This is a genomic window from Burkholderia sp. JKS000303, assembly GCF_002563755.1.
GTDB lineage: Bacteria > Pseudomonadota > Gammaproteobacteria > Burkholderiales > Burkholderiaceae > Burkholderia > Burkholderia anthina_B.
The window spans coordinates 514,440-626,604 of sequence record NZ_PDBZ01000004.1; the positions used below are offsets into that span (position 1 = coordinate 514,440).

Here is a 112,165-nt window from a genome sequence, read left to right on the forward strand (position 1 = left end):
CTCGTCGAGCGCAACGGCGCGTGGGTGGTCGAGCCCCGTTAAACAGGCGTTCGCGGGCCGTCGTTCGGCGTGCATATCGTTGAAGCGAAACGGAAAAATTCGGAATCGCCCGCGAACATAGGTAGAATACGTTTTTAACCAGCTAACGAATCAACATGTCTGCCAGCGCAGTGAACGTGACTCCCGGGCGCAATGTCGTCGTCGTGGGAACGCAATGGGGTGATGAAGGCAAGGGCAAGATCGTCGACTGGCTGACGGACCACGCTCAGGGCGTCGTGCGTTTCCAGGGCGGTCACAACGCCGGCCACACCCTCATCATCGGCGGCAAGAAAACCATCTTGCGCCTCATTCCGTCGGGCATCATGCGTGAAGGCGTCGCCTGCTACATCGGCAACGGCGTCGTCCTGTCCCCCGAGGCACTGTTCAAGGAAATCGGCGAGCTGGAAGAGGCCGGCGTGAACGTACGCGACCGCCTGTTCATTTCCGAAGCCACGACGCTGATTCTGCCGTACCACATCGCGATCGACCAGGCGCGCGAAGCGCGCAAGGGCGCGGGCAAGATCGGTACGACCGGCCGCGGCATCGGCCCCGCGTACGAAGACAAGGTTGGCCGCCGCGCACTGCGCGTGCAGGACCTGTTCGACGCGAAGACCTTCGCCGATCGCCTGCGCGAAAACCTCGATTTCCACAACTTCGTGCTGACCCAGTACCTGGGCGCCGCGGCCGTCGATTTCCAGGCCACGCTCGACACGATGCTCGGCTATGCCGATCGCCTGAAGCCGATGGTGGCCGATGTGTCGCGCCGTCTGTACGACGCGAACAACGCCGGTGAGAACCTGCTGTTCGAAGGCGCGCAAGGCACGCTGCTCGACATCGACCACGGCACCTATCCGTTCGTCACGTCGAGCAACTGCGTCGCAGGTGCCGCGTCGGCCGGCGCCGGCGTCGGTCCGCAGAAGCTGAACTACATCCTCGGCATCACGAAGGCGTATTGCACGCGCGTCGGCTCGGGCCCGTTCCCGAGCGAACTGTACGATGCGGACAATCCGCAGCGTCAGGACCAGGTTGGCGTCACGCTGGCCAACGTCGGCAAGGAATTCGGCTCGGTGACCGGCCGTCCGCGCCGCACGGGCTGGCTCGACGCAGCCGCGCTGCGCCGCTCGATCCAGATCAACGGCGTGTCGGGCCTGTGCATGACGAAGCTCGACGTGCTCGACGGTCTCGACGAAGTGAAGCTGTGCGTCGGCTACAAGATCGACGGCCAGGACGCCGACATCCTGCCGCGTGGCGCAGCCGACGTGGCGCGTTGCGAGCCGGTGTACGAAACGTTCGCAGGCTGGAAGGAAAGCACTGTCGGCATCAAGACGTGGGACGCACTGCCGGCGAATGCGCAGGCATACCTGACCCGTGTCCAGGAAGTGGCTGGCGTGCCGGTGGACATGGTGTCGACCGGCCCGGACCGCGATGAAACGATCCTGCTCCGCCATCCGTTCAAGGTTTAATTTTCAGCATGACGCAGCAAATCACGATGACGGCGGCAGACTTGATGACTGATCCGCGTAACGACGACAAGAACCTGTGGGTGGGCTGGGACGAATACCATCGTCTGATCGAACTGCTCGCGCTCCAGGTGCATGCTTCGGGCTGGAAGTTCGACCAGATCCTGTGCCTCGCGCGCGGCGGTCTGCGCGTCGGCGACCAGCTGTCGCGGATCTATGACGTGCCGCTGGCGATCCTCGCGACGAGTTCGTACCGCGAAGCGGCCGGCACCGAGCAGGGCGAGCTGGACATCGCGCAGTACATCACGATGACGCGCGGCCACCTCGCGGGCAACGTGCTGTTGGTCGACGATCTGGTCGATTCGGGCGTCACGCTCGCGCGGGTGCAGGAGCACCTGAAGGAACGTTATCCGGCGGTCACGGCCGTGCGTTCGGCCGTGCTCTGGTACAAGGGTTGCTCGAAGGTCCAGCCCGACTATCACACGCAGTATCTGCCGACGAATCCGTGGATTCATCAGCCGTTCGAGGAGTGGGACACGGTTCGTCCGCACAACCTCGAGGCGTGGATCAAGCGCGGTCGCGCGCAGCGCGACGGTTCGGGCGCGTAAGCGGCCGGCCGATCGAAGGAAAGCCTTGTACGGCGCCGCTTGCGGCGCCGTTTTTCATTGGCGGACCGGATTTGCCGGCGCGGCGGTTGGCATACGCGGTAGGCAGACGGCGCGGCCCCGGCTATGATGGCAGCCCTGCCACAGCTCGCGCCGGATTGCATGCGCGGCGTAAGGTCACGTGGTTTCAGGGCAACAGGGCAGGGCAGCGTTTCACGGGGGCGCGAGTAGAATAGCGCTCGTTTTGTCCGAATCGGACCCGATTATTACGCTTCATATGAACGACACGATCCAGGCGACCGACGCGGCCCACGCGAATTCGACACACCAACATTCGATGCGGGCGCTTGCGATAGCAGCCATCGGCGTCGTGTTCGGCGATATCGGCACGAGCCCGCTGTATTCGCTGAAGGAGGCGTTCAGCCCCGCACACGGCATTCCGCTCACCGAAAGCTCGATCCTCGGCGTGATCTCGCTGCTGTTCTGGGCGATCATCCTCGTGGTCGGCGTCAAGTACCTGCTGTTCGTGATGCGGGCCGACAACAACGGCGAGGGCGGCGTGCTCGCGCTGATGGCGCTGTCGCTGCGGCCGCTCGATTCGAAAACCCGCGTCGCGGGCGCGCTGATGGCGCTCGGGATATTCGGCGCGTGCATGTTCTACGGCGACGCGGTGATCACGCCGGCGATCTCCGTGATGTCGGCGGTCGAAGGCCTCGAGATCGCGACGCCACACCTGTCTCATCTCGTGCTGCCGATCACGATCGTGATCCTGATCGCGTTGTTCTGGATCCAGCGTCACGGCACCGCGATGGTCGGCAAGCTGTTCGGCCCGATCATGGTGCTGTGGTTCATCGCGATCGCGGCACTCGGCGTTTATCACATCGTGCGCGTGCCGGGCATCGTCGCGGCAATCAACCCGTACTACGCGGCGTCGTTCATGGCGGACCACCTGCTGCAGGCCTACGTCGTGCTGGGCTCCGTGGTGCTGGTGTTGACCGGTGCGGAAGCGCTCTACGCGGACATGGGCCACTTCGGCGCGAAGCCGATCCGTCTGGCCGCGTACGGGCTCGTGATGCCGTCGCTCGTGCTGAACTACTTCGGCCAGGGCGCGCTGCTGATTCAGAATCCGAAGGCAATCGAAAACCCGTTCTTCCTGCTTGCACCGGACTGGGCGCTGCTGCCGCTCGTCGTGCTGTCGACGGTGGCGACCGTGATCGCGTCGCAGGCGGTGATCTCGGGCGCGTATTCGCTGACGTCGCAGGCGATCCAGCTCGGCTACGTGCCGCGCATGAAGGTGCTGCACACGTCCGAACTGGCGATCGGTCAGATCTACGTGCCAGTCGTGAACTGGCTGCTGCTGTTCGTGATCCTCTGCATCGTGGTCGGCTTCAAGAGCTCGGACAACCTCGCGGCCGCGTACGGTATTGCGGTGACCGCAACGATGGTGATCACGACCGTGCTGGCGTGCGTCGTGATGGTGAAGGTGTGGAACTGGAACCGGCTGCTGGTCGGCGCAATCATCGCGGTGTTTCTCGCGATCGACCTCGGCTTCTTCGGCGCGAACCTGCTGAAGGTCGCGCAGGGCGGCTGGCTGCCGCTCGGCATCGGCGGTTTGCTGTTCTTCCTGCTGATGACCTGGTACAAGGGGCGGCACATCGTCAAGGAACGCACAGCGGCCGACGGTATTCCGCTCGAGCCGTTCCTGCAGGGGCTGCTCGCGCATCCGCCGCACCGCGTGTCGGGCACCGCGATCTACCTGACCGGCAACGACAAGCTCGTGCCCGTGAGCCTGCTGCACAACCTGAAGCACAACAAGGTGCTGCACGAGCGGACCATCTTCCTGACGTTCGTCACGCGCGACATCCCGTATGTGCGCGACGACAAGCGCCTCAGTTCGCGCGATGCGAGCGGCGGCCTCTACATCGTCAAGGCCCAGTACGGCTTCAACGAGACGCCGGACGTGAAGGCGGTGCTCGAGGAGTTCGGCCGTACGCACGACATGACGTTCGAGTTGATGGACACGTCGTTCTTCCTCGCGCGCGAGACGGTCGTGCCGACGCATCTGCCGGGCATGTCGATCTGGCGCGAACGCGTGTTCGCGTGGATGCACCAGAACGCGGCCAAGCCGACCGACTTCTTCTCGATTCCGGCGAACCGCGTCGTCGAGCTCGGCACCAAGATCGAGATCTGAACGCCGCGCGCGGGCCGCACATGCGGCTCGTGTCGATCCGGCCGCGCGCTCGCCGTTTCGCCGTTCGAGCCATGAAAAAAGCCCGCCATTCGGCGGGCTTTTTGTCGTCGGTCGACAGCGTTCGCGTGCTCAGCGCTTGAGCTTCGCGAATGCCGCGGCCATTGCGCCGGCCGGTTCCGGCTCGCGCGAGCGCTGCGGGCGTGCCGCGCCGCGGCCGGCGTTGCCGCGATCCTGGCCGCCACGCGGTGCCATGCCGGGGGCGGCCGCTTCGTCGTCGAGGCGCATCGTCAGCGCAATGCGCTGGCGCTTCACGTCGACGTCGATCACCTTGACCTTGACGACCTGGCCCGCCTTCACGACTTCGTGCGGATCCTTGATGAACTTCGTCGACATCGCGGACACGTGGACGAGGCCGTCCTGGTGCACGCCGATGTCCACGAATGCGCCGAATGCGGCGACGTTCGTCACGACCCCTTCAAGCAGCATGCCAGGCATCAGGTCGGAGACCTTCTCGACGCCGTCGCGGAACGTTGCGGTCTTGAATTCCGGACGCGGGTCGCGACCCGGTTTTTCCAGTTCGGACAGAATGTCGCGCACGGTCGGCAGGCCGAAACGTTCGTCAACAAATTCTGCCGGCGACAGACCGGACAGCGAGTCGCGGCTGCCGAGCACGTCGTCGATCCGCTTGCTGATCTTCGCAAGGATCCGCTGGACGACCGGATAGGCTTCCGGGTGCACCGACGAGCGATCGAGCGGGTTCTCGCCGCCGTTGATGCGCAGGAAGCCGGCCGCCTGTTCGAAGGTCTTGTCGCCGAGCCGCGGCACCTTGCGCAGGTGCTCGCGCGACGGGAACGGGCCGTTCGCGTCGCGGTAGTCGACGATGTTGCGCGCGAGCGTCGCGTTCAGGCCCGATACGCGGGCGAGCAGCGCGACCGACGCGGTGTTCGCGTCGACGCCGACCGCGTTCACGCAATCCTCGACCACCGCGTCGAGCGAGCGGGCGAGTTCACGCTGGTTCACATCGTGCTGGTACTGGCCGACGCCGATCGCTTTCGGTTCGATCTTCACGAGTTCGGCGAGCGGATCCTGCAGGCGGCGGGCAATCGATACGGCGCCACGCAGCGACACGTCCATTTCCGGGAATTCCTTCGCAGCGAGTTCGGACGCCGAGTAGACCGACGCGCCGGCTTCCGACACGACGATCTTCTGCAGTCGCAGTTCGGGGTGCTTCGTGATCAGTTCGCTCGCGAGCTTGTCGGTTTCGCGCGACGCGGTGCCGTTGCCGATGCTGATCAGCTCGGCCTGCGTCTGGGCGGCGATGCGCGCGAGCTTCGCGAGCGAGCCGTCCCAGTCACGGCGCGGCTCGTGCGGGTAGATCGTGTCGGTGGCGAGCACTTTGCCGGTGCGGTCGACCACGGCGACCTTCACGCCGGTGCGCAGGCCGGGGTCGAGACCGATCACGGCCTTCGGGCCGGCCGGCGCGGCCAGCAGCAGATCCTTCAGGTTCCGGGCGAACACGCGGATCGCTTCGGCTTCGGCCGTTTCACGCAGTTGCGTGAGCAGTTCGTTCTCGATGTGCGGTTGCACCTTCACACGCCAGCACCAGCGGCACACGTCGGACAGCCACTTGTCGGCCGGACGGCTCTGGTTCGCGATCCCGACATGGCGCGCGATCATCGCTTCGCCGGGGTGCGGCACCTGCGCGTCGAGCTCTTCGCCAAGGCCGAGCTTGATGGTCAGCACGCCGGCATTGCGGCCGCGGAACAGCGCGAGCGCGCGGTGCGACGGTACGGTCCGGATCGTTTCCGCGTAATCGTAGTAGTCGCGGAATTTCTCGCCTTCCTCGTTTTCCTTGCCTTCGACGACGGCCGACGACACGACGCCCTGGCTGTGCAGGTAGTCGCGCAGCTTACCGAGCAGCTCGGCCGTTTCGCCGAATTGCTCGGACAGGATGTCGCGCGCGCCGTCGAGCGCGGCCTTCACGTCGGCGACGCCCTTGTCGGCGTCGACGTAGGCGGCGGCTTCCGTCTGCGGGTCGAGCAGCGGGTTCGCGAGCAGCGCCTGCGCGAGCGGCTCCAGGCCGGCTTCGCGGGCGATCTGCGCGCGCGTGCGGCGCTTCGGCTTGTACGGCAGATAAAGGTCTTCGAGCACCTGTTTGCTGTCGGCCGCGTCGATCGCGGCGCGCAGCTCGTCGGTCAGCTTGCCTTGCTCGTCGATGCTCGACAGGATCGTCGCGCGGCGATCCTCGAGTTCGCGCAGATACAGGAGGCGTTCCTCGAGCTGGCGCAGCTGCGTGTCGTCCAGGTTGCCGGTCACTTCCTTGCGGTACCGGGCAATGAACGGAACGGTCGAGCCTTCGTCGAGGAGTTGCACGGCCGCCGCGACCTGGCGCGGCTGGACGGACAGTTCGGTGGCGATGCGCTGTACGATCTTGAGTGCTACGGTTTCCGTCATGTCGTGGATGATCTGCCTGCTGAAATCGCGGCGCGGGCCGGCAGGCCGCGCGCGGCGGGCTGCGTGACAGGCCCGCCGGACCTGATGCCGCGGGTGAGTGAAGCGGGGCATTTTGCCATAAATGGCGGAGCGTCCAGCCGGGGGTGATAGAATTTGACACATGTCCCGCAGCTTTCCTACGACGTTGCCAACTTCCCGCATTTCTCTCGTCGCGCTCGGTGCAGCGCTTGCCGCGGCTTTGTCCGCAGGGCCTTCCGCCGCGTACGCGCAGGCATCGGGCGCCGTCGCGCCGGACGCCGTCGCAGCTGCGCCCGTTGCGGCTTCCGCCACGCAGGATTTTGACGCCCGTCAAAAAGTGCTCAATCAACGTTCCGCGGAAAACGATTATCGTTATGCGGTGGCGGAGCACGATTGCTACAGCAAGTTCTTCGTCAATCACTGTCTCGGCAATGCGCGCGACCAGATGCGCGAGGAGCGGGCGAGCATTCGCCAGGAGCAACTCGCGCTCGACGACGAGCAGCGCGCGGTCCGTGCGCAGCAGCGTGACCAGCAACAGGCGCTGAAGCAGGCGCAGAATGCGGCGGAAGCGCCGCAGCGGGCAGCGACCGATGCGGCGAACGCGGCTGCGTTCCGCGACAAGCAGGAGCAGAATGCATTGAAGCAGGCGCAGCGCGGCGCTGAAGGGCCGCAGCATGCCGCGAGCAAGCAGGCATACGACCAGAAGCAGGCGGACTACCAGAGCAAGCTCGACCAGGCGCACCAGCAGGCCGCGCAGAAGGCGCAGGAGCGGGCGGACAACGCCGCGCGCTACCAGCAGAAGCAGCAGGAAGCCGCGCAGCACAAGGCCGATGTCGAACGGCGTCAGCAGGAAGCGGCCGAGAAGGCCAAGCAGCAGCAACAGCAGGGGCAGTAACGTGTTGGATTGACCCGGAATCAGTCTCGAGCGTGTCGGCACGCCAGCCGGCGCGCTGCTTCGATGAGGAGGCAAGTATGCAAAACCGTCACACGGAACAGCAGCAGGAATTGCATAACCGTTTGGCTGCATTGCAGGAGCAGCACCAGCAGCTCGCTCGGGAGATCGAGCTGAAAGAAGGGCACTCCGACATCGACGACGTCACGCTGCACCGGCTGAAGAAGGAAAAGCTGGCTGCCAAGGACAAAATCATTTTGCTGCAATCGCAGCTGGAACCGGATAAGCGCGCCTGAGCGCGGCCTGGCGAGCGCCGGCGCCGCCCGGGCGCTGGACACAGGAACGCTTGCCTTGAATTCACCGCTTGAAGCCACCCCCGATGCCCGGCGTGACGTGTCGTCCGCCGGACGCGTTCGTGCGCCCGAAGGTACCTTTGAGCTGAGCCGCAAGCGTGTCGACGAGCTCGACACGATCTTCGGCGAAGGCGGGTTGCTCGCGCGCGCGCTCGACGGATATCACCCACGCCTGTCGCAGATCGAAATGGCGCGCGCCGTTGCGTCCGCGATGGAGGCGTCCGCGCGCCGGATGCCCGAGCCGGAAATCTTCGAGACCCGCAAGCGACCGGCGCGCCGGCTCGGCGACGGCGACAAGGCGGCCGACCCGGCCGCGGACGGCGCGGCCGAGTCCGACAGCGACAGCGGCGACAACACGCTGATCGTCGAGGCCGGCACCGGCACGGGCAAGACCTACGCGTATCTGGTGCCCGCGATGCTGTGGGGCGGCAAGGTGATCGTGTCGACCGGCACGAAGCACCTGCAGGACCAGCTCTTTCAGCGCGACATCCCGACGGTGCGCAACGCGCTTGCGGTGCCGGTGACGGTCGCGATGCTCAAGGGCCGCTCGAACTACCTGTGCCATTACTACCTGCAGCGCACGGCCGACAACGGTCGCCTGCCGTCGCGGCAGGACACCGCGTACCTGCAGGAAATCGTCCGTTTCGCGAAAATCACCAAGAGCGGCGACAAGGCCGAACTCGCGAGCGTGCCGGAGACGGCGCCCGTGTGGTCGATGGTCACGTCGACGCGCGACAACTGCCTCGGCCAGGAGTGCCCGCACTACAAGGAGTGCTTCGTGATGCAGGCGCGCCGCGAGGCGCAGCAGGCCGACATCGTCGTTGTCAACCATCACCTGTTCTTCGCGGACATCATGCTGCGCGACACGGGGATGGCCGAACTGCTGCCGAACGCGAACACGGTGATCTTCGACGAAGCGCACCAGTTGCCCGAGACCGCGACGCTGTTCTTCGGCGAGACGCTGTCGACCACGCAGATCCTCGAACTCGCGCGCGATACGGTGGCCGAAGGCCTGAGCCATGCGCGCGATGCGGTCGAGTGGGTGAAGCTCGGCGGCGATCTCGAGCGCGCGGCGCGCGATCTGCGTCTCGCGTTCGCGAACGACCAGATCGTGCGCATGTCGCTCGCGCAGCTCGGCGACGATCACCCGATGTTCGGCGCGCTGGACGCGCTCGAGACGGCGCTCGATGCGCTGGCATCGGCGCTGGCGAGCCAGGCCGAGCGGGCGGAATCGCTCGGTGCGTGCCTGCGGCGCGCCCGCGAGCTGCAGGACCTGCTGGCCGGCTGGGTGACACCCGGCGCGGCGGAAGCGGCGGCGAAGGCCGACGCTGCGGCAGCCGGCGACAAGGCAGCCACCGACGGCGATCCGAACGAGAAGGTGCGCTGGGTCGAAGTGTTCGCGCATACCGTGCAACTGCACGAAACGCCGCTGTCGGTCGCACCGATTTTCGCGAAGCAGCGCGCCGGTGTGCCGCGCGCCTGGGTCTTCACGTCGGCGACGCTGTCGGTGCGCGGCGACTTCACGCACTACGCGGCGCAGATGGGGCTCAGTTCGCGACGCTCGATGACGCTCGCGAGCCCGTTCGACTATCAGACGCAGGGCCTGCTGTACGTGCCGCGCAACCTGCCGCAGCCGTCGTCGCCGACCTTTACCGATGCCGTGTTCGATGCCGCGCTGCCGGCGATCGAGGCGTCGGGCGGTGGCGTGTTCATGTTGTGCACGACGCTGCGCGCGGTCGACCGGATCGCGTCGAAGCTGCGCGACGTGATCGAGTCGCGCGGCTGGAACACGCCGCTGCTCGTGCAGGGCGATGCGAGCCGTACCGAGCTGCTCGATCGCTTCCGTTCGCACGGCAATGCGATCCTCGTCGGCAGCCAGAGCTTCTGGGAAGGCGTCGACGTGCGCGGCGACGCGCTGTCGCTCGTCGTGATCGACAAGCTGCCGTTCGCGCCGCCCGACGATCCGGTGCTGGCCGCGCGGCTCGATGCGCTCACCAAGAAGGGCCTGAGCCCGTTCGCGGTTCACCAGTTGCCGCAGGCCGTGATCACGCTGAAGCAGGGCGCCGGGCGCCTGATTCGTGCAGAGACGGATCGCGGCGTGCTGATGATCTGCGACACGCGGCTCGTCGACAAGCCGTACGGCAGGCGGATCTGGCAGAGCCTGCCGCCGTTCAAGCGCACCCGCGAGATCGCGGTCGTGCAGGACTTCTTCGACGAGCATCGCGCGCAAAAGCGCGCGTGACCGCCCGCCGCATGTGCTTGTCCCGCATGCGGTGCCAATAAAAAACCCGGCTCGATGGCCGGGTTTTTTCTATCTGCTGCCGCTGTGGCTCAGAACTGCCACCACGACTTCTTCGCGCCGGGGCGCGAATGGCCGGTGATGTACGGGCTGTCCGGGAACGTACCCGCGAGCACGCGCTTCGTGTCGTCGGCGAGTTGCGGCTCGTTCAGCTTGCCGTACGACAGGATCATGATGTGCAGCGCGTCCTCGATGGCCGGCGCACCCTTGTAGTCCTTGATCGCGAGCTGAGCGCGGTTGATCGCCGCCACATAGGCGCCGCGCCGATAGTAGTAGTCGGCCGCGTGCACTTCGTGCGACGCGAGCGCGTTGACGATGTAGCGCATCCGGGCCGCGGCGTCGGGTGCGTACTTGCTCTTCGGGTAACGGTCGACGACGACCTTGAACGCATCGTACGATTCGCGCAGTGCCTGCGGATCGCGCTCGCTCATGTCCTGGCCGGAGAAGCGGCCGAACAGGCCCAGATCGTCGTTGAAGTGGATCATCCCCTTCAGGTAGTACGCGTACGGGATGTCCGGATGATCCGGGTGGAGCTGGATGAAGCGGTCGACGGCCTGGTCGGCGGCTGCCGCTTCGTTGTCCTTCCAGTTGCAGTACGCGACGTTGATCTGCGCCTGTTGCGCGAAATGGCCGAACGGATCGCGACCTTGCAGCGATTCGAAGTATTTCGCGCACTTGCCCCAGTCGCCGCCGGACAGTGCGTCCTGGGCCTCTGAGTATAATTTGTTGTTCGACCAGGTAGCCGTCTCGTCCTGCTTCTGCGGCAAGCCGTGGCAGCCGGCGATGAGGGCCGCGGCCGCTACCGCCGCAGCTCGGGCGGCGACGGTCTTGGCCGTACGTTTGGTCGAATTCATCATGCTCGCATGTCCTAGCTTCAAGTCTCGGTGACCCAGTCTAAATGACCCGTTCAAGTTCGCAGAATGCCCCGCGGGGCAAGCCAAATCGCGAAGATTATAGCCCAAGCGATCGGCCCGCCGACGCTGCATCGGTGGATTCCCCCGATGACGATCTCGCTGCAGGCGCGATGCAGCCGCCTGTCGTGCCTTCCGCCGCGGCCGATGAGACGCCGCGTATCGTCGAAGTGCCGCTGTCGCTCGCGGGCGAACGACTCGACAAGGCGCTCGCCCAGCTGTTCCCTGAATTCTCCCGCAGCCGCCTGCAGAGCTGGATCGAGGCGCAGCGCGTGCTGGTCGACGGCGCGCCGGCGAAGATCCGCCAGCCGGTGCCGCTCGGCGCGAAGATCGAACTCGTGCCCGACCTGCTTCCGGAGCAGCTGGCGTTTACGCCGGAGCCGGTGCCGCTCGACGTGATCTACGAGGACGACGCGCTCGTCGTCATCAACAAGCCGGCCGGGCTCGTCGTCCATCCGGCCGCCGGCAACTGGAGCGGCACGATCCTCAACGGCCTGCTGCATCGCTACGGCGACGCCGCTGCCGGCCTGCCGCGCGCCGGGATCGTCCACCGGCTCGACAAGGAGACGTCCGGCCTGATGGTGGTCGCGCGCACGCTCGCCGCGCAGACCGACCTCGTGCGCCAGTTGCAGGCGCGCACGGTGAAGCGCCGCTATTTCGCGCTCGTGTGGGGGATGATGCCGGAAGACGGCACGATCGACGCGCCGATCGGCCGCGATCCGCGCGAACGCACGCGCATGGCCGTCGTCACGGGCGCGTCGGGCAAGCCGGCTCGCACGCATTTCCGCACGGTTGACACATGCATGTGGCAACGTCAGCCGGTGTCCGCGATCCAGTGCGATCTCGAAACCGGTCGTACACATCAGATCCGCGTGCACTGCTCGCACGTCGGGCACCCGCTGCTCGGCGATCCGGTGTACGGCCGCGCGCGCGGCAAGCGCTCGGTCGCGCCGCTGCCGGACGGGTTCGCGCGGCAGGCGCTGCATGCGTGGCGGCTCGGCCTCGTGCATCCGGTCACGGGCAGGACGATGCAGTGGCGCTGCCCGTTGCCGGACGACATGAACGCGCTCGTCGCGGCGCTCGGGTTCGGGCAGGGCGACGAGGATTTCGACGATGAAGGCGCCTACGACGATGGCGACTTCGGCGGCGACTACGAGGATCACGACGACGAGTCGTATCCGGACGACGATGACGAGGAGTGAGTGCCGATGACGAACCTTGCGCCGTTGACATGGCAGGACTGTGTACGGCCCGACTGGCAGGTGTCGCCGCGCGTGCGCGCGCTGATCACGACGCGCGACGGCGGGGTCAGCGAAGGCCCGTACGGCCGCTGGCAGGACGGCGTCGCGCTGCCGGGCGGCATGAATCTCGGCCTGCATACCGGTGACGATCCGGCGCATGTCGCCGCGAACCGCGCGCGCCTGCTTGCGCTGGCGGGACAGTCGGGCGCGGCATGGCTCGAGCAGGTTCATGGCGCGCAGATCGTGCGCGCGGACGAGGTGATCGACGCCGCCCCCGGTGCTGCTGCGCCCGTGCAGGCCGACGCGAGCGTCACGGCGCGCGCGAATGCCGTGTGCGTCGTGATGGTCGCGGATTGCCTGCCGGTGCTGCTGTGCGATGCGCAGGGGCGCGCGGTTGGCGCCGCGCATGCGGGCTGGCGCGGGCTCGCGGCCGGTATCGTCGAACAGACCGCGGCGCGCGTCGCGGCGCTCGCCGGCGGTGCGGCGAACGAACTCCATGCGTACCTCGGGCCGGCGATCGGCCCGCAGGCGTTCGAAGTCGGCGCCGATGTACGCGATGCGTTTCTCGACACGGCTCCGCTGTCGGAGCATGATGACACCCGGCAAGCGTTCGCCGCGATCGACGGCACCCCCGGCAAGTTTCTCGCCGATCTCTATGCGCTTGCACGCCTGCGCCTCGTGCGCGCGGGCGTCGCGCACATGAGCGGCGGGTCCGCCTGCACGGTCGCCGAACACGCGCGTTTCTATTCGTACCGGCGCGACCGTGTGACCGGCCGCATGGCCGCGGCGATCTGGCTTGCCGACTGATCGATTGATTGCGCGCGCTTTATTGCGCCGCGCAATCGCTTTATCTCGATATTGGCGCAGCAATGCGGCGTGGCATGGGCAATCGAATGAATAATCGCGAAGTCAAGTCGGTCAATATGTTTTATGTTTCGCCGGAAGCCTTGTCCCGCTTGTTGCGCGCCGATTATCTCCGTGCAGAAATGTTCAGTGGTTTGACGCCGCGCTTCACATGGGGAAAACGATAATGATAAAAATACCGCACTGCGGCAGAATCTGGAGACGCCTCTCCAGAGCATGACGGCCCGGCTCGCAGCCGGCACGCCGCGCGCGAGCAGGATTTCACGATTGACGCTCACGAATCACCGGTAAGGCAGGTAATGACAGCATCGAAAAATTCGTCGACGTCCGCTCAGGCGGGCACTTCCGCGGGCAGCACCGGATTCGACCAGGCCACTCAGCCGATGCAGCAGATGTTCGAGTCATGGCTGAACGCATGGCGCGGTTTCGCCGATCCGGCGCGTGCCGCCACGACGGCGGCCACGGCGAACCCGTTCGCCGCATTCCAGCTCCCGACATCGCTTCCGTTCCAGATGCCGTCGATGCCCGACCTGGGCAGCCTCGGCGGCATGGCGTCGCCGTTCGCCGGGCTGAAGCTGCCGGTTGCCGCGATTCCGCCCGAACGGCTCCAGAAACTGCAGGCCGACTATGCGCGCGACTGCATGACGCTGATGCAGCAGAGCGTCGCCGCGAAGCTCGAAGCGCCGGAGCTGAAGGACCGCCGCTTCAGCGCGGATGCGTGGAAGGCTTCGCCCGCGCATGCGTTCGCCGCGGCGTGGTACCTGCTCAACGCGCGTTATCTGCAGGAACTGGCCGACGCGCTCGAGACCGATCCGAAGACGCGCGAGCGCATCCGTTTCTCGGTCCAGCAATGGACGGCCGCGGCCGCGCCGAGCAACTTCCTCGCGCTCAATCCCGATGCGCAGAAATCCATTCTCGAGACGCAGGGCGAAAGCCTGCGGCAGGGGATGATGAACCTGCTCGGCGACATGCAGCGCGGCAAGATTTCGCAGACCGACGAATCGCAGTTCGTGGTCGGCAAGAACCTCGGGTGTACCGAAGGCGCGGTCGTCTACGAGAACGACCTGCTCCAGCTGATCCAGTACACGCCGAAGACGGACAAGGTGTTCGAGCGTCCGCTGCTGATCGTGCCGCCGTGCATCAACAAGTTCTACATCCTCGACCTGCAGCCCGAGAATTCGCTCGTCGCGCACGCGCTGTCGAGCGGTCATCAGGTGTTCCTCGTGTCGTGGCGCAATGCCGACGCATCGGTCGCGCACAAGACCTGGGACGACTACATGAACGAAGGGCTGCTCGCGGCGATCGATGCCGTGCAGCAGGTCAGCGGCCGCGAGCAGATCAACACGCTCGGCTTCTGCGTCGGCGGCACGATGCTCGCGACGGCGCTGTCGGTGCTCGCCGCGCGCGGCGAACATCCGGCCGCGTCGATGACGCTGCTGACCGCGATGCTCGACTTCACCGATACCGGCATCCTCGACGTGTTCGTCGACGAGGCGCACGTGCAGATGCGCGAGCAGACCATCGGCGGCAAGAACGGCACGCCGCCGGGGCTGATGCGCGGCGTCGAATTCGCGAACACGTTCTCGTTCCTGCGACCGAACGACCTCGTGTGGAACTACGTCGTCGACAACTACCTGAAGGGCCGCACGCCCGCGCCGTTCGACCTGCTGTACTGGAACAGCGATTCGACGAGCCTGCCCGGCCCGATGTACGCGTGGTACCTGCGCAATACGTATCTCGAGAACAAGCTGCGCGTGCCCGGCGCGCTGACAGTGTGCGGCGAATCCGTCGACCTGTCGCGCATCGACGTGCCGACCTTCATCTACGGGTCGCGCGAGGATCACATCGTGCCGTGGCAGACCGCCTATGAATCGACGTCGATCCTGACGGGCCCGCTGAAGTTCGTGCTCGGCGCATCGGGGCACATTGCAGGCGTGATCAATCCGCCGGCGAAGAAAAAGCGCAGCTACTGGATCAACGACGGCGAGCTGCCCGAGTCCGCGGACGACTGGTTTGCCGGCGCGACCGAGCAGCCGGGCAGCTGGTGGACGACCTGGGTCGAATGGCTCGACCAGTACGGCGGCCGCAAGGTGGCGCCGCCCGCGAAGCTCGGTTCGGCGCAGTTCCCGGTGATCGAGTCGGCGCCGGGCCGTTACGTGTTGCAGCGCGATTGACGAAAACCGGACAGCGGCGCACGCTGTCCGGTGCACCGCAGTTTTTTTAACAGGGCCGGTAGCGATGCGCCGTGTCGTGCGGGCCTGGAGGAAAGGGAAATGACGGACGTAGTGATCGTATCGGCCGCGCGGACCGCGGTCGGCAAATTCGGCGGCTCGCTCGCGAAGGTTGCAGCACCGGAACTCGGCGCGACGGTGATTCGCGCGGTGCTGGAGCGCTCGGGCGTGAAGCCCGATCAGGTGAGCGAAGTGATCATGGGTCAGGTGCTGACGGCGGGCTCGGGGCAGAACCCGGCGCGCCAGTCGCTGATCAAGGCCGGCCTGCCGAGCGCAGTGCCGGGGATGACGATCAACAAGGTGTGCGGCTCGGGCCTGAAGGCCGTGATGCTGGCAGCGAACGCGATCATGGCAGGCGACGCGGAGATCGTGATCGCAGGCGGTCAGGAAAACATGAGCGCGTCGCCGCACGTGCTGCCGGGCTCGCGCGACGGCTTCCGGATGGGTGATGCGAAGCTGGTCGACACGATGATCGTCGACGGCCTGTGGGACGTGTACAACCAGTACCACATGGGCATCACGGCGGAGAACGTCGCGAAGGAATACGGGATCACGCGCGAAGAGCAGGACGCGTTCGCCGCGCTGTCGCAGAACAAGGCGGAAGCCGCGCAGAAGGCCGGCCGTTTCAACGACGAGATCGTGCCGGTGTCGATTCCGCAGCGCAAGGGCGAGCCGCTGCAGTTCGCGACCGACGAATTCGTGCGTCACGGCGTGACGGCGGAATCGCTGGCGGGCCTGAAGCCGGCGTTCTCGAAGGACGGTTCGGTGACGGCCGCGAACGCGTCGGGCCTGAACGACGGCGCAGCCGCGGTACTGGTGATGTCGGCGCAGAAGGCGGCGGCTCTTGGCCTGACGCCGCTTGCGCGGATCAAGGCGTACGCGAACGCGGGCGTGGATCCGAGCGTGATGGGGATGGGCCCGGTGCCGGCCTCGCGCCGCGCGCTGGAGCGTGCGGGCTGGACGCCGGGCGACCTGGACCTGATGGAAATCAACGAGGCATTCGCGGCGCAGGCGCTGGCGGTGCACAAGCAGATGGGCTGGGACACGTCGAAGGTGAACGTGAACGGCGGCGCGATCGCGATCGGTCACCCGATCGGCGCATCGGGCTGCCGGATCCTGGTGACGCTGCTGCACGAGATGGTCAAGCGCGACGCGAAGCGCGGGCTGGCATCGCTGTGCATCGGCGGCGGGATGGGCGTCGCACTCGCGGTCGAACGTCCGTAACCGGCCGTTCGTCACCGCCAAACCGATCCGGGCACCGGCCGATTGCGGCTTCGGCCGGTGCCACGTGAAGTCAGAGGGGCCTCCGGCGGCTCTCAAAACCAAGAAATGGAGTGAGATTTATGTCTCAGCGAATTGCGTACGTAACGGGCGGGATGGGCGGCATCGGCACCAGCATCTGCCAGCGTCTGTCGAAAGACGGCTTCAAGGTGGTCGCGGGTTGCGGCCCGAACTCGCCGCGCCGGGTGAAATGGATCGAGGACCAGAAGGCGCTCGGGTACGATTTCATCGCATCGGAAGGCAACGTCGGCGACTGGGACTCGACCAAGGACGCATTCGACAAGGTCAAGGCCGAAGTCGGCGAGATCGACGTGCTGGTCAACAACGCGGGCATCACGCGCGACGTCGTGTTCCGCAAGATGACGCATGAAGACTGGACGGCGGTGATCGACACCAACCTGACGAGCCTGTTCAACGTGACGAAGCAGGTGATCGACGGGATGGTCGAGCGCGGCTGGGGCCGGATCGTCAACATTTCGTCGGTGAACGGCCAGAAGGGGCAGTTCGGCCAGACGAACTACTCGACCGCGAAGGCAGGCATCCACGGTTTCACGATGTCGCTCGCGCAGGAAGTCGCAACAAAGGGCGTGACGGTCAACACCGTGTCGCCCGGCTACATCGGCACCGACATGGTGAAGGCGATCCGCCCGGACGTGCTCGAGAAGATCGTCGCGACGATTCCTGTGCGACGTCTCGGCGGCCCGGAGGAAATCGGTTCGATCGTCGCGTGGCTCGCGTCGAACGATTCCGGCTTCGCGACGGGTGCCGACTTCTCGCTGAACGGCGGCCTGCACATGGGCTGAACGTCCGGGCTGCGCAGGCGAAATGGCTGCGCGGCCCGGCGTGTCCGAAGGCCCCCGCCTCCCGGATTCGGGCGGCGGGGATTTGTCACTTGCGCTACGCTGCACACGAAGGCGTTACATGACTACTACAAAGAAAACGGCCGAGCGGCTCATCAAGAAGTACCCGAACCGCCGGCTCTACGATACCGAGACGAGCACGTACATCACGCTGACTGACGTCAAGCAGCTCGTGCTGGAACAGGAGGACTTCAAGGTCGTCGATGCGAAATCCAACGAAGACCTGACGCGCAGCATCCTGCTGCAGATCATCCTCGAGGAAGAGAGTGGCGGCGTGCCGATGTTCTCGTCGTCGATGCTGTCGCAGATCATCCGTTTCTACGGTCATGCGATGCAGGGCATGATGGGCACGTACCTGGAAAAGAACATCCAGGCATTCATCGACATCCAGAACAAGCTCGCGGATCAATCGAAGAACCTCTACGAAGGGAACGCGATGAATCCGGAGGTCTGGTCGCAGTTCATGAACATGCAGGCGCCGATGATGCAAGGGATGATGACGAGCTACATCGAGCAGTCGAAGAACATGTTCGTGCAGATGCAGGAGCAGATGCAGAACCAGGCGAAGTCGATGTTCAGCACGTTCCCGTTCAAGCAACCGGGCGCGCCGGAGCCGGAGAAGAAGTAACGTATTTGCGGCGGGCCGGCCGCGGGTCGGTCGGCGCCGCGACGTGCGGCGGTGCGAGGCGACCGATCGTGTGCTTGGGCACGATGAGGGTCGGTGGCCGGCCGCCGCAGGATGCCTGCCGACGGTCGTGCTTGATCGTCGGCACCGAATGCCCGTGCCTTCGCGTCAGGTGGGCAAGACCGTTGCGCGGTCGAGCGAATTCCAGGCAGTCAGTCAGGCCGAACCGGTGCGTGATGTGCCCGGCGGTGCGCGTTCGCGCGTGTGCCGGCCGTGATTGCGTTTCGTGCCCCCCGTGCCCGTGCCGGCGCGGTGCGCCGGCTTTCCTTGCTCAAAGTGCCGGATCGAAATCCTGATGGTCTTCCGCAGGCGGAAGGTCGAGCACGAGCTTCACCGCGCTGTAGTTCGCCTTCAGCGAAAACACGCGACCGATTACGAGAAACGTCTGCCGCGAATTCTCGAGTTCGACGAAGTCGCCGGGTTGCGGCACATGCGCGCCCTGGTCATACGAAAAGCTGGTGCTGGTTTGCTCGCCGATGGTTTCGGCGGCGTGCTCGGTGAATTCGATCGTGATGTGGGTGGTCATGCGAACCCCGTTGGGTGTGAAGAGAGCGGATGCTGCGATTTTCGCATAGCGGCGGGGTGGTTCCGGGGCGATTGTTACGAGGTTTTTCGTGGCGTGGCGCGGGGCGGCCGTGTCCGCCGGCCCGTCGCGCCGCATGGAAAGGGCCGGATCGCATTTCGCTGCCCGCCCGGCGCACCCGCACGGGCAGCACATCGGTATCGCGATCCGCCGCGTGCCAACCACCGGTTTTGCCTCGCTGACCCATAAATAGCTGTAAACTCACGCTTTTGCCGCCACGCCCCCACATTCCAGATGTCCCAGTCCCCCAAAGTAGGCTTCGTTTCGCTCGGGTGCCCGAAGGCGCTCGTCGACTCCGAACAAATCATCACCCAGTTGCGCGCCGAAGGTTATGAAATCTCCGGCACGTACGATGGCGCCGACCTCGTCGTCGTCAATACCTGCGGCTTCATCGACGAAGCCGTGCAGGAGAGTCTCGACGCGATCGGCGAAGCGCTGACCGAAAACGGCAAGGTGATCGTCACCGGCTGCCTGGGTGCGAAGTCGAGCGCCAGCGGCTCGAACCTCATCGAGGAAGTCCACCCGAAGGTGCTCGCCGTCACCGGCCCGCACGCGGTGGGCGAAGTGATGCAGGCCGTGCATTCGCATCTGCCGAAGCCGCACGACCCGTTTGTCGATCTGGTGCCGCCTGCCGGCATCAAGCTCACGCCGCGCCATTACGCGTACCTGAAGATCTCCGAAGGCTGCAATCACCGCTGCACGTTCTGCATCATCCCGTCGATGCGCGGCGACCTCGTGTCGCGTCCGGTCGCCGAAGTGATGCTCGAGGCGGAGAACCTGTTCAAGTCGGGCGTGAAGGAACTGCTCGTGATCTCGCAGGACACGAGCGCGTACGGCGTCGACGTGAAGTACCGCACGGGCTTCTGGAACGGCAAGCCGATCAAGACGCGCATGACCGACCTGGTCGCCGCGCTCGGCGAACTGGCCGCGCAGTACGGCGCATGGGTGCGTCTGCACTATGTGTATCCGTATCCGAGCGTCGACGAAGTGATTCCGCTGATGGCCGACGGCCCGTTCAAGGGGCACGTGCTGCCGTATCTCGACGTGCCGTTCCAGCACGCGCATCCGGAAGTGCTCAAGCGCATGAAGCGCCCGGCGAACGCCGAGAAGGTGCTCGAGCGCGTGCAGAAGTGGCGCGAGATCTGCCCGGACCTGACGATCCGCAGCACGTTCATCGCGGGCTTCCCCGGCGAGACGGAAGAGCAGTTCGAAACGCTGCTGGACTTCATCCGCGAGGCGGATCTCGACCGCGTCGGCTGCTTCGCGTATTCGCCGGTCGAAGGCGCAACCGCGAACGAACTTGACGGCGCGCTGCCGGACGACGTTCGCGAGGAACGCCGCGCGCGCTTCATGGAAGTCGCGGAGGAAGTGTCGGCGCAGCGCATGCAGCGCAAGGTCGGCAAGACGCTCAAGGTGCTGATCGACGAAGTCAGCGCGGAAGGCGGCATTGGCCGCACGGCGGCGGATGCGCCGGAGATCGACGGTGTCGTCTATGTCGAGCCGGCGACGAAGGCGTCGAAGCGCTACAAGGTCGGCGATTTCGTGTCGGTGAAGATCACGGGCGCGGACGGCCATGATCTGTGGGGCGAGGTTTAAGCGATGACCGCAGTGTTTCCGCAGATCCTCGCGCTCGGCGAGGCGATGATCGAATTCAACCAGTCGCAGCCGGGCCGTCCGGAGTTCCTGCAGGGCTTCGGCGGCGACACGTCGAATTTCTGCATCGCCGCGGCGCGCCAGGGCGCGTCGACGGGCTTCGTGTCGGCGATCGGCGACGATCCGTTCGGCCGGCTGCTGGCCGACATGTGGGCGTCGGAACGCGTCGATACGACGTACGTGCGGGTCGACCGCACGGCGCCGACCGGCGTGTATTTCGTCACGCACGGCGCTGACGGCCATCAGTTCGACTATCTGCGCGCGGGCTCCGCGGCGAGCCGCTATGCGGTGGCCGACCTGCCGCTCGATGCGCTGGCCGCGGCGAAGGCCGTGCACCTGTCCGGCATCAGTCTCGCGATCAGCGCGGCCGCGTGCGATGCCGCGTTCGCCGCGATCGACCATGCGCGCCGCAACGGCGCGCAGGTCAGCTTCGACACGAACCTGCGCCTGAAGCTGTGGCCGCTGCCGCGCGCCCGCGCGGTGATGCGCGAGGCGCTGCGCCAGACGGACATCTGCCTGCCGAGCTGGGACGACGTCACGGCACTCACCGGCGCGAACGATCGCGACGCGATCGTCGACGCGATGCTCGAACACGGGCCGCAGGTCGTCGCGCTGAAACTCGGCAAGGAAGGCGCATACGTTGCGACGCCGCACGAGCGACGCGTCGTGCCGGGCTTCACGGTGGAGGCCCTCGATGCGACGGGCGCCGGCGACTGCTTCGGCGGCGCGTTCGTCGCGCGGATCGTCGCGGGCGACGACCCGTTCGCGGCCGCGCGCTATGCGAACGCGGCAGCGGCACTGTCGACGACGGGCTACGGCGCGGTCGCGCCGATTCCGCACCGCGATGCGGTGGAACGCCTGATGCAGGGCTGACGCGCATGACGCACGCGGGTCGCGGCCGCGCACGATCGGTTCATTCGAACGACGTGAGGGGGGGCGGCCGGTGTGCGTACCGCGGTCGCTGTGCGTTCGCCACGATGTGTATCGGCGTCGCACGGTCACGGCCAATCGCCGCAGTCGGCGAGCGAATCTGAAGCAAGGAGCAATACAAGGTGGGTCGATATTCGGAATGGCAACGAGCGCTCGTGCTCGCCGGCGCGCTGGCAGCGGGCTTCGCGATGCCGGGCATGGCTGCGGCACAGGTTGCCGCATCGGGTGCGCAGCAGGATGAGCCGGCGCCTGCGCGGCCGCTGCGGCCGAATCCTGAATTTGCCCGGCTGCCGCGCTACGAGGGCACGCTCGGCGATCGGCCGATCGTCGTGCATCTCGGTCCGAAGACGGACGAAGAGGGCGTGCACGGCGAATACCAGTTCACGGATACCGGCGAGGTGATCCTGCTTGCGGGCGACCGCGACGGCGATACGCTCGAGATCGAGGAATCGAACGACGGCACGAACATCACGGGCGTGTGGATCGGCCGCTTCGATTCGACCGGCGACCTGAAGGCCGACCGGATGAATTCCGACGAATCGGATCCGCAACCTGTCGTGCTGCATTCCACGCCGGCCAAGCGCGCGGCGCTGCAGGTCCGCAGCGGTCAGGTGCAGGACATCGAGACGGTCGGCGGCGTGGTCAACCTGCGTACCGGCGACTGAGAGCGACCGGGCGCGCGCTGGCTTGGCGCGCGCGGCGCGCATTGTACCGGGTCAGGCGCGCCGATTTTGGCTAATCTAGCAAGCTATTCCGCAACCGAACGGCCTTGTGCCCGCCCTCTGCCATGACTGCATCCACTCCGAAGCGCGCACTGCAAACCCGCATCGTTCAACCCGACGACGTCATTCCGGAAGGCTTCCGCTCGTTCGTGCCGCCGGTTGAGCGCGCGTCGACGGTCGTGTTTCCCGATCTCGCGACGATGCGTGCGCTGGTCTGGCACAACGACAACCAGTGGCGCTACGGGCTGCATGCGACCCCGACGTCGCTCGCGCTTGCGCAGCGACTCGCCGAGATCGAGGGCGGCACGCACGCGCTGCTGCAGCCGTCGGGCCTCGCGGCGATCATGAACGTCTATTTCGGGATCGTGAAGGCGGGTGACGACGTGCTGATCCCGCACAACATCTACGGACCGAACGCCGATTTCGGCAACTGGCTCGCGAAGGACTTCGGCATCACCGCGCGTTTCTACGATCCGCTCGTGGGCGCCGGCATCGTCGACCTGATCCAGCCGAACACGCGGCTGATCTGGATCGAGGCGCCGGGTTCCGTGACGATGGAAGTGCCCGACGTGCGTGCGATTACGACCGTCGCACAGGCGCGCGGCATCGTCACCGCGATCGACAACACGTATTCGGCCGGGCTTGCGTTCAAGCCGTTCGAGCACGGCGTCGACATCTCGGTGCAGGCGCTGACCAAGTATCAGTCGGGTGGCAGCGACGTGCTGATGGGCTCGACGATCACGGCGAATGCGGAACTGCACGCGCAACTGAAGCTCGCGCGGATGCGTTGCGGGATCGGCGTGTCGGTGGACGACTGCTCGCTCGTGATGCGCAGCCTGCCGAGCATGCAGGTGCGTTTCGACGCGCACAGCAAGAGCGCGCTCGCGCTCGCGCAGTGGCTGAAGGCACGGCCGGAAATCGCGGCGGTGCTGCATCCGCAGCTGCCGGACTGCCCGGGCCATGAATCGTTCGTGCGCGACTTCACGGGCGCGGGCGGGCTGTTCTCGGTGGTGTTCGACGCACGCTACAGCGCCGAGCAGATCGACCGTTTCGTCGAGGCGCTCGAGCTGTTCGCGATCGGCTGGAGCTGGGGCGGCGCATGCAGCCTCGCGATGCCGTACGACGTCGCGTCGATGCGCGCGGACTGGCCGCATCGCGGCACGCTGGTGCGTTTCTACGTCGGTCTCGAGGACGAAGCCGACCTGCGTGCGGACGTCGAGCGCGCGCTGCAGGCCACGCTCGGCCGCTGATCGCGGCAGAAAAACGACACGCCGGCGCGATCCACCATCGCGCCGGCGTTTTTCATTGGCGGCTCGCGCGGATCAGAACAGCCGCAGCAGCCCGTCGAGGCCGACGTGGTCGAACGCGACGGTGGCCGCATCGCGCACGACCGGCTTCGCGTGGAATGCAACCGACAGCCCGGCTTCGGCCATCATCTTCAGGTCGTTCGACCCGTCGCCCATCGCGATCGCGCAGCTCGGCGCGATGCCGAGCGATGCGCACGCATCGCGCAGCATGCGCGCCTTCACGTCCGCGTTGACGATCTCGCCGAGCACCTTGCCGGTCAGCTTGCCGTCGACGATCTCGAGTGTGTTCGCGTGCGCGTAGTCGAGGCCGAGGCGCGCCTTCAGACGCTCGGTGAAGAACGTGAAGCCGCCCGACACGAGCAGCGTCTTCGCGCCCGCGGCCTTCACGCCGGCGAGCATCGCCTCGGCGCCCGGCGACAGTTGCAGCCGTTCCTCGTACACGCGTTCGAGCGCCTGCGCGTCGAGGCCCGCGAGCAGCGCGACGCGGCGCGTCAGGCTTTCGTTGAAGTCGCGGATCTCGCCGCGCATCGAGGCTTCGGTGATTTCGGCGACCTGCGTCTTCAGCCCGCAGAAGTCGGCGATCTCGTCGATGCATTCGATCGTGATCAGCGTTGAATCCATGTCCATCACGACGAGCCCGAAATCGGCGAGCGTGCGGCCGGCGTCGACGAAGCCGAAGTCGAGCGCATGGGTGCCGCAGTACGCGTCGATGTCGAGACGCTGCGCCGGATTCGCGTGTTCGATGCGCAGCGCGTGATCGTCGGTCTGCACGATGCGGGTGCCGCGCGACAGCGCGAGCAGCGGTTTGTGATGCGCGTCCGACAGCGGCGCGAGACTCTGGATGACGAGGTTCTGGGTCATGACGGAATGGTTGGAAGCGAATGAAACGCGTGCGCGGCCGGCATGCGGCCACCTGCGAGCGCGGGCCCCGTTCGGCTGCGGGCCACGACGTCGCGAACGCGCCATTGTAGCCGGTTGGTATCCGGGCGCGATCGGATCGCGGGCGGATGCGGCCGTGAGCGGCGCCGGGAGCCGCGGGCCGGTGCCGGCGTCTATCGTGCGTCCGCGCGATCCCAGTAAGGCGGATCGCCGAAGTGATCGGCGAGAAACGAGATGAAGGCGAGCGTCTTCAGCGGCACGTGCGCGCGGCTCGGATAGACGGCCCAGATCGCGATGTCGTTCGCGAACGGATAGTCGTCGAGCACGGTGACGAGCGCGCCGCTCGCGAGCAGCGGACCGACGTCCCAGGTCGACTTGATCGCGATGCCGAAGCCGTCGACGAGCGCTTCGCGGATCGCCTCGCCGTTGCTCGCGACGAGCCGGCCGCCGACCCGCACGGTAAGCGGGCCTTGCGGCGTCGCGAACGACCAGTCGCGCTGGTCGCCGAGGATCACGCATTCGTGCTGCGCGAGGTCGGCCGGATGGCGCGGCGCGCCGCGTTCGGCGAGATACGCGGGCGAGCAGCACAGCACGCGCCGGTTCGTCGCGAGCTTGCGCGCGACGAGCGTCGAATCCTTCAGCGCGCCGAGGCGGATCGCGACGTCGTAGCCGTCGTCGACGAGGTCGACGATCTCGTCGGACAGCCGCAGGTCGAGCGACACGGACGGATAGCGGCGCAGGAACGCAGGAATCACCGGTGCGACGTGCTGGCGGCCGAACGACGACGACATCGACACCTTCAGCCGCCCGTACGGCTCGCTGCGGCCGTGCCCGACCGATGCGCGTGCGGCGTCGGCGGCCGACAGCAGCGCCTCGGCGCGTGCCATGAAGACTTCGCCGTCCTGCGTGAGGCTGATGCGGCGCGTGGTGCGATGCAGCAGCCGTGCGCCGAGCTGGCGCTCCAGTTGCGCGATGCGCGCGCTCGCGACGGCGGCCGACACGCCGAACTCGCGCCCGGCCGCGGTCACGTTCGCGAGCAAGGCGGCGCGCACGAACAGGCCGACGTCGAGCAGGTCGAGCGGCTTGTCGGGGGCGGGTACCGGATCAGACGTCATTATTCGGAAATTCCTGAAAATGTTTCAGGAAATATAGCGGTTTTCTGAAATGATCGGGCGGCCTACGATGGGATCCATGGGGCTGCGTCGCGGCCCGACCGATTTCCGTGAACCCAGAAGGAGTGTCGTGATGAAAGCCGTTGGACTGACCCGTTACCTGCCGATCGACGACCCGCAGGCGCTGCTCGACGTGGACTTGCCGCAACCGGTGCCGGGCCCGCGCGACCTGCTGGTGAAGGTCGAGGCGATTTCCGTGAACCCGGTCGACACCAAGGTGCGCGCGCCGAAGCCGCAGGTTGAGGAAACGCCGCGCGTGCTCGGCTGGGATGCGGCCGGCACGGTCGTCGCGGTCGGCGCCGAGGTCACGCTGTTCCAGCCGGGCGACGAGGTGTTCTATGCGGGCAGCATCACGCGGCCCGGTGCGAACAGCGAATTCCACGCGGTCGACGAGCGCATCGCCGCGCTCAAGCCGCGCACGCTCGATTTCGCGGCCGCGGCCGCGTTGCCGCTCACCGCGCTGACTGCCTGGGAGGCGCTGTTCGACCGGCTGCGCGTGTCGCCGCAGGGCGCGGACGCCGGCCAGTCGGTGCTGATCATCGGCGGTGCGGGCGGGGTGGGCTCGATCGCGATCCAGCTCGCGAAGACGCTCGGCAAGCTGCACGTGATCGCGACGGCCTCGCGGCCGGCGTCGGCCGAATGGGTGCGCTCGCTCGGCGCGGACGACGTGGTCGATCATTTCGGCGACCTGCCGGCCCAGTTGCGCGAAATCGGCCACCCGAACGTCGACTACGTGCTGATCTTCAATGACACGGATCGCCATTTCCCTGCCGCCGCGGAAGTCATCCGGCCGCAGGGCGGCATTTGCACGATCGTCGAGAACGGGAAGCCGGTTCCGGTCGAACACCTGAAGGCGAAGAGCGCCGCGTTTCACTGGGAGTTCATGTTCACGCGCGCGATGTTCGAGACGCCGGACATGATCGAGCAGCACCGGATCCTGAGCGAGGTGGCCCGGCTCGTCGACGGCGGGACGCTGCGCACGACGCTCGGTGAACAGCTCGGCACGATCAACGCCGCGAACGTGCGGCGCGCGCACCAGCTGCTCGAGGCCGGGCGCGCGATCGGCAAGCTCGTGTTGAGCGGCTTCTGAGCGGCTGCCGAGCGGGCATTGCGGCCGCGTCGCGAACACAAGCGGGGTAACACCCGATGCGTTTGCGGCGCATTGCCAGCCGCTTGGCGGTAGACTGACAACGCATCATGCATCGAAAACCGCGCGGCACGCGCGTGCCGCCGCATTACAAGGAGGTCAGCATGAGCCAACGCAGCTTGTCAGTCGCCGCATCGTGGTCGGCCGTATTCGCGGCGGCGTGCGTCAGCGCGAGCGTATTCGCGGCGCCGCCGGTCAAGGGCAGCCTGAAGGGCGGCGGGACAGGGCAGCTCGAATATACCGTCAAGGTCGATTCGAAGGCCTTCGGCAATACGCAGGAGACGCGCAAGATCCGCTCGGGCGAAACGGACGACTTCAACTGGAAGTCGGTGCCGCCGGGCGGCGCGGTCGCGATGCCGAACGGCTGCCCGAACGCCGACAATCTGCCGCGCGACGAGAATGGCGCGATGGTGCGCCAGACCCAGATCCGGCTCGCACCGTCGGTCGACGCGAAGGGAATCGCGAACGTGCAGATGAGTTTCCAGGCCGCCGCGCCGAAAGGCACGCGCAACGTGAGCGTCGGCGGCAAGTCGCTGCAGTGCCCGGACGCCATTTTGGTGAGCCAGGTCAAGTGGATTTCGATTTCGACCAACGGCGGCTCGAAGTCGGTCACGATGAGCGACGGCACGAAGGTCACGGTGTCGATCAAGCACTGAGCGGTGCGCGCGGCCGGCGAGTCGCTCGGTGCGCGCGCAACCAATTGCTGTCCGGATTCGCGCGATATCGGCGTGGCGACGCGTGAGCGTTTCGTGTCGCGCGCCATCGCGCGTGGTCGCTGCCTTCGTCGCATTGCACATGGGGTTCGCGTGACGTCATGCGGATGTCACGCTATTCTCGCCGGCATCCTCCATCTTCCCCGAACCACGTCCCGATGAAACATCGCATGCGCATGCTGCTGTCGGCTGTTGCGTTTGTCGCGGCACACGCACAGGCGGCCGACGATTGCAGCTTCGTGAGAAAAGTCGAGCTGGCGTCGCGCCAGCAGATGGTCGTCGTATCGAGCGGTGCGCTCGAACCCTGCTCGACCGGCAGCTATGCGGTGCGCGTGTATTCGACCGCGCATGCCGCGCCGGGCTTCGATACCGACGACTACGTGACCGGTGTGCTGCATGCGCGCGATGGCACGGTCGCCGATGTGTTCACCGCAGATCTCGGTGCACGCGCGCCGCAAGCCCTCGTCGTCACGACGCGCTCGGCCGGCAGCGGTGGCTATGTGGGCGCGCAGGCCTATGTGACGACGCCGCGCGCGGTGCGGCTCGTTGCGTCGGTCGACGGACTCGCGCCCGATGCGGACGTCACGGCCGCGCTGCGACAGGCCATCGGCAAACGCCGCGCGGCGCACTGAGCGGGCACCGGGCGGCGGCGCGCATCAATGCGCGCGTTCCTCGAGCCGCGACGCGAGAAAGCGATGATCGGCCGAGAACAGCCGGCGATACGTCATCAGTACCGCGCCGACCGTGCCGAGCGCGGAGGACGCGGCGATCAGGAACATGATCACGATCTGGTAGCGCACGGCCTGCAGCGGCGACTGGCCGGCCAGCACCTGGCCCGTCATCATGCCCGGCAGGCTCACGACGCCGACGACGGCCATCTGGTTGAGCGTCGGCAGCATGCCGGCACGTACGGCCTGGCGTGCCGCGTCCTGCGCGGCCTCCCAGCGCGTCGCGCCGAGCGCGAGTGCGGTCTCGACGCGGTCGCGCCGGGCGGTCAATTCCTCCATCATCCGTTCGACGCCGAGCGACACGCCCGTGAGCGTATTGCCGAGGATCATCCCGAGGATCGGGATTGCATATTGCGGCGCGTACCACGGATGAATGCGGATCACGACGAACAGGCCGATCGCCGCGACGAACCAGCTGCTGAACCAGATCGACGCGATGCTGTCGACGCGCTGCCCGCGATACGTGTGCTTGCCGCGCCCGGCGCCGGCGAAGCCGGCGATCAGCGTCATCAATGCCGTGAGCGGCAGCACGACGGTCCAGTGCGGATGGCCGAACACCCAGCCGAGCACGTAGCCGATGGCGAGCAACTGCACGACGGTTCGCACGGCCGCGAGTGCGAGCTTGCGGCCGAGCCCGAGCGACAGCGCGGCCGAGAGGGCGCCGTTGACCGCGACGAGCGCGGCGGCGATGCCGACGTCGACGAGACTGAGATCCTGCAGTGCCGGGCTCATTGCGCGGTCTCCTTCGGGGCCGGGGTGTGCAGCACGCCGGCCTGCATCACGAGCCGTGTCGCGGCGATGCGCGCGGCCTGTGCCGGATCGTGCGAGATCCACATGTATGCGCGAGCATCGGGCGCCGCATCGAACCACGCGCCGACGAGCGCCTCGATCGCGCGGGTCGAATCGGGATCGAGCGCGGACGTCGGTTCGTCGAGCAGCAGCACGTCGGGATCGAGTTGCAGCACGCGCAGCAGCGCGGCGATCTGCGCTTCGCCGCCCGACAGTTCGCTCGCGCGCTTGTCGAGGAAGTCGGCGCCGCGGCCGGCGCGCGCGGCGAGCGATTCGACACGCGCGCGATCGAATGCAACGTCGTGGTAGACCGCGAGCGAATACGGGTAGCGCAATTGCGCTTCGACGGTGCCGTCCATTTGCGCGGGGCGCTGGCGTACGTAGGCGACGCTGCGCCGGTAGCGCGGAATCGCGCTGCGCCGGATCCGCTCGCCGCGCCACAGGATGTGCCCGCCATCGAGCGGATCGAGCAACGCGAGCGCGCGCAGCAGCACGCTCTTGCCCGACCCCGACGGCCCCGTGATAGCAATTCGCGATCCCGCCGCGAGACTGAAGTCGGTGGGGGCGAGCAGCGTCTTGCCGTTGCTGGTGTCGCGGCGCGTGATGTGCTGCGCATCAATGAGACCGGTCGGGGCTGTCATGTCAAAAGTGAAAAAAAGCGTTAACGGCGCCAAAGCGTTTCGGCAGCGTGCGTCATAATACCGATTGAAAAGCCGCCGGTGTCGTGCGCCGTTCATTCACGCAAGCGGCCCGACATGGCGCAAAACCCGGCAGAACAACAACGGACCCGCCATGACGCTAACCCGAGCCATCGGTAGATCGGCTGCATGGATCGTCGGTATCGTCGCAATCGTCATTGCGGCAGCCGGCATCTTTCTCTTCACGTTCGACTGGAACCGCGCGAAGCCGTGGATCAACGAACGGGTGACGACTGCACTCGGTCGTCCATTCGCGATCAACGGCGACATCAAGGTCGGTTGGCGTCGCCCGTCGGGCGAGACCGGCTGGCGCGCGTGGGTGCCCTGGCCGAGCTTCTCGGCCACGCAGCTCGAGATCGGCAATCCCGATTGGGCGAAGGCACCGAAGTTCGTCACGCTCGACGCCGCGCATTTCGATCTGGCAATCCTGCCGCTGCTCGCGCACGAGATCGTCATTCCGTCGATCGACGTCGTCAATCCCGCGGTCGACCTCGAGCGGCTCGCCGACGGCCGCAATACGTGGACCTTCCAGTTCCAGCAGTCGTCGCAGCCGTCGCCGTGGAAGGTGCGGCTCGACAGCTTCGGTTTCGCGAAGGGGACCGTCGCGTATCGCGATGCGATCACGAAGGCCGATCTCACGGTTGCGATCGATACGCTCGGCCAGCCGATTCCGCTCGGCGACGTGCTGAAGGAGCAGGAGCAGACTTCGCGTGCGGCATCGGCCCAGCGCGTCGGCAAGCGCGGCGCCGCGCAGCTGAGCGCGAAGGCGAATGCCCAGGCCGCGTCGGCAGCGGAGGGCGCGAGTGCGGCGTCGTCCGGCGCTGCTTCGGCTGCCGCGACTAGTTCGGGTTCCTCCGCATCGACGGTCGCATCGGCCGCCGGTGCAAGTGGCGCGAGCGGCGCGGCCGCTGCGGCGCCGTCCGGGCCGACGTATGCGTTCGGGCTCAAGGTCGACGGCCGCTACAAGAACGTGCCGATCAACGGCACCGGCAAGGTGGGCGGCGTGCTCGCGATCGAGAACGCGGCGCAACCGTTCCCGCTGCAGGCCGATGTGAAGGCCGGCGATACGCGGCTCGCGATCGTCGGTACGCTGACCGATCCGATGCATCTCGCGGCGATCGACCTGCGACTGTGGCTGCAGGGCACGTCGATGTCGCACCTGTACCAGCTGACCGGCATCACGCTGCCCGACACGCCGCCGTATGCGACCGAAGGGCGCCTGATCGGCAACTTCAAGCCACATGCAAGCACGTTCCACTACGAGAACTTCAACGGCCGCGTCGGCGGCAGCGATCTCGGCGGCACGCTCACCTATGCACAGCGCGAACCGCGGCCGAAGCTGTCGGGCGAGCTCGTATCGAACCTGCTGCAGTTCTCCGATCTCGCACCGGTGATCGGCGCGGACACCGCCGCGAGCAAGGCCAAGCGCGGTGACACGACACACCAGCCGCCGGGACGCGTGCTGCCGGTCGAGACGTTCCGCACCGACCGCTGGCGCGCGCTCGACGCGGACGTGAAGTTCACCGGCCGCAAGCTGATCAAGAGTGCGAACCTGCCGATCACGAACCTGTACACGCACATCGTGCTGCAGGACGGCGTGCTGTCGCTCGAGCCGCTGCAGTTCGGCGTCGCGGGCGGTACGCTCGCGACGACCGCGCATCTCGACGGCAGCGGCACGCCGCTGAAGGGCCGCTTCACGGTGGCCGCGCGGCACCTGAAGCTCAAGCAACTGTTCCCGACGCAGACGGTGATGCAATCGGCGTTCGGCGAGATCAACGGCGACGCGTCGCTGTCGGCCACCGGCAACTCGCCGGCCGCGCTCGCCGCGACCTCGAACGGCGAAGTGAAGGCGCTCATTACGAACGGCCGCATCAGCCGCCTGCTGATGGAGGCGGCGGGGCTGAACGTCGCGAACGTCGTCTACGAGAAGCTGTTCGGCAACCGCGACGTGAACATCAATTGCGCGGCGATCGATTTCACCGCGACCAACGGCATTCTCGATCCGAAGGTGTTCGCGCTCGATACCGACGACGCGCTGATCAACGTCGACGGCCCGATCAGCCTGCGCGACGAATCGCTCGATCTGAAGATCCATCCGCATACGAAGGGTTTCCGGATCTTCTCGCTGCGCTCGCCGCTGTACGCGAAGGGCACGTTCAAGAATCCGAACGTCGGCGTCGATGCGGGTGCGCTCGCGCTGCGTGCCGGCGCGATGGTCGGCCTCGGCCTGATCAACCCGTTCGCGGCGCTGATTCCGCTGATCGCGCCGAGCAACAACAAGGATGTGCCGTGCTCGCAGCTGTTCGGGCAGATGAAGGAGAAGGCCGCGCAGAAGCAGGCGGCGAAGGCCGGGAAGTAAGGGGGGGGCGAGGGCGTTGGGTGGCGCCGGGCTGTCTTGGTCGGTTGCCGGCGAGGCTGACGACTCGCTTCCTGATGGCCCCGATTCGCTTCGAATATCGGCACACCTCCATTTCACCGGTCAGCGTGCCGTCGTCGACATTAAAGGGGGACGGTTGCGCGATATGTCCCTCGGATCGTGGAGGCGAGCGTCGCGCCATTCATCGCCGGGCACAGGGTGCCGGGCGTGACCGCCCGTCGGCTACCGTCGAAAGGCCGCGTGCCGCCGCATTCCCGGGTTGCCCGGCCCGCGCGGAACGCCTTGTCACGGGCCGTCGCAGCGGTGCGGTCGGCAGTTTCTCCGACACCTGCTAAAATACACGGTTTTCCGTCGATTTCTCTCTTACGGGACCTGCCGTGCTTTCTACTGCCAACATCACGATGCAATTCGGGCCGAAGCCCTTGTTCGAGAATATCTCGGTCAAATTCGGCGAGGGCAACCGCTATGGTCTGATCGGCGCAAACGGCTGTGGCAAGTCGACCTTCATGAAGATCCTCGGTGGCGACCTCGAGTCGAGCGCCGGCAACGTCGCGCTGGAGCCGAACGTGCGTCTCGGCAAGCTGCGCCAGGACCAGTTCGCGTATGAAGACGTGCGCGTGCTCGACGTCGTGATGATGGGCCACACCGAAATGTGGGCCGCGATGACCGAGCGCGATGCGATCTACGCGAACCCGGAAGCCACCGACGACGACTACATGCACGCGGCCGAGCTCGAAGGCAAGTTCGCCGAATACGGCGGCTACGACGCCGAGGCGCGCGCGGGTGCGCTGCTGCTCGGCATCGGCATCGAGGAGAAGTTCCACACCGGCACGATGGCCGACGTCGCGCCGGGCTGGAAGCTGCGCGTGCTGCTCGCACAGGCGCTGTTCTCGAAGCCGGACGTGCTGCTGCTCGACGAACCGACCAACAACCTCGACATCAACTCGATTCGCTGGCTCGAGCAAACGCTCAACGAGTACAACTCGACGATGATCATCATCTCGCACGATCGTCACTTCCTGAACTCGGTGTGCACGCACATGGCCGACATGGACTTCGGCACGCTGAAGGTCTGGCCGGGCAACTACGACGACTACATGCTCGCATCGGCACAGGCGCGCGAGCGCCAGGCCGCGGCGAATACGCGTGCGAAGGAACGCGTGGCCGAGCTGCAGGACTTCGTGCGCCGCTTCTCGGCGAACAAGTCGAAGGCTCGTCAGGCAACCAGCCGTGCGAAGCAGATCGACAAGATCAAGATCGAGGAATTCAAGCCGTCGTCGCGTCAGAACCCGTTCATCCGCTTCGAGTTCGAGAAGAAGCTGCACAACGTTGCAGTGGTTGCGGAAGACATCACGAAGAAGTACGAGCGCACGATCTTCCAGAACTTCAACCTGTCGGTGCAGCCGGGTGAGCGTATCGCGATCATCGGCGAGAACGGCGCGGGCAAGACGACGCTGCTGCGTTCGCTGCTCGGCGCGCTCGCGCTCGAGCACGGCACGGTGAAGTGGTCCGAGAACGCGAATGTCGGCTACATGCCGCAGGATACGTACGAGGAATTCCCGAACGACATCACGCTGATGGACTGGATCGACCAGTACCGCAAGGATGGCGACGACGAAACGATGGTGCGCGGCACGCTGGGCCGCCTGCTGTTCTCGTCGGACGACATCAAGAAGTCGGTGAAGGTGCTGTCGGGCGGCGAGAAGGGTCGCATGATCTGGGGCAAGCTGATGCTCGGCCGCCACAACGTGCTGCTGATGGACGAGCCGACCAACCACATGGACATGGAGTCGATCGAGTCGCTGCAGATCGCGCTCGAGCAGTTCGAAGGCACGCTGATCTTTGTTTCGCACGACCGCGAGTTCGTGAGCGGGCTGGCGAATCGGATCATCGAAGTGCGCACGGACGGCACGCTGTTCGACTTCGGCGGGAATTACGAGGAGTTCCTGACGAGCCAGGGGCAGGAGTAATTGCCCGGGCGGTCATGCCCGACCTGATGTGTCAGAAGCCCGCCAGGTGGAAGCCTGGCGGGCTTTTTCACATCCGGAAAATGCGGACCGGCCGCTCGTCGTTACTGAACCGGCTCGATATTCAACGGGCACCGGCCGACGGGGCGCAGCCGCGTGCCCGTCCATTCATAGAAGAACCGCGCAGCTTTCGCATTACTGTCGTCACAGTCCTCGTTGAAGCAGCCCGCCACGATCAGCAGCGAGCTGTTCGCGCGAAAATCGACGCGCTCGTCGTCGTTGCCCATCACGCCCGAGATATCGCGCACGCCCGGCATCGTGTACGTCGCGCCGCTGTACTTGTCGACGATCGCGAAATTCCGGCAATCCGTACCGCAACCCCAGATCGCGACGCGGTAGTGACCGGCAAAATTGGCCGGCTCCGCAAATTCGGTGCGAATGACGGTGCGATAAAGACGCGCTTCCTTGCTGTTCAGTCGCGGCGATTTGGCCGGCGCACGTGGCGCGGGTGCGGCGCGCGCCGGATAACGCTCGAACGACGGCGACGGGCATTCGCTCGCGGACGTTACCGCTGACGGCGTCACGGGCCAGGCTGTGCCGGCGCACAGCATCAGCGCGGCCGATACGCCGGCGGCAAGCGGAAATCGGGAGAGTCGCACCACGCGGTCGTCCTTGTGGGGGATGGAGAAAAGTGAGCGGCACACGCCGCCGGAAATGATTGTAAGACGACCCGCGCGCACCATCGCTCCGCACCGCATTGCCCGTCAAGCATTGTCAAATCCGCCGCAATATCACGATGCCTGACGTTTCACGCTGATGTCGAGGCTGTCATCGACCGGGCGATTGAGTATCCTTTGAATCGAATCACGGTACTCACGCAGTCACTACAGGGAGGCTTCACATGAATGCACGTCTATACCGCGCGACCGTAGCCGGTGCGCTGATCGGATTGCTCGCGCCGTTTTCGGTCGCCCATGCTCAGCTTGGCGATGTGCTGAAGCAGGTCGGCGGCGGTGACTCGGGCAGCAGCGCGGGCGGTGCACTGGGCAACCTGGGCGGCCTTGGCGGCGCGCTCACGGGTGGCGGCGGCGCGTCGTCGCTGATGTCGGGCAGCAGCAGCAACGTCGCGGGCCTGCTGCAGTTCTGCATCCAGAACAACTATCTCGGCGGCGCGTCCGGCGGCGCATCGTCGGTGAAGGACGCGCTGATGAGCAAGCTCGGCGGCAATGCGTCGTCCGACAGCGGCTATACGAGCGGCGCGAGCGGGATCCTCGACGCGGGCAACGGCAGCAAGGTCGACCTGAGCGGCGGCGGCCTGAAGCAGCAGGTCACCAAGCAGATCTGCGACAAGGTGCTCGCACAAGGGAAGTCGCTGCTGTAAGCCGGCATCGCGTACCGTTCGCGTACGTCGAATCCATGCGCGAACGACAGAAAGGCCGGTGTGGCAGCGGAAGCGGGCTGTCGCCATCACCGGCGGTAACGTCCGGTCGCGTCAACCCGAAAAGTCCGTCACGACCGTTACACCGGCGCCTTCGAACCGGTTCATGTTCATCAGCGCGTCGATCGACTGTCCGAGGCTGATCTCCTTGCCGATCAACCGGCTCGGCGCGAGCGTGCCGGCATGCACCATATCGAGCATCGCGTCGTAACGATGCGCCTGCATCCCGTGGCTGCCGAGAATCTCCAGCTCGTGCGCGATGACCTTGCTCATCGGCACGGCCGGCGTCGCATGCTCGCCGAGCATCAGCCCGACCTGCACATGCTTGCCGCGACGGCGCAGATTGCTGATCGAGTTGAAGCAGGTAGTCGGATGGCCAAGCGCGTCGAGCGACACGTGCGCACCGCCGCGTGTGATCTCCTTCACCGCATCGACAACATCGGCGACTTGCGACGCATTGACGGTCGCCGCGGCGCCGACCGATCGCGCCAGCGCGAGCGCCTGATCCGAAATGTCGATCGCGACGACGTTCGCACCGATCGCATGCGCGATCATGATCGCCGACAAACCCACGCCTCCGCAGCCGTGCACGGCGACCCACTGGCCGGCCGATGTGCGACCTTGGTCGACAACCGCGCGAAACGACGTCACGAAGCGGCATCCGAGGCTCGCGGCGGTCGGGAAATCGAGTGCATCGGGCAGGCGCACCAGATTCAGGTCCGCGTGATGAATCCCGACATACTGGGCGAACGAGCCCCAGTGCGTGAAGCCGGGCTGAAACTGTTGCTCGCAGACCTGCTGGTTGCCCGAGTGGCATTCCGGGCAGCGGCCGCAGCCGCCGACGAACGGCACGGTGACGCGGTCGCCGGCCTTCCAGCGCGTGACCGCCGCACCCGTCGCGACCACGACGCCTGCCAGTTCATGGCCCGGCACGTGCGGCAGCACGATGTCCGGGTCGTGCCCCATCCAGCCGTGCCAGTCGCTGCGGCACACGCCGGTCGCCTTGACTTCGATCACGACGCCGTCGGGTGCCGGCGTCGGATCGTCGACGCTCATCAACCGCGGGGCGGCGCCGAATGCTTCATAGACAACTGCTTTCACTATCTCCTCCTTGATCGAATGACTCTTTCAATATAGCCCGGCGGAAGTGGATTTATCTTTCGTTTCGCCATCGAGAAACGGGGTATTTGTGAGATAGTCTTGCGACCATCGCGGGATTGCCGCAAGGAGCTTTCATGGAGCAGCTGGACAGGATCGATCGTGGCATGCTCGACATGCTCCAGCAGGACGGACGCGTGTCGAATGCGCGACTCGCCGAAGCGTTTTCGCTGAGCGAGACGTCCTGTTGGCGGCGGCTCAGGCGGCTGGAGGAAGCGGGGTTGATCGCGGGCTATCACGCGCGGCTCGACCGCAGAAAGCTCGGGCTTGGCGTGATGGCGTTCGTGCAGATTGTTTGCACGCAGCACAGCGAGGAGGTGACGGCGGAGTTCGAGCGCCTGATCCAGGCCAGCCCCAACGTGCTGGCGTGCGACAACACGACGGGCGAAGCGGATTTCCTGCTGCAGGTGGTGGCAGCCGATCTCGATGAATACAGTCACTTCGTCGAAAGGGTGCTGCGCAAGTTGCCGGGCGTGCTGAGCATCCGCTCGAACCTGTCGCTGCGGCAGCTGAAGTCGACGCAGCGGTTGCCGATCGCGTGACGGCGCGCACCGGCGCCCGCGCATGCGCGAGCGATCAGTCGGCAAGCCGCTTGTCGGCGAGCGCCTTGCAGCAATCTTCGTACACCCACTGCACGAGTTTCGCCCGATAGTCGAGGTCGTCGGTATCGACGATTTCCTCGACCGCGTCGCGCGCCCATGATGCGTCGACGAAGCCGGCGTGGCGCTTCGCGATGTCCTGCGCGAGCGCGGCCAGCTTTGCGATGGCGAGCCAGTCGGACTGCCGGTGATGGCGGTCGAGCCAGCGGTGCGCGGCCTGGACCTGGAACGACGCGTCGGGCCAGGATTCGTTGAGGTAAAACGCGCCGAGATTGCCGCAGGTGAGCCAGCACAGCAGCTCCAGGCGGTCTTGCGAGCCGAGGTTGTGGGATGCATCGGTCATGGCAGCGCTCACGAAAGGCATCGATTCCGGATGGTGCGGTTTGCAACAGCCGGCGCCGATACTAAAAACATAGCACGATGCGGGCCACGTGGCGCGTCGGCGTGGCGCGAACGCCGCAACGGCGGGAACGGGGCGGCAGTCGGCCGCCGTGCCGGCGCCCGCGCAGCTCGTGTGCCGGACCTTGCGATGTCATTCGACGTCATCGCGGTGGCGCGTCGCTCTCGCTAGAATGGCTGTTTTCCGGGAGACAGGAAACGATGAAAATCTACGATCAGTTTTACATCGACGGCGCATGGCGCAAGCCGGCCGGAACGGGCACGATCGACGTGATCGACTCGGGCACCGAGGCCGTGATCGGCCGGATTCCGGCGGGCGTCGCGTCCGATGCGCAGGACGCGATCCGCGCCGCGCGCGCGGCCTTCGACGCGTGGGCCGCAACGCCGGCCGCGACGCGTGCGGGCTACCTGCGCAAGATCGTCGAGCGCCTGCAGGCGCGCAGCGAGGAACTCGCGCAGTCGATCACCGGCGAAGTCGGGATGCCGATCAAGCTGTCGCGCGCGATCCAGGTCGGCGGTCCGATCTACAACTGGAAGGCATACGCGAAGCTCGCGGAATCGTTCGAATTCGAGGCGACGGTCGGCAACTCGCTGGTCGTGCGCGAGCCGGTCGGCGTCGTCGCGGCGATCACGCCATGGAACTATCCGCTCAACCAGGTCACGCTGAAAGTTGCGCCGGCGCTCGCGGCCGGCTGCACGGTGGTCCTGAAGCCGTCGGAAGTCGCGCCGCTCAACGCATTCATGCTCGCCGAAGCGATTCACGAGGCGGGCTTGCCGCCGGGCGTGTTCAACCTCGTGTGCGGCTACGGGCCGGTCGTCGGCGAGGTGCTGGCCACCGATCCGGACGTCGACATGGTGTCGTTTACGGGGTCCACGCGCGCCGGCAAGCGCGTCGCCGAGCTGGCGGCCGCGGGCGTCAAGCGCGTCGCGCTCGAACTCGGCGGCAAGTCGGCGTCGGTGATTCTCGACGATGCCGATTTCGCGACGGCGGTGAAGGGCACGGTCAATGCGTGCTACCTGAACGCCGGCCAGACCTGCTCGGCGCATACGCGGATGCTGGTGCCCGAAGCGCGCTACGACGACGCGCGCGCGATCGCGAAGGCAGCAGCCGAAGCGTATGTCGCGGGTGATCCGCGCGAGGAAACGACGCGTCTCGGCGCACTCGCATCGGCCGTGCAGCAGCAGCGCGTGCAGGCGTACATCCAGCGCGGGATCGACGACGGCGCGGAACTGGTGACGGGCGGCACGGGCCTGCCGGAAGGGCTCGCGAAGGGCTTCTTCGTGAAGCCGACCGTGTTCGGTCGCGTCGATCCGAAATCGGCGATCGCGCAGGAAGAAATCTTCGGGCCGGTGCTGTCGATCATCACGTATCGCGACGAAGACGAAGCCGTGCGGATCGCGAACGATTCGCCGTACGGGCTTGGCGGCGCGGTGTGGGCCGGCAGCGACGAGCGCGCGATGCGCGTGGCGCGCCGCATCCGCACGGGCCAGGTCGACATCAACGGCGGCACGTGGAACGGCGCGGCGCCGTTCGGCGGCTACAAGCAGTCGGGACATGGCCGCGAGAACGGCGTGTACGGGCTCGAAGAGTATCTCGAGTACAAGTCGATGCAGCTCAAGCAAACGCCTCAGGGCTGAGCGTTTCATCCCGCACGACCGGAAACGGCACGCTCGCGTGCCGTTTTTTTATTGACGGCCGTCAAGGTGCGCGCCGGTGGATCGTCGATCATCGCGTTTCCGATTTCCGATGTTTCGACGAGGTTCCCGATGACCGCACGCACTTCCTTCCCGCCGCTGACGATTCGCGGCCGTACCTTGCTGCCCGTCGTGCAGGGCGGCATGGGCGTCGGCATCTCCGCGCACCGTCTCGCGGGCAGCGTCGCGCGCGAAGGCGCGCTCGGCACGATCGCGAGCATCGACCTGCGTCACCACCATGCGGACCTGCTCACGCGCTGTCGCGCGCATCCCGACCGCGCGACGCTGGAGGCCGCGAACCTCGAGGCGCTCGCGCGCGAGATCCGCCTCGCGAAGACCTACGGCGAAGGGCGCGGGATGATTGCGGTCAACGTGATGAAGGCGGTGAGCGCGCATGCGGACTACGTGCGCGTCGCGTGCGAAGCGGGCGCCGACGCGATCGTGATGGGCGCCGGCTTGCCGCTGGACCTGCCGGACCTCACGCAAGGCCATGACATCGCGCTGATTCCGATCCTGTCGGACAGCCGCGGGATCGCGCTGGTGCTGAAGAAATGGATGAAGAAGGGGCGACTGCCCGATGCGATCGTGATCGAGCATCCGGCGCATGCGGGCGGCCATCTCGGCGTCACGCAGATCGGCGACATGCACGACGCGCGCTTCGATTTCGCACGCGTGCTCGACGAGACCGCGAACGTCATGGCGTCGCTCGGCCTCGCACGCGACACGATCCCGTTGATCGTTGCGGGCGGGATCAACAGTCACGACGCGGTGCGCGCGGCGCTCGAGGCCGGTGCGAACGGCGTGCAGGTCGGCACGCCGTTCGCGGTGACCGAAGAGGGCGACGCGCATCCGAACTTCAAGCGCGTGCTGGCCGATGCGTGCGCCGACGACATCGTCGAATTCGTCAGCGTGACGGGGCTGCCCGCCCGCGCGGTGAAGACGCCGTGGCTCGATCGCTACCTGCGCAACGAAACGCGCATTCGCAACAAGCTCGGCGCGTTCCGGCAGCGCTGCCCGACCGCGCTCGAATGCCTGAGCGTATGCGGGCTGCGCGACGGCATCGAGAAGTTCGGCCACTTCTGTATCGACACGCGGCTGGCGGCCGCATTGCGCGGCGACGTCGCGAACGGCCTGTTCTTCCGCGGTCGCGAAGCGCTGCCGTTCGGCAACGCGATCCGCAGCGTGCACGACCTGCTCGACCTGTTGCTGACCGGCCGCGCGTGCGAGCCTGTGACAAACCGCCCCATGTTTACGCTGGCTTGACGGATATCAAGATGGCGAAAAGACCCTACTGAGAGAATGGAATCCATTCTTTGGGGGTCCGTACCATGCACAAAACAATTCGAATCCGAGTCACCGCCGCCGCCGCCGCTGTCGCGACAGCCCTCGTCGCGATGCCTTCGCTGTCGCACGCGGCGTCGCCGGGCGACGGCATCAACCAGGGCGACGTACTGGTCCGGTTGCGCGCGATCAGCATCCAGCCGAACGAACGGGCGAGCGACACGCTCGGCGCGATCAATACCGGCGTGAACAACGCGATCGTGCCGGAGCTGGACTTCACCTACATGATCCGCGACTACCTCGGCGTGGAGCTGATCCTCGGCACGTCGCGGCATCAGATGACGTCGAGCCTCGGCAATCTCGGCGGCGTGGGCGTGCTGCCGCCGACGCTCCTGCTGCAGTACCACTTCAACCATGCGGGCAAGGTGCGTCCGTACGTCGGCGCGGGCCTGAACTACACGTACTTCTACAACAACGGACTCAACGTCGGCGGGGAGGGCGTGTCGATCAACAAGAGCAGCTTCGGCCCCGCGCTGCAGTTCGGCGTCGACGTGCAGGTGACGAAGAAGGTGTTCATGAACGTCGACGTGAAGAAGATCTGGATGAGCACCGATGCGACGCTGGGCGACAAGGGCATCGGCACGCTGCACATCGATCCGCTGATCGTCGGCGTGGGCGTCGGGATGAAGTTCTAGACGCGCGCGGAAAAGAACAGAGTTGGGGTTGGCGGCATGGCGGTCGGCATGCCGCTCTTTTTTTGTGCGGCGCTTTTACAGCTTGTCGTACTGAAAGCGCATCGCGGTGCCTTCGCGCTTGATGCGCTCCCACACCACGCGTTTCTCGTCGTCGCTCAGGAACACCCAGTTCGATACTTCGGCGGCCGTGCGGCCGCAGCCTTTGCAGACTTCGTCGAAGAGGGTCGAGCACACGCCGATGCAGGGGCTGTCGGGCAGGTCGTGGAGATTGGAGGTCATCGGAAGGGTTCGTGCCATGAATCGTCAGGGCGTCATTTTAATGCATCGGCGCCGATGGGCCGGCGGGCGTCGTCGCCGTGCTGTCCGGCCGCGTTGTCGTGACAGTGCGGTTCGCGCCGGCCAGGGCAACGCGTGCGCATGGAGCATGCTGCATGCGGATGCGGTTTCGCCGGCGCTTTCTTTTCCTGATGGACAGCCGTCGATTACCCGATAGAATTCCTCCGGGACACCCGGCTGAGCGGCCCGCCCGGAGCGGCTCGCAGCGGGAATCTGTTCCGTTTGCGCGACACCGGCATGATTTTTTTGTGACGGCGCGCGAATGATGGTAGTTTTCGGGGTTTTCGAGGGGCGGAGCACCAGAATGCGCCGCCATGACGAGGCAGACGGCAGCCGGGCAGCGTGTCCGGTCGGAGGGAGAACGGGATGAAAGCAAAGGTAGTGGGCCGGTTCGCAGCGCTCGCGCTGTGCGTGGGTGCATCGGCGGCGGCGGCGAAGGATACGCAGCTCAATGTCTATAACTGGTCGGACTACATTGCGAAGGACACGATCCCGAACTTCGAGAAGCAGACCGGCATCAAGGTTCGCTACGACAACTACGACAGCGACGACACGCTGCAGGCGAAGCTGCTGACGGGCAGCTCGGGCTACGACATCGTCGTGCCGACCAGCAACTATGCGGGCAAGCAGATCGCGGCCGGCATCTTCGCGCCGCTCGACAAGTCGAAGCTGCCGAACCTCAAGTACCTCGATCCGCAACTGATGGCGCTCGTCGCCGGCGCCGACCCGGGCAACAAGTTCTCGGTGCCCTGGGCGTACGGCACGACCGGCCTCGCCTACAACCTGACGAAGGCGCAGCAGGTGCTCGGCAAGGTGCCGCTCGACAACTGGGACATCCTGTTCAAGCCGGAAAACCTCGCGAAGCTGAAGACCTGCGGCGTGTCGGTGCTCGACGCACCCGACCAGATGTTCGCCGCGGCGCTGCACTACATCGGCAAGGATCCGATGAGCACGAACCCGGCCGACTACAAGGCCGCGATGGAAGTGCTGAAGAAGATCCGCCCGTACATCACGCAATTCAACTCGTCGGGCTACATCAACGACCTGGTCGGCGGCGACATCTGCTTCGCGTTCGGCTGGTCGGGCGACGTCGTGATCGCGAAGCATCGCGCGATGGAAGCGAAGAAGCCGTACAAGATCGAGTACTACATTCCGAAGGGCGGCGCGCCGGTCTGGTTCGACGTGATGGCGATCCCGAAGGATGCGAAGGACAAGGATGCCGCGCTGCAGTGGATCAACTACATCGAGGATCCGAAGGTGCACGCGGCGATCACGAACGCCGTGTACTACCCGAGCGCGAACGCCGAGGCCCGCAAGTACGTGCGTCCGGACGTCGCGAACGACCCGGCGGTCTACCCGCCGGCCGACGTCGTGAAGACGCTGTTCCTGCTCAAGCCGCTGCCGCCGGAAATCCAGCGTCTGCAGACGCGTCTGTGGACCGAGCTGAAATCGGGCCGCTGACGCGAGCCGAAGTGAGTCAGTCGTCATGAAGCCCCTGGTGCCCCCGGGGGCTTTTTCGTCAAACGCAGGAGAGAAGCAGCAGATCATGAATAGTCAGTCGGGTGCGCCGGTCGCGGGCGCGCCGTCCTTCGTTCCTTCGTCCGGCGCGGATTCACGCGCCGAGAACTTTGTCCAGATCGTCGACGTCGTCAAGAAATTCGGCGAGACCGAGGTGGTGCGCAACGTGAACCTCACGGTGCGCCAGGGCGAGCTGTTCGCGCTGCTCGGCAGTTCGGGCTCCGGCAAGTCGACGCTCTTGCGGATGCTCGCGGGCCTCGAGACGGTCACGTCGGGCAAGATCCTGATCGACGGCGAGGACCTCGCGCAGATGCCGCCGTACAAGCGGCCCGTGAACATGATGTTCCAGTCGTATGCGCTGTTTCCGCACATGTCGGTCGAATCGAACGTCGCGTTCGGCCTGAAGCAGGAAGGCACGCCGAAGGCCGAGCTCAAGGCGCGCGTGGCCGCGGCGCTCGACCTCGTGCAGATGGGCAAGTACGCGAAGCGCAAGCCGCACCAGCTGTCGGGCGGCCAGCAGCAGCGCGTCGCGCTCGCGCGTTCGCTCGTGAAGCGCCCGAAGGTGCTGCTGCTGGACGAGCCGATGTCCGCGCTCGACAAGCAGATCCGCCAGCGCACGCAGATCGAGCTCGTCAACATCCTGAAGAAGGTCGGCGTCACCTGCATCATGGTCACGCACGACCAGGAAGAAGCGATGACGATGGCGAACCGGCTCGCCGTGATGAGCGAAGGGCAGATCGTGCAGATCGGCTCGCCGAACGACGTCTACGAATATCCGAACAGCCGCTTCTCGGCCGAGTTCATCGGTTCGACCAACCTGTTCGACGGCGTCACCGTCGAGGACGAACCCGACTACGTGTACATCGAATCGCCGGAGTTGCCGAGCCGGCTGTACGTGAGCCACGGGATCACGGGCCCGCTCGGGATGCCGGTCTCGGTGTCGGTGCGCCCCGAGCGGATCGCGCTCACGCGCAAGCCGCCCGAAGGCGCGTTCAACTGGGCGCACGGCAAGATCAGCAACATCGCGTACATGGGCGGCTATTCGCTGTATCACGTGCTGCTCGACGCGGGCAAGACGGTGATCGCGAACGTGTCGAGCCTCGCGATCACCGAGCTCGAGACGCCGGCGCTCGGCGACGAGATCTACGTGCGCTGGAGCGCGACGGCAGGCGTGGTGCTGACGTCATGAGCACGTTCAAGTCCCTGCTCGCATGGCCCGTGCGGCGCTTCAACCTGACGGGCGGCTCCGCGGTCGTCGCGGGGCCGTACACGTGGCTCGTGCTGTTCTTCCTCGTGCCGTTCGTGCTGGTCGTGAAGATCAGCTTCGCCGAGCTGCAGCTCGGCATTCCGCCGTACACGGAGCTCGCGTCGTACACGGACGGCGTGGTGCACATCGCGCTGAACCTGTCGCATTACGCGTTCCTGTTCACGGACAGCCTGTATTTCGCGACCTACGTGAACTCGGTGTGGGTGGCCGCGATCACGACGCTGCTGTGTCTGCTGCTCGGCTATCCGATGGCGTACTACATCGCGCGTTCGAACCCGGCGAGCCGCAACCTGCTGATGATGGGCGTGATGCTGCCGTTCTGGACGTCGTTCCTGATTCGCGTGTATGCGTGGATCGGGATCCTGAAGAACAACGGGCTGCTGAACAACTTCCTGATGTGGATCGGGCTCACGCATACGCCGATCGAGCTGTACCGCACCAACTACGCGGTGTACATCGGGATGGTCTATTCGTACCTGCCGTTCCTCGTGATGCCGCTGTACGCGCACTTGGTGAAGATGGACCTGCGCCTGCTCGAAGCCGCGTACGACCTCGGTGCGAAGCCGTGGAAGGCGTTCGTGCAGATCACGCTGCCGTTGTCGAAGAACGGGATCATCGCGGGCTGCCTGCTGGTGTTCATTCCGGCGGTCGGCGAGTACGTGATTCCTGAACTGCTCGGCGGCGCGAACACGCTGATGATCGGTCGCGTGATGTGGAATGAGTTCTTCAACAACGCAGACTGGCCGATGGCGTCGGCCGTGACCTGCGCGATGGTGCTGCTGCTGCTCGTGCCGATGGCGATGTTCCAGCACTTCCAGGCGAAGGAGCAGGAGGGCCGCCGTCGATGAAGCCGAATCGTTACCTGCAGTTCGCGGCGCTGTTCGCCGGCTTCGCGTTCCTGTACATCCCGATCGTCAGCCTGATCGTCTATTCGTTCAACGAGTCGAAGCTCGTCACCGTGTGGTCGGGTTTTTCGCTGCGCTGGTACTCGGCGCTCGTGCAGGACGACGAGCTGCTGACCGCCGCATGGCTGTCGCTGAAGATCGGCGTGATGACCGCGTTCGCGTCGGTATTCATCGGCACGTGGGCGGGCTTCGTGCTCGCGCGGATGGGCCGCTTTCGCGGCTTCGCGCTGTTCAGCGGGATGATCAACGCGCCGCTCGTGATTCCCGAGGTGATCCAGGGGATCTCGCTGCTGCTGCTGTTCATCGAACTGGCGAAGTGGATCGGCTGGCCGGCCGAGCGCGGCGTGTTCACGATCTGGCTCGGCCACGTGATGCTGTGCATCTCGTACGTCGCGATCATCGTGCAGTCGCGCGTGCGCGAGCTGAACCCGTCGCTGGAGGAAGCCGCGCTCGATCTGGGGGCGACGCCGCTGAAGGTGTTCTTCACGATCACGCTGCCGCTGATCTCGCAGGCGTTGGTCGCGGGCTGGCTGCTGTCGTTTACGCTGTCGATCGACGACCTCGTGCTGTCGGCGTTCCTGTCGGGCCCGGGCTCGACGACGCTGCCGCTCGTCGTATTCTCGCGCGTGCGCCTCGGCCTGAATCCGGAGATGAACGCGCTCGCGACGTTGTTCATCATCGCGGTGACGGCCGGCGTGGTGATCGCGAACTTCGTGATGCTGCGTCAGGAGCGCAAGCGGATGGCCGCGTTCGCGACCTGACGCACAGGCTGCCGACGCAACGAAAAACGCCCGGTGCCGACGATCAGTCGGGCCGGGCGTTTTGTCTGGCCGGTGCGGGTGACGCGTTACGCGCCGAACGCGGCCTTCGCCAGCAACCCGAGCGCGACGCACACGAGCACGGCGCCGAAGCCGACCTGCACGTGCCGTGCCGACAGATGCCGCGACGCGCCGCGGCCGGCCACCATGCCGATGGCGGTTGCGACCGTGAACCACAGCATCATGTCGAGCGGCGCGCGCGTGCCCGACACCAGCGTCGCGAACACGCCGCCGGTGCCGACCAGCGCGATCACCATCAGCGACGTCGCGACCACGCCATGCATCGACACGTTCGTGAACTTGCGCAGCATCGGCACGATCACGAACCCGCCGCCGACACCGAGCAGCCCCGTCATCAGGCCCGTCACCGCGCCGGTCGATGCGAGCGCGAGCCCGACTGGCCAGGACCACACGAGCCGGCCCGTATCGGGATTCACGCGGCCGACGCACAGCGGCGATTCGTCCGTGCCGCCGGACGTGTTGCGCAGCGCCTGGCGCAACAGACGGCCGGCGACGACCAGCATCGTCAGCGCGAACAACGCCAGCAGCACGTGTTGCGGCAGCACGTGCGCGAGCTTCACGCCGAGTGTCGTGAGCGGCACGCCGGCCACGGCCATCAGCAGCGCCGCGCGGTAGCGCACGAGCCCGCGGCGAAAGCCTTCGAGCGCACCGAGCGCGGCGCTGCCCGCCACCGCGACGAGTGCGACGGGCGTGGCCTGCTGCATCGGCCAGCCCATCCCGACGACGAGCGCGGGCACCGCGAGAATACCGCCGCCCGCGCCGGTGAGGCCGAGCACGGCGCCGACGAAGCCGCCCAGTACGAGGGAAATCAGCATGGCGTCATCCGGTGGGTCAACGTGCGATCGCGGGTTTCGCGAGCCATTCGCGGCCCTTGAGCATCGCCTTCCAGTAGATCGGCGGCAATACGCGTTCCTTGAGTAGCCAGGCGAGCCGCGACGGGCGCTTGCCGTCGATCAGCCACGCGGGGAAGGTCGGCGCGACCTTGCCGCCGTACAGGAATTCCGCGAGCACGATCTTGCCGCGCTCGACGGTGAGCGGGCACGAGCCGTAGCCGTCGTACGTGGCGTGGCCTTGCGCGCGACCGAGCGACGCGAGCACGTTGTGCGCGACGACGGGCGCCTGCTTGCGGGCGGCCGCGGCGGTTTTCGCGTTGGTCGTATTGGTGACGTCGCCGAGCGCGTAGATGTCCGCGAACTGCTTGTGGCGCAGCGTCGCCGGATCGACGTCGATCCAGCCGGCCGCATCGGCGAGCAGGCTCGCGCGCACGAAATCGGGCGCCTTCTGCGGCGGCACGACGTGGATCATGTCGAACGCGCGCTCGACGGTTTCCGTGCCGCCGTCGGGCAGCGCGCGCCTGAAGGTTGCGCGCCGCGCGGGCCCGTCGATCGCGACGAGGTTGTGGCCGAACGACAGCGCGATGTCGTAGCTTTTCACGTACTCCATCAGCGCGGGCACATAGTCGGCAACGCCGAACAGCGCGCCGCCCGCGTTCAGGAATTCGACGTTCGCGGCGCCGAGGCGGCCGGCGCGCCGCCAGTGATCGCACGACAGGTACATCGCCTTTTGCGGCGCGCCCGCGCACTTGATCGGCATCGGCGGCTGCGTGAAGAGCGCGTTGCCGCCGCGGAACGCCTGCACCAGTTCCCACGTGTACGGCGCGAGATCGTAGCGGTAGTTCGACGTCACGCCGTTGCGGCCGAGCGTGTCGGCGAGGCCGTCGATCGCATGCCAGTCGAGCTTGAGCCCCGGACACACGACGAGCTTGCGGTAGCCGATGCGGCGGCAGCCGTCGAGCACGACCGCATGCGTGTCGGGTTCGAAGCCGGCGACGGCGGCCTGAATCCATTTCACGCCGCGCGGCAGCAGGTCGGCAATCCGGCGCGCGGTCGCTTCCGGCTGGAATACGCCGGCTCCGACCATCGTCCAGCCCGGCTGGTAGTAGTGGGTATCGGCCGGGTCGATCACCGCGATATCGAGCGACGCATCGCGGGCGAGCAGGCTCGATGCGACCGCGACGCCGGCCGCACCGGCACCGACGATCACGATGTCGTGCCGCGCGTCGACGGCCGGTGCGGCGCGCGGGCCGCCTTGCGCGAGGCGCGACGCGAGGGCGCAGAGGTCGTAGCCGGCCGCGGCGGCCGTCGCGACGATGTCGTTCAGCGGGCGCAGGCCGGCCTGCGACAGCGCCCACAGCGTCGCCGATCGCGTGCCGCTGCGGCAGTACGCGAGTATCGGGCCGGCGAGGGGCGCGACGAGCGCGCCGAACTGCGCGGCCTGGTCGTCGGTGACCTTGCCCGTATCGACCGGCAGGTAGTGCACGGCGATGCCGAGCGGCGCGGCGGCGGCGCGGATCTCGGTGACGGTCGGCTGGTCGGCGCCTTCGCCGTCGGGACGATTGCAGACGATCGCGCGGATGCCGGCAGCGTGCAGCGCGGGCAGGTCGGTCGCGGTGATCTGGGGCGAGACCGACAGCGTGTCGGTCAGCTTGCGGATGGTCATGTCGGGGGTTCTCCGGTCGGGGCGGCGGCTCGGATTCAGATCGCGTCGAGCGGGATCTTCAGGTAGCGCACGCCATTGTTTTCGGGTTCGGGCAGGTGGCCGGCGCGCATGTTGACCTGCACGGACGGCAGCATCAGCACGGGCATGTCGAGCGTCGCGTCGCGCGCGGTGCGCATGTCGACGAAAGCGTCTTCGGTCACGCCGTCCTTCACGTGCACGTTCGCGCGTCGCTGCTCGGCAACGGTCGTCACGTACTGCACGTCGCGGCCGCCCGGCTGGTAGTCGTGGCACAGATACAGGCGCGTGTCGGGCGGCAACGCCAGCACGCGCGCGATCGAGCGGTACAGCGTGCGGGCGTCGCCGCCGGGGAAGTCGCAGCGGGCCGTGCCGTAGTCGGGCATGAACAGCGTGTCGCCGACGAAGGCCGCGCGCTGCGTCGCGTCGTCGACGCAGTAGGTCAGGCATGCGGGCGTATGGCCCGGCGTGTGCAGCGCGCGGATCGTCAGCGCGCCGAGCGCGAGCGTGTCGCCGTCGTCGACGAGCCGGTCGAACTGGCTGCCGTCCTGCGCGAAGCCGGGGCCGGCGTTGAACAGCGTGCCGAACACGTGCTGCACGCGGCGCACGTGCGAGCCGATCGCGATCCGGCCGCCGACATGCGCCTTCAGGTACGGCGCGGCGGACAGGTGGTCGGCATGGACGTGCGTTTCCAGCAGCCAGTGCACGGTCGCGCCGAGTTCGGCGACGCGCGCGATCAGCCGGTCGGCGCTGGCCGTGTGCGTGCGGCCGGATTTCGGATCGTAGTCGAGTACGCTGTCGATCAGCGCGCACGCGCGGCTCGCCGTATCGTGCAGCAGATAACTGACGGTGTGGGTCGCCGGGTCGAAAAAGCCTTCGACCGACAGCGTGGGAGTAGGGCTCACGGGAATATCCTCGATCGGGTTCTGCATCTGCAATCGGGAATCTCACGATCAAGAAACGTGCCAATAGGCGTCGCGGCGCATGGCGATGTGGCAGGTCGTTGATTTGGCTCGTCTTTTCGGCACGATCGCGCCGCTCTCCAACGATGGGCGACACGCTGCTGTCAACGCGGACTGCCACGACTGGCAGTGTCGTGGCAGAATTGGCAGTCGGCCTGGCAGTCCGTCCGGCCATTCGTTTCCGAGCCTCCGCATGCATCCGCACGACACCATTCCGATCGTTCCCGTGCCGCCGCGCGACGTGATGCCCGACGTGCGCGCGCTCGTCGCGTATCTCGAGCACGACCCGCAGCCGATGATCGTCGTCGATCCCGATTACCGCATCCTCGCAGCGAACGATGCGTACCGCCGCCAGTTCGGCGTGGCGGGCGTCGAGCACGTGGGCCGACACTGCTTCCAGGTCTCGCATCACTACGACGTGCCGTGCGACCAGGCCGGCGAGCATTGCCCGATGAAGCAGGCGCGCGAATCGCGCAGCCTGAACCGCGTGCTGCATATCCACCATACGCCGCGCGGCCCCGAGCACGTCGACGTCGAGCTGCGGCCGATCTTCGATGCGACCGGCACCGTGATCGCGTACGTCGAGCGGCTGACGACGGTGCGCAGCGCGTCGGCGCAGCCGAGCGCGGAAGGGCTCGTCGGCGGCGCCGACGCGTTCAATGCGGCGCTCGGCGCGCTGCAGCGGGTCGCGCCGTCGACGCTGCCCGTGCTGCTGCTCGGCGAGTCGGGCACCGGCAAGGAATTGTTCGCACGGGCGCTGCACGAGGCGAGCGATCGCGCGATGGGGCCGTTCGTGGTCGTCGATTGTTCGGGGATCGCCGAGACGCTGTTCGAGAGCGAACTGTTCGGCTACGAGAAGGGCGCCTTTACCGGCGCGAACCAGCGCAAGCCGGGCCTCGTCGAGACCGCGCAGGGCGGCACGCTGTTTCTCGACGAGATCGGCGACGTGCCGCTGCCGATGCAGGTGAAGCTGCTGCGGCTGATCGAGTCGGGGACGTTCCGGCGCGTCGGCGGCGTCGAGGCGCTGCGTGCGGATTTCCGGCTCGTCGCGGCGACCCACAAGCCGTTGCGCGAGATGATCGACGACGGCCGGTTCCGACAGGATCTGTACTACCGGATCAACGCGTTTCCGATTCCGCTGCCTGCGCTGCGCGAACGGCGCGGCGACGTGGCGCTGCTGGCCGAATCGATCCTGCGGCGGATCGCGAATGCGCGCGCCGGCGCGGGCGATGCCGGCGCGCGGCCGTTCGCGGCCCGGCCGTTCGTGCTGACCGAGCGCGCACGGGCCTGCCTCGACGCGTATGCGTGGCCCGGCAACATCCGCGAGCTGCGCAACGTGCTCGAACGCGCGTGCCTGTTCGCGGACGACGGGACGATTCGCGTCGAGCATCTGCCGGCCGAGCTGGTCGCGGCATCGGCGGCGCCGCACGCGCGCGCGGCGGATCCGCGCGGCGTGTCGGATGCGGAACTCGTGCGGATTGCCGGCACGTTCGAAGGCACGCGCAAGGCGCTGGCCGAGCACGTCGGGATGAGCGAGCGGACGCTGTATCGGCGGATGAAGGCGCTCGGGCTCGGGATGCGCGAGCGGTGAGCACGGCGTCGCGGTAACTGGCGGCCACCGGCGGCTTTGTCGATAATGGCGCGTTCGATTCCAACGCCATTGCCGATGAAGTGCCACCTCCTTTCGTATTGCATGTTGCTTGCCGCCGCTACGCTGGCCAACCCGGCACAGGCTGCCGAATATGCGTGGACCGATGCGCTGGGCGCGCATGCGGTGACGTTCGCGCGGACCGCGTCCGGCAACGACGTGCAGCTCAAGGTGTCCGCGACGCTCGACGGTCGGCCCGACTGGACGGTGCGCGACTATGTGAAGGAATGCCCGGTCGACGTGATCCTCGACGTCGTGCCGGCTGCGATCGAGATGACCGACCTGCTCGGCAACGGTCGCAAGCAGTTCCTGTTCGCGTACAAGATCGGCTGCCGCGGCGACGTCAGTGCGGACCAGGTCAAGTACTTCCTGATCGACCAGGGGACGAAATACGTGCTGCGCGGCGAGGAGACCGTCACGGTCAAAGGCAAGTTCATGGACGGCGGCGCGGCGCCCGTGCCGAGTGCGGACCTGAAGGCACAGCCCGCGTTCCTGCGTTACATGACGAAGCACTGGCATGCGATCAGCCTGCGGGACTATCGCTGAGGGCGCGTCCGGGCGCTTCAGTGCGTGTCACGCTGAAGGTTCGGCGACAATCCGCCGATACGACGACTCGCCGGACGGCGCGCGACACTGCCGCGCGCCGTCCGGAAAACCGACGTCGTGCGATCAGCGCGCGGGCGCGAGTTGCGCCATCGCTTCCCGCATGAAGCCGAGCAGCGTGTCGTCGACCCATGCGTCCTTCGTCAGCGCCGGCTCGGTCATCATCGCGTGGCGGAATTTCGCGTGCGTGGCGGGATCGCGGCCGGCATAGCTGCAGAACAGGTCGAGCCAACGTGTCGCGAGCGCACGGCCTTCCGGCGAATCAGGCTGCGCACCGGCCTCGATTGCATCGCGCACGTCCGCCATCAACTGCGGCCACTCCATCGAGCGTTCGCCATAGTGCGCCCGCATGAAACGGATCTCGTCGGGCGCCAGATAGGTCTCGAAGATCCGCATCTTGGTTTCGGCCACCGCTTTCAGCACGTAGTCGCGCAGCCCGGTCGAGATGCCGATCTGCGACTGCATCGACGGTTCGCGCTCGTGCATCAGGTTCAGCTTGGCCAGCAGGCGCGGATCGTTGTTCGTGTCGCGCACGAGCAGCGTCATCCAGCGATCGGCGAACGCACGCACGCGCGCATCCTCGGGCGGCACGCCCGCGTCGTGCAGCGTACGCACGTCGGCGATGAGCGCGATCCATTCCGCATCGCCAGTCTGGCTCTTGCGGTACATCGGCAGGCGCGCGAGTTCTTCCTCGGAAAAATAGCGGTCGTACACGGTCATCAACTCCAGTGTGGTGAGCCAGTCAGCCAGCTCCGGTTCCGTACCCGCGCCGAGCTGCGCGTGCAGATGCACGAGCCGTTCGCGCAGCCGCGCGGTCTGCGCAAGCTGGTGGTCGAGCGATGCGATCTGCTTCGCGACGAGCTCGACGAGCGGCGTGCCGGGCTGGTTCAGGTGGTCGCCGATTTCGGTGAGCGACAGTCCGAAGCGACGCAGGGCCTGGATCTGGTGGAGCCGGGCGATGTCGTCGCGGTCGTACAGCCGGTAGCCGTTGTCGGCACGCGCCGAAGGCGTCAGCAAGCCGATCGCGTGATAGTGATGAAGCGTGCGGACGGTCAGCCCGCTTCGCTTCGCCAGTTCTCCCACTTTCAGCCGCATGGTGTCCTCCGTTCGGTGCGCACACTGGAGTCTCGAACGTTACGCTACGTGAGGGTCAAGCGGAAGATCGCAAATCGGCGCGCGGGTGGCTCCGCGCGCCGTGGCGCCCGACACGAAGGGCGCGTTTGCGTTATTGCGGTGACGGCGGCGCGTCGGGGGTGGCCGTGCGTGCCTCGGCGCCGGGGGTGTTTTGATCCGCGTTGCCGGTCGTGCCGGTTGAATCGGCTTTCCCGTCCTTCGCGGCGTTGCCGGCCGGATCGACCGGCGGCGTGCCCATCGCCTGGTAGAGCCGTGCTGTGTCGGCGAAGCGCGCGCCGGTCGCGCGGATCTCGTCGAGCCGAGCGTTGCGGTACTGCAGTTCGCTCGCCCGCGCGGCCGACGGCGGCAATGCGCCGAGCCGCACGCGGGCGGCCGCGTCGTCGTAGGCGCCGCGCGCGGACAGCGCGGCGCGCGACGACGCATCGAGCGCTTGCGCATCGTGCTCGAGCGCGGCGAGCGAGTCGGCGACGTTCTGGAACGCGGCCAGCACGGTCTGCTTGTACTGGTCGACCGCGGCCTCGTAGGTCGCCTTCGCCGCCCGGCGCTGCGCGAGCAGCGCACCGCCGTGGAACAGCGGCTGGCTCAGCGACGCCCCGACATTCCAGATCGCGCCGGCGCCCGACAGCATCGCCGGCCAACTGAAGCCGCCTTTGCCGAGCGCCGCCGACAGCGACAGCTGCGGGAACATCTGCGCGGTCGCGAGGCCGACTTCGGCGGCGGCCGCCTTCAGCCCCGCATCGGCGGCCTGGACGTCGGGGCGGCTTTGCAGCAGGACCGACGGCACGACCACGGGCACCTGCGCGGGCAGGTGCAGGTCGTCGAGCGTGAGATCGGCGGGCGGCTGGTCGGGCGTGCGGCCGATCAGTACCGCGAGCGCATGGCGCGCCGCGTCGCGCTGCTGGCGCAGCGCGGGCAGGCTGGCCGCGAACGTGTCCGCGCTTTGCTGCGCGTTCAGCGCGTCGCTGCGCGATGCCGACCCGAGCGCGTAGCGGCGCTGCGCGTCGTGCGCCTGGTCGTTCGCGAGCGCGACGAGCCGCTCGGTCGTCGCGATCTGCGCGTTGAGCACCGACACCGTGATCGACGCGGTGACGATGTTCGCGGCGAGCGCGCGCCGCGCCGATTCGAGCTGGAACGCGCTGACGTCGACGCGTTTGGCGAGCGCGCGGTTCGCGAAGCGCGACGCGCCGAACAGGTCGATCGTATAGCTCGCCTGCAGTTGTCCGACGAAGGTGTCGTACAGCAGCGTCGGTGCGCCCAGCGCCGGAATCGGCACGCCCAGCGCGCGCTGGCGCGTGGCCTGGCCACCCGCATCGATCGACGGCAGCATCGAGCTGCCGATCTGCCCGCGCAACTGTTCGCGCGCGGCATCGAGCGAGTGCGACGCCGCGCCGAGCGTCGGGCTGTTGCGCAGCCCTTCGTCGACGAGTGCATTCAGCGGCTCGGAGCGGTACTGCGTCCACCAGTCGGGCACGGGTTGCGCGCCGACCTCGAACTGCTGCGCGACGCCTTGCGCGGCAACCGTCTGCTGTACTTGCGGCGCGGCGCCGTAGTGGGCGGGCGACGGCATCGCGGGCGGCTCGCCGCTCGGCGCGAACCACGCGCAGCCGGCGAGCGGCCCGGCGAGGGTCGCGGCCGCGAGTGCTCGCGCGGCCTTCGTTTTCAGGTTCAACGACAGTTCCATGATCAAGCTCCCGACGGCGCGGCAGGCTGGCTGCCGTCGTTGGACGGGCCGTCGCGCGGATCGCGTTCGTCGCGCTTCACGCGGAACCACGTGGCGTACAGCGCGGGCAGGTAGAACAGCGTCAGCACGGTCGCGCTCGTGATCCCGCCCATCAGCGCGGTCGCCATCGGCCCGAAGAAGTTCGAGCGCAGCAGCGGGATCAGCGCGAGCACGGCGGCCGCGGCGGTCAGCGTGATCGGCCGGAAGCGCCGCACGGTCGCGCCGACGATCGCGTCGAAGCGTCCGTGGCCGGCGGCGATGTCCTGCTCGATCTGGTCGACCAGAATCACCGAGTTGCGCATGATGATCCCGAACATCGCGATCACGCCGAGCATCGCGACGAAGCCGAACGGCTGGCCGAACAGCAGCAGCGTGCCGGCCACGCCGATCAGGCCGAGCGGCGCGGTGAGCACGACCATCAGCACGCGCGAGAAGCTTTGCAACTGGATCATCAGCAGCGTGAACACCGCGATCGCCATCAGCGGCATCTGCGCGTTGATCGATGCCTGCGCTTTCGCGCTTTCTTCGACCGACCCGCCGATGTTGATCTGATAGCCGACCGGCAACTGCGCACGCAACGCATTCAGCTTCGCGTCGATCGCATGCGTGACGTCGATGCCCTGTGCGCCGGCGCGCACGTCGGACTGCACGGTGATGGTCGGCTGGCGGTCGCGCTCCCACACGACACCGTATTCGAGCGTCGGCGTGAAGCGGCCGAGCGAGCCGAGCGGCACCGGGCCGTTCGGCGTCGGCATCGCGAGGCCCGCGAGCCGGGCCGGATCGACGCGGTCCGCGCGCGGTGCGCGCAGGTCGACCGCGATCAGCTTGTCGCGCTCGCGATACTGCGTGACGGTGGTGCCGGACAGCGTCATCGCGAGGAAGCTCGACACATCCTGCGACGTGACGTTCAGCTCGCGCGCCTTCTTCTGGTCGAGCTCGAAGCGTACCGAGCGCTCGGCCGGCTCGTCCCAGTCGAACTGCACGTTGACCGCGCGCGCGTCGCCGCGCATCGTCGCCGCGACCTTCTCGGCGATCGAGCGCACCGTCGCGATATCGTCGCCGCTCACGCGGAACTGCACCGGGTAGCCGACCGGCGGCCCGTTCTCGAGCCGCGACAGGCGCCAGCGCACGGCCGGGAACTGGTCGCGCAGCGTGGTTTCGAGCCAGGTCGCGAGCTTCTCGCGATCCTCGACCGATTTCGCGGTGACGACGAACTGCGAGAAGTTCGGCAATTGAAGCTGCTGGTCGAGCGGCAGGTAGAAGCGCGGCGCGCCGCTGCCGACGAAGTTCACCGAGTGATCAATCTCGGGCCGCTTGTCGAGCACCTTTTCCAGGCGCTGCGTCTCGCGCAGCGTCGCCGCGAACGACGCGCCTTCGGGCAGCCTCAGATCGACGAGCAGCTCGGGGCGGTCGGAGCTCGGGAAGAACTGCTGCGGCACGAGCGTGAAGCCCATCAGCGCGACGACGAAGAGCGCGCCGGTGATCAGCAGCACGACGAAGCGCCGCTCGATGCACCAGTCGATCCAGCCGCGCAGCCGCGTATAGAAGCGCGTGTTGTAGATGTCGTGCTCGTGATCGTCCGGCAGATGCGCTTCGTGCGCGTGCTTCTTGCGCTCGGGCAGCAGGTGATAGCCGAGCAGCGGGATCAGCACGACGGCTGCGAACCACGACGCGATCAGCGCGATCGCCGACACCTCGAAGATCGAGCGCGTGTATTCGCCGGTGCTCGATTTCGCGAGCGCGATCGGCAGGAAGCCCGATACCGTGACCAGCGTGCCGGTCAGCATCGGAAACGCGGTGCTGGTGTACGCGAACGCGGCGGCGCGTGCGCGGCTGTAGCCCTGTTCGAGCTTCACGGCCATCATCTCGACCGCGATGATCGCATCGTCGACGAGCAGCCCGAGCGCGAGCACCAGCGTGCCGAGCGACACCTTGTGCAGCCCGATGTCGAACAGATACATGAACAGCGCGGTGACGGCGAGCACGACCGGAATCGAGATCACGACGACCATCCCGGTGCGCAGCCCGAGCGACACGAGGCTCACGACCAGCACGATCGCCACCGCTTCGGCGACGGCTTCGAGGAAGTCGTCGACCGAATGCGCCACCGCATGCGGCATGCTCGACACCAGCGTCAGCTTCAGGCCGGCCGGCAATTGCGCCTGCAGATCCTTCGATTCGGCGTCGAGCGCCTTGCCGAGCCGGATCACGTCGCCGCCGGGCTGCATTGTCACGCCGATGCCGAGCACTGCGTGACCGTTCGCACGCATCTGCGTGACGGGCGGATCGTCGTAGCCGCGCTTCACGGTGGCCAGATCGCCGAGCCGGAACGTGCGGCCGTTGATGCGGATCAGCGTGTCGGCGATCGCCGCGACGTTGTCGAACTGGCCGCTCGGCCGCACGAACACGCGATCGTCGGCGGTGGTCAGCACGCCGGCCGACGAGATGTCGTTCTGCGCGTTGATCGCCTGTCCGAGCTGCTGCGGCGAGATGCCGAGGCGCGTGAGCTGCGCGTTGTCGGCCTCGATGAAGATGCGCTGGTCAGGGTCGCCGAAGTAGTCGACCTTGCCGACGCCCGGCACGCGCAGCAGCACCGTGCGCAACTGGTCCGCGTAGTCGTGAAGCTGCGCGGGCGTGAAGCCGTCGCCTTCGAGCGTCCAGATGTTGGTGTAGACGTCGCCGAACTCGTCGTTGAAGAACGGGCCTTGGACGCCCGGCGGCAGCGTGTAGCCGATGTCGCCGACCTTCTTGCGGATCTGGTACCAGGTCTCGGGCACGTCCTTCACGGGCGCCGAATCCTTCATTGTGAAGAAGATCAGCGACTCGCCGGGGCGCGAATAGCTGCGCAGGAAGTCGATGGCCGGCGTTTCCTGCAGCTTGCGGCCGATCCGGTCGGTCACCTGTTCCTGCACCTGCCGCGCGCTCGCGCCGGGCCAGAACGTGCGGATCACCATCACGCGGAACGTGAACGGCGGGTCTTCGGATTGCGCGAGGCGGGTGTACGCGAGGATGCCCGCGAGCGTCGCGAGCGCGATCAGGTAGACGACCAGCGCCTGGTGGCGCAGCGCCCATGCCGACAGGTTGAACCGGCCTTCTTCGCGGAGGCTGCTCATGACGCGAAGTCCTCCGGATGCAGCGGCGCGATCGCGCGCACCTTCTCGCCCGCGCTGACCGTATGCACGCCCTGCAGCACGACGCGCTCGCCCGGCTGCAGCCCGTGCGACACGGTGACGGTGCGTTCGTTGAAGCGCACGACGTCGACGCGGCGCAGTTCGAGCGTGTCGTCCTTCGCGCGCACGATCCACACGGCCGGATGCGGGCCGTCGTGGAACAGCGCGGTCGCGGGCAGCGTGATGGTCGAGGCGTTGCCGGCAACCGGTGCGCCGTCGAACGCGACGTTGGCGGTCATCCCGAGACGGACGGCCGGATCGGGCGCGGCGAGCGTGAGCTTCACGCGATACGTGCGGCTTTGCGGATCGGCTGCCGGGGCGATTTCACGCACCTTGGCCGCGAACTGGCGGCCGGGCAGCGACGGCAGCGTGACGCTTGCCGCGTGACCGGGTGCGAGCGACGCGAGCGCGGCCTCGGGCACGTCGCTGACGACGTCGACGTCGCCCGACCACGCGAGCTGGTAGACGGCCTGGCCGGCCGACACGTTCTGGCCGGTGTCGGCCTGCTCGGCGGTGATGGTGCCCGCATGATCGGCGACGAGCGTCGCATAGCGGAGCTGGTTCTTCGCGAGCGCAAGCTGCTGCTGCGCCTGGTCGCGCTGTGCGAGCGCCGACGTGTAGTTGTTTTCGGTCTGTTCGAGCTGCGCGGTCGCGATCAGGTTCTCGCGCGCTTGCGCGCGATCGCGGTCGAGCTGCTGCTTCGCGAACGCGAGGCTGTGCGACGCGGCATCGAGCTGCGCCTGCGCGCTCGTGGCGTTCTTCTCGACGTCGGACGGGTCGAGCAGCGCGACGACCTGGCCGGCCTTGACGGCATCGCCGAGCCGCACCTTGCGCTCGACGATCTTGCCGGCGATGCGGAACGACAGCGGCGTCGCATAGCGCGGCTGGATCTCGCCGGGCAGTGTGCGCGCGGGCGTCGCGTCGTCGGCATGCGCGGGCAGCGCGACGACGGGGCGCGGCGCGGGCGGCGCGGCCTCCTTCGGGTGGCAGGCGGCGAGGACGAGCGCGACGCCGATCAGCAGTGCGGCGCGGGAACCGGAGCGATTCACGAAACCCCCAGATCAGGTGAGAACGGAACGAAGCCGGCAAGCGCGACAGGCGCTTGCCCCAAGTGGCGCCGGTCTCGGCGCGCACGAACAGAGCCGAACGAGGTTGTTCGGAAACTGTGTCGGATTCTAATACACACATGTATCTGAATGCAAAGATGAATCTGAAAGGGGGTTAGTGCTAGACTGCGCGCCATGAAACCACAGCGCTTAACTCGCGAGCAGAGCCGGGACCAGACGCGCGAACGTCTGCTGACTGCCGCACACCGGATTTTTCTGAAGAAAGGCTATGTCGCGGCGAGCGTCGAGGACATCGCGGCGGCGGCCGGTTATACGCGCGGCGCGTTCTATTCGAATTTCCGCAGCAAGTCGGAACTGCTGCTCGAGTTGCTCGAGCGCGATCACGATTCGGTGCAGGCCGACTTCGAAGCGATCTTCGAGGAAGGCGGCCCGCGCGAGCAGATGGAGGCGATGGCGCTCGCGTACTACCGAACGCTCTTTCGCGACGACGAGTATTCGCTGCTGTGGGGTGAGGCGAAGCTGCAGGCGGCGCGCGACGCGAAGTTTCGCGTGCGCTTCAATCAGTTCCTGCACGGCAAGCGGCTGCAGATGGCCGAATTCATCCAGCGTTTCGCGGAGCGCGCGGGCACGCCGCTGCTATTGCCGGCCGAGACGCTCGCGTTCGGATTGATGTGCCTGTGCGATGGCGTGCAGTCGTATTACACGGCCGATCCGCAGCACGTGTCGGCGGACGTGGCCGAATCGGTGCTCGCGGGATTCTTCGCACGGGTCGTGCTGGGGCGCGCGCCGGACTGAGCGTTCAGGCGGGCGGCGCGCGGTGGTGGTCGCCGGGGAGGCAGGGCGCGGTGCACGCAACACCGGGTCGCGTGCGCCGAGCCCATCAGCGCTCGCCCGTCATCCGCCGGTACGCGTCGAGCAGCGACGTCTTGTAGACCACGCCCGCGAGCGTCGGCTCGGCGTCGCTTTCGATCACCGGCAGCCGTTCGCCCTGGAACGCCATGAAGCGTTCGAGCGCGGTCGCGAGCGGCATGTCGGGCGTGAGCAGCGGAAACGGCGTATGCGCGTAGTGCGCAGCCGTCTTGTCGGTCGTGTCGCGTTTGTCGAGCAGGTCGGACGTGATGTCCTTCAGCGCGACCGCGCCGCGAAAGCGCCCGGCGTCGTCGGTCACGTACAGGTACTTCACCGGATATTCGAGAAACACGCGCGTCATGTCGGCCACGCTGGCGGTGAGCGGCACGACCGTCTGCGCAGGCTGGATCAGCTGGCGCATCTGCGTGGTGCGCAGGCGCACCCGCTCTGCCGCGTCCTGGTGGTGGCGCAGCGTGATTTCGTACATCGACGTCGTGCCCGTCGCACGCGCGACGAAATACGCGAACACGCACGACACCAGCAGCGGCAGCACGACCTGGTAGCTCAGCGTCATCTCGAAGATCATCAGGATCGCCATCAGTGGCGCCTGCGTGGCGCCGGCCATGAACGCCCCCATCCCGACCATCGCATACGCGAAGTACGCGGACGTGTGGCCTGGCCACAGCGCGTTCATCGCGAGCCCGAACAGCGAGCCGAACACCGCGCCGACGAACAGCGTCGGCGTGAATACCCCGCCGACCGCACCGGAGCCGGCCGTCGCGGCGGTCGCGACGATCTTGAACACCAGCACTGCGACGAGTGCCTGCCAGGTCCACGGCGAATGCAGGATGTGGTTCACGACGCTGTAGCCGTTGCCCCACACGTCCGGAATCCACACCGAGATCACGCCGACGACGAGGCCGCCCATCGCAAGCCGTACCGGCAGCGGCACGGGTAGCCGCTTGAACTGGTTCTTCGACGCATCGAGCAGGTGCAGGAACTGCGGCGCGAGCACGCCGCACAGCGCGCCGAGCACGACGAACAGCAGCACCTCGGGGCCGGTGACGGCCGGGAACACCGGCATCTCGTACGGCGGCCGGTAGCCGGCGAATTCGCGCATCACGATGTTCGCGACGACCGACGCGACGACCATCGGTCCGAAGCTCTCCATCGCGATCGTGCCGAGCACGATTTCGGATACGAAGAACGCGCCGGCGATCGGCGCGTTGTACGCGGACGTGATGCCGGCCGCGGCGCCGCACGCGACGAGCAGGCGCAGGCGCGGCGGATCGAAGTGCACGAAGCGGCCGACCAGCGACGCGGCGAGCGCCGCGAGCTGCACCATCGGGCCTTCGCGGCCGATCGAGCCGCCGCTGCCGATGGTCAGCAGCGACGACACGCTGCGCCACAGGCTCTGCCGCACCGGCACGATGCCGTCGCCGAGCGCGACGGCTTCCATGTAGTCGGTCTTGCCGGATTTCCTGTCGCCGCGCGTCGCGAGCAGCAGCACGCAGCCGGCGAGGAAGCCGCCCGCGGCCGGCATCCAGAACCGCACGTACCACGGCAGGCTTCTCGCCATCTGTACGAAGCTGCCGCTATGCCCCGAGATCAGGTGTTGCATCAGGTCGATGCCTTCGCGGAACGCCATCGTGGCGAAGGCGCCGCCGACGCCGACGATGGCTGACCAGATCAGCATCGTATGGGCGTCCGACAGGCGGAACAGCGTTTGGGCGCGAGTGCGCAGCTTCAGCAGGAACGAGAGCACGGCTGAAAGAGAGCGGAAAAGAGGACGAGGGAAACCGTCGCGAAGCATAGCATTGCGCCGCGCCCGCGGGACTTCCCCGTCGGGCGCGGCGCGAGTCGCGGCGTGGGCGCGCGGTTCAGCCAAGCCAGTGCTGCACGGCCAGCGTGATGCCGTAGCCGCCGGCGATCAGCCACACGTACAGGATCAGGCCGGTGGTCAGTGCGCGGGGGCCGGCCTCGCGGATCTGCGATACGCGCGTTTCGATACCCAGGGCGGTCATCGCCATCGTCAGCGCGAAGGTATCGAGCACGTTCAGCGTATGCGTGACGGTGCCAGGCAGCACGTTCAGCGAGTTGACGATCACGAAGCCGAGGAAGCCGAGTGCGAACCAGGGCACGGCCACCTTGCGCTTGCCTTGCGCGCCGTCGGCGCTTGCCCGTGCGGAGCGGGCGAGCCACCAGCCGAGCGTGAGCAGCACCGGCACCAGCAGCATCACGCGCGTCATCTTGACGATCGTTGCGACGTGCGTGACCTGCGGGCTGATGTCGCTTGCCGCGCCGACCACCTGGGCGACCTCGTGGATCGTGCCGCCGAAGAACAGCCCGAGGCCGGCGGGGTCGAGATCGAGCAGGCCGGCGTGATACGCGAGCGGGTACAGGAACATCGACAGCGTGCCGAACAGCACGACGCTACCGACGGCCATCGCGCTCTGGTGCGGCTTCGACTGCAGCGTCGACTCGAACGCGAGCACCGCGGCCGCGCCGCAGATCGCGCTGCCGGCGGCGGTCAGCAGCGCCGCGTCGCGATCGAGCTTCATCACTTTCATGCCGACCCAGGTGCCGATCACGAGCGTGCTGACGACCACCAGCACCGACACCGTGAGGCCCGGCAGGCCGACCTGCGCGATTTCCTGCAGGCTCACGCGCAAGCCGAAGAACGCGACCGCGATGCGCAGCAGCTTGCGCGCGGAAAAGTTGACGCCGGCCGCCCAGCTCGCCGGCATGCCGTCGCGCAGCGCGTTGCCGTACAGCGCGCCGGCGATGATCCCGACGATCAGCGGCGACAGGCCGAGCCCGGCGATGGCAGGCAGTTGCGACAGGCTGGTCACGGCGGCGGCGAACAGCGCGACGAACAGCACGCCGTTCAGCTGGCCGCGCATCGACGGCGCGGCGTGGCCAAGATGGGGAGTCGGAGCAGTGGACATGGAGGCACCGTATGAAGCATGTTGCGATGGTCTAATCCTAATTTGGTTATATGGATATGAAAAATTGTGATTTGTGACATAAACTATCCGGAAACCCGATAATTCACATCCATGACCCCGGATCAACTGATAACGTTCGCCGCCGTTGCCGAACACCTGAACATCAGCCATGCCGCCGTCGCGCTGCATCTGTCGCAGCCGGCCGTATCGGGCCAGTTGCGCCTGCTGCAGGACGAGTTCGGCGAGCCGCTGTACCAGCGCGACGGCCGCGGCATCCGGCTGACGCCGGTCGGCGAACAGCTCGCGCAGTACGCGAAGGCGCAGCGCGACACGTTCGCGCAGGCGCGCGCGTTTCGCGACGCGGTGCGCGGGCTCGACGCCGGCACGCTGCGGATCGGTGCGAGCACCACGCCGGCCAGCTATCTGCTGCCGTACCTGATCGCGGCATTCCAGCCGTTCGCGCCGCGCGTGGTGATCCAGACGATGAGCGGCAACACGGCCGACGTGGTTGCCGCGCTGGCATCGCTCGACATCGCGATGATCGAAGGGCCGCCTGGCGAGGCGCTGCCGCCCGGCACCGCAGTGCATGCGTGGCACGAGGACGAGATCGTCGCGATCGTGCCGACCGGGCACCCGCTCGCCGCGCCCGGATACGACGCGGGCGTCACGCTCGACGCGCTCGCCGCGCATCCGCTCGTGCTGCGCGAGGAGGGCTCCGGCGTGCGTCAGCTCGTCGAACGCGCGTTCGCGCACGGCGGCGCGCCGATGCGCGTCGCGTTCGAGATTTCGGGCGTCGAGGCCGTGAAGGAAGCCGTGCGCGCGGGGATGGGCGTTGGTTTCGTGTCCGCGATGTCGCTGCGCCATCAGGATGCGGCGCTCGTGGCGCGGTCGCTGGCGCCCGAGCCGCTCACGCGTCATTTCTCGATTCTCGTGCCGCATGGCGCCGCGCCATCGCGCGTGGCCGTCCAGTTCCTCGACATGAGCCTCACGCACGACGCCGGATAAGCCGGCCGGACGCGGCCCGGGAACGCCGGATGCGCGTCGGCCGGCGTGCACGCGCACGACGCTAGGGATTTCCACTATGGCGCACGCCAAGGGCGAAGCGCACCATCCGTCTCAAGTAAATGGAACCGGTTCCATTTGGGTAAAAAAGGGCAAGAAATGGCAGACATCGTGATCGTGGCGAGTGCATTCGGGATGGACCGCGTGCGCCAGCAGGGCCACCGTGCATTCATCGAGACCGCGGCGGCGTCCGGTGCGACCGGTTTCGAAGTGCGGCGCGAATTGTTCGCGTCGGATGACGACGCGACGCCCGGCGCACTGGCCGCGCTCGGCGCGGAACTCGCCGCGCACGGACTGTGGTCGGTCTATTCGACGCCGGCGACGCTGTATACGGACACGGGCGCGCTCGATGCCGACGCGTTGCGCGACACGCTCGTGGAAGCCGACGCACTCGATGCGCGCTTCGTCAAATTCCAGCTCGGCGGCTTCGCCGGCGACGCGCATGCGGCCGACATCGTCGCGCTGTCGCGCGGCGCGCGGGCCCGCGTGGTGGTCGAGAACGGCCAGCTGCCGGTGGGCGGCGCGCTCGCGCAGTTCCGCGGGCTGTTCGCCGCGTTGAGCGACGCGGGCATGCCGGATGCGGTCGGCATGACGTTCGATATCGGCAACTGGCAGTGGCCCGGCGAAGCGCCGCTCGCATGCGCCCAGGTGCTCGCGCCGCACGTGGAATACATTCATTGCAAGGCAGTCGTTGGCGAGGGCGCACGCCGTTTCGCGGTGGCCCCGGCGCCGGGCGATCCGCTCGTCACGGGCGTGCTCGCGGCCTTGCCGCAAGCGGTGCCGCGCGGCATCGAGTTTCCGTTCGATGCGGCCGACCTGGCGGGCGATGCCGGCCGGCGCGTCGCGTGGCTCGCTGCCGCGTGACCCCGGAAGGATACGGAGGAATTCAGTCATGAAAGCAGCACTCGATGTCGTGACCTACGGCGAAGCGATGGCGATGTTCGTCGCCGCCGAGCCGGGTCACCTCGCGCACGCGGGGCAATTCACGAAACGGATCGCGGGCGCGGACCTGAACGTGGCGATCGGCCTGTCGCGGCTCGGCTTCCGGGTCGGCTGGATGAGCCGGGTCGGCCGCGATTCGTTCGGCGGCTACGTGCTCGACACGCTGGCACGCGAAGGCATCGATGCGTCGTGCGTGACCGTCGATCCGCGCTATCCGACCGGTTTCCAGCTGAAGTCGCGCAACGACGACGGCAGCGACCCGACCGTCGAATATTTCCGCAAGGGCTCGGCCGCGAGCCACCTGTCGTGCGACGACTACGTGGCCGACTACGTGCTCGGCGCGCGCCACCTGCACCTGACGGGTGTCGCACCGGCCATTTCCGCGACGTCGTGCGAGCTTGCGTTTCGCCTCGCACGCGAGATGCGCGCGGCAGGCAAGACGATTTCGTTCGACCCGAACCTGCGCCCGACGCTGTGGCCGTCCGCCGACGTGATGGCGAAGACGCTGAACGCGCTGGCGGCGCTCGCCGACTGGGTGCTGCCGGGCCTGGCCGAAGGGCGGCAACTCACCGGGCACGACACGCCGGCCGACATCGCGGGCTTCTACCTGGCGCAGGGTGCGCGCGGCGTGGTGATCAAGCTGGGCGCCGAAGGGGCGTACTTCCGCACGGCTGAGGGTCGTGAGGGCACGGTGACGGGCGAGCGCGTCGCGAACGTGGTCGACACGGTCGGCGCCGGCGACGGCTTCGCGGTCGGCGTGGTCAGCGCGCTGCTGGAGGGTCGCTCCGTCGAGCAGGCTGTCGCGCGCGGCAATCGCATCGGTGCGCTGGCGATCCAGGTGATCGGCGATTCGGAAGGCCTGCCGACGCGTGTGGCACTCGACCGGCTCGAAAACGTCAGCAATCGCGCCGATCGCCTGGAGGAAACCGTCACCGCGCAATGAGCGGCCGGGCACGGCACAATCCGCGGACCCATTTCGTGCTTCGTGCACGATTTTGAATGAGGCCGGATCCGGCGCCGATGCGCCGACGCCGGTCGATTCCGGAAAGGGCGAGAGTCAGCGCTAAAGCGCCAACGCTCACCAACTACGGCATGGGGCAGGAGTAAGCGCTGAAGCGCCAACTCCTGTCGACCGCCACAGGGTGAGCGTAAGTGCTGAAGCGCCAACGCTCACCAACTACGGCATGGGACAGGAGTAAGCGCTGAAGCGCTAACTCCTGTCGACACAGGAGACACACTGATGGCAGCCAATCTCGCAGCCCGACGCTGGTGGACGATCATGCCGATCGTCTTCATCACCTACAGCCTCGCTTACCTCGACCGCGCGAACTACGGGTTCGCGGCCGCGGCCGGCATCAACCAGGACCTCGGGATCAGCAAGGGCCTGTCGTCGCTGATCGGCGCGCTGTTCTTCCTCGGCTACTTCTTCTTCCAGATCCCGGGCGCGATCTATGCGGAGCGCCGCAGCGTCAAGAAGCTCGTGTTTGTCAGCCTCGTGCTGTGGGGCGGCTGCGCGGCGCTCACGGGTATCGTCAGCAACATCCCGTCGCTGATGGCGATCCGGTTCGCGCTCGGCGTCGTCGAAGCGGCCGTGATGCCCGCGATGCTGATCTACATCAGCAACTGGTTCACGAAGAACGAGCGCTCGCGCGCGAACACGTTCCTGATCCTCGGCAACCCCGTGACGGTGTTGTGGATGTCGGTCGTGTCCGGTTACCTGGTCCACGAATTCGGCTGGCGCCACATGTTCATCGCCGAAGGCGTGCCGGCCGTGATCTGGGCAGTGTGCTGGTGGTTCCTCGTGCAGGACAAGCCGGCGGACTCGCCGTGGCTCACCGCACAGGAAAAACGCGACCTCGACGCAGCGCTCGCGGCCGAGCAGGCGGCGATCAAGCCGATGCGCAACTACGGCGAGGCGTTCCGCTCGCCGGCCGTGATCAAGCTGTGCGCACAGTACTTCTGCTGGAGCATCGGCGTGTACGGCTTCGTGCTGTGGCTGCCGTCGATCGTCAAGAACGGCTCCGCGCTCGGGATGGTCGCGACCGGCTGGCTGTCTGCGCTGCCGTATCTCGCCGCGACGATCGCGATGCTGGTCGCATCGTGGGCGTCGGACAAGGTCGGCTCGCGCCGCGGCTTCGTGTGGCCGTTCCTGCTGGTCGGCGCGGCCGCGTTCGCCGCGTCGTACGCGCTCGGCTCGTCGCATTTCTGGATCTCGTATGCGCTGCTCGTCGTCGCGGGCGCCGCGATGTATGCCCCGTACGGCCCGTTCTTCGCGATCGTGCCGGAGCTGCTGCCGAAGAACGTCGCCGGTGGCGCGATGGCGCTGATCAACAGCATGGGCGCGCTCGGCTCGTTCGTCGGCTCGTACTTCGTCGGCTACCTGAACGGCGCGACCGGGTCGCCCGTCGCATCGTATGCGTTCATGAGCGTCGCGCTCGTCGCCGCGGTGATCCTCACGCTGTCCGTCAAACCCCAGGCGCGCGACGAGCACTCGCTCGCGGCGCCGCTGCAAGGAAAATGAAACGATGAAGCCTCGTATCGTCGCGTACAAGCCGCTGCCCGATGACGTTCTCGCGTACCTGCGCGAGCATGCGGAGGTCGTGCAGGCCGATGGCGCCGACGCGCTCGCCGCTGCGCTCGGCGACGCGGACGGCGCGATCGGCGCGAGCCTGAAGGTCACGCCCGGGATGCTGGATCGCGCGCCGCGGCTGAAGGCCTGGTCGACGATCTCGGTCGGCTACGACAACTTCGACGTCGACGACCTGACGCGTCGCGGCATCGTGCTCGCGCACACGCCCGACGTGCTGACCGAATCGACCGCCGACACCGTGTTTTCGCTGATCCTAGCGTCCGCGCGGCGGGTGGTCGAACTGGCGGAGTGGGTGAAGGCGGGCCGCTGGCATCGCAGCATCGGCCCCGACCTGTACGGCACCGACGTGCAGGGCAAGACGCTCGGCATCGTCGGGCTCGGCCGGATCGGCGGGGCGGTCGCGCGCCGCGCGGCGCTCGGCTTCCGGATGCAGGTGCTGTACGCGAACCGGTCCGCGCACGCGCAAGCCGAGACGCAGTACGGTGCGCGCCGCGTGACGCTCGACGAATTGCTCGCGCAGTCGGATTTCGTGTGCCTGCAGGTGCCGCTGTCGCCGCAAACGCATCACATGATCGGCGCGGCCGAATTCGCGAAGATGAAGCGCGGCGCGATCCTGATCAACGCATCGCGCGGGCCGGTGGTCGACGAGGCCGCGCTGATCGACGCGCTGCGCGCAGGCACGATCCGCGGCGCGGGGCTCGACGTGTTCGAGCAGGAGCCGTTGCCGGCGGATTCGCCGCTGCTGCAGATGAACCAGGTTGTCGCGCTGCCGCATATCGGCTCGGCGACGCACGAGACGCGCCATGCGATGGCGCGCTGCGCCGCGGAAAACCTGGTCGGCGCGCTGGCCGGCACGCTGCGCACGAATCTCGTCAATCCCGACGCGCTCGCGCGCGCCTGAGCGCCGACGGCCGGCCGGCAAGGCCGCCGGCCCCGTTAGAGTCGATGGTCTTGGTACGGGAGGGCAGGCTACGTTATGATCGCCCGCTCGTCGCATCCGCGGCCCGGCCTACCTGGCCGGCGGCCTCCGGCGACGGGCATCCGTGCCAGATCCGGTGCGGCCGGCCGCTGTGCGTTGCAGCAGATGACCGGGGCGGGCGCGCATGCGCCGGCTTCGGTCGATTGCGAAGCACCGGATCGGCATGGGCGCTGAAGCGCCGACGCTGATCGACAGCGGCGCGCGCCGGGTGGCTTTCGTATCCAACAACAAAGTCCGTCCGCACATGAAGCGGCGCGGATCGACCGTCGCGAGGCACGACTTGACCGATTCGCAACTTACCACGCAGCGTCCGGCGACGATCAGCGACGTCGCGCGCGAGGCCGGCACGGGCAAGACCAGCGTTTCTCGCTACCTGAACGGCGAGACGCACGTGCTGTCCGCCGATCTGCGCCAGCGGATCGAGGCGGCGATCGCCCGGCTCAATTACCGGCCGAACCAGATGGCGCGCGGACTCAAGCGCGGCCGCAACCGGCTGCTCGGCATGCTCGCGGCCGACCTGACCAATCCCTATACCGTCGAAGTGCTGCAGGGCGTCGAGGCCGCGTGTCACGCGCTCGGCTACATGCCGCTGATCTGTCACGCGGCGAACGAAGTCGAGATGGAGCGGCGCTTCCTGCAGCTGCTGACGACGTATCGCGTCGAAGGGCTGATCGTCAACGCGCTCGGCGCCGAAGAGGAAGTGCTGCGCCCGCTGCGCGGCGGCGGCATTCCGGCCGTGCTCGTCGACCGGACCGTCGAGGGCTTCGAGGCCGACCTGATCGGCCTGGACAACGCCGATGCGATCGAGACGGCGCTCGCGCACCTGATCGAGCGCGGCTTCGATGCGATCCATTTCGTCGTGCAGCCGTTCGAGCAGGTCAGCTCGCGGCGCGTGCGCGAGGCAGCGTTCCGCGCGGCGCTCGACGCGCGCGGGCTGCCGGTGCCGCCGACGGTCGTGCTCGACCTGAACGAACCCGATGCGGCCGCGGCGGCGCTCGTCGACCTCGACGCGCGCATCGACGCTGCGACGCAGCGCGGCGTGCGCGCGGCGCTGTTCGCCGCGAATGCGCCGGTCGCGCTCGCGATCGCGCGCCATCTGCGCGCGCGTTTCGGTGCCGCGTGGCAGGACAAGGCCGCGCTGCTGTCGATCGACGATCCCGAGTGGGCCGAGCTGATCGGCATCACGACGATCCGCCAGCCGACCTACGAAATCGGCTACAAGGCCGTCGAATTCGTGCACGAGCGCATCGACGGCGCGGCCGGCGACGTGCGCGTCGCGATGCTGCCCGGCGAGCTGATTGCGCGCGCGTCGACGGCAAGCTGAGTATCATTCGGGGCACGCAGCGCGTCAGGTGCGCTGCCCTGAACAAGGAAATACATGACTGTCGCCCCCGTCACGCTGGCGGTGCTGATCGCCGCCACGCTGATCATCGCGCTGCTGCCGTTCGTTCTCTTCCGTATCTTGCGCAAGCCGCTTGCGCTCGACCGCCGCGACACGATCGTCGGCGTCGCCGTGTTCACGCTGTTCGCGATGATCGTCGAACGCGCCTTCCACGGTCTCGTGCTGAGCCAGACGCCGGCAGGCGGGTGGCTCACGCAGCCGCTCGCGTTCGTCGCGTACAGCGCGCTCGCGACCGCCGTATTCGAGGAAGTCGGCCGCTACCTGGGGATGCGTTTCCTGAATCGCCGCTACGGTGCGTCGGCCGGCGACGGTCGCGGCATCGGCTACGGGATCGGCCATGCGGGCGCCGAAGTGTGGTTCGTCGGCGTGCTCGTGTGGGGCCAGTGGTCGTATCTCGCGTGGCTCGCGATCCGCGGCCAGCTCGAAACGCAGCTCGCGGATCTGCCGGGCGATACCGTCGTGCGGCTGCACGTGATGCTGGCGACGCTGTCGGTGCCGTCGATCCTGTTGTTGCTGCTCGAACGCTGCGCGGGCTTCGTGGTGCAGCTCGCGCTGTCGGTGCTGATGTGGCGCGGCGTGCGTGCCGGCCGCGCAGGCGTGCTGCCGCTCGCGATCGTGCTGCATGCGCTCGCGATCGCGCCGACGCTGCTGTATCAGGTCCGCGTGCTGCCGGCCGGATGGCTCGAGGCGGTGTATTTCGTGCTGGCCGCGGTCCTGGTCGTCGTGCTGGTGAAGACGTGCCGGTCGCAGCGTGCGGCGGCCTGACGGGAGAGCGGGAATGGATGACTATCTGATCGAATGCCAGAGCGCTGAATTCGACGCGCTCGCGCGCGTGATCTGCGATCTCTTTCCGGAGCAGACGCGTTTTGTCGAAAGCAGCGACGCGCGCGGGCGGTTCCTGTCCGTGCACTGGCTCGCCATGCGTTTCGGCGCGACGCCCAAGCGGATGACGCTCGATATCCGCATCGTGCCGGCCGCGCTCGCGCGTTATCTGGCGCTTCGGCCGATGCAGCGCGCACGCAGCCATGCGGTGCTGCATGCGTATACGGAAGCGATGCTGGGTTCGCTCGAGGAGCGGCACGCGGCCGGTCAGGCCATCGAGCGCGACGCGGAACTCGAACTCGACGAAGACTTCGCGTAAGCGCAAGCGCAAGCGCAAGCGCCGGCGCGATGCCGGCGCGGCAGATTATGCGTCGTGGTAGACCTGCGCGAAGCGCTGCGCCTGCACGACGCCGTAGTCGCCGGGCGCATACTGCATCACCCAGTCGCCGGCGACGCCGCGCAGCGTGTCGCCGTTTTCCGAGCGGGCGATCGTAAACGGCGCGTCCATCCGGCGTGCGAGCACGACGCTCGGCCGGTTCCGGTACGCGCCCGGTGCGCCGTGCGCGAGCGCGGCGTCGGCGGGCAGGTACTTGGCGTCGAAACGTGCGCGCGACACGACCCAGCGATCGCCGGTCGAGCCGGTGATCAGCGCGTCGCCCGCGACGTAGCGGTTCGGGCCTTCGAGGCTCATCAGTTCGCCGTCGGCATCCGCGAAGGCGACCGCGACGGTTTCATTCTTGACGACGCGACGGGCCTGCGGATCGGTACGCAGATCGAGGTGCTTGAGTTCGAGCATGGCGGGGAAGTGCGGGAAAAGCCGGCAGCTTATCCCGAAACCGGCGCGCCGTGTGACGCGCCGATTTCCCCGCGGGAGGCGCGGTGCCGCTCGGTCCGGACGGGCAGGGTGGCGCCGGCAATGCGGATATCAGGGCTGGGCGGGGGCGCTTGCGGCGGGCGCGGCTGCTGCCTTGCCTTCCTTGCTCTTGGCTTTGCCCTTGCCCTTGCCGTGATGTTCGCCGCCGTGGTGCAGCCAGTTGCGGAACGTCGTGTCGGCCAGTGCCTTCTGTTCGGCCGGGAAGCTCTCGTAGAGCGGTGCGAAGGCGTCGGCGAGTTTCTTCGCGCCGTCCGCGTTCGCCTGCGCGAGTTCCGCGTACTGCTTCACGTCGTCGACCGCCGACACGTTGTGGCTATCGATCCGCGCGCGATAGAGGCGGCCCATCGTTTCGCCGTTCTCGCGCATGACGTCGGCGAACGTCTTCCACTGCGGTTCCTGCGCCGACGTGATCTTCAACTGGTCGTGCAGATACTTGATGCGCTGCTCGATGCGCGCTTCACGGCGTGCCGTATGCTGCTCGGCGCTCGGTGCCGACGCGGCTGTCGGCGTGGCCGTCGCAGGAGCGGGCTGCGATTGCGGTTGGGTCTGTGCGAATGCACTGGCCGCAACGACGAGCGTAGCGAGGGTGAGCGAGATTTTCTTCATGGTTGGCTCTCCGGGGTGGTGTCGTGCGAGCGGGCGCGGCGGCAACTGCCGCGAGCGCGCATCTCGCGTCGCCGCTATTAGTAGCACGTTGTGCACGACACGGCAGCGAAAGCGACACTTGCTTACAACCGATACGAATAGAAATTGAAAGGGACATAGCATGCGGACGCGGGTTCGCATGCGTTCGGGCGACGGCGCCGGCGCGCGATCGGCATGCGAACGATGCGCACGAAACAGTCCGCGCGATGTGCCGGTGCGACCGTCACCACACTGCGCGATCCCGTTTGGGCGGCCCGGCGTTCGGCGCTATCATCGCGTCACGTTCCATTTCGCCGGCGCGCTGCACGCCGGCCCAGCCTCATGCGTCCACCTCGCCTTGACCAACTCGACGACCTCGACCGGCAACTCGTTGCGCTGCTGCAAGCGGATGCGCGCGCAAGCGTCGCCGATCTCGCGCGGCAGCTCGATGTCGCGCGCACGACCGTCGTCGCACGCATCGCGCGGCTCGAGCGCACCAACGTGATCGCCGGATACAGCGTGAGGCTCGGACAGGACGTGCTTGATGCGAGCATCTACGCGTATGTCGGCATCATCCTCACGCCGAAGTTCGGCAAGGACGTGCTGCGCCGGCTCGACCGGATGCCCGAGGTGCAGTTGCTGTGCGCGGTGAGCGGCGAGTACGACTACGTCGCCTGGCTGCGCGCCGATTCGCCGGAGCGCCTCAACGATCTGCTCGACCAGATCGGCACGCTCGAAGGTGTCGAGCGCACGACGACGTCGATCATCCTGTCGCGCAAGATCGATCGCGGCACGATCGGCGGGTAATGCTGCGCATGCGGCGTCGCGCGTGACGTCGCAGCGCGATCGTTGCGCATCTTCCTCCTTCAGCTTCCCTTGATGCTCGCCGCTTGCGCTTGCCGCAGGGCGGGGCGCTGACGTGCGCATCGTCATGCCGGCGTTGTTGCGTCGACTGCCGGCACGCGCGCGAGCAACGGCGCATGCGCCTTCCCGTATCCCACCTCGATCCCGTTTTGATTCGTTCTTTCCGAGCGTCAGGACGCGGCTTTTGTCGTCCTGTTGCAACCCGTTTGCAGCCGGCGATTGACGCGATTTTTAGACGATTTGGTCGTTGTGACGAAAAGCATCGTCATTCCGTCGAATTTATCGGTCGTTTCGCATCATTCTTCGTCTTGGAACTGATTTTGCGCGTCTCTAAACTGTGTTCATGGCTCGACGCCGTACACAAACATCACACCCATCATCAGGAGATAAGCGCATGAAAATCGCCATCGTCGGCGCAGGTCTGATCGGCCACACCATTGCTCACATGCTGCGTGAAACGGGCGACTACGAAGTCGTCGCGTTTGACCGCGACGCCGATGCGCTCGCGAAGCTGTCGCGCGAAGGCATCGCGACGCAACGCGTCGATTCGGCCGACGCCAATGCGATCCGTGAAGCCGTGAAGGGCTTCGATGCGCTCGTCAACGCACTGCCGTACTACCTCGCGGTCAACGTCGCCGCTGCTGCGAAGGCGGCCGGCGTTCACTACTTCGACCTCACCGAAGACGTCCGCGCAACCCACGCAATTCGCGAACTCGCCGACGGTTCGGACCGTGCGTTCATGCCGCAGTGCGGCCTCGCACCGGGCTTCATCGGCATCGCCGCACACGAGCTCGTGAACGGCTTCAGCGAAGTGCGCGACGTGAAGATGCGCGTCGGCGCGCTGCCGGAGTATCCGACCAACGCACTGAAGTACAACCTGACGTGGAGCGTCGATGGCCTGATCAACGAATACTGCCAGCCGTGCGAAGCGATCCGCGACGGCCGCAAGCAGTGGGTGCAGCCGCTGGAAGGCCTCGAGCACTTCTCGCTGGACGGCACCGAATACGAAGCGTTCAACACGTCGGGCGGCCTGGGCACGCTGTGCGAAACGCTGTCGGGCAAGGTCGAGACGCTCGACTACAAGTCAGTGCGCTATCCGGGCCACCGTGAGCTCGTGCAGTTCCTGCTCGAAGACCTGCGTCTGTCGAGCGACCGCGACACGCTGAAGTCGATCATGCGCCGCGCGGTGCCGTCGACGAAGCAGGACGTCGTGCTCGTGTTCGTCACGGTGACGGGCGTGAAGGACGGCCAGCTGGTGCAGGACGTGTTCACCCGCAAGATCTTCGCGAAGGACGTGTGCGGGATGCACATGAGCGCGATCCAGATCACGACGGCCGGCGCGATGTGCGCGGTGCTGGATCTGTTCCGCGAAAAGAAGCTGCCGCAGAGCGGTTTCATCCCGCAGGAAAAGGTGTCGCTGAAGGCGTTCCTGTCGAACCGCTTCGGCAAGCTGTACGAAGGCGGCACGATGGAGCGCGTGCACGAAGTCGCCTGACGACGGATTGTTGGCACGCGGGCCGAGTGACGACGCCGGGAGCGCAGCAGCGCTTCCGGCGTTGTTTTTTTAGGCGAGGAAGAAGCGCAGGGCGGTGGCCCGTTCAGGCCGGCAGCGGCGGGACGATCGTCGCTTGCGGCACGGGCGATGCCGGTGGCGCGATGCGGTACAGCAACGTCTCGATGTCGGAGTCGGACGGTGCGGTGTTGTCGAACATCACGATCCCGTCGCATTCGTCGCCGGTCGGCACGAAGCGGCGTTGCCGGTATTCGTCCCAGTGCGCGAGCTTGTATGCGTCGTTCGGGTTGCCGCGCGCGACGATCCGCTCGCGTGCGACGTCTTCGGCCGTATGGACCCAGACGACGGTCAGCGTGACGTCGGGCGTAATGCCGAGCCATGCGCGGTCGAGGATGCGCCGGTCGCGTACTTCGCGCGACAGCGGGCCGACCACCAGCGCGCCGATGCCGAGCGCGAGATTTTCGCGGGCGGTGTCGAGCAGGCCCTGGTATTCGGGATCGCGCAGATGCTTCAGGTAGAGCGGGCTGTCGCGATCGTTCGGATCCGACGTGAGGGCGCCCATTGCGGCCGAGCTGTAGCGGCCGTACAGCGTGTCCTTGTCGAGCAGGCAGAACGCCTCGCCGGTCGCGCGCATCAGCGGCCCAATCAGCCGCTTTGCAAGCGTGGTCTTGCCGGTGCCGGCATGGCCGCAGAAGAACACCAGGTGGGTCACGAATACCGGCTCCGCGAACCCGCACGCGACGTGTCGGTGCGCTTGTCGTCGCGCGAGAACACTTCCGCTTCCAGCCACATCACGTTGATGATGCCGAAGCCGAGGGCCACGCCGATGCCGAGTATCCACGCGAAATACCACATGGGTTTGTCTCCTTGACGGTTGGGCCGCACGAGCGTGCGGTGAGCCTGTCGAAGCGGTGCCGTGCGCAGTCTGCGACGCAGGCAGTCCGATCATGACCAATATCGGCGCGACGCGCAAGCCGGGCCGCCTGCGCGGCAAACCGGTAAACTGACGCGCAAACCGCAACATCACGGACACCATGCTGATCAACTGTGCTGCATACCAGGACGGCCGCAAGCTGGCCGACATCGATATCGACGCCATCAGTGACTACGTGTCGAAACCCGAGTGTTTCGTGTGGGTGGCGCTGAAGGATCCGACGCCCGAGGAAATCAATCTGATGGGCGACGAGTTCGGGCTGCACGAGCTGGCGCTCGAGGATGCCCGCAACGGGCATCAGCGGCCGAAGATCGAGGAGTACGGCGACTCGCTGTTCGCCGTGCTGCATACGGTCGAACTCGACGACGACGACGAATTCAAGGTCGGCGAGCTGAACGTGTTCGTCGGCCCGAACTACGTGCTGTCGATCCGAAACCATACGGAACAGGACTTCCGCGACGTGCGCAAGCGCTGCGAGCGCGAGCCGCATCTGCTGAAGGAAGGCTCGGCGTTCGTGTTCTATGCGCTGATGGATCAGGTCGTCGACCGCTATTTCCCGATCCTCGAGACGCTCGGCAACGAGCTCGAGGAACTCGAGGACCGTATCTTCACGAAGAGCTCGCCGTCATCGTCGCGCGCGATCATCGAGGATCTCTATTCGCTCAAGCGTCGGCTCGTGATGCTGTACCAGCACACGGCGCCGCTGCTCGAACCGCTCGCGAAGCTCACCGGCGGGCGGACGCCGCAGGTGTGCAGCGGGATGGAACATTATTTCCGCGACGTCTACGACCATCTGCAGCGGATCGTGAAGACGATCGAAGGGCGACGCGAAATGGTCGTGACCGCGATCCAGGTCAATCTCGGGATGATCTCGCTTGCCGAGAACGAGGTGACCAAGCGGCTCGGTTCGTTCGCCGCGCTGTTCGCGATTCCGACGATGATCGCCGGCATCTACGGGATGAACTTCGCGAACATGCCCGAGCTGCACCTCAAATATGGCTTCTACGGCTGCATCGCGGCGATGCTCGCGGCCGATCTCGGGCTGTGGTGGCGGTTCAAGCGGGCGGGGTGGCTGTAGCCGCGCGCCTGTCGCCGTGCGCCTTCAGCGCGACGCGTGCTTGCCGACCACGACACGCCATGGGCGAACGCGCCACGATTTGACGAGGCCGTTCTGAACGTACGGATCGGCGCGCGCGAACGATTCGGCGGCTTCCGGCGAATCGCCTTCGAACACGAGTACGGCCTGGTCGGCCGGATCCTGCAACGCGCCCGCGAGCACGAGCTCGCCGCGTTCGGTTGCGGCCTGCGCGAGCGCGAGGTGCTCGGCGCGGAACGGTTCGCGTCGGGCCAGGTAATCGTCGACGAGATCGTAGATCAGCTGGTAATGCATGGTTGCTCCCGGAATCGGTTGCCGCGCCGGTTCGGCGGCCGGCTCAGTATAGGACACGGTTCGGTCTTTGTCGGCGCGGTTCGCGGGGATTCGCCCGGCGCGTCCGAATGAATCCGCGTGGCGACGCTGCTTGCCATGTTTGTGCCCATACCATTTTCCATAAATGCAACTAACGGTCTAGTGCTGATCCGCCATCGTATTGGGTTGTGTTATCGCGACGGGACGTCCGTCACGACAGACTGCGTCTTCAGAAAAGGCGGTTCGACGAGCGTATTCCGGGCCCGGATTTCACATGCCGGCGAGGGCGGGCGAACTGCCGGAAAAGGGGCCGCAGCCGGCCGTCGGCCGGCCTGTACGGACGCCGCGCGAGGGCGTTTCCATTGGCCCGAATGCGACCTATGCTGAACGAATCCGGTGCGAACTTCGTTCGCCCGATTCGCCCAGACGAGGTGTGCCATGCCTGTATCAGCCACCCTGCAGGATTGCCTGCGCCAGAAGTCATCACGGTACGAAGTCGTGTACCACCCGTATAGCCATACCAGCATGGAGACGGCCGCCGCCGCGCATATTCCCGGCAATCGTCTCGCGAAAACCGTGCTGCTCGAGGACGACGAAGGCTACGTCGCGGCCGTGCTGCCGACGTCGCACGCGGTGCGGCTGTCGGACCTCTGGGTCAAGACCGGCCGCCATCTCGTGCTTGCCAGGGAAATCGAACTGCGCGAACTGTTCAAGGATTGCGACATGGGCGCGTTGCCGCCGGTGTGCATGGCGTATGGAATGAAGACGTTCCTCGAGGAACATCTCGCCGAGCAGCCGGAAGTGTATTTCGAGGCCGGCGACCACGAAGCGCTGATCCACATGATGCAGGGCGAATTCCTGTCGCTGATGGAGACGGCCGAGCGCGCGCATTTCTCGCACAAGATGCAGGGAATGTGGGTGTCTTGAGCGGTGTGTCGCGGGCGATTTGCGATGCGGGGAAATGGCGTCCGGTGAGCGGACGCAGGGGCAACCGTGCGTTGCTGATCAGGAGATTCGGATGCCGTGTGAAAAGTGTCGCAACTTTGGCGGAACGCGTTCCAACTATGACTATTTGGGTATCAATATTTCCAGGCATGCGGAGCTGCAGCAGTGCAGGAATTGTGGTCAGTTTCTAGAGATTGTTGCGGAAGCTCGAGCGCCGTATTTTCTTACGCTTGAGCAGGCCAAAGCGTACTTTCCAGATGCTCGCGAAGCGCTCGAAAAGATTGCGCCTCGATAATGAGGGGTGGCGGACAGACGAAGACAGGGGTGTTTTTCGGTAAATTCATGATTTAACATAATCATAGTTATCAACGTCAAATCTGTAGGAGCAAAGTAGTAATGTCGCATCTGAGCAAAGTTGAAATGTCGTAGTTCGAGGGTTTCGGCGCATGCTGGCGGCGGTTCGAACTGCCGGAGCGCATCGTGGGCCAACCTGGACTGATCACCATGAGCATGCGGGAGCTGGATCGTCTGAAGGTCGTGGAAGCCGTGATCGAGCAGCGTCTGATGCCTTGGCGAGCCGCGGAGCGGCTCGAGATCAGTCGACGGCAGATTGAACGGCTGGTCGCCCGGCTACGTGAGCACGGCGCGGCGGGATCGGTGTCGGGACACCGAGCGAAGCCCGGCAACCGCCGTCTCGACCCAGGAGCCGCCGACCAGGCACTGCCGATCATGTCAGATCAACGCCCGACGATCGCGCCCACAACAGAAATGATCTGCTCCGACGCAGTTTTAACGTGCTGCTCGAGCAGTTTCGCACCGAGTTTCGAGTCCCTTTTCCTGCAGGCATCGACCAATGCCATGTGCTCGCGATGCGACTGCTCGCGAATGGGCACCTGGACGACCTGGAAGCGAAAATACCGATCACTGCGATCATGCAGCACGCGCAACATCTGGAGCGTGATGTCCTTCTGTGCAGGCAGATACAGCGTTTCGTGAAAGCACCAGTTCAGGTGCCCCCAATCGCCCGAGTCGGCCTTGTCCATCTCCTTGACGAGCCGTTCGGCCTTGCCGATTTCCGCATCGGAAATTTTCTGGATCGCCTCGGCGAAGATCCACGGCTCGAGACGAAGCCGAATGTCAAACGTCTCCTGGACCTCGTCGATGGACAATTCCGCTACGTAAGCGCCCTTGTGCGGAACGCTCGTCAGCAACCCCTCACCCGTCAATCGCGTGATCGCCTCGCGAATCGGTACACGACTGACACCCAGCTCGTCAGCGAGCGCTTCTTGCCGGAGCGCTTCGCCCGGCGCAAGATCGCCGCTCAGGATACGTTGCCGAATCGCCGTCGTCACGAGTTCGACGGTAGTCGGTCGAACGATCTTTCGGGTGGTTTCGGCGGCAATGACCTGAGTCGCTTCGGACTCTTCCGTGCGGCGTTTCTTGGGGGCTACCGGGGACATGATGGGCTGACTCGAACGCTGATTGTTGTCGGCATCGTAGCATGAGATTGGCTTTAGTATCCAAAATCCAATCCTCGTCGCAGCCATCCCTGAGCCCCCTTTCCATGCCGACGATTTCCGCGCCGGCGCCCGGCGTCGTGCGCGAAAGCGCATCGTCTGCGCCGGTACGGAATCAGTCGGTGGCGAACGGTCACTTGAGCAAGAAACCCTTCGCGAGCGGGTCGCGATCGTCGACGAAAATCGTGTTGTGCCCCGTGACCCGTGCCCACCCTTCGATGCTCGGAATGATGGCGTCGAACTCGCCGACTCGGGTCGCCTCTTCAGGAATGCCCGTGAAGAGCGTGCCGATGATGCTCTCGTGGACGAAGCGCTCGCCGATCTTCAGCCTGCCCTTCCCGACCAGATGCGCCATGCGCGCAGACGTCCCCGTACCGCACGGCGACCGGTCGATGGCCTTGTCTCCATAGAACACCACGTTCTTCGCGCTCGCGCCTTCGACGGTCGGTTCTCCCGTCCACATCACGTGACTCAGGCCGCGAATCTCGGCCTTTTCAGGGTGAACGAACGGATACTTCTCGTTGGCCTTTTGCCGGAGAATCGGACTCAAACGCTGGATGTCCGATGGCTTCAATGCGTGCAGGCCGGCGTAGTTCGCCTGCGGCTCGATGATTGCGTAGAAGTTTCCGCCATACGCGACGTCAAACCGGATTTCACCCAGGCCATCCACGTCGACGCTGAGATCGGTCGAATGCAGAAACGACGGTACGTTGATGAGCCGGACCGAGTCGACGTAGTCGCCGTCCGTCCTGTATTTCGCGACGACGAGCCCTGCCGGCGTGTCGAGTCGCAGTATCCCCGGCTCTTTCGAACGCACCAGGCCGTGCTCGATGGCGGAAGTCACGGTGCCGATCGTTCCGTGTCCGCACATCGGCAGGCACCCGCTCACTTCGATGAACAGGATCGCGACGTCGCAATCCGCGCGAGTCGGCGGGTACAGAATGCTGCCGGACATGACTTCATGCCCGCGCGGTTCGAACATCAACGCCGCCCGGATCCAGTCGAATTCCCGCTCGAAGTGTGCGCGCCGTTCGATCATGTTCTGCCCTTCGAGGCGCGGCGCCCCGCCGGCGACGACGCGCACCGGGTTGCCACAGGTGTGGCCGTCGATACAGAAAAAGGTTGATTTCATCGCTTCACTCCGTAGGCCGCGCTGGAGCCGCTCGTGCGGCGGGATACCGTTGATGACGACATCGTCCGGCCGTACCGGGGCAGTATGGCCGGACGATTCAGTCGATTACTTCGACAGCGCGCGCAGGTCGGCCACCGTCTTTTCGACGATCGCGATGACCTTGCGACGCTCGTCGCCTTCGAGCTTCAGTCGCGGGGCTTTCACGTTTTCCGAATAGCCGGCGATGATGTGCTCGGCGAGCTTGATGTATTGCACGAGCTTCACGTGCGTGTCGAGGTGGAACAGGTCGATCAACGCACGATACAGCTTCCGGGCTTGCGCGAAGTCGCCGTTCACGGCGAGATTCAGCAACTCGACGGACGCCTCCGGGACGGCGTTCGCCATGCCCGACACCCAGCCCGTCACGCCCAGCGCTACCGATTCGAGCACCAGGTCGTCGACGCCGCAGACCACGGCCAGACGATCGCCGAACCGGGACAACAGATCCGTGACGCGCGACGTGTCATACGACTCTTCCTTGATGGCCGCGATGGTCGGTTCGTCGACCAGTTCCGCGACGACGTCGGGCGTCAGGTCGACGCCATATCCGCGCGGGTTGTTGTACAGCAGGATCTGCAACCCGGACGCACGCGCGACGGTCTTGTAGAACGCGATCGTTTCGCGTGCATCCGATTTGTACGTCAGCCCCGGGAAGACCATCAGGCCTTGGACGCCGATTGATTCGGCATCCTTCGCAAACTGGACGGCGCTGTCGGTATTCGTTTCGGCGAGACCCGAGATCACCGGCACGCGACCGCCGACCGTTTCGATCGCGAGCTTCAGCACCGTGCGCTTCTCTTCCGGCGTGAGCTGCGCGTTTTCGCCCACCATCCCCATCATCAGCACGCCGGCCACGCCGCTTTCGACGAGACGGTTCAGGCCCGCCTTGATCGCATCGTGATCGAGCGAACCGTCGTCTTTCAGCTTCGTCGTGACGGCCGGATAAACACCTTTCCAATCGAGTTCCATCGCTACACCTTTCCAGAAAGTGAAAAAAGAGGCGGGAGATCCCGCAAGTCAATCGAGGTCGCGGGGCCTCGTTAATGCCGAAAACGGCTGATCGAGTAAGGCTCGAGGCCGATCCCGGGTGTTCGGTCGGCAAGCAGGTCGGCAACGAGTGCGGCCGTCGTCGCCGATTGCGTCAGGCCAAGATGGCCATGGCCGAACGCGTAGATCACATTCGGTGTGCGCGGCGATCGTCCGATCACCGGCAGCGAATCGGGCGTCGCCGGACGATGCCCCATCCATTTCACGGCGCCGGTGTCGTCGAGGCCCGGCAGGAACTGCTTGCCGAGGGCAAGCAGCGCGTCGCTGCGCTGGTAGTTGGGCGGCGCCTTCAGACCGGCAAACTCCGCCGCGCCACCGATCCGCAAGCCGATGTCGAGCGGCGTCGCGACAAACTTGCGTTCGGCGAAGATCACTTCGCGCGACAGGTCGATGCCGTGCGACGGCAGCGTCGTGTTGTAGCCGCGCTCGCTGTCGAGCAGCACACGGTCGCCAATCGAGCCGGCCAGCCCGGCCGACCATGCGCCCGTCGCGACGACGATGCGACGCCCGCGGATTCGGCCACCGTCCGCGAGGATCGCTGCCGGCGCCAGGTCGTCCGATAGATCCAGTGCGCTGGCCGTGCCTTCGACGAACCGGGCGCCCAGTTGACGAATGCGATTGCGCAGCTGGATCACGACCTGCTGGGGATTGCCGATGTGGGACCAGTCGTCGAGAAACACCCCATGACGGAACACCGGGGCCAGCGATGGTTCACACTCGCGTACCTCGGCGGCCGTCATCGCGCGCCAGCGCACGCCCAGTTCGCGCTTGAAGGCCCATTCGTGCCGGTCGGCGGCGAATGCCGCATCGGTCTCGTAGACGGTCAACGCGCCACGCCGGTAGAAGCTGCGCATCGCGCCGATGTCTTCGAACATCGGAACGATGTCGTCATAGACACGATCGTTCAGCACGGCCAGCGCATACGAGATTTCCTTGAAGCGCTGCTTGTTGCCGGCGCGCCGGAACGCGAGGAACCACGGAAGCGCTTCGGGCAGATGCTTCCAGTCGAGCGATAGCGGCCCGAGCGGATCGAACAGCCACTTGACGGCCTTCATGGTCAGCCCGTTCACGGATATCGGCGTGCTCTCGGTCACGGCAATGCCGCCGGCGTTGCCGTGCGACGTGCGATCCCCTTCGAAATCGCGATCGACGATCGTGACCGCGGCGCCGTCGCGCAGCGCGGCCCATGCGCAGGCGAGCCCCACGATGCCGCCGCCGATGACGACCACGTCGGACGTGGTCCGTGAATGTTGAGCGTGCTGTGTCATGTCCAGTGCGTCGTTCTGTCAGGATGGCGAGCGGCGGACGGCCGCCCGCCCCGGGTTGCGATTACTTGCCGCCGAGCACGGTCACGGGATTCCACTTCCCGCTCTCGCACTTGTAGACGGTGATGATGGCGTCGCGCAGGTCACCGTACTTGTCGTACGCGAAGTGCTCGCTCGTCACGCCCTTCATGTCGGTCTTCGCGAGAACGGGCAGGTACGCCGCTGGATCCGACGAATCGGCCTTTTGCATCGCCCGCATCATGGCCATCGCGCCGTCGTACGTGTACGGCGCATAGGTTGTCGGCTCGATCCCGAACTTCGCCTTGTAGCGCTTCGTGAAGCCGGCTCCGCCCGGCATCTTGTCGAGCGGCAGGCCCGCGAGCGAGACGATCACGCCGTCGGCGGCAGGGCCGGCGATCTTGATGAAGTCCTCGGTCTTCGACATTTCGCCCGATGCGATCGTCGCCTTCATCGCGAGCTGGCGCGCCTGTTTCACGAGCGGCGCGGATTGCGCGTCGGCGCCGGCGTAGTAGATGAAATCGGGATTCTTCGCCTTGATGACGGTGAGGATCGCCTTGAAATCGACGGCCTTGTCCGACGTGAACTGGTGGTCGACGATATTGCCGCCCGCCGCTTTCGCCGCCGTCTCGAACTGCTCCGCCAGGCCTTGGCCGTACGCGGTGCGATCGTCGATGATCGCGATGCGTTTCGCGTGCAGCGTATCGACGACGTACTTGCCCATCACGCTGCCCTGCTGCGTATCCGACGTCATCATCCGGAACGTCGTCTTGAAGCCTTGCCGCGTATAGGCCGGCGCGGTCGCGGTCGAGATCTGCGGGATGCCGGCGCGCGAATAGATCGCCGAAGCCGGAATCGTCACGCCGGAATTGAAATGGCCGAGCATGCCCTTGATGCCGTCGTCGACCAGCTTCTGCGCGACGACGGTGCCCGTCTTGGGGTCGGCCTGGTCGTCGAGCGACTCGAGCACGAATTTCGTTTCCTTGCCGTCGATCTTCGGCTTCGTCGCGTTGAAGTCGTCGATGGCGAGCTGGACGCCCGACTGAAAATCTTTCCCGTACTGCGCCTGCGCGCCCGTCATGGGCGCGGCCAGACCCAGCCTGACCGTCTGCGCGTCGGCAGCATGCGCCGGCGCGCCAACGCCGAGAGCCAGCAGCGCCGAGGCGGCTGCAAAAGTGGTGATGCGGATGTTCATGCCTGTCTCCTTGCTACCCGAAAAACCGCCTCTGTTGCGATCAGACTCAATATATTGGATCCAATATCCATTGTTTGAGCCCATGATGCCGCCCTTCAGCGGGTCTGTCAATCAACTTCCGAAAACGTCGGAACGGCGTCCTGTGCTGCACCCGAACTCTCGGGCGGCCGGCCGCGGTTACCGACAACGCCGCCGGCGATGGGCGCGTTACCGGGGCGAAACCACGGCCTCCGGCGCGGCAGCGTGTCGAGCGACCGAGACGAACGAGATGGCGGCGCAGGCGACGATATAGACCGCGACCGAAACCCAGCTGCCATTCGACGCGCGCAGCAGCCACGTCGCGATGAGCGGCGCCGTGCCGCCGGCCACTGCCGCACCAATCTGCGAACCCAGCGTGATCCCGGTGAAGCGCACTTCGGTCGTGAAGATCCTGGCCATGATCGTGCCCAGCGTCGCGACGATCGGCGCCCAGATGACGCCCACCGAAACGACCGTGGCGAGCGTAATCGCCCACGGGCGGCCGATGTCGAGCAGCATGAAATAGGGACCGGCGAACGCGGCCATCAAAACGGCGCCGCCGAGGTAGACGATCCGGCTGCCGACGCGGTCGGCCAGCCACCCCATGAACGGGACGGCGATGCACGTCACGACGGCCGCGAGCGTGATGGCGTTCAGGACCGTCACGCGGTTGTACGTCAGCGTGCCCGTTGCATAGCTGACGACGAAGGTCGTGAACACGTAGAACGGCGCCGTTTCGACGATCTTCGCACCGGTGGCCACCAGCACCCCTCGCCAGTGATGGCGGAGTGTTTCCACGATCGGTGCGCGCTCGACCCGGCCGCGTTTCTTCGCCTCGGAAAACTCCGGCGTTTCGCCGATGCCGCGCCGGATCCACAGCCCCAGGAACACCAGCGCGGCGCTGAGGACGAACGGCACACGCCAGCCCCACGACAGGAAATCCTGGTCCGGCAGCAGGCTCATCAGCGTCATCGCGAGCGTCGCGAGCAGCATGCCAAGCGGCACGCCGAGCTGCGGGACGCACGCGTAAAGGGCCTTTCGATGCCTGGGCGCGTACTCGTAAGCCAGCAGCAGCGCTCCGCCCCATTCGCCGGAAATGCCGATGCCCTGGATGATGCGCAACAGGACGAGCAGGACCGGCGCCCATGCGCCGATCATGCCGTAGGTGGGCAGGCAGCCGATCAACACGGTCGCACTGCCCATCATCGACAGCGTCAGTACCAGGGTCTTCTTGCGGCCGATCCTGTCACCGATGTGCGACAGCACCACCCCGCCGATCGGCCTCACGAAGAACGTCAACGAGAACGAGAGATACGACAGCAGCAGCCCGACGATCGGGTCGAAGTTCGGAAAGAACAGCTTGTTGAACACCAGTGCTGCAACCGTTCCGTACAGGAAATAGTCGAACCACTCGATAGCGCTGCCAGCCAGGCTGGCAGCAAGAACACGGACATGCAGAGCGCTGGGCGGCGTCGGTTTTGATTCCACGGTCCCCTCCTTTGAAATTACATCCAATATTTTGGATCCAATATATTTTGTCAAGCGCTACCCGGAATCCGGTGGCGGGTGTCCAGCCGCGAACCGGGGCGGCTTGCCGCCGACGGGATCCGGCGATGGCCGGCCGGGTAGCCGGTATCAGCCGGGAATCAGCGCGAGCACATCCGCATGGAGTTGCGCGGGCACATGGACGCCGTGTGCCTCGCTTCGCGCCCGCGCATCGAAGCGGCGCTGGGAAGGCAGACGCGCGCCCTGGCCGACGATCGCATCGAACATCTGTTCCGCGTAGCGCTCGCCTTGCGCGCGCCGGTCGCCACCGAAAATCCCGGGATCGAAGGCCAGAACGAGCTCGCCATGACAGGGTGTCGCCCCCACGCCCTCGTCGAATTGTTGCGACGCCAGGCTCGTCAGGTCACCCAGCAGCGGACCGGCGAGCAACTCGACCATGGCGGACAGCGCGGAACCCTTGTGACCGCCGAACGTGAGCATTGCGCCTTTCAGTGCCGCGGCCGGATCGGTCGTCGGCTGCCCTTCGTCGTCGAGCGCCCAGCCTGGCGGCAGCGGTTTTCCTGCGCGGCGATGCAACTCGATGTCGCCGCGGGCGATGGCACTCGTCGCGAAGTCGAAAACGAACGGGAATGCGCCCGGCCGCGGCCACGCGAACGCAATCGGGTTGGTGCCGAACACGGGTTTCGTGCCGCCTGCCGGCGCGACCCAACTGTGACTCGGCGTCACGGCCAGTGCGGCGAGGCCTTCTGCTGCAAGGGCTTCGACCTCGGGCCACAACGCGGAGAAGTGGAAGCAGTTGTTGATCACGAGCGCCGCGATTCCACTCACCCTCGCCTTCTCGACGAGGATCTTGCTGCCCAATTCAAACGCGAGTTGCGAGTATCCGAATCCCGCGTCGACGCGGACGATCGCCGGCGTCGGTTCGCTGATCCTGGGGACTGCATCACCGACCAGCTTGCCCTCGCGCAGGGACCGGACACACACGAGCAGCCGGTAGATGCCGTGCGAGTGGCATTCGTCCCGCTGGCCGGCAGTGATCACGCGGGCGATGGCGCGCGCATGCTCGTCAGCCATGCCGTTTGACGTCAGAACGCGGAAAGCCAGGTCGTAGACCTGATTCAGGGACAGGTTTACATCGGTCACGGGAGTCCTCATGGAGTTATTGGATCCAATATCCATGATGTGAGGATAGAGTGAGCCGCGAGCTGCCGTCAATCGGTTCGCGCCGTAGTCCGGACCGATGAGCCGACTATGGTGGGCCATGCATCTTTGCCGCGGACTTCATGCCAACGACGATCGTCGAAGACTCGATTTCCGCGGGAAATGTGGGCGCATACCTGGCTGGGCCTGCCCGGATCGACGGTCACGACCGCAGCAATCCGACTCCGCTGCCGCCTTGCGCGCTGCGGGTTTCGGCCGCGGATACACCTGTACGGCAAGCATCGCGCTCCTTCAACGAAGCCAGGCACGAGTGTCGCGTTGCATGGTCTGGCCGCGCCCCGAATGCCCGAAATGACACGCGAAGGGCATCCGTGCAGCGATCTCCCTGCCCTGATGCCGATCGCCCTTCATTCTGCGATGCACGTCGAAATGAACTCAGCCGCGTTTTCGCAAGCGAGAGTTGCGATATGAAATAGCGCTATTGTGATAAGAAAAGTTATCCAGATAGATGTGGTATTTTTCGAATCACGCTTTCCAGATCAACACATCCTGCGTCACACGGCTGCATTGATCGACGCCCAGCATCGCCATGTTCCGGTCCACTTCGTCGCGCAACAGGCCGATCGCGTGCAGCACGCCCGCTTCGCCGGCCACCGCCGCCGCGTAATTGAACGGCCGCCCGACGAACACCATGCGCGCGCCCATGGCCACCGCCTTCAGCACGTCCGATCCGCGCCGGAAGCCGCTGTCGATCATCACCGGATAATCGGCGCCGAGCGCGCGGACCACGTCGGGCAGGATTCGCATCGGCGACACCGCGCCGTCCAGCTGGCGACCGCCATGGTTGGACAGGATGATTCCGTCCGCGCCCGCGTCGCGCGCGATGACGGCGTCTTCCACGCTGAGGATGCCCTTGATCACCAGTTCGCCCTTCCACTCCTGCCGGATCCGCGCCAGGTGCCCCCAATCGAGATGGTCGCGCGCGGAGAAATCGCGCAGCACCGACGACGACACAATCGGCGCGCCGCGTGTCGCGAAGGAGTTTTCGAAATGCGGCATGCCGTGCGCGAGAAGCGTCCGCGCGAAGGTGCCCGCGAGCCAGCGCGGGTGCGTGATGCCGTCCCAGAACAGCCGCGGGCCGGGGCGCAGCGGCGTACTGAAGCCGGTGCGCACGTTGTTCTCGCGATTGGCGGACACGGGGATGTCGACCGTGATCACCAGCGTCCGGTAGCCGGCGCGCGCGACGCGTTCGAGCAACGCGGTGATGCGCTCGGTATCGCCGGGCAGGTACGCCTGGAACCAGGTGCCCGGCGCGGCGGCCGCGACCTCCTCCAGCGGGATGAGCGACGAGCCGCTCATGATCGACGCGATGCCCGCGCGTTGCGCGGCGCGCGCAAGCACGATGTCGCCGCGATAGGCCGACAGCGCGTGGATACCCATCGGCGCGATGCCGAATGGCGATGCATAGCGCCGCCCGAACAGCTCGACCGCCTGCTGCCGTTGCGACACGTTGCGCAGCACGCGCGTTGCAAACCCGTACTCGTCGAACACGGCGCGGTTGTCGTCACGCGTGCGGTTGTCTTCCGCCGCGCCGCTGACATAGCCGAAGATCGGGCGCGGCAGCACGCGCCGCGCCGCGGCCTCGAAATCGTGAAGACTCAGCATGTTGCGCAGCACGCGCGGCGGACGCGTATCGGCCTGCGGGCGGCTTGCTGCGGAAAGGGAGGATGCGGACGGGGTCATTTCGGCGGCCTGTTGTCGAATCGATGCGGGAATTTTAGGTACGCGCGAGGTTCATAAAAAGCGATAATCTTCCAATGAATTTGTTCGATAAAAGCGAAAGACAATGGCGACCCCGACTCTCAAGCAACTCGATGCGTTCTACTGGGCGGCGACGTGCGCCAACTTCTCGACCGCGGCGCAACGACTGCATCTGTCGGTGTCGTCGTTGTCCAAGCGCATCAACGAGCTGGAACAGGTCGTCGAGCGCACGCTGTTCGACCGGAGCGGCCATCGGGCCGTGCTGACCGACGACGGCGAGGCGTTGTTGCCGGCCGTGGTGCGCGTGCTGGAATCTGTCGCTGCGCTGCAGGACTCGGTGGCGCGGGACGAAGGATTGAGCGGCCGGCTGCGCTTCGGGGTCGGCGAGCTGTCGGCGTTGACGTGGCTGCCGCGTTTCGTGGCGGCCGTCCAGAAGCAGCATCCGAAGCTGGCGCTGGAGCCGTATGTCGACGTGGGGGCGGCGCTCGAAGAGAAAGTCGATGCGGGCGAGCTGGACTTCGCGGTCATCGCGGGCCGTTCGTCGCGCGCCAGCGTGCTGTCGCAGCCGGTCGCGGAAGCGCGGTTCGCGTGGATGGCGGCCGACGCGCTGGTCGGCCGCGAGCGCGTGCTGACGCCGGCGCTGATCGCCAGCCATGCGCTGGTGCTGCTGCCGTCCGGCTCGGGCGTGACGCGCATTCTCGACGACTGGCTGCTGGCGTGCGGCATCAATCACGCTCGCAGGATCGCGTGCAACAACTGGAGTGCGGTGGCCGGCATGTTGCGCGAAGGCGTCGGCATCGGCTTCCTGCCGGTCGACTGGGCGCGTGCGCGGCTGGGCGGCGATCTCGTGGAGCTGGCGAGCGAGCCGCCGCTGGCGCCGCTTCCGTATGCGTTCCAGTGGCGTCGCGGCGACGTGCGCGGGCTGATTCCGTCGATGCTGTCGCTGGTGCGGCAGTACGCGGATTTCCGCTGACAGGTAACAGGTACCGGGCCGCCCGGCGTGACGCGCGGGCGGCCCGGTCGATGCGTGCGCTCGTCACGCTTCGTCGATACGCGACACGCGCTTGGGATCGGGCATCCACAGATAGCACAGCAGCGAGACGAGCACGCAGGCCGACACGTAATAGAAGAACCACGCTTCGTGTCCGATGCTCTTCATCCACAGCGCGACGTATTCGGCGGTTCCGCCGAACAGCGACACCGTGATCGCATACGGCAACCCCACGCCCAGTGCGCGCACGCCGACCGGGAACAGTTCGGCCTTCGCCACCGCGCTGACCGACGAATACAGGCTGACGATCAGGAGTGCGACGATGATCAGCGCGAGTGCGCCGCCGGTCGTCTGAACGTTGCTGAGCGCCCGGAAAATCGGCACGGTGCAGAGCGTGCCGAGTACGCCGAACGCGATGAGCAGCGGGCGGCGGCCGATGCGATCGGACAGGCTGCCGAAGATCGGCTGCATCACGACGAACGCCAGCAGGCTGAGCACGGAAACCATGGATGCGTTGGCCTTGCTCATCCCCGCGCTGTTGACGAGGAATTTCTGCATGTACGTGGTGTACGCATAAAACGCGACGGTGCCGCCGAGCGTCAGGCCGGCCACGATCAGGCATTCGCGCTTGTGGCGAAACAGGTCCGCGATCGACGCGTGGCGACGCTTGCTCCGGCGATGCTGCTCGAACGACGCGGTTTCCTCCATGTTGCTGCGCAGGAAGATCGCGCTGCAGGCGAGCAGCGATCCGAGCAGGAACGGGATGCGCCAGCCCCAGCTTTCGAGTTGCGTGGTGGTCAGGAAAAACTGCTGCAGCACCACCAGCACGCCCATCGCGAGCAACTGGCCGAGCGACAGCGTCGCGAACAGGAAGCTCGAATAGAAGCCGCGGCTGGACGGATCGGCCATCTCGCTCAGGTACGTCGCCGAACTGGCGTATTCGCCGCCAAGGCTCAACCCTTGCAGCAGGCGCGCCAGGACCAGCAGCACGGGCGCGGCGATGCCGATGGTCGCGTAGCCGGGCGTCAGGCCGATGATCAGCGAGCCGGCGCACATGGCCAGCACCGACACGAGCAGCGCGGCCTTGCGCCCTTTGCGATCCGCGTACATGCCGACGAGCCAGCCGCCGATCGGACGCATGATGAAACCGACGGCAAAGATCGCCGCCGTATTCAGCAACTGCACGGTCAGGTTGCCGTTCGGAAAGAACGCCTTCGCGAAGTACAGCGAAAACGCCGAATAGACGTACCAGTCGTAATACTCGATGAGGTTGCCTACCGATCCGCTGAAGATGGATCGCAGGTTCGCGAGGGTTCCGGTCCGCCGGGAATCCGTGGCGGTTGCAACAGGGCTGACGCGCGACACGTGAGGTCTCCGTTTCGATTGTGCTCGTTGTCCGGGCAAGCGCGGGCCGTGGGCGCCCCGCCTTGCGATCGGGTGCGGCAAGGTTAGAAGAGACGTTGCTTTGTAGAAAGCGAAATAATGACAATGAGTTTGTTCGCTTTATGGAAAATCCGGCCGGGTGAATCTCCCTCCCCCCTGCTTGCCCGGAATCGGTCATCTTTCCGCGCCCCCGATTATCAGGGTTCGATCGTCGAGAAGCCTTGTCGTAAAAGGCGTGACGCATTTCAGATACATTGAAATACAAAATATCGCATGCGATTTAATCGAATGAGATTGACTCGGCGAGGCGTCTCGACCAAACTGCATCGCATGCGATCGAATCGCATCTGATGAAAACCTTCAAACCTGGTGGAGTGAATGATGAGCAAGATCGAAAAAGTGCTGTACACGGGCAAGACGCATACGACTTCCGGCGGCCGCGACGGCGTCGCACGCAGTTCCGACGGCCGCCTCGACATCCAGCTGTCGTCGCCGGGCAGCGCGGGCACCGGCACCAATCCGGAACAACTGTTCGCAGCCGGCTGGTCGGCCTGCTTCATCGGCGCGATGCAGCTTGCGGCGCGCGCGGCGAAGGTGGCGCTGCCGGCCGATCTCGCGGTCGATGCCGAAGTGGACCTTGGCACGGGCGGCAATGCGTACTTCCTGCAGGCGCGCCTGAACGTGAGCGCGCCGGGGCTCGACCGTGACGTCGTGCAGCACATCGTCGATACCGCGCATCAGACCTGCCCGTATTCGAAGGCGACGCGCGGCAACATCGACGTCGAGATCCACATCGCCTGAACGCGTCATCGGGCGGAGCGCCGCCCTCGCACCTGTCCTTCCATTTTCTTGTCGAGGTAAATGATGAAAACCCAACTGATCGCTGCCCTGCTCGTCGCCGTGTCCGCTGCCGTGGCTGCGCCAGCCTTTGCCAATGATGCCGGCGTGACGCGTGCACACGTGCGCGCCGAACTCGCGCAGCTCGAGGCGGCCGGCTATGCGCCGGGCCGCGCGAACGATCCGCACTATCCGGACGACCTGCAGGCCGCGCTGGCCCATATCCATGCGAACGACACCGTGACGGCCGAGATGGCGACGTCCGGTTACGGCAACGACGCCGCCCCCGTCATGCAATCGGGCAGCCGCGTGACGACGCGCATCGCCGAGCGTTCGATCTATTTCGGCCATTGAGCGTCGCGCCGCAACCGGCGGTAACGTCCATCAAATAAAGCGCATGCGATGTAATCGCGTGCGCTTTTTGTTGGGGTGCTGCCGGCGCAGACGATCCCGTCTATGCTGTGCGACGAACAGCCTTCACTCGAGGAACCGGCGATGCTGGAAGCAACGACAGGATCTGCAGCCAACACGCTGCACCCGCTCGACAACGCGGTATGGAACGCACTCGCCGGCGAACAGCGCCGTTTCGCGCTGGGCGACGATCGCGCGCGGCGGTTTCCGCCGACGGTCGCGCCGTTTGCCGGCATGGCCGACCGTAGCGCGGCCGCCTTCGACGCATTGCGTGGCCTGATCGACGCGCACGGGCCTGCCGCGCTGGTCACGCCGGACGAAATCCCGACGCCGGCTGGCTTTTCCGTGGTCTGGCGCGCGGTGCTGCATCAGATGGTCTGGCAAGGTGCGTTCGATGACGCGCATCCCTTTGAGCATGTCCCGCTGTCCGAAGCCGACGTGCCGGAGATGCTCGAACTGATCGCGGCGACGGAGCCGGGCCCGTTCGGCCCGCGCACGATCGAATTCGGCGGCTATATCGGGGTCCGCAGGGAGGGCCGGCTCGTGGCGATGAGCGGTCAGCGGCTGAGGGCCGGCGGGCACGTGGAGATCAGCGCGGTGTGCGTGGATCCCGCATTCCGCGGCCAGGGGCTCGCGGCGGGACTGATTCGGTCGTCGATCGCAACCCTGCGCGCACGCGGGGAAACGCCGTTTCTGCACGTGCTCTCGTCGAATCGCGTCGCGATCGAACGCTATCTGGCACTCGGCTTCGTCACGCGCCGCGACATGCATCTGCTGGTGCTGGGAAGCGCGGCGAGTGAATCGGAAGAGCGTTCGTAATCGGCGGCGCACCACGTCGGCCCGGGCGAGCCGACAGGCGCGGAAAATCGCGGAAAAGACCATGGCCGGCGAAAGCCGCTGCGCCGGCCGGATATCGAATCTGCGTCCAGTCGCCTATTCGTTGACCGAGTCGATCAGATTGCCGCGCAGCGTGACGATCGCCTTCTGCATCTTCGCGAATTCATCCGGTTTCAGGCCGGTCGCTTCGATCAGGTTCATGTCGAGCCCTTTCTCGCGCACGCGGCGGCCGCTTTTCGTCAGGCTCACGAGCACCTGGCGCTCGTCCGACGGATCGCGATGCCGCTCCAGATAGCCCATCGCCTCGAGCTTCTTCAGGATCGGCGTCAGCGTGTTCGATTCGAGGAACAGCTTTTCGCCGAGTTGCCCGACGGTCTGATTGCCCTCTTCCCACAGCGCAATGATCGTGATGTATTGCGTGTACGTGAGGCCGAGTTCTTCGAGGATCGGTTTGTACGCCTTGCCGAACGCAAGGTTCGTCGAATAGATCGCAAAACACAGAAACTCGGACAGCTTCGGCGTGGCAGGCGATTGTGCTTCGGTCGGTTTCATGAACGTCCTCCAGCGACACGCGATCGGCCGCAGATGAACGCATTATATATCGCATGCGATCTTATCGGGAGCATGATTATCGCTTCCGATCAAGAGCATGCGTGAGCCCGAGCGCCCGTGCGGGGTCAGTTTCGCGCGCGGTGGCCCGGCCCGCGACGCGCGCCGGTCCGCTGCCGGCTGACCGACAGCAGCGAGCACTGCACCGGATGCGCGATTTCGGTCGCGAGCCCGCCCGCGGCGAACAGCAGGATCATCAGCCAGCGTTTCATGCGTCCTCCACGACGGAAAGGCTCGCGCCGTCGGCGACCGATGCGTCGAGCGCATACGGATCGACACCGTCGAGGCAGCCGAGATTGACGCGCCAGCATCCGGGGTCCTTGCGCGTCTGGTGGAACGGATAGACGCCGCAATGGCTGCAGAAATAGTGACGGGCCGTGTGCGTGTTGAAGCGATAGAGCGTGAGCGCGCCCTCGCCCGCGACGATTTTCAGGTCGCTCGCGGGGAACATCGGGCTCATCAGCGCACCGCGGCGGCGGCAGAGGCTGCAGTTGCAGCGAGCCGCCGGCGCGAGCGCGGTGCGGACTTCGAATCGGACGGCCCCGCAATGGCAGGACCCGTTGAACCACGTGGCAGACATGAGGTGCTCCTCGAGAGGTCATGCCTGCGTTATAGCGGACGCGTGTCGATGCGTTGTATCGCTCTGTATCCGCACGGCGCGCAGATACAGAGCATTGCAATTGTGCGGCGCCGGATGCGTGTCGCCGCGGATGCCGGGAAATCAGTCCAGCACGTGCTGCAACCGCGCGATGGCCTCACGGGTTTCGCGCTCGAGCGTCGCGAACAGTTCCGCGGCCGGCAACGACCGGACGAGCGGCGTGGCCTGCCCGGCCCATTGCGCGCCGTAGCCGAACTCGCCTTTCGCCTTCGCGGCCGCATGCAGCGCCTTGCCCGCGTCGTAGGCGATCGGATAGGCCGGCGTGGCGGGTGCATGCGGATCGTCGCCGAGCGCGGTCAGCCGGTTCGCGATGCCGCGCGCGATGCGGCCGGAAATCGCGGTCGTGAACGTCGTGCGCCGTGCGGCATCGCCGAGGATCGCGCGACGATAGCCGTCGTCGATCGACGTCTCCGGGCACGCGACGAAGGCCGTGCCGAGCTGCGCGGCCTGCGCGCCGAGCGCGAGCGCGGCGGCAACGCCGTCGCCGTCCATGATGCCGCCTGCCGCGATCACCGGCAGCGCGCATTCGCGCACGATCAGGCGCGTCAGCGCGAACGTGCCGAGCCGGTCGTCGTGAGCGGTCGAGTCGAACACGCCGCGGTGCCCGCCGGCCTCGATGCCCTGCGCGACGATCGCGTCGATGCCGGCCGCGGCAATCTGCCGGGCTTCGTCGAGATTCGTCGCGGCCGCGAACAGCGTGATGCCCGCGCGCTTCAACGTGGCGATCGCCTCGTCGGACGGCAGCCCGAAATGGAAGCTGACGACGGCGGGCTTTTCATCGAGCAGCATCGCGAGCATCGCGTCGTCCGCGACGAAGCTCGTGTAGATCTCCGACAGCGACGCGGGCGGCGTCGCACCCTGTGCGCGAAACGCCGGCGCGAGCCAGTCGAGCCACGCGCGTTCGACGGCAGCGTCGGCGACGGCCGGCTGGTGGCAGAACAGGTTGAGGTTGAACGGCCGGTCGGTGAGCGCGCGCGTGTCGCGGATCATCTTGCGCGCACCGTCGGCGTTCGTTGCGCCGACGCCGAGCGAGCCGAGGCCGCCCGCGTTCGACACGGCCGCCGCCAGCGCCGGTGTGCTGACGCCGGCCATCGGCGCCTGGATGATCGGGACGCGGATGCCGAGCGTGCGCAACAGGGTCCGGTTGTCGGTCGGGTGATTCATCGTCGGTTGCCTCCTGTGGGCTGCAGAAGCACGCACCTGCCGCGACGGCGGCCGGTATCGCGCTTCCGGTTTCCTCATAGAATAGCGGACCGGGAAACCGCATCCAAGGCCGTCAGCGCGCAGCGTTCACCGAACGCAGCGCCCGACATCAAGCGGTTTCACGGCATAACGAACAATACGAAGACAACTCATGAAAAGAAGAACATTTCTCGTGCTGCCTGCCGTGGCAGCGTCCGGTGTGCTCGCCGGTTGCACCCACTTCGGCCCCGTTACCAATCACGTGATGAAGGATCCGGAATACCGGGAAACGCTTTCGGCGTTCCTGATCAGCGCGGACGGGAAGAAACTCGTCGTGCTCGGCACGCGGTATCACTACATTTTCGATGTGCCGCCGGCGCTCGCCGTCAACCTCACGGCGCCCTATCGTCCCAAGCTGTATACCGATTTCGACGATTTCGAGACGCACGGCGACAAGATCACCGGGCGTTACGTGTTACAGCTCGCGCGCGAGGATGCGCCGGCCGGCTCCGAACTCCGCGCGCGTGCGCTCGCCGACGGCTTCAAGGACCAGGGCTACAAGCTGACGGAAAGCGGCACGATCAGCGGCAAGCGTTACCAGCCGAACGACGTCACGCCGTCGTCGATCCCGCAGGCGTTCAATCACGCCTACGACGTCAAGGTGATCGAGCGGCCGTCGGTGCTCGGCCAGGGCGCGAAGCTCGCGCTGTCGCCGATCACGATGGCGGCCGATGGTGCGATCGGCCTCCTCGGCCTGGCCCTGTTCCCGATCGCGCTCACCGCATTCGTCATCGCCGCGCATTGAAACCGGAATCGACCATGAACATGCTCCCCCGCAAGATGTTCCGGATCGGCTGCGTGGCCGGTTGCCTGATATTCGCGCAACACGCCGTCGCGGAAGACGACTGGGACGCCGCGCGTCATGTCCGTGCCGACTGGGTGTTCGCGTCGATCAAGGAAAGCGACGTGCGGCCGACGCTCGAGCGCACCCTGAAGGACCAGGCGCGCTGGGCCGAGCTGCCCGGTCACGCGCCCGACGCGGCTGAATTCCGCTGCACGAAGCTCGCGTTGCCGCCGCCGTCGGCCGACGCGCAGGCCGCGTTCGACGCGGCGCCGTCGCCGCGCGGCCGCGATGCCGACAAGGCATACGCGAAGGCCGCGTCGCTCGGTTCCTGGCGCGCGGCCGCGCGTCTGGTGAACAGTTCGCTGGAGGACGAGGACTGGGAAGGCGCGCAGCCGGCGATCGCGTGGCTGCTCGTGCATCATGTGCCGGCCGGATACAACAAGCTCGCGGACGTGCTGCAGGCGATGTCGGGCTACGACGGCGAGACGCCCGGCGAGCGCATGCGCGGCATGATCGCGTCGCTGCGCTGGCGCGCGGCGCGCGAGGGCGACCCCGTCGCGCAGATGGAGATGGCCGACCTGTTCGAGAAGCTGGGCAAGACGGACGTCGTCGCCGCGTTGCGCACGTGTGCGACGCAGCAGAATCCGGAACTGAAATGATGTGCGGGCCGGTGCGTTCGTCGCATGTCCGCATGCAACGCACCGGCCGGTCCGATATCGGCTTCGTCGGCCGCGCATGCGGTATGCGCGGCTCGCGCAGGTCGTTGGCATGTCGACACAGTCGGTCGCGCGACCGACTGCCGTTGTCGCGCGTGTCGGTGTTGCCGGTAGCGGAAAGACCGACGAGCCATCCATCGTATTCGCACCGCGATACCTGCTCCGCCCGGTCGCGGCGCTTCGCTTCGTGGAATACTGGCGCCACGCGTCTCTCCGGAACCCCGAGATGAGCGAAATGCCCGCCGTATCCTCGCCCTTCTTCCTTGCGCGCCGTGTGCTCGCATGCGCCGCGGCGCTGCTGTGCGCCGGGCCGGCGATCGCCGCTTCGCCGGTGCGCGACGCTCACGCGACACAACACATCCTGTTCGTCGGCGACAGCCTCACGCATGGCCGCTACACGCCCGTGCGTTCGTACGGCGCGATGCGTCCCGGCGACCAGGCGGCCGGTGGCGACGCGTCGGTCGTCGACGAAAACGACGGGCAGACCGGTGCACGCGCGGAACGCGAACCGGGCCCGTGGGGCGGCATTCCGGGCATCGTCGCACGCTTCGCGCGCGAAGCCGGGCTCGACTATGACGTTCATCTCGAGGCGATGTCGGCGACGAGCCTCGCGAAACACGATCGCGTCGCATCGGACGTGATCGATCGCCCCGCCTGGGATGCGGTCGTGCTGCAGGAACTGAGTACGAAGCCGCTGCCGTTCGCGCTCACGCACAGCCGCGCCAGCGATCCGGCCGGCTTCTGCGCAAGCGTCGCGAAGCTGGCGCGCGGCATTCGGGCGGCGGCGCCGCATGCACGCGTGTACCTGTACGAAACCTGGCCGCGCGCCGATCTCGCGAAAACGCTCGCCGGCGATCCGGACAGCGGCGGCTTTCACGCACGCTACGTCGAGCGTCTCGCCGCGATCGTCGCCGCGTATCGCGATGCGTACGAAGGCGCACGCCGGACCGACCCGTCGATCGTCGCCGTCGCACCGGTCGGACGCGCGTGGCAGCGTGCGTGGGCGACGGGTGTCGCCGCCGCCGATCCGTATGCGCCGTCGGGTGCGCCGCTGCTGTGGTACGGCATCCGCGCGCAGAACGACCCGCCGATCTCGCGGCCCGACTACCTGCATCCGGGCGTGCTCGGCGCGTATCTGAGCGCGCTCGTGCTGTTCCAGCAGATCAGCGGGGTCGACGTTCGCACGTTGGGGCCGCGCGAACAAGCGGCCGCGCAACTCGGCATCGCGCCGGACATGGCGGCAAGCCTGCAGGCCATCGCGTCGGAGACGGTGCGGCATGACCAGGCGGACGCAAAGGCGGCAGCCGAACACGCGGATCCGTGCGCATCGCCGTGAACCCGGACGGCGCACGCCATTCGCTGCACGTCCTTCGCTAACGAGCAGACAAATACGCGAGGCGACGCGCGCCGCACCGACGTGAAACGGCGCCGCGGCCGTCACGGCGGGCCGCAACTGTTCGACTTCAACACCCCATGGTTTTCCCTGCCCCGGCGCTCGCGCGGCGGCGGGGCCCGCATCCGACGCCCGCCCCGCGGGCGTTTCGCAGCCTTTCTGCACGGGAAAGGATGCTTGAGGCATGCGCAATTATCGAGCCGCACGAATTCGCCGACCATGTTTCGGACGATCGGCGCAGCCCGCGCATCCGGCCTGTCACGGGCCGCACGCGTTCCGCCGTCGCGTCGCGCGACCGGGCCGGTCATGCCGGCCGCGAACGGCCGGGCACGGCGCCACGGCATATTGATAATCAGGAGACACGATGAACAGCCAATCCCTCGACCTCGGCGGCAATGCGGGCGGACCCGCATCCGCAAGACCAGCGGCGGACCGGGCCGGCGCCGATGCGGCGCCCCTGCCCGCCCGCAGCGTCACGCTCGGCGAATTCATGGACGACCTGCCGGTCGGCGCATTGCACCGGTTCGTCGTGTGGGTGATCGGCATCGGGCTGTTCTTCGACATGTACGAGATCTTCCTCGTCAGCACGATCGGCACCGCTTTGCAGCACGAATACGGACTGAGCCGGCAAAGCGCCGATTTCAAGCTGCTGCTCGCGTCCGCGTTCATCGGGATGTTCGTCGGCGCGGCCTGCCTGGGCAGCCTCGCCGACCGCATTGGCCGCCGCAAGGCGTTCCTGATGACGCTCGTCTGGTATAGCGCGTTCTCGCTGGTCGGCGCGTGCTCGGTGAACGCCGACATGCTGGTCGCATGCCGGTTCCTGACGGGCATCGGCGTCGGCGCGATCTATCCGGTCGCCGACAGCTTCCTGTCCGAAATCCTGCCGAAGGAAAAGCGCGGGCGGCTCGCCGCGTGGGCCTATACGACTTCCTACGTCGCGGTGCCGCTGGTCGGTTTTCTCGCGCTGTGGCTCAATCCGCTGCATATCGCGGGCGTGGCCGGCTGGCGCATCATTCTCGCGATCGGCAGCCTCGGCGCCGTGTACGTGCTGCTGATCCAGCACCGGCTGCCGGAAAGCCCGCGCTGGCTGCTCGCGCAAGGCCGCACGGCGCAAGCCCATGCCGCCGCGCGGCGCTTCGCGCAAAGCGCCGGCGTGCGCGCCCCCGAGCAGTTCGCCGAATCGGCCGAACCGCAGCGGCCGATGCGCATCGGCGAGCGCATTGCGCTGTTGCGCCGCGAGCCGTACGGCAAGCGTTACCTGATGCTCGCGGTGTTTCACCTGTTCCAGGGCTTCGGCTATTACGGGTTCGGCACGCTCGCGGGCACGGTCGTCAAGAGCCGCGGCTTCGACGTGACCGACAGCACGCTGTTCATCGCGCTGTCGTTCATCGGCTACCCGATCGGCTCGCTGCTGTCGATCCCGCTGCTGAACTGGATCGAGCGCCGCACGCTGGTGATCGTGTCGATCCTGTCGATCGCCGCATTCGGGCTGGGCTTCGCGTATTCGGGCAATACGGCGCTGATCGTCTGCTTCGGTTTCCTGACGACCTGCGCGTCGAACGTGTTCAGCAACGCGTATCACGTGTACCAGGCCGAGATCTTCCCGGCACGCGTGCGCTCGACGGCGATCGGCAGCACGTATGCGCTGTCGCGCATCGTCAGCGGCGCGCTGCCGTTCATGCTGCTGCCGGTGCTCGCCGATTACGGCGCGGGCGCGATGTTCGGCGTGATTTCCGTTGCGCTCGGCATCGTTGCCGTCACGCTGCGCGTGCTCGGGCCGCTGACCACGCGGCGCAGCCAGGACGACATCAATCCGGTGTAATGCGACAACCTACGCGGGGCGTGCCGACGCATGCCCCGCACGTCGCGTTTGCGGCGCGCTCAGCGCGCCGACATGAAATCGAACAGCTTCGCGATGTCGGTGGTCAGCACGGTGCCGGCCTTCACGCCGACCCACAGCGTGCGCGTCGCCCACGCATCGTCGAGCGTCACGACCCCGAGCCGCGCTGCGCGCTCATGGGTCACCGCGTCGCGCGGCAGCACGCCGATTCCGAGCCCGGCCTCGATCATCCGGCTCACGCCGTCGAAATTCGAAACCTGGATGCGCAGCTTCAGCGAACGTTCGACCGCGAACGCGGCGTCGGTCATCCGCGCGAGCAGCGAACTGCCGTCGCTCAGGCCGACGTAGTCTTCATCGAGCGTATCCGCGAAGCGGATGCTGTCGAGCGCGGCGAAGCGATGCCCGCGCGGCACGAGCAGCACGAGTTCGTCGCGTCGATACAGACGGCGTTCGATGCCCGGGGCCGGGACGTTGTCCGCGAACACGCCGAGATCGGCCTTGCCGGATGCGAGCGCGTCGACGATCTCGTGGCTCAGCCGCTCTTCGAGACTGACCTTGATGCTCGGGTTGCCGGTGAGGAACGCGGCGAGATCGGCCGGCAGGAACTGGACGATGGCCGACGTGTTGGTCCACACGTGGATGTGGCCGCGCACGCCGGCGACGTAGTCGCTCATCTCGTGCGCCATCCGGTTGACCTGCTCGATCACCTTCGCCGCATGGTCGAGCAGCGCGCGGCCCGCGGGCGTCAGCTCGACGCCGCGCGCATGCCGGACGAACAGCGCACTGCCCGTCACGCTCTCGAGTTCCGCAATCCGCTTGCTGACCGCGGACAGCGTGAGCTGGCCATGCTCGGCTGCCTTGGTCAGGCTGCCGTGCTCGGCGACGAGCGCGAACACGCGCAGCGACTGCAGATCGAAATGAAGCGGGTTCACCATGTCGTGGGTCCTGGGGGAAAGCCGTGCGGCGCGCGCGGTCAGTGCCGGGTCGGCCCGATGCCGATCATACGCGCGGCCGTGCGGCCGCGAAACGGCCCGGTCAGCACGATATCGTCGCCTGCAATGCGGCGAGCATCGCGCTGTCCGGCTTCGCGAGATCGTCGAGCACCGAGAAATGCTGCATGCCCGGCAACCAGGCGCGCGCAACGCGTTCGCCGGCCGCTTCGCATGCGTCGGCGTATTCGCGCGCTTGCCGCACGAGTTCCGGCAACTCGGCCGCGCCGACCGCGACGACGGTCGGCGCACCGGGCCCGATATGGTGCAGCGGGCTGTAGGCGGCGATCTCGTGCGCGGTGAGTTTCAGCTTGTCGTCGAGCACGCACAGCGAGATCGGTTCGAGATCGACGAGCGGGCTGATCGCGAGCGCCGACACGACGGCCGGATGCGCGCGATGCACGGCCGTCAGGTGGCCGCCCGCCGAGTGCCCGCTCAGGTGGAGCGGCCTGCCGGCGGTGCCGATGCCGTCCGGATCGGCCGCGAGATGATCGAGCAAGGCGCCGATCTCGGCGACGATGTCGGTCATTGATGCGATCGGCGCGAGCGTGTATTCGGCGAGCACGACGTCGAAGCCGCGTGCGAGCGGCCCGGCCGCGGCGTACGCGAAATCCTCCTTCGCGCAGTGTTGCCAGTAGCCGCCGTGGATGAACACGAACAGCGGTGCGTCGGGCCGGCCGCAGCGCAGCCAGTCGAAGCGCTGCGCGGGACGCGGGCCGTAACGCAGGTCGCGGCTGCCGGGTGTCGCGTCGTACAGCGCCGCGCTGCGGGCCTGGCAGGACGCGAGCACCGCCGGGAAATCGGGAATGGCCTTCGTGTTCAGGTAGGCGGCGTCGAGTGCCGCGCGGTCCATGCCGCGATAGAGGATCGTCATTCGGGAAGCACCGGGTCGGATTGCGGATGCGCGGGCCCTGCGTGGAGCCCGCTGCGAAGGCGGCGGACAGGCCGACGCCGTTATCCCATTATCCGCAGCACGGGTGGGCCCGACTATCCGGAATCGGCGAGCGGGGCGCGCGCCTGTCCGCTTTCGGCGAAGGACTGCGGCGCAGCGCGCCGCCCCGCTCCATCAGATCAGCTCCGAGATCTCGATCAGGTTCAGGTCCGGATCGCGCACGTACACCGAGCGGATTTTCTGCGTCGCCCCGGTGCGCTCGACGGGCCCTTCGACGATCGGCCATGCGACGCGCTGCAGATGCGCGATTACGTCGTCGAGCGGCACCGACGCGATGAAGCACAGGTCGAGCGCGCCCGGCACCGGCACGTGCGCCTTCGGCTCGAACTCTGCGCCGCGCACGTGCAGGTTGATCTTCTGGTTGCCGAAGCGGAACGCGAGCCGCCCCGCGCCGAAGGTTTCGAGCTGCATCTGCAGCACCTCGGTGTAGAAGTGCCTGGTCCGTTCCGGATCGACGCAGGTCAGCACGAGGTGGTCGAGGTGGTCAATCAGCGCCATGTGATTTGCTCCTGTTCATGAGAAAGCCCGCTGCGCCGGCATGTCGCCGGCTTCGGCGAGCGGCGCCGGATGAAGGTCCGCGCGCCGCCCGGCCTTCAGGATCTGGCTCGGCACGTCGTGCCCGATCAGCGCGGGCAGCCGCGCGGCCGCGGCAAGCACGGCCGCGAGGTCGATGCCGGTATCGTAGCCGTCGAGCGCGAGCATGTGCACGAGTTCTTCCGTACACGCGTTGCCGGTCGCGCCCGGCGCGTACGGGCATCCGCCGAGCCCGCCGAGCGACGCGTCGAAGCGGTCGATGCCCGCGTCGAGCGCGGCGAGCGTGTTGGCGAGCGCCATCCCGCGCGTGTTGTGAAAGTGCAGCGTGAGCTGCAGCGCGCCGAAGCGCTCGCGGGCGCGCTGGCCGAGGTCGCGCACCTGCGACGGAAACGCCATGCCGGTCGTGTCGCACAGCGTGAAGCCGTGCACGCCGAGATCCGCGAACCGCTGCATCCACGCGAGCACGGTTTCGGCGCGCACGTCGCCCTCCATCGGGCAGCCCATCGCCGTCGACAGCGACACGTTGATCGCGACGCCCGTGCCGCGCACCGCGTCGATCACGTCGCGCAACTGCGCGAACGACTGCTCGCGGGTCATCCGCAGGTTCGCGCGATTATGGCTCTCGCTCATCGACATCACGAGGTTCACTTCGTCGACGCCGCACGACAGCGCGCGCTCCGCGCCGCGCACGTTCGGCACGAGCACCGTATAGACGACGCCCGGCGCGCGCACGATGCCGTGCATCACGGCCTCGGCGTCGCGCAGCGCGGGAATCGCCTTCGGCGACGTGAACGACGTGACTTCGATCTTCGCGTAGCCGCATGCGCTCAGCGCATCGACGAGCGCGATCTTGTCGTCGGTGTCGACGAAGGCCGCTTCGTTCTGGAAACCGTCGCGCGTCGCGACTTCGTGGATGTAGAGTCGTTTGGATCGTGTGTTCATGTCGTCGCTCCAGGGGCCGTTCAGATCACGCCGCGCGTGCGCCAGTCGTCGCGCGTCGCGGCGTCGATGCCGATCGATTCGAGTACGGCATCGGTATGCGCGCCGAGCGCGGGCGCCGCCCGCTCGATGTGTCCCGGCGTCGCGCCCAGCTTCGGCACGATGCCCGGCACGAGCACCGGCGTGCCGTCGGGCAACGCGGCGTCGACGATCATGTCGCGTGCGCGGTAATGCGGATCGGCCGCGATGTCGGCGACGTCGTAGATGCGCCCGGACGGAATGCGCGCGTCGTTCAGCGCGGCCAGCACGTCGTCGAGATCGTGTTGCGCACTCCATTCGCCGATCGCCGCATCGATGCGCGCGACCTGCGCGACGCGGCCGTCGTTGTGCTCGAGCGCCGGATCGTTGCCGAGATCGGGGCGCGCGATCAGCGCCATCAGGCGCCGGAAGATGCTGTCGCCGTTGCCGGCGATCAGCGCGTACTTGCCGTCGCGGCACCGGTACGCGTTGGTCGGGGCGATGCCGGGCAGGCTGCTGCCGGCCGGCTCGCGCACCGCGCCGAACGCCGAGTATTCGGGTAGCAGGCTTTCCATCATGTTGAAGACCGACTCGTACAGCGCGACGTCGACGACCTGCCCCTTGCCGCCCTGCTGTTCGCGATGCCGCAGCGCGAGCAGCACGCCGATCACGCCGTGCAGCGCCGACAGCGAATCGCCGAGCGACACGCCCACGCGCACCGGCGTGCGGCCGGGCTCGCCGGTCAGGTGCCGCAGGCCGCCCATCGCTTCGGCGATCACGCCGAAACCGGGCCGGTCGCGGTACGGGCCGGTTTGCCCGAAGCCGGACACGCGCAGCATCACGAGCCCCGGGTTGATGCCGGACAGCGTGTCCCAGCCGAGCCCCCAGCCTTCGAGCGTGCCGGGCCGGAAGTTCTCGATCAGCACGTCGGTTTCGGCGACGAGGCGGCGCACGACGTCCTGCCCTTCGGCGGTGCGCAGGTCGAGCGCGAGCGAGCGCTTGTTGCGCGACTGCACGGCCCACCAGACCGACGTGCCTTCATGCAGCAGCCGCCATTTGCGCAGCGGGTCGCCGACGCCGGGCGGCTCGACCTTGATCACGTCCGCGCCGAATTCCGCGAGCATCCGGCCCGCGAACGGGCCGGCGATCAGTTGGCCGAGTTCCAGCACGCGGATGCCGTCCAGGGGTCTCGTCATGACTGTCTCCGATGAAATCGTGTTGTCGATGACGGCGATCATGACGGCGTTCGCACCCGGCGAAAATCGTTCGATGCTCAACCAGCCTTTCCCGGACGGAAAGGCTCGCGGGCGGGCGTGCCGGACGTACGCTGCGCCGGCCTTTCCATCCGGGAAAGCGCGCTCGCGCAACGGTCAAGCCGAACCGCGTGCGCCGTTGGCAGAATCGTTGCCGTTGCGCGCCCGCCGGGCGCCCGTCAGCGAGGCTCGTCATGTTTTCCAGCGCTTCCCCCGCGAAGATCGTGTTTCTCGACCGCGCGACGCTGTCGCCGCAGACCGTGCTGAAGCCGTTCCCGTTTCCGCACACGCTCCATACGTTCGAACGGACGGGCGCGAACGAGGTGGCCGAACGTATCGGCGACGCGGACATCGTCGTCACCAACAAGGTCCGGCTCGACGCGGCGGCGCTCGCCGATGCGCGGCACCTGAAGATGATCGCGATCGCGGCCACCGGCACCGACATCGTCGATCTCGACGCGTGCGCGGCGCACGGCATCGTCGTCAGCAATATTCGCGGGTATGCGGTGCGCACCGTGCCCGAGCACACGTTCGCGCTGATCTTCGCGCTGCGGCGCAGCGTCGTCGCCTATCGCGACGCGGTGCGGGCCGGACGCTGGCTCGACAGCGGACAGTTCTGCTTCTTCGATCACCCGATCCGCGACCTGGCCGGCTCGACGCTCGGGATCGTCGGCGACGGCGTACTCGGCCGCGCGGTGGCCGGGATCGCCCGCGCGCTCGACATGCGCGTGCTGTTCGCTGCGCACGGCGACGCGCGGGGAGACGACCATGTGCCGCTCGACACGCTGCTGCGCGACAGCGACGTGATCACGCTGCACTGCCCGCTCACGCCGGCCACGCGAAACCTGATCGACGCGCGCGCCTTCGCGCGGATGGCGCGCCGCCCGTTGCTGATCAATACCGCGCGCGGCGGACTCGTGGATGAAAGCGCGCTGGTCGACGCGCTGCAGTCGGGGCAGATCTCGGGGGCGGGGTTCGACGTGGTCACGCAGGAGCCGCTGCCGGCCGCGCATCCGTTTCACGCGATCCTGTTGCATCCGGCCTTCATCCTGACGCCGCATGTCGCGTGGGCGAGCGACGAGGCGATGCAGGCGCTGGCCGACCAGCTCGTCGACAACGTCGCCGCCTTTGCGGCGGGCGAGCCGCGCAACGTCGTGTGATGGATCGGGAAACGGCGATCGTTTCGACCGTGTATTTCGACCGCGCAAACAGAACGGCCCCGCTCGATTGCTCGAAGCGGGGCCGGCTGGATTCGGCGCTGCGGGTGCCGCGACTCGGCGCGTCGATCAGCGCGTGTACATCCGCGCCGTCTTGCGGCCGGGGTACGGATTCCCCGAGCGCGCTACGTGAACGAACGCCGGCCGCCAAAGCGGCCGGACGAGTCAGAAACGGATTGCGACGCGCGTATCAGTACGCGGACATCTCGACGCAAGGATCGACCTTCGACGGCGAGCAGATGGCCGAATACTTGGCGCTTTCGCGCATCAGCGCTTCGCCTTCGTGCAGGGCGATCTTGATCTCGGGGTGACGCTCGTACGCGAGGAATGCGGAGCAGACGACCGCGGACATCACGATCAGGGAAAACACAAATTTTTCAAGGGATTGGAAACGTTCGGGCATGGTTCGACCTTTCTTCTACCCGGTGATTATAGCGCGAATTAAGGGTTTTCCCTATACTGCGGCCCGCATATTGGAAATAGGTCTGACCAATGGCGGGTTATTGTTTGCACCCTTTTTCACGTTAATCCGGGCTTAAGCGCGGGTCGAACAAGATGGACTCACCGTTGCGGCGCGTGTGCCGTGCCGGGTACCCCGTTTTTCGGAGATCCTGAAGATGAAAACCACGCTTTCCATGCTTGTTCTTGCCGCGGCGCTTGCGGCCCCTGCCATGTCGTTCGCGCAATCGCCTGCCGCGCCCGTTACGCGAGCCGAAGTCGTCGCACAGTTGCGCCAGCTCGAGCAGGCGGGCTACAAGCCGCTGAAGGGCCAGTATCCGGACGACATCCGCGCCGCCGAAGCGCGTATCGAACAAGCGTCGGGGATCGGTGCGGATGCCGGCACGGCGAGCGCGGCGGGCCGCCCGACGCCGGGCGCACCCGCTGCCGGCATAGCGGGTCGCGGGCGCTGACCGGTGCACCGGTGCACCGGTGCGCTCGTCGCGACCGGCGGGGGCATCCGTTATCGGGGGCAGGACTTCGACAAACAGCGCGCGACAGTGCGGTGCGCATCGGCTGCACCGCCCACCGCAATCGGCAGGACGGCCGCCCGGGGCATTACTGCGGCGCCGATGCGGCGCTGGCGGCATTGCCGGGCCATGCCTTGCCGATCCTGTCGATCATCGACTTGGCGGCGCCCGTCGCGATGGCCGCATCGACGCCCGATGTCTGCCACGAACCGTCGGCAGCCTGCACGAACGTGAGGTTCGCGCGCGACGGCGAGTAATCGGTATTGCGCCACGTGACCACGACGTCGCACGTGTAGGTGCGCTCGCCGGTCTTCTTGCAGTCGCCATCGGGTTTCGCCGAGATCACGTCGGCCGACACGGGCAGCGGCTGGCCGAACAGCGCGTTCAGGCCGCCGTGGTTTTCGGCTTCGAGCGCACGGCGCACCGCGGCGTCGACGTCGCTCGATCCGGGACCGTCGTGGAGCAGGTTGCAGGCGGCAAGCAGCGAGGTGGCACAGCCGAGCGTCAGCAGCGTTTGAAACTTCATGGATATCCGTGCATCGGGTGAACGTCGGGCGGCATGCGGCGATGCGTGATGAACGCAACGCGTGGCCGGTACGCCGCGTAGTCTGCAACGTCCGCGTGTCGTGCGCGGTATCCATTTGTAACCAATTGCACGGATGCGTGCGGGCGAAACGGACGCGCGGCGCACGGCAACCGTGCCGCCGCCCTGCTCTTGCCGCCGCTTTCGGCCGCGCCTACTGCCGCTCCTGCTTCACGCGGCTCACCAGTTGCGTCGGGCTCACGAACTGCAGCGCGATCACGACCCAGATGAGCGTGATGGCCATGTAGATCATCGCCATCGCGTCGATCGACTGCGGCGCGCGCACGCCGGTCGAAAACACCGCGTAATACAGCGCGACGACGAGCGTCTGCGTGCTCGGGCCCGCGGTGAAGAAGGTCAGCTCGAACATCCCGATGGTGCGCACCAGCACGAGCAGGCCCGCGGCGAGCATGCCGGGCACCAGCAGCGGCAGCAGCACGTAGCGGAAATAGCGCCACGTGTTCGCACCGAAGATCCGCGCGGCGGATTCGAGATTCGGGTCGATCTGCTCGATGAACGGCGTCATCACGAGGATCACGAACGGCAGCGCCGGCACCAGGTTCGCGAGGATCACGCCGGACAGCGTGCCTGCGAGTCCGACCTTGTACATGACGGTCGCCATCGGGATCCCGTACGTGACGGGCGGCACCATCAGCGGCAGCAGGAACACCAGCAGCGCGAAGCGCTTGCCGCGAAACTGCACGCGGGCGAGCGCATACGCGGCCGGCACGCCGAGCGCGACCGACAGCAGCACGACCGCGCCGACGACTTCGACGGTCACCCACAGCACGCTGGCGAGCTGGAAGTCTTCCCACGCCTTCGCGTACCAGTGCAGCGTGAAGCCCTGCGGCAGCGGCGTGCCGAACCAGCGCGTCGCGACCGAGTTCACCGCGACGGTCGCGATCAGCAGCATCACGTTCAGCAGGAAGAACGCCATCAGCCCCCACACGAGCGCCTTCCATGCACGGCCGGCGAGGTTGCCGCGCATCTTCTGCGGTTTCATCGCGTTGACGGGCTGGGCGCCGGGCGGATTGTGCTTCGGCGGCCACGCCGGCGACGCATGATTGTCGGTCCCCATCAGCCCTTGCCTCCCGTGACCGGACCGGTATAGAAGAAGCGGCGCGCGCCGAGCATGGATGCGACCACCAGCAGCTGCACGAAGCCCATCACGATCGCGATCGCCGATGCGAGCGAATAGTCGTAGCTCTCGAACGCGGCTTCGGCGGCCGCGATCGAGATCACGCGGGTCGGCCCGGCCGGCGCGCCGAGCAGCACGGCCGACGGAAACACCGAGAACGCCTGCACGAACGACAGGCATGCGGCCATCGTGAGCCCCGGCACGAGCAGCGGCAGGTAGATCTGCCGGAACTGCTGCCACGGGTTCGCGCCGAGGGTGGCCGCGGCGCGCGCGAGCGTCGGGTCGATGCCGCTGACGTACGACAGCATCAGCAGGAACGCGAACGGAAAGCCCGACACGATCAGCGACAGCAGCACGCCCCAGTAGTTGTGCGTGAGGCGCACTTCGTCCGTGTACAGGTGCAGCCCCTGCAGCGCCTGCGGGAACCAGCCGTTCGGGCCGAAGTACGTGAGCATCCCGTCGGCGACGAGCACCGTGCCGAGCGTGACGGGAATCACGAGCAGCGTCGTGACGAACTTCTGGTACGGCGAATTGCGGCGCAGCGCGAACGCGACGGGCACCGAGACGCCGACGTTGATCAGCGTGGCCGGCACCGCGAGCTTCAGCGTGACGAGCACGGTCGGCCACATCGCGGTATCGGTGAAGAACTGCACGTAGTTCGCGAGCACGCCGCCGCCGTTCATCGGCTGGAACGACAGCACGAGGCCGTAGGCGAACGGATAGATGAACAGCGCGATGATGAACGCGAGCGCGGGCGCGACGAGCCACGCCTTCGCGTCGCGCGGTGCGCGGCCGGGTGCGAGCGTGCTCATGCGGCCTCCTCGCGCGACGCGGCCCGGTAGGCTGCGCACCGGCCGTTCATTGCGCGTCTCCCGCATAGACGAGCGTGCGCGCCGGCGCCACGCGCAGGCGCAGCCGTTCGCCTTCGGTGAATTCGCCGGCCACGCGCGCCCAGATCGGGCCGAACGGCGTGGTGGCGCGGATCAGCGAATCGCGGCCGCCGTACTCGAGCGTGTCGATGGTCGCGTCGAACGCGTTGTCGGCGCCCTCCACCGCGCGTTCGATGTCGTCGGGACGCAGCGCGACCAGCACGTCCTTGCCGTCGAAGCCGGCCATCGGCACGCCCGTGATGCGCACGCCGGCGGCCGTGACGTTCACGTGATCGCCGGCCATCCCTTCGAGCGTGAACGGCAGCACGTTGCGATAGCCCATGAAGCGGGCGACGTGCAGGTTGTGCGGGCGCGTGTACACGTCCTTCGGCGACGCGACCTGCTGCACGACGCCCTCCTTCATCACGACGATCCGGTCGGCCATCGACAGCGCCTCGTCCTGGTCGTGCGTCACGTAGATCGTCGCGCGTTCGAGCTGCGTATGGATGCGGCGGATCTCGGCCCGCATCTCGATGCGCAGCTTCGTGTCGAGATTCGACAGCGGCTCGTCCATCAGCACCAGCGGCGGCTCGATCACGATCGCACGCGCGATCGCGACGCGCTGTTGCTGGCCGCCCGACAGCTGTCCGGGCAGCTTGCCTTCATGGCCGACCAGTTGCACGAGTTCGAGCGCCTGCTGCGCGCGCCGCCGCGTTTCCTGCTTCGCCACGCCGCGCATCTTCAGCCCGAAGCCGACGTTCTCGAGCACCGACATGTGCGGAAACAGCGCGTAGTTCTGGAACACCATCCCGAAGCCGCGGCGCTCGGGCGGCAGCACGTCGATGCGCGTGTCGTCGAGCCAGATGCCGCCGCTCGTGAGCGGCTGCAGCCCGGCAATGCAGTTCAGCGCGGTCGACTTGCCGCAGCCGGACGGGCCGAGCAGCGCGATGAACTCGCCGCGCTTGATGTCGAGATCGAGCCCGCTCAGTGCGGCGACCTGCGCGCCCTCCGCATTGGTGAAGCTGCGGCACACGCCGTCGAGCCGCAGCCGTTCGAAACTGTGCTTCATTACGCGAACTCCGTCGGCGCGGGCGCCGCAGCGCCCGCGGGTTCATGCGTCATTTCGACTTCTGCGAACCGATCTCGCGGTCCCACTTCTGGAACGCGGCGACCATCGCCTGCGCGCTGAGCGGCTGCACGTGCGGATGATCGGCCAGCAGCCTGGCGTACTCGGGGCGGCCGAACTTCTTGATGACGTCCTGGCTGTGCGCGGGCGCCATCTCCAGCGTCACGCCCTTCACCGCCGGGCCCGGATAGAAGTAGCCGTCGTCGTAGGTCATCGCCTGCTGCGGCGGCTCGAGCAGGAAGTTCATCAGCTTGAACAGCACGTCGAGCTTGTCCTTCGGCACGCCCTTCGGGATCACCATGTAGTGCGCATCGTTGACCCACGTCATGTTGTCGAACGCCTGGATCCGGAAGTCGGTCGGCACGATGCCGAGCGCGCGCGGGTTGATGTCCCAGCCGGTGACGGTCACGGTCATGTCGCGCGTGCCTTCGCCGAGCTCCTTCATCACCGCCGACGTGCCGCCCGGGTAGTACGGGATGCAGTCGTTGAGCTGCTTCAGGAACGCCCAGGTCTTGTCCCAGCCGTTGATCGGGTCCTGCGGGTTCTTGTCGCCGAGCACGTACGGCAGCCCCATCAGGAACGTGCGGCCCGGGCCCGAGTTCGCCGGGCGCGCGTAGATCAGCTTGTTCGGATGCGCCTTGCACCACGCGAGCAGCTGGGCAGGCGTCTTCGGCGGATCGCTGACCTTGGCCGGGTTGTATTCGAGCAGCGGGCCGGCCGGCATGTAGGTCACTTCGAGGCCGAAGCCCTGCGCGAGATCCTGCATCTTGCGCGGGCCGGGCGCGTACTTGTCGAGCACGCCGGGGAACGCGCCCGCGTTGTCGGGCAGCAGCTTGAGCCAGAGGTTCTGCTCGATGCCGGCGGCCAGTGCGTCGGTGCCGGTCAGCACGAGGTCGATGTCGGAGCGCCCCGCCGCCTGCATCGCCTTGATCTTGCCCGGCAGCTGCGGCGCGGGCGCATTCGTGAACGTGACGTTCGAGACGAGATTCGGGTTCTTGTCCCTGAAGGCCTCGATGGCCTTCTGCGTCAGTTGCAGGTTGCCCGCGACGTCGACGACATTCAGCGACACGGGGGCCGCGACGGCCGCCGCGGCCGACAGCGTGAAGCCCAGTGCCAGCGCGATCCGGCAGACCCGGCGCGCGATCGTGGTTGTGTTCATGTCTCCTCACTTCGGTCAGTGGATGGGACCTTTCTTGTCAGGAAATCATGACGGCGTTATACGATGTCGGTCAACAAAAAACCGAGCGGCGCGGGGCGGGAATTTCCCTAACAAAAACCTTCCGTTTGTTGAGGATTTGCTGATTGACCGATTTCATGGCGCCGCGTGGCAAGGGAGGCGCGGCGTGTTAGGACGTCGTATATCAATGGGCGCTGAAATGAAATCGGTTCACATCGACGCGCCGGTTCGGGCACGTCTGCGGCACGGCGCGTTGCGGGGCGGCGCTCAGGCCGCACGAAGCGCGATC

107 protein-coding genes and 1 pseudogene (2 of these 108 only partly in view) are annotated in these 112,165 nt (G+C 66.7%); 58 read left to right on the forward strand and 50 right to left on the reverse strand.

Features of this window, described 5'->3' with window-relative positions; translation table 11 throughout:
• From BX604_RS35650 to BX604_RS35665, 4 genes are all read left to right on the forward strand, one after another.
• Positions 1–42, forward strand: partial view of an ATP phosphoribosyltransferase regulatory subunit gene (locus BX604_RS35650; RefSeq protein WP_098556287.1) — the 3' portion only. It extends 1,107 nt beyond the left edge of the window; the window shows 42 of its 1,149 coding nt (coding positions 1,108–1,149); the start codon falls outside the window, past its left edge; its stop codon occupies positions 40–42.
• Positions 43–155: 113 nt separating this feature from the next.
• Positions 156–1,502 (forward strand): adenylosuccinate synthase, encoded by a 1,347-nt coding sequence (locus tag BX604_RS35655; protein WP_098556290.1) that lies wholly within the window; start codon positions 156–158, stop codon positions 1,500–1,502.
• 8 nt (positions 1,503–1,510) lie between these two features.
• A complete protein-coding gene (locus BX604_RS35660) occupies positions 1,511–2,107 on the forward strand; it encodes a phosphoribosyltransferase (RefSeq protein ID WP_098556293.1) in 597 nt (198 codons plus the stop codon).
• Positions 2,108–2,381: 274 nt separating this feature from the next.
• The gene (locus BX604_RS35665; protein WP_098556295.1) at positions 2,382–4,295 is read left to right on the forward strand and encodes a potassium transporter Kup; all 1,914 of its coding nucleotides are present in this window, start codon (positions 2,382–2,384) and stop codon (positions 4,293–4,295) included.
• Between the two features lie 129 nt (positions 4,296–4,424).
• On the opposite strand, the gene BX604_RS35670 is transcribed toward BX604_RS35665, so the two are convergent.
• Positions 4,425–6,749, reverse strand: coding sequence for a Tex family protein (locus BX604_RS35670; protein ID WP_098556298.1), 2,325 nt, complete (start codon positions 6,747–6,749; stop codon positions 4,425–4,427).
• Between the two features lie 160 nt (positions 6,750–6,909).
• Between BX604_RS35670 and BX604_RS35675 the strand changes: the two genes are divergently transcribed.
• The 3 genes from BX604_RS35675 (at position 6,910) to BX604_RS35685 (ending at position 10,254) form a co-directional block, all read left to right on the forward strand.
• On the forward strand, positions 6,910–7,662 hold the full coding sequence (locus BX604_RS35675) for a hypothetical protein (RefSeq protein ID WP_098556301.1): 753 nt from the start codon (positions 6,910–6,912) through the stop codon (positions 7,660–7,662).
• 77 nt (positions 7,663–7,739) lie between these two features.
• Positions 7,740–7,955, forward strand: coding sequence for a YdcH family protein (locus BX604_RS35680; RefSeq protein ID WP_096508769.1), 216 nt, complete (start codon positions 7,740–7,742; stop codon positions 7,953–7,955).
• 55 nt (positions 7,956–8,010) lie between these two features.
• A complete protein-coding gene (locus tag BX604_RS35685) occupies positions 8,011–10,254 on the forward strand; it encodes an ATP-dependent DNA helicase (RefSeq protein ID WP_098556304.1) in 2,244 nt (747 codons plus the stop codon).
• Positions 10,255–10,343: 89 nt separating this feature from the next.
• On the opposite strand, the gene BX604_RS35690 is transcribed toward BX604_RS35685, so the two are convergent.
• A complete protein-coding gene (locus BX604_RS35690; protein ID WP_098556311.1) occupies positions 10,344–11,168 on the reverse strand; it encodes an outer membrane protein assembly factor BamD in 825 nt (274 codons plus the stop codon).
• A 41-nt stretch (positions 11,169–11,209) separates the two neighbouring features.
• Here BX604_RS35690 and BX604_RS35695 point away from each other — a divergent pair, with 41 nt between their 5' ends.
• The 7 genes from BX604_RS35695 to phaR all read left to right on the forward strand — a co-directional run bounded on the left by BX604_RS35695 (position 11,210) and on the right by phaR (position 18,327).
• Positions 11,210–12,424 (forward strand): RluA family pseudouridine synthase, encoded by a 1,215-nt coding sequence (locus BX604_RS35695; protein ID WP_098556314.1) that lies wholly within the window; start codon positions 11,210–11,212, stop codon positions 12,422–12,424.
• A gap of 6 nt (positions 12,425–12,430) precedes the next feature.
• A complete protein-coding gene (pgeF, locus tag BX604_RS35700) occupies positions 12,431–13,270 on the forward strand; it encodes a peptidoglycan editing factor PgeF (RefSeq protein WP_098556584.1) in 840 nt (279 codons plus the stop codon).
• Positions 13,271–13,278: 8 nt separating this feature from the next.
• Positions 13,279–13,494, forward strand: coding sequence for a hypothetical protein (locus BX604_RS38780; RefSeq protein ID WP_143748172.1), 216 nt, complete (start codon positions 13,279–13,281; stop codon positions 13,492–13,494).
• 132 nt (positions 13,495–13,626) lie between these two features.
• Positions 13,627–15,501 (forward strand): class I poly(R)-hydroxyalkanoic acid synthase, encoded by a 1,875-nt coding sequence (gene phaC / locus BX604_RS35705; RefSeq protein WP_098556316.1) that lies wholly within the window; start codon positions 13,627–13,629, stop codon positions 15,499–15,501.
• 99 nt (positions 15,502–15,600) lie between these two features.
• Positions 15,601–16,782, forward strand: coding sequence for an acetyl-CoA C-acetyltransferase (locus BX604_RS35710; protein ID WP_098556318.1), 1,182 nt, complete (start codon positions 15,601–15,603; stop codon positions 16,780–16,782).
• Positions 16,783–16,901: 119 nt separating this feature from the next.
• A complete protein-coding gene (locus BX604_RS35715) occupies positions 16,902–17,642 on the forward strand; it encodes a 3-ketoacyl-ACP reductase (protein ID WP_098556321.1) in 741 nt (246 codons plus the stop codon).
• A 118-nt stretch (positions 17,643–17,760) separates the two neighbouring features.
• Positions 17,761–18,327: a polyhydroxyalkanoate synthesis repressor PhaR gene (phaR, locus tag BX604_RS35720; RefSeq protein ID WP_011549704.1), complete on the forward strand. Its 567-nt coding sequence runs from the start codon at positions 17,761–17,763 to the stop codon at positions 18,325–18,327.
• A 328-nt stretch (positions 18,328–18,655) separates the two neighbouring features.
• Here the strand turns inward: phaR and BX604_RS35725 are convergent, their stop codons facing one another.
• The gene (locus BX604_RS35725; protein WP_098556324.1) at positions 18,656–18,910 is read right to left on the reverse strand and encodes a hypothetical protein; all 255 of its coding nucleotides are present in this window, start codon (positions 18,908–18,910) and stop codon (positions 18,656–18,658) included.
• A 291-nt stretch (positions 18,911–19,201) separates the two neighbouring features.
• Between BX604_RS35725 and rimO the strand changes: the two genes are divergently transcribed.
• From rimO to BX604_RS35745, 4 genes are all read left to right on the forward strand, one after another.
• Positions 19,202–20,563 (forward strand): 30S ribosomal protein S12 methylthiotransferase RimO, encoded by a 1,362-nt coding sequence (gene rimO / locus BX604_RS35730; protein WP_098556326.1) that lies wholly within the window; start codon positions 19,202–19,204, stop codon positions 20,561–20,563.
• Positions 20,564–20,566: 3 nt separating this feature from the next.
• On the forward strand, positions 20,567–21,493 hold the full coding sequence (locus tag BX604_RS35735) for a sugar kinase (protein ID WP_098556329.1): 927 nt from the start codon (positions 20,567–20,569) through the stop codon (positions 21,491–21,493).
• A 179-nt stretch (positions 21,494–21,672) separates the two neighbouring features.
• Positions 21,673–22,215, forward strand: coding sequence for a hypothetical protein (locus BX604_RS35740; protein WP_098556331.1), 543 nt, complete (start codon positions 21,673–21,675; stop codon positions 22,213–22,215).
• A gap of 122 nt (positions 22,216–22,337) precedes the next feature.
• A complete protein-coding gene (locus tag BX604_RS35745) occupies positions 22,338–23,522 on the forward strand; it encodes a cystathionine beta-lyase (protein ID WP_098556334.1) in 1,185 nt (394 codons plus the stop codon).
• A 72-nt stretch (positions 23,523–23,594) separates the two neighbouring features.
• On the opposite strand, the gene serB is transcribed toward BX604_RS35745, so the two are convergent.
• Both serB and BX604_RS35755 read right to left on the reverse strand, forming a co-directional pair.
• Positions 23,595–24,440: a phosphoserine phosphatase SerB gene (serB, locus tag BX604_RS35750; protein WP_098556337.1), complete on the reverse strand. Its 846-nt coding sequence runs from the start codon at positions 24,438–24,440 to the stop codon at positions 23,595–23,597.
• A gap of 191 nt (positions 24,441–24,631) precedes the next feature.
• Positions 24,632–25,573, reverse strand: coding sequence for a LysR family transcriptional regulator (locus BX604_RS35755; protein ID WP_098556339.1), 942 nt, complete (start codon positions 25,571–25,573; stop codon positions 24,632–24,634).
• Between the two features lie 130 nt (positions 25,574–25,703).
• On the opposite strand from BX604_RS35755, the gene BX604_RS35760 reads away from it, so the two are divergent.
• From BX604_RS35760 to BX604_RS35770, 3 genes are all read left to right on the forward strand, one after another.
• A complete protein-coding gene (locus BX604_RS35760; protein WP_098556341.1) occupies positions 25,704–26,720 on the forward strand; it encodes a zinc-binding alcohol dehydrogenase family protein in 1,017 nt (338 codons plus the stop codon).
• Between the two features lie 161 nt (positions 26,721–26,881).
• On the forward strand, positions 26,882–27,433 hold the full coding sequence (locus tag BX604_RS35765) for a DUF6013 family protein (RefSeq protein WP_098556586.1): 552 nt from the start codon (positions 26,882–26,884) through the stop codon (positions 27,431–27,433).
• A gap of 215 nt (positions 27,434–27,648) precedes the next feature.
• Positions 27,649–28,122: a PliI family lysozyme inhibitor of I-type lysozyme gene (locus tag BX604_RS35770; protein WP_098556344.1), complete on the forward strand. Its 474-nt coding sequence runs from the start codon at positions 27,649–27,651 to the stop codon at positions 28,120–28,122.
• 24 nt (positions 28,123–28,146) lie between these two features.
• Here BX604_RS35770 and BX604_RS35775 read toward each other — a convergent pair whose 3' ends face one another.
• Together BX604_RS35775 and BX604_RS35780 are read right to left on the reverse strand one after the other, a co-directional pair.
• On the reverse strand, positions 28,147–28,950 hold the full coding sequence (locus BX604_RS35775; RefSeq protein WP_098556347.1) for an ABC transporter permease: 804 nt from the start codon (positions 28,948–28,950) through the stop codon (positions 28,147–28,149).
• Entirely contained in the window at positions 28,947–29,648 is a 702-nt protein-coding gene (locus tag BX604_RS35780) for an ABC transporter ATP-binding protein (protein WP_098556349.1), read from the reverse strand. The genes BX604_RS35775 and BX604_RS35780 overlap by 4 nt, the downstream gene beginning before the upstream one ends.
• Before the next feature lie 151 nt (positions 29,649–29,799).
• On the opposite strand from BX604_RS35780, the gene BX604_RS35785 reads away from it, so the two are divergent.
• Together BX604_RS35785 and BX604_RS35790 are read left to right on the forward strand one after the other, a co-directional pair.
• Positions 29,800–32,064, forward strand: a complete 2,265-nt coding sequence (locus BX604_RS35785; RefSeq protein WP_098556351.1) for an AsmA family protein — start codon at positions 29,800–29,802, stop codon at positions 32,062–32,064.
• Positions 32,065–32,459: 395 nt separating this feature from the next.
• A complete protein-coding gene (locus BX604_RS35790) occupies positions 32,460–34,052 on the forward strand; it encodes an ABC-F family ATPase (protein ID WP_098556353.1) in 1,593 nt (530 codons plus the stop codon).
• A gap of 101 nt (positions 34,053–34,153) precedes the next feature.
• On the opposite strand, the gene BX604_RS35795 is transcribed toward BX604_RS35790, so the two are convergent.
• Positions 34,154–34,660: a hypothetical protein gene (locus BX604_RS35795; RefSeq protein WP_098556355.1), complete on the reverse strand. Its 507-nt coding sequence runs from the start codon at positions 34,658–34,660 to the stop codon at positions 34,154–34,156.
• Positions 34,661–34,950: 290 nt separating this feature from the next.
• Between BX604_RS35795 and BX604_RS35800 the strand changes: the two genes are divergently transcribed.
• Entirely contained in the window at positions 34,951–35,430 is a 480-nt protein-coding gene (locus tag BX604_RS35800; protein ID WP_096505169.1) for a DUF2501 domain-containing protein, read from the forward strand.
• A 111-nt stretch (positions 35,431–35,541) separates the two neighbouring features.
• On the opposite strand, the gene BX604_RS35805 is transcribed toward BX604_RS35800, so the two are convergent.
• Complete coding sequence (locus BX604_RS35805) at positions 35,542–36,588, reverse strand: zinc-dependent alcohol dehydrogenase family protein (RefSeq protein ID WP_098556357.1); 1,047 nt, start codon at positions 36,586–36,588, stop codon at positions 35,542–35,544.
• A gap of 134 nt (positions 36,589–36,722) precedes the next feature.
• On the opposite strand from BX604_RS35805, the gene BX604_RS35810 reads away from it, so the two are divergent.
• A complete protein-coding gene (locus BX604_RS35810) occupies positions 36,723–37,187 on the forward strand; it encodes an Lrp/AsnC family transcriptional regulator (protein WP_098556359.1) in 465 nt (154 codons plus the stop codon).
• Positions 37,188–37,221: 34 nt separating this feature from the next.
• Here the strand turns inward: BX604_RS35810 and BX604_RS35815 are convergent, their stop codons facing one another.
• On the reverse strand, positions 37,222–37,587 hold the full coding sequence (locus BX604_RS35815; RefSeq protein ID WP_096505175.1) for a hypothetical protein: 366 nt from the start codon (positions 37,585–37,587) through the stop codon (positions 37,222–37,224).
• A 257-nt stretch (positions 37,588–37,844) separates the two neighbouring features.
• Here BX604_RS35815 and BX604_RS35820 point away from each other — a divergent pair, with 257 nt between their 5' ends.
• The 3 genes from BX604_RS35820 to BX604_RS35830 all read left to right on the forward strand — a co-directional run bounded on the left by BX604_RS35820 (position 37,845) and on the right by BX604_RS35830 (position 41,314).
• Positions 37,845–39,281 carry an aldehyde dehydrogenase family protein gene (locus BX604_RS35820; protein ID WP_098556361.1) on the forward strand — a complete coding sequence of 479 codons (1,437 nt, stop codon included), beginning with the start codon at positions 37,845–37,847 and terminating at the stop codon, positions 39,279–39,281.
• Between the two features lie 129 nt (positions 39,282–39,410).
• Complete coding sequence (locus BX604_RS35825) at positions 39,411–40,601, forward strand: NAD(P)H-dependent flavin oxidoreductase (RefSeq protein WP_098556588.1); 1,191 nt, start codon at positions 39,411–39,413, stop codon at positions 40,599–40,601.
• Between the two features lie 65 nt (positions 40,602–40,666).
• Complete coding sequence (locus BX604_RS35830; protein ID WP_098556363.1) at positions 40,667–41,314, forward strand: OmpW/AlkL family protein; 648 nt, start codon at positions 40,667–40,669, stop codon at positions 41,312–41,314.
• 75 nt (positions 41,315–41,389) lie between these two features.
• Here BX604_RS35830 and BX604_RS35835 read toward each other — a convergent pair whose 3' ends face one another.
• A complete protein-coding gene (locus tag BX604_RS35835) occupies positions 41,390–41,593 on the reverse strand; it encodes a DUF1289 domain-containing protein (protein WP_098556365.1) in 204 nt (67 codons plus the stop codon).
• Between the two features lie 423 nt (positions 41,594–42,016).
• Between BX604_RS35835 and BX604_RS35840 the strand changes: the two genes are divergently transcribed.
• The 4 genes from BX604_RS35840 (at position 42,017) to BX604_RS35855 (ending at position 46,101) form a co-directional block, all read left to right on the forward strand.
• Positions 42,017–43,111 carry a polyamine ABC transporter substrate-binding protein gene (locus BX604_RS35840; RefSeq protein WP_098556367.1) on the forward strand — a complete coding sequence of 365 codons (1,095 nt, stop codon included), beginning with the start codon at positions 42,017–42,019 and terminating at the stop codon, positions 43,109–43,111.
• A gap of 85 nt (positions 43,112–43,196) precedes the next feature.
• On the forward strand, positions 43,197–44,357 hold the full coding sequence (locus BX604_RS35845) for an ABC transporter ATP-binding protein (RefSeq protein WP_098556369.1): 1,161 nt from the start codon (positions 43,197–43,199) through the stop codon (positions 44,355–44,357).
• Complete coding sequence (locus BX604_RS35850; RefSeq protein WP_098556371.1) at positions 44,354–45,283, forward strand: ABC transporter permease subunit; 930 nt, start codon at positions 44,354–44,356, stop codon at positions 45,281–45,283. Before BX604_RS35845 ends, BX604_RS35850 begins: the two co-directional genes overlap by 4 nt.
• A complete protein-coding gene (locus BX604_RS35855; RefSeq protein ID WP_098556373.1) occupies positions 45,280–46,101 on the forward strand; it encodes an ABC transporter permease subunit in 822 nt (273 codons plus the stop codon). Before BX604_RS35850 ends, BX604_RS35855 begins: the two co-directional genes overlap by 4 nt.
• 86 nt (positions 46,102–46,187) lie before the next feature.
• Here the strand turns inward: BX604_RS35855 and BX604_RS35860 are convergent, their stop codons facing one another.
• The 3 genes from BX604_RS35860 to BX604_RS35870 are packed head-to-tail and all read right to left on the reverse strand — an operon-like array spanning position 46,188 to position 49,625.
• A complete protein-coding gene (locus BX604_RS35860; protein WP_098556375.1) occupies positions 46,188–46,994 on the reverse strand; it encodes a sulfite exporter TauE/SafE family protein in 807 nt (268 codons plus the stop codon).
• A gap of 16 nt (positions 46,995–47,010) precedes the next feature.
• Positions 47,011–48,678, reverse strand: coding sequence for a bifunctional protein tyrosine phosphatase family protein/NAD(P)/FAD-dependent oxidoreductase (locus tag BX604_RS35865; RefSeq protein ID WP_098556377.1), 1,668 nt, complete (start codon positions 48,676–48,678; stop codon positions 47,011–47,013).
• A 35-nt stretch (positions 48,679–48,713) separates the two neighbouring features.
• Positions 48,714–49,625: an MBL fold metallo-hydrolase gene (locus BX604_RS35870; RefSeq protein WP_373562456.1), complete on the reverse strand. Its 912-nt coding sequence runs from the start codon at positions 49,623–49,625 to the stop codon at positions 48,714–48,716.
• A gap of 223 nt (positions 49,626–49,848) precedes the next feature.
• Between BX604_RS35870 and BX604_RS35875 the strand changes: the two genes are divergently transcribed.
• Both BX604_RS35875 and BX604_RS35880 read left to right on the forward strand, forming a co-directional pair.
• On the forward strand, positions 49,849–51,246 hold the full coding sequence (locus tag BX604_RS35875) for a sigma-54 interaction domain-containing protein (protein WP_098556379.1): 1,398 nt from the start codon (positions 49,849–49,851) through the stop codon (positions 51,244–51,246).
• Positions 51,247–51,321: 75 nt separating this feature from the next.
• Positions 51,322–51,849, forward strand: a complete 528-nt coding sequence (locus tag BX604_RS35880) for a M949_RS01915 family surface polysaccharide biosynthesis protein (RefSeq protein WP_098556380.1) — start codon at positions 51,322–51,324, stop codon at positions 51,847–51,849.
• A gap of 123 nt (positions 51,850–51,972) precedes the next feature.
• Here the strand turns inward: BX604_RS35880 and BX604_RS35885 are convergent, their stop codons facing one another.
• From BX604_RS35885 to BX604_RS35900, 4 genes are all read right to left on the reverse strand, one after another.
• Positions 51,973–53,001, reverse strand: a complete 1,029-nt coding sequence (locus tag BX604_RS35885) for a MerR family transcriptional regulator (RefSeq protein ID WP_098556382.1) — start codon at positions 52,999–53,001, stop codon at positions 51,973–51,975.
• A 130-nt stretch (positions 53,002–53,131) separates the two neighbouring features.
• Positions 53,132–54,721 carry an efflux transporter outer membrane subunit gene (locus BX604_RS35890; protein ID WP_098556384.1) on the reverse strand — a complete coding sequence of 530 codons (1,590 nt, stop codon included), beginning with the start codon at positions 54,719–54,721 and terminating at the stop codon, positions 53,132–53,134.
• 2 nt (positions 54,722–54,723) lie between these two features.
• Positions 54,724–57,873, reverse strand: coding sequence for an efflux RND transporter permease subunit (locus BX604_RS35895; RefSeq protein ID WP_098556385.1), 3,150 nt, complete (start codon positions 57,871–57,873; stop codon positions 54,724–54,726).
• On the reverse strand, positions 57,870–58,979 hold the full coding sequence (locus tag BX604_RS35900; RefSeq protein ID WP_098556387.1) for an efflux RND transporter periplasmic adaptor subunit: 1,110 nt from the start codon (positions 58,977–58,979) through the stop codon (positions 57,870–57,872). Before BX604_RS35900 ends, BX604_RS35895 begins: the two co-directional genes overlap by 4 nt.
• Positions 58,980–59,171: 192 nt before the next feature.
• On the opposite strand from BX604_RS35900, the gene BX604_RS35905 reads away from it, so the two are divergent.
• A complete protein-coding gene (locus tag BX604_RS35905) occupies positions 59,172–59,792 on the forward strand; it encodes a TetR/AcrR family transcriptional regulator (RefSeq protein ID WP_098556389.1) in 621 nt (206 codons plus the stop codon).
• 85 nt (positions 59,793–59,877) lie between these two features.
• Here BX604_RS35905 and BX604_RS35910 read toward each other — a convergent pair whose 3' ends face one another.
• Both BX604_RS35910 and BX604_RS35920 read right to left on the reverse strand, forming a co-directional pair.
• The gene (locus BX604_RS35910) at positions 59,878–61,611 is read right to left on the reverse strand and encodes a ClcB-like voltage-gated chloride channel protein (protein ID WP_208450348.1); all 1,734 of its coding nucleotides are present in this window, start codon (positions 61,609–61,611) and stop codon (positions 59,878–59,880) included.
• A gap of 115 nt (positions 61,612–61,726) precedes the next feature.
• Positions 61,727–62,794: a YeiH family protein gene (locus tag BX604_RS35920; protein ID WP_098556395.1), complete on the reverse strand. Its 1,068-nt coding sequence runs from the start codon at positions 62,792–62,794 to the stop codon at positions 61,727–61,729.
• A 111-nt stretch (positions 62,795–62,905) separates the two neighbouring features.
• Here BX604_RS35920 and BX604_RS35925 point away from each other — a divergent pair, with 111 nt between their 5' ends.
• The 8 genes from BX604_RS35925 to BX604_RS35960 all read left to right on the forward strand — a co-directional run bounded on the left by BX604_RS35925 (position 62,906) and on the right by BX604_RS35960 (position 70,910).
• Positions 62,906–63,799 (forward strand): LysR family transcriptional regulator, encoded by an 894-nt coding sequence (locus tag BX604_RS35925; RefSeq protein ID WP_098556397.1) that lies wholly within the window; start codon positions 62,906–62,908, stop codon positions 63,797–63,799.
• 156 nt (positions 63,800–63,955) lie between these two features.
• A complete protein-coding gene (locus BX604_RS35930) occupies positions 63,956–64,720 on the forward strand; it encodes a TIM barrel protein (protein WP_098556399.1) in 765 nt (254 codons plus the stop codon).
• A 28-nt stretch (positions 64,721–64,748) separates the two neighbouring features.
• Positions 64,749–65,741, forward strand: coding sequence for a sugar kinase (locus BX604_RS35935; protein ID WP_098556401.1), 993 nt, complete (start codon positions 64,749–64,751; stop codon positions 65,739–65,741).
• A gap of 297 nt (positions 65,742–66,038) precedes the next feature.
• Positions 66,039–67,319, forward strand: coding sequence for an MFS transporter (locus tag BX604_RS35940; RefSeq protein ID WP_098556403.1), 1,281 nt, complete (start codon positions 66,039–66,041; stop codon positions 67,317–67,319).
• Positions 67,320–67,323: 4 nt separating this feature from the next.
• Positions 67,324–68,289, forward strand: a complete 966-nt coding sequence (locus BX604_RS35945) for an NAD(P)-dependent oxidoreductase (RefSeq protein ID WP_098556405.1) — start codon at positions 67,324–67,326, stop codon at positions 68,287–68,289.
• A 358-nt stretch (positions 68,290–68,647) separates the two neighbouring features.
• Positions 68,648–69,691: a LacI family DNA-binding transcriptional regulator gene (locus tag BX604_RS35950; protein ID WP_098556592.1), complete on the forward strand. Its 1,044-nt coding sequence runs from the start codon at positions 68,648–68,650 to the stop codon at positions 69,689–69,691.
• A 54-nt stretch (positions 69,692–69,745) separates the two neighbouring features.
• Positions 69,746–70,534 (forward strand): YhfC family intramembrane metalloprotease, encoded by a 789-nt coding sequence (locus BX604_RS35955; RefSeq protein WP_098556407.1) that lies wholly within the window; start codon positions 69,746–69,748, stop codon positions 70,532–70,534.
• A 13-nt stretch (positions 70,535–70,547) separates the two neighbouring features.
• Entirely contained in the window at positions 70,548–70,910 is a 363-nt protein-coding gene (locus BX604_RS35960; RefSeq protein ID WP_098556409.1) for a DUF3022 domain-containing protein, read from the forward strand.
• A 45-nt stretch (positions 70,911–70,955) separates the two neighbouring features.
• Here the strand turns inward: BX604_RS35960 and BX604_RS35965 are convergent, their stop codons facing one another.
• Both BX604_RS35965 and BX604_RS35970 read right to left on the reverse strand, forming a co-directional pair.
• Positions 70,956–71,387, reverse strand: coding sequence for a PGDYG domain-containing protein (locus BX604_RS35965; RefSeq protein WP_098556411.1), 432 nt, complete (start codon positions 71,385–71,387; stop codon positions 70,956–70,958).
• A 129-nt stretch (positions 71,388–71,516) separates the two neighbouring features.
• A complete protein-coding gene (locus BX604_RS35970; protein WP_098556413.1) occupies positions 71,517–72,071 on the reverse strand; it encodes a Spy/CpxP family protein refolding chaperone in 555 nt (184 codons plus the stop codon).
• A gap of 360 nt (positions 72,072–72,431) precedes the next feature.
• Between BX604_RS35970 and BX604_RS35975 the strand changes: the two genes are divergently transcribed.
• Both BX604_RS35975 and BX604_RS35980 read left to right on the forward strand, forming a co-directional pair.
• Complete coding sequence (locus tag BX604_RS35975) at positions 72,432–72,896, forward strand: Lrp/AsnC family transcriptional regulator (RefSeq protein WP_006755043.1); 465 nt, start codon at positions 72,432–72,434, stop codon at positions 72,894–72,896.
• A 451-nt stretch (positions 72,897–73,347) separates the two neighbouring features.
• A complete protein-coding gene (locus BX604_RS35980) occupies positions 73,348–74,448 on the forward strand; it encodes a saccharopine dehydrogenase family protein (protein ID WP_006755042.1) in 1,101 nt (366 codons plus the stop codon).
• A 103-nt stretch (positions 74,449–74,551) separates the two neighbouring features.
• Here the strand turns inward: BX604_RS35980 and BX604_RS35985 are convergent, their stop codons facing one another.
• Together BX604_RS35985 and cydX are read right to left on the reverse strand one after the other, a co-directional pair.
• Entirely contained in the window at positions 74,552–75,178 is a 627-nt protein-coding gene (locus BX604_RS35985; protein WP_098556415.1) for an AAA family ATPase, read from the reverse strand.
• The gene (gene cydX, locus BX604_RS35990; protein ID WP_098556416.1) at positions 75,175–75,321 is read right to left on the reverse strand and encodes a cytochrome bd-I oxidase subunit CydX; all 147 of its coding nucleotides are present in this window, start codon (positions 75,319–75,321) and stop codon (positions 75,175–75,177) included. The genes BX604_RS35985 and cydX overlap by 4 nt, the downstream gene beginning before the upstream one ends.
• A gap of 179 nt (positions 75,322–75,500) precedes the next feature.
• Between cydX and corA the strand changes: the two genes are divergently transcribed.
• Positions 75,501–76,478: a magnesium/cobalt transporter CorA gene (corA, locus tag BX604_RS35995; protein WP_098556419.1), complete on the forward strand. Its 978-nt coding sequence runs from the start codon at positions 75,501–75,503 to the stop codon at positions 76,476–76,478.
• Between the two features lie 24 nt (positions 76,479–76,502).
• Here corA and BX604_RS36000 read toward each other — a convergent pair whose 3' ends face one another.
• Positions 76,503–76,790, reverse strand: coding sequence for a YciI-like protein (locus tag BX604_RS36000; protein ID WP_098556421.1), 288 nt, complete (start codon positions 76,788–76,790; stop codon positions 76,503–76,505).
• Positions 76,791–77,246: 456 nt separating this feature from the next.
• Between BX604_RS36000 and BX604_RS36005 the strand changes: the two genes are divergently transcribed.
• Together BX604_RS36005 and BX604_RS40060 are read left to right on the forward strand one after the other, a co-directional pair.
• The gene (locus tag BX604_RS36005) at positions 77,247–77,735 is read left to right on the forward strand and encodes an aminoacyl-tRNA deacylase (protein ID WP_098556423.1); all 489 of its coding nucleotides are present in this window, start codon (positions 77,247–77,249) and stop codon (positions 77,733–77,735) included.
• A 582-nt stretch (positions 77,736–78,317) separates the two neighbouring features.
• Positions 78,318–78,398: pseudogene (locus BX604_RS40060) on the forward strand (hypothetical protein); the annotation flags it as partial.
• Between the two features lie 92 nt (positions 78,399–78,490).
• Here the strand turns inward: BX604_RS40060 and BX604_RS36015 are convergent.
• The 8 genes from BX604_RS36015 to BX604_RS36050 all read right to left on the reverse strand — a co-directional run bounded on the left by BX604_RS36015 (position 78,491) and on the right by BX604_RS36050 (position 88,394).
• Positions 78,491–79,213, reverse strand: coding sequence for a GntR family transcriptional regulator (locus tag BX604_RS36015; protein ID WP_098556594.1), 723 nt, complete (start codon positions 79,211–79,213; stop codon positions 78,491–78,493).
• A 190-nt stretch (positions 79,214–79,403) separates the two neighbouring features.
• Positions 79,404–80,402 (reverse strand): 4-hydroxyproline epimerase, encoded by a 999-nt coding sequence (locus BX604_RS36020; protein ID WP_098556425.1) that lies wholly within the window; start codon positions 80,400–80,402, stop codon positions 79,404–79,406.
• Positions 80,403–80,507: 105 nt separating this feature from the next.
• Positions 80,508–81,410, reverse strand: coding sequence for a dihydrodipicolinate synthase family protein (locus BX604_RS36025; protein WP_098556427.1), 903 nt, complete (start codon positions 81,408–81,410; stop codon positions 80,508–80,510).
• A gap of 71 nt (positions 81,411–81,481) precedes the next feature.
• The gene (locus BX604_RS36030; protein ID WP_098556429.1) at positions 81,482–82,756 is read right to left on the reverse strand and encodes an NAD(P)/FAD-dependent oxidoreductase; all 1,275 of its coding nucleotides are present in this window, start codon (positions 82,754–82,756) and stop codon (positions 81,482–81,484) included.
• Positions 82,757–82,817: 61 nt separating this feature from the next.
• Entirely contained in the window at positions 82,818–83,966 is a 1,149-nt protein-coding gene (locus BX604_RS36035; RefSeq protein WP_098556430.1) for a branched-chain amino acid ABC transporter substrate-binding protein, read from the reverse strand.
• Positions 83,967–84,173: 207 nt separating this feature from the next.
• A complete protein-coding gene (locus BX604_RS36040; protein WP_257146503.1) occupies positions 84,174–85,526 on the reverse strand; it encodes an MFS transporter in 1,353 nt (450 codons plus the stop codon).
• A gap of 93 nt (positions 85,527–85,619) precedes the next feature.
• Positions 85,620–86,645, reverse strand: coding sequence for an Ldh family oxidoreductase (locus BX604_RS36045; RefSeq protein ID WP_098556434.1), 1,026 nt, complete (start codon positions 86,643–86,645; stop codon positions 85,620–85,622).
• Between the two features lie 531 nt (positions 86,646–87,176).
• Positions 87,177–88,394 (reverse strand): alpha-hydroxy acid oxidase, encoded by a 1,218-nt coding sequence (locus BX604_RS36050; RefSeq protein ID WP_098556436.1) that lies wholly within the window; start codon positions 88,392–88,394, stop codon positions 87,177–87,179.
• A gap of 103 nt (positions 88,395–88,497) precedes the next feature.
• Between BX604_RS36050 and BX604_RS36055 the strand changes: the two genes are divergently transcribed.
• Positions 88,498–89,385, forward strand: coding sequence for a LysR family transcriptional regulator (locus BX604_RS36055; RefSeq protein WP_098556438.1), 888 nt, complete (start codon positions 88,498–88,500; stop codon positions 89,383–89,385).
• Between the two features lie 63 nt (positions 89,386–89,448).
• Here the strand turns inward: BX604_RS36055 and BX604_RS36060 are convergent, their stop codons facing one another.
• Positions 89,449–90,768 carry an MFS transporter gene (locus BX604_RS36060; RefSeq protein ID WP_098556440.1) on the reverse strand — a complete coding sequence of 440 codons (1,320 nt, stop codon included), beginning with the start codon at positions 90,766–90,768 and terminating at the stop codon, positions 89,449–89,451.
• 399 nt (positions 90,769–91,167) lie between these two features.
• On the opposite strand from BX604_RS36060, the gene BX604_RS36065 reads away from it, so the two are divergent.
• From BX604_RS36065 to BX604_RS36075, 3 genes are all read left to right on the forward strand, one after another.
• Positions 91,168–91,587 carry an organic hydroperoxide resistance protein gene (locus BX604_RS36065; RefSeq protein WP_098556596.1) on the forward strand — a complete coding sequence of 140 codons (420 nt, stop codon included), beginning with the start codon at positions 91,168–91,170 and terminating at the stop codon, positions 91,585–91,587.
• 63 nt (positions 91,588–91,650) lie between these two features.
• Positions 91,651–91,977, forward strand: coding sequence for a DUF4148 domain-containing protein (locus BX604_RS36070; protein WP_098556598.1), 327 nt, complete (start codon positions 91,651–91,653; stop codon positions 91,975–91,977).
• A 141-nt stretch (positions 91,978–92,118) separates the two neighbouring features.
• A complete protein-coding gene (locus BX604_RS36075) occupies positions 92,119–92,853 on the forward strand; it encodes a GNAT family N-acetyltransferase (protein WP_098556600.1) in 735 nt (244 codons plus the stop codon).
• A gap of 114 nt (positions 92,854–92,967) precedes the next feature.
• On the opposite strand, the gene BX604_RS36080 is transcribed toward BX604_RS36075, so the two are convergent.
• From BX604_RS36080 to BX604_RS36090, 4 genes are all read right to left on the reverse strand, one after another.
• Complete coding sequence (locus BX604_RS36080) at positions 92,968–93,423, reverse strand: MarR family winged helix-turn-helix transcriptional regulator (protein WP_098556442.1); 456 nt, start codon at positions 93,421–93,423, stop codon at positions 92,968–92,970.
• A gap of 125 nt (positions 93,424–93,548) precedes the next feature.
• Entirely contained in the window at positions 93,549–93,692 is a 144-nt protein-coding gene (locus tag BX604_RS39260) for a hypothetical protein (protein WP_179894948.1), read from the reverse strand.
• Complete coding sequence (locus BX604_RS36085; RefSeq protein WP_098556444.1) at positions 93,689–94,060, reverse strand: GFA family protein; 372 nt, start codon at positions 94,058–94,060, stop codon at positions 93,689–93,691. The genes BX604_RS39260 and BX604_RS36085 overlap by 4 nt, the downstream gene beginning before the upstream one ends.
• Before the next feature lie 141 nt (positions 94,061–94,201).
• Positions 94,202–95,302, reverse strand: coding sequence for an NAD(P)H-dependent flavin oxidoreductase (locus tag BX604_RS36090; protein WP_098556446.1), 1,101 nt, complete (start codon positions 95,300–95,302; stop codon positions 94,202–94,204).
• 190 nt (positions 95,303–95,492) lie between these two features.
• Between BX604_RS36090 and BX604_RS36095 the strand changes: the two genes are divergently transcribed.
• The 4 genes from BX604_RS36095 (at position 95,493) to BX604_RS36110 (ending at position 100,095) form a co-directional block, all read left to right on the forward strand.
• Positions 95,493–96,125 carry a 5-formyltetrahydrofolate cyclo-ligase gene (locus BX604_RS36095; RefSeq protein ID WP_098556448.1) on the forward strand — a complete coding sequence of 211 codons (633 nt, stop codon included), beginning with the start codon at positions 95,493–95,495 and terminating at the stop codon, positions 96,123–96,125.
• 14 nt (positions 96,126–96,139) lie between these two features.
• The gene (locus tag BX604_RS36100; protein ID WP_098556450.1) at positions 96,140–96,823 is read left to right on the forward strand and encodes a hypothetical protein; all 684 of its coding nucleotides are present in this window, start codon (positions 96,140–96,142) and stop codon (positions 96,821–96,823) included.
• Positions 96,824–97,106: 283 nt separating this feature from the next.
• Positions 97,107–98,216: a hypothetical protein gene (locus BX604_RS36105; protein WP_098556602.1), complete on the forward strand. Its 1,110-nt coding sequence runs from the start codon at positions 97,107–97,109 to the stop codon at positions 98,214–98,216.
• Between the two features lie 421 nt (positions 98,217–98,637).
• Entirely contained in the window at positions 98,638–100,095 is a 1,458-nt protein-coding gene (locus BX604_RS36110) for an MFS transporter (RefSeq protein ID WP_098556452.1), read from the forward strand.
• Positions 100,096–100,154: 59 nt separating this feature from the next.
• Here the strand turns inward: BX604_RS36110 and BX604_RS36115 are convergent, their stop codons facing one another.
• The 5 genes from BX604_RS36115 to BX604_RS36135 form a co-directional block, all read right to left on the reverse strand.
• Positions 100,155–101,048 carry a LysR family transcriptional regulator gene (locus BX604_RS36115; protein ID WP_098556454.1) on the reverse strand — a complete coding sequence of 298 codons (894 nt, stop codon included), beginning with the start codon at positions 101,046–101,048 and terminating at the stop codon, positions 100,155–100,157.
• Between the two features lie 100 nt (positions 101,049–101,148).
• Complete coding sequence (locus BX604_RS36120; RefSeq protein ID WP_098556456.1) at positions 101,149–101,976, reverse strand: alpha/beta hydrolase; 828 nt, start codon at positions 101,974–101,976, stop codon at positions 101,149–101,151.
• Positions 101,977–102,168: 192 nt separating this feature from the next.
• The gene (locus tag BX604_RS36125; RefSeq protein ID WP_098556458.1) at positions 102,169–102,552 is read right to left on the reverse strand and encodes a VOC family protein; all 384 of its coding nucleotides are present in this window, start codon (positions 102,550–102,552) and stop codon (positions 102,169–102,171) included.
• Positions 102,553–102,567: 15 nt separating this feature from the next.
• On the reverse strand, positions 102,568–103,530 hold the full coding sequence (locus BX604_RS36130; RefSeq protein ID WP_098556460.1) for a hydroxymethylglutaryl-CoA lyase: 963 nt from the start codon (positions 103,528–103,530) through the stop codon (positions 102,568–102,570).
• A gap of 20 nt (positions 103,531–103,550) precedes the next feature.
• On the reverse strand, positions 103,551–104,741 hold the full coding sequence (locus BX604_RS36135; protein ID WP_098556604.1) for a CaiB/BaiF CoA transferase family protein: 1,191 nt from the start codon (positions 104,739–104,741) through the stop codon (positions 103,551–103,553).
• 251 nt (positions 104,742–104,992) lie between these two features.
• On the opposite strand from BX604_RS36135, the gene BX604_RS36140 reads away from it, so the two are divergent.
• Positions 104,993–105,958 carry a D-2-hydroxyacid dehydrogenase gene (locus BX604_RS36140; RefSeq protein WP_098556462.1) on the forward strand — a complete coding sequence of 322 codons (966 nt, stop codon included), beginning with the start codon at positions 104,993–104,995 and terminating at the stop codon, positions 105,956–105,958.
• A gap of 247 nt (positions 105,959–106,205) precedes the next feature.
• Here the strand turns inward: BX604_RS36140 and BX604_RS36145 are convergent, their stop codons facing one another.
• Positions 106,206–106,418: a hypothetical protein gene (locus BX604_RS36145; RefSeq protein WP_096505276.1), complete on the reverse strand. Its 213-nt coding sequence runs from the start codon at positions 106,416–106,418 to the stop codon at positions 106,206–106,208.
• Positions 106,419–106,632: 214 nt separating this feature from the next.
• Here BX604_RS36145 and BX604_RS36150 point away from each other — a divergent pair, with 214 nt between their 5' ends.
• Positions 106,633–106,926 carry a DUF4148 domain-containing protein gene (locus BX604_RS36150; RefSeq protein ID WP_098556464.1) on the forward strand — a complete coding sequence of 98 codons (294 nt, stop codon included), beginning with the start codon at positions 106,633–106,635 and terminating at the stop codon, positions 106,924–106,926.
• Positions 106,927–107,071: 145 nt separating this feature from the next.
• Here BX604_RS36150 and BX604_RS36155 read toward each other — a convergent pair whose 3' ends face one another.
• From BX604_RS36155 to BX604_RS36180, 6 genes are all read right to left on the reverse strand, one after another.
• Positions 107,072–107,509, reverse strand: a complete 438-nt coding sequence (locus BX604_RS36155; protein ID WP_098556466.1) for a hypothetical protein — start codon at positions 107,507–107,509, stop codon at positions 107,072–107,074.
• Positions 107,510–107,720: 211 nt separating this feature from the next.
• The gene (locus BX604_RS36160) at positions 107,721–108,644 is read right to left on the reverse strand and encodes an ABC transporter permease (RefSeq protein WP_098556468.1); all 924 of its coding nucleotides are present in this window, start codon (positions 108,642–108,644) and stop codon (positions 107,721–107,723) included.
• The gene (locus BX604_RS36165; protein WP_098556470.1) at positions 108,644–109,516 is read right to left on the reverse strand and encodes an ABC transporter permease; all 873 of its coding nucleotides are present in this window, start codon (positions 109,514–109,516) and stop codon (positions 108,644–108,646) included. Before BX604_RS36165 ends, BX604_RS36160 begins: the two co-directional genes overlap by 1 nt.
• A gap of 46 nt (positions 109,517–109,562) precedes the next feature.
• Positions 109,563–110,642: an ABC transporter ATP-binding protein gene (locus tag BX604_RS36170; protein WP_098556471.1), complete on the reverse strand. Its 1,080-nt coding sequence runs from the start codon at positions 110,640–110,642 to the stop codon at positions 109,563–109,565.
• A 49-nt stretch (positions 110,643–110,691) separates the two neighbouring features.
• A complete protein-coding gene (locus BX604_RS36175; protein WP_098556472.1) occupies positions 110,692–111,858 on the reverse strand; it encodes an ABC transporter substrate-binding protein in 1,167 nt (388 codons plus the stop codon).
• A 285-nt stretch (positions 111,859–112,143) separates the two neighbouring features.
• Positions 112,144–112,165, reverse strand: the end of a protein-coding gene (locus BX604_RS36180) for an RBBP9/YdeN family alpha/beta hydrolase (protein WP_098556473.1). The gene runs 554 nt beyond the window's last position; only the last 22 of its 576 coding nucleotides appear in the window; the start codon falls outside the window, past its right edge; the stop codon is at positions 112,144–112,146.

What these genes read in the sequence shown, in the direction of transcription:
- BX604_RS36085 (WP_098556444.1), bottom strand. Translation starts at nt 94,060, where the DNA reads ATGTCTGCCACGTGGTTCAACGGGTCCTGCCATTGCGGGGCCGTCCGA.
- BX604_RS36090 (WP_098556446.1), bottom strand. Translation starts at nt 95,302, where the DNA reads ATGAATCACCCGACCGACAACCGGACCCTGTTGCGCACGCTCGGCATC.
- BX604_RS36135 (WP_098556604.1), bottom strand. Translation starts at nt 104,741, where the DNA reads ATGACGAGACCCCTGGACGGCATCCGCGTGCTGGAACTCGGCCAACTG.
- cydX (WP_098556416.1), bottom strand. Translation starts at nt 75,321, where the DNA reads ATGTGGTATTTCGCGTGGATACTCGGCATCGGCGTGGCCCTCGGCTTC.
- BX604_RS36105 (WP_098556602.1), top strand. Translation starts at nt 97,107, where the DNA reads ATGAGCGAAATGCCCGCCGTATCCTCGCCCTTCTTCCTTGCGCGCCGT.
- BX604_RS36165 (WP_098556470.1), bottom strand. Translation starts at nt 109,516, where the DNA reads ATGAGCACGCTCGCACCCGGCCGCGCACCGCGCGACGCGAAGGCGTGG.
- BX604_RS36025 (WP_098556427.1), bottom strand. Translation starts at nt 81,410, where the DNA reads ATGGAACTCGATTGGAAAGGTGTTTATCCGGCCGTCACGACGAAGCTG.
- BX604_RS35660 (WP_098556293.1), top strand. Translation starts at nt 1,511, where the DNA reads ATGACGCAGCAAATCACGATGACGGCGGCAGACTTGATGACTGATCCG.
- BX604_RS35905 (WP_098556389.1), top strand. Translation starts at nt 59,172, where the DNA reads ATGAAACCACAGCGCTTAACTCGCGAGCAGAGCCGGGACCAGACGCGC.
- BX604_RS36175 (WP_098556472.1), bottom strand. Translation starts at nt 111,858, where the DNA reads ATGAACACAACCACGATCGCGCGCCGGGTCTGCCGGATCGCGCTGGCA.
- BX604_RS35725 (WP_098556324.1), bottom strand. Translation starts at nt 18,910, where the DNA reads ATGACCACCCACATCACGATCGAATTCACCGAGCACGCCGCCGAAACC.
- BX604_RS36015 (WP_098556594.1), bottom strand. Translation starts at nt 79,213, where the DNA reads ATGTCCCCGGTAGCCCCCAAGAAACGCCGCACGGAAGAGTCCGAAGCG.
- BX604_RS35785 (WP_098556351.1), top strand. Translation starts at nt 29,800, where the DNA reads ATGACGCTAACCCGAGCCATCGGTAGATCGGCTGCATGGATCGTCGGT.
- BX604_RS36115 (WP_098556454.1), bottom strand. Translation starts at nt 101,048, where the DNA reads ATGGTGAACCCGCTTCATTTCGATCTGCAGTCGCTGCGCGTGTTCGCG.
- BX604_RS35835 (WP_098556365.1), bottom strand. Translation starts at nt 41,593, where the DNA reads ATGACCTCCAATCTCCACGACCTGCCCGACAGCCCCTGCATCGGCGTG.
- BX604_RS35935 (WP_098556401.1), top strand. Translation starts at nt 64,749, where the DNA reads ATGAAAGCAGCACTCGATGTCGTGACCTACGGCGAAGCGATGGCGATG.
- BX604_RS36160 (WP_098556468.1), bottom strand. Translation starts at nt 108,644, where the DNA reads ATGGGGACCGACAATCATGCGTCGCCGGCGTGGCCGCCGAAGCACAAT.
- BX604_RS35860 (WP_098556375.1), bottom strand. Translation starts at nt 46,994, where the DNA reads ATGCTGATTTCCCTCGTACTGGGCGGCTTCGTCGGCGCCGTGCTCGGC.
- BX604_RS36100 (WP_098556450.1), top strand. Translation starts at nt 96,140, where the DNA reads ATGAACATGCTCCCCCGCAAGATGTTCCGGATCGGCTGCGTGGCCGGT.
- BX604_RS35680 (WP_096508769.1), top strand. Translation starts at nt 7,740, where the DNA reads ATGCAAAACCGTCACACGGAACAGCAGCAGGAATTGCATAACCGTTTG.
- BX604_RS36065 (WP_098556596.1), top strand. Translation starts at nt 91,168, where the DNA reads ATGAGCAAGATCGAAAAAGTGCTGTACACGGGCAAGACGCATACGACT.
- BX604_RS35670 (WP_098556298.1), bottom strand. Translation starts at nt 6,749, where the DNA reads ATGACGGAAACCGTAGCACTCAAGATCGTACAGCGCATCGCCACCGAA.
- BX604_RS35775 (WP_098556347.1), bottom strand. Translation starts at nt 28,950, where the DNA reads ATGAGCCCGGCACTGCAGGATCTCAGTCTCGTCGACGTCGGCATCGCC.
- BX604_RS35875 (WP_098556379.1), top strand. Translation starts at nt 49,849, where the DNA reads ATGCATCCGCACGACACCATTCCGATCGTTCCCGTGCCGCCGCGCGAC.
- BX604_RS35920 (WP_098556395.1), bottom strand. Translation starts at nt 62,794, where the DNA reads ATGTCCACTGCTCCGACTCCCCATCTTGGCCACGCCGCGCCGTCGATG.
- BX604_RS35810 (WP_098556359.1), top strand. Translation starts at nt 36,723, where the DNA reads ATGGAGCAGCTGGACAGGATCGATCGTGGCATGCTCGACATGCTCCAG.
- BX604_RS36045 (WP_098556434.1), bottom strand. Translation starts at nt 86,645, where the DNA reads ATGAGGACTCCCGTGACCGATGTAAACCTGTCCCTGAATCAGGTCTAC.
- phaC (WP_098556316.1), top strand. Translation starts at nt 13,627, where the DNA reads ATGACAGCATCGAAAAATTCGTCGACGTCCGCTCAGGCGGGCACTTCC.
- phaR (WP_011549704.1), top strand. Translation starts at nt 17,761, where the DNA reads ATGACTACTACAAAGAAAACGGCCGAGCGGCTCATCAAGAAGTACCCG.
- BX604_RS35770 (WP_098556344.1), top strand. Translation starts at nt 27,649, where the DNA reads ATGAAACATCGCATGCGCATGCTGCTGTCGGCTGTTGCGTTTGTCGCG.
- BX604_RS36055 (WP_098556438.1), top strand. Translation starts at nt 88,498, where the DNA reads ATGGCGACCCCGACTCTCAAGCAACTCGATGCGTTCTACTGGGCGGCG.
- BX604_RS35975 (WP_006755043.1), top strand. Translation starts at nt 72,432, where the DNA reads ATGCGTCCACCTCGCCTTGACCAACTCGACGACCTCGACCGGCAACTC.
- BX604_RS36155 (WP_098556466.1), bottom strand. Translation starts at nt 107,509, where the DNA reads ATGAAGTTTCAAACGCTGCTGACGCTCGGCTGTGCCACCTCGCTGCTT.
- BX604_RS35880 (WP_098556380.1), top strand. Translation starts at nt 51,322, where the DNA reads ATGAAGTGCCACCTCCTTTCGTATTGCATGTTGCTTGCCGCCGCTACG.
- BX604_RS36130 (WP_098556460.1), bottom strand. Translation starts at nt 103,530, where the DNA reads ATGAACACACGATCCAAACGACTCTACATCCACGAAGTCGCGACGCGC.
- BX604_RS36110 (WP_098556452.1), top strand. Translation starts at nt 98,638, where the DNA reads ATGAACAGCCAATCCCTCGACCTCGGCGGCAATGCGGGCGGACCCGCA.
- BX604_RS35815 (WP_096505175.1), bottom strand. Translation starts at nt 37,587, where the DNA reads ATGACCGATGCATCCCACAACCTCGGCTCGCAAGACCGCCTGGAGCTG.
- BX604_RS36150 (WP_098556464.1), top strand. Translation starts at nt 106,633, where the DNA reads ATGAAAACCACGCTTTCCATGCTTGTTCTTGCCGCGGCGCTTGCGGCC.
- BX604_RS35710 (WP_098556318.1), top strand. Translation starts at nt 15,601, where the DNA reads ATGACGGACGTAGTGATCGTATCGGCCGCGCGGACCGCGGTCGGCAAA.
- BX604_RS35665 (WP_098556295.1), top strand. Translation starts at nt 2,382, where the DNA reads ATGAACGACACGATCCAGGCGACCGACGCGGCCCACGCGAATTCGACA.
- BX604_RS35820 (WP_098556361.1), top strand. Translation starts at nt 37,845, where the DNA reads ATGAAAATCTACGATCAGTTTTACATCGACGGCGCATGGCGCAAGCCG.
- BX604_RS35980 (WP_006755042.1), top strand. Translation starts at nt 73,348, where the DNA reads ATGAAAATCGCCATCGTCGGCGCAGGTCTGATCGGCCACACCATTGCT.
- BX604_RS36035 (WP_098556430.1), bottom strand. Translation starts at nt 83,966, where the DNA reads ATGAACATCCGCATCACCACTTTTGCAGCCGCCTCGGCGCTGCTGGCT.
- BX604_RS35830 (WP_098556363.1), top strand. Translation starts at nt 40,667, where the DNA reads ATGCACAAAACAATTCGAATCCGAGTCACCGCCGCCGCCGCCGCTGTC.
- BX604_RS36095 (WP_098556448.1), top strand. Translation starts at nt 95,493, where the DNA reads ATGAAAAGAAGAACATTTCTCGTGCTGCCTGCCGTGGCAGCGTCCGGT.
- BX604_RS36000 (WP_098556421.1), bottom strand. Translation starts at nt 76,790, where the DNA reads ATGCATTACCAGCTGATCTACGATCTCGTCGACGATTACCTGGCCCGA.
- BX604_RS35960 (WP_098556409.1), top strand. Translation starts at nt 70,548, where the DNA reads ATGGATGACTATCTGATCGAATGCCAGAGCGCTGAATTCGACGCGCTC.
- BX604_RS36080 (WP_098556442.1), bottom strand. Translation starts at nt 93,423, where the DNA reads ATGAAACCGACCGAAGCACAATCGCCTGCCACGCCGAAGCTGTCCGAG.
- BX604_RS35675 (WP_098556301.1), top strand. Translation starts at nt 6,910, where the DNA reads ATGTCCCGCAGCTTTCCTACGACGTTGCCAACTTCCCGCATTTCTCTC.
- BX604_RS36005 (WP_098556423.1), top strand. Translation starts at nt 77,247, where the DNA reads ATGCCTGTATCAGCCACCCTGCAGGATTGCCTGCGCCAGAAGTCATCA.
- BX604_RS35800 (WP_096505169.1), top strand. Translation starts at nt 34,951, where the DNA reads ATGAATGCACGTCTATACCGCGCGACCGTAGCCGGTGCGCTGATCGGA.
- BX604_RS35760 (WP_098556341.1), top strand. Translation starts at nt 25,704, where the DNA reads ATGAAAGCCGTTGGACTGACCCGTTACCTGCCGATCGACGACCCGCAG.
- corA (WP_098556419.1), top strand. Translation starts at nt 75,501, where the DNA reads ATGCTGATCAACTGTGCTGCATACCAGGACGGCCGCAAGCTGGCCGAC.
- BX604_RS35780 (WP_098556349.1), bottom strand. Translation starts at nt 29,648, where the DNA reads ATGACAGCCCCGACCGGTCTCATTGATGCGCAGCACATCACGCGCCGC.
- BX604_RS35655 (WP_098556290.1), top strand. Translation starts at nt 156, where the DNA reads ATGTCTGCCAGCGCAGTGAACGTGACTCCCGGGCGCAATGTCGTCGTC.
- BX604_RS35845 (WP_098556369.1), top strand. Translation starts at nt 43,197, where the DNA reads ATGAATAGTCAGTCGGGTGCGCCGGTCGCGGGCGCGCCGTCCTTCGTT.
- rimO (WP_098556326.1), top strand. Translation starts at nt 19,202, where the DNA reads ATGTCCCAGTCCCCCAAAGTAGGCTTCGTTTCGCTCGGGTGCCCGAAG.
- BX604_RS35930 (WP_098556399.1), top strand. Translation starts at nt 63,956, where the DNA reads ATGGCAGACATCGTGATCGTGGCGAGTGCATTCGGGATGGACCGCGTG.
- BX604_RS36030 (WP_098556429.1), bottom strand. Translation starts at nt 82,756, where the DNA reads ATGACACAGCACGCTCAACATTCACGGACCACGTCCGACGTGGTCGTC.
- BX604_RS36140 (WP_098556462.1), top strand. Translation starts at nt 104,993, where the DNA reads ATGTTTTCCAGCGCTTCCCCCGCGAAGATCGTGTTTCTCGACCGCGCG.
- BX604_RS35735 (WP_098556329.1), top strand. Translation starts at nt 20,567, where the DNA reads ATGACCGCAGTGTTTCCGCAGATCCTCGCGCTCGGCGAGGCGATGATC.
- BX604_RS35925 (WP_098556397.1), top strand. Translation starts at nt 62,906, where the DNA reads ATGACCCCGGATCAACTGATAACGTTCGCCGCCGTTGCCGAACACCTG.
- BX604_RS36020 (WP_098556425.1), bottom strand. Translation starts at nt 80,402, where the DNA reads ATGAAATCAACCTTTTTCTGTATCGACGGCCACACCTGTGGCAACCCG.
- BX604_RS35855 (WP_098556373.1), top strand. Translation starts at nt 45,280, where the DNA reads ATGAAGCCGAATCGTTACCTGCAGTTCGCGGCGCTGTTCGCCGGCTTC.
- BX604_RS35715 (WP_098556321.1), top strand. Translation starts at nt 16,902, where the DNA reads ATGTCTCAGCGAATTGCGTACGTAACGGGCGGGATGGGCGGCATCGGC.
- BX604_RS36120 (WP_098556456.1), bottom strand. Translation starts at nt 101,976, where the DNA reads ATGACGATCCTCTATCGCGGCATGGACCGCGCGGCACTCGACGCCGCC.
- BX604_RS36050 (WP_098556436.1), bottom strand. Translation starts at nt 88,394, where the DNA reads ATGACCCCGTCCGCATCCTCCCTTTCCGCAGCAAGCCGCCCGCAGGCC.
- BX604_RS35870 (WP_373562456.1), bottom strand. Translation starts at nt 49,625, where the DNA reads ATGCAGAACCCGATCGAGGATATTCCCGTGAGCCCTACTCCCACGCTG.
- BX604_RS35825 (WP_098556588.1), top strand. Translation starts at nt 39,411, where the DNA reads ATGACCGCACGCACTTCCTTCCCGCCGCTGACGATTCGCGGCCGTACC.
- serB (WP_098556337.1), bottom strand. Translation starts at nt 24,440, where the DNA reads ATGACCCAGAACCTCGTCATCCAGAGTCTCGCGCCGCTGTCGGACGCG.
- BX604_RS35895 (WP_098556385.1), bottom strand. Translation starts at nt 57,873, where the DNA reads ATGAGCAGCCTCCGCGAAGAAGGCCGGTTCAACCTGTCGGCATGGGCG.
- pgeF (WP_098556584.1), top strand. Translation starts at nt 12,431, where the DNA reads ATGACGAACCTTGCGCCGTTGACATGGCAGGACTGTGTACGGCCCGAC.
- BX604_RS35940 (WP_098556403.1), top strand. Translation starts at nt 66,039, where the DNA reads ATGGCAGCCAATCTCGCAGCCCGACGCTGGTGGACGATCATGCCGATC.
- BX604_RS35695 (WP_098556314.1), top strand. Translation starts at nt 11,210, where the DNA reads ATGACCCGTTCAAGTTCGCAGAATGCCCCGCGGGGCAAGCCAAATCGC.
- BX604_RS36145 (WP_096505276.1), bottom strand. Translation starts at nt 106,418, where the DNA reads ATGCCCGAACGTTTCCAATCCCTTGAAAAATTTGTGTTTTCCCTGATC.
- BX604_RS35885 (WP_098556382.1), bottom strand. Translation starts at nt 53,001, where the DNA reads ATGCGGCTGAAAGTGGGAGAACTGGCGAAGCGAAGCGGGCTGACCGTC.
- BX604_RS35865 (WP_098556377.1), bottom strand. Translation starts at nt 48,678, where the DNA reads ATGACCATCCGCAAGCTGACCGACACGCTGTCGGTCTCGCCCCAGATC.
- BX604_RS35945 (WP_098556405.1), top strand. Translation starts at nt 67,324, where the DNA reads ATGAAGCCTCGTATCGTCGCGTACAAGCCGCTGCCCGATGACGTTCTC.
- BX604_RS35840 (WP_098556367.1), top strand. Translation starts at nt 42,017, where the DNA reads ATGAAAGCAAAGGTAGTGGGCCGGTTCGCAGCGCTCGCGCTGTGCGTG.
- BX604_RS35850 (WP_098556371.1), top strand. Translation starts at nt 44,354, where the DNA reads ATGAGCACGTTCAAGTCCCTGCTCGCATGGCCCGTGCGGCGCTTCAAC.
- BX604_RS36075 (WP_098556600.1), top strand. Translation starts at nt 92,119, where the DNA reads ATGCTGGAAGCAACGACAGGATCTGCAGCCAACACGCTGCACCCGCTC.
- BX604_RS35795 (WP_098556355.1), bottom strand. Translation starts at nt 34,660, where the DNA reads ATGCTGTGCGCCGGCACAGCCTGGCCCGTGACGCCGTCAGCGGTAACG.
- BX604_RS35745 (WP_098556334.1), top strand. Translation starts at nt 22,338, where the DNA reads ATGACTGCATCCACTCCGAAGCGCGCACTGCAAACCCGCATCGTTCAA.
- BX604_RS36070 (WP_098556598.1), top strand. Translation starts at nt 91,651, where the DNA reads ATGAAAACCCAACTGATCGCTGCCCTGCTCGTCGCCGTGTCCGCTGCC.
- BX604_RS35970 (WP_098556413.1), bottom strand. Translation starts at nt 72,071, where the DNA reads ATGAAGAAAATCTCGCTCACCCTCGCTACGCTCGTCGTTGCGGCCAGT.
- BX604_RS35965 (WP_098556411.1), bottom strand. Translation starts at nt 71,387, where the DNA reads ATGCTCGAACTCAAGCACCTCGATCTGCGTACCGATCCGCAGGCCCGT.
- BX604_RS39260 (WP_179894948.1), bottom strand. Translation starts at nt 93,692, where the DNA reads ATGAAACGCTGGCTGATGATCCTGCTGTTCGCCGCGGGCGGGCTCGCG.
- BX604_RS36170 (WP_098556471.1), bottom strand. Translation starts at nt 110,642, where the DNA reads ATGAAGCACAGTTTCGAACGGCTGCGGCTCGACGGCGTGTGCCGCAGC.
- BX604_RS35755 (WP_098556339.1), bottom strand. Translation starts at nt 25,573, where the DNA reads ATGACGTCTGATCCGGTACCCGCCCCCGACAAGCCGCTCGACCTGCTC.
- BX604_RS35765 (WP_098556586.1), top strand. Translation starts at nt 26,882, where the DNA reads ATGAGCCAACGCAGCTTGTCAGTCGCCGCATCGTGGTCGGCCGTATTC.
- BX604_RS36125 (WP_098556458.1), bottom strand. Translation starts at nt 102,552, where the DNA reads ATGGCGCTGATTGACCACCTCGACCACCTCGTGCTGACCTGCGTCGAT.
- BX604_RS35690 (WP_098556311.1), bottom strand. Translation starts at nt 11,168, where the DNA reads ATGATGAATTCGACCAAACGTACGGCCAAGACCGTCGCCGCCCGAGCT.
- BX604_RS35955 (WP_098556407.1), top strand. Translation starts at nt 69,746, where the DNA reads ATGACTGTCGCCCCCGTCACGCTGGCGGTGCTGATCGCCGCCACGCTG.
- BX604_RS35890 (WP_098556384.1), bottom strand. Translation starts at nt 54,721, where the DNA reads ATGGAACTGTCGTTGAACCTGAAAACGAAGGCCGCGCGAGCACTCGCG.